Source organism: Amorphus suaedae, from assembly GCF_053629675.1.
This window is the reverse complement of record NZ_JBRJIT010000003.1, coordinates 1-115,083: the sequence shown is the minus strand read 5'-3', so window position 1 is coordinate 115,083 and position 115,083 is coordinate 1. Positions and strand designations below refer to the sequence as shown.

The 115,083-nt window shown below is 69.2% G+C and carries 94 protein-coding genes, 2 tRNA genes and 1 pseudogene (1 of these 97 only partly in view); 53 read left to right on the top strand and 44 right to left on the bottom strand.

The genetic code is table 11. The features are described from left to right. The 5 genes from AB7M35_RS21955 to AB7M35_RS21935 form a co-directional block, all read right to left on the bottom strand. Positions 1–444: the start of a bifunctional riboflavin kinase/FAD synthetase gene (locus AB7M35_RS21955; RefSeq protein WP_453962670.1), read on the bottom strand. 561 nt of this gene lie to the left of the window's left edge; only the first 444 of its 1,005 coding nucleotides appear in the window; the start codon lies at positions 442–444; the stop codon falls past the left edge of the window. A gap of 176 nt (positions 445–620) precedes the next feature. After that, positions 621–1,067 (bottom strand): MaoC family dehydratase, encoded by a 447-nt coding sequence (locus AB7M35_RS21950; protein ID WP_453962669.1) that lies wholly within the window; start codon positions 1,065–1,067, stop codon positions 621–623. Between the two features lie 154 nt (positions 1,068–1,221). Beyond that, a complete protein-coding gene (poxB, locus tag AB7M35_RS21945) occupies positions 1,222–2,949 on the bottom strand; it encodes a ubiquinone-dependent pyruvate dehydrogenase (protein ID WP_453962668.1) in 1,728 nt (575 codons plus the stop codon). A 26-nt stretch (positions 2,950–2,975) separates the two neighbouring features. Further along, complete coding sequence (locus tag AB7M35_RS21940) at positions 2,976–4,661, bottom strand: NAD-dependent malic enzyme (RefSeq protein WP_453962667.1); 1,686 nt, start codon at positions 4,659–4,661, stop codon at positions 2,976–2,978. A gap of 136 nt (positions 4,662–4,797) precedes the next feature. Next, positions 4,798–5,670, bottom strand: a complete 873-nt coding sequence (locus AB7M35_RS21935) for a TIGR01459 family HAD-type hydrolase (protein WP_453962666.1) — start codon at positions 5,668–5,670, stop codon at positions 4,798–4,800. A 186-nt stretch (positions 5,671–5,856) separates the two neighbouring features. On the opposite strand from AB7M35_RS21935, the gene mutL reads away from it, so the two are divergent. The 12 genes from mutL (at position 5,857) to AB7M35_RS21875 (ending at position 20,494) form a co-directional block, all read left to right on the top strand. Then, complete coding sequence (gene mutL / locus AB7M35_RS21930) at positions 5,857–7,698, top strand: DNA mismatch repair endonuclease MutL (protein ID WP_453962665.1); 1,842 nt, start codon at positions 5,857–5,859, stop codon at positions 7,696–7,698. A gap of 161 nt (positions 7,699–7,859) precedes the next feature. Next, complete coding sequence (ybgC, locus tag AB7M35_RS21925) at positions 7,860–8,330, top strand: tol-pal system-associated acyl-CoA thioesterase (RefSeq protein ID WP_453962664.1); 471 nt, start codon at positions 7,860–7,862, stop codon at positions 8,328–8,330. Positions 8,331–8,528: 198 nt separating this feature from the next. Continuing rightward, entirely contained in the window at positions 8,529–9,257 is a 729-nt protein-coding gene (tolQ, locus tag AB7M35_RS21920) for a protein TolQ (protein WP_453962663.1), read from the top strand. A 3-nt stretch (positions 9,258–9,260) separates the two neighbouring features. Then, positions 9,261–9,716 (top strand): protein TolR, encoded by a 456-nt coding sequence (gene tolR, locus AB7M35_RS21915; protein WP_453962662.1) that lies wholly within the window; start codon positions 9,261–9,263, stop codon positions 9,714–9,716. Between the two features lie 162 nt (positions 9,717–9,878). Continuing rightward, the gene (locus AB7M35_RS21910; protein WP_453962661.1) at positions 9,879–10,763 is read left to right on the top strand and encodes a cell envelope biogenesis protein TolA; all 885 of its coding nucleotides are present in this window, start codon (positions 9,879–9,881) and stop codon (positions 10,761–10,763) included. Positions 10,764–10,942: 179 nt separating this feature from the next. After that, the gene (tolB, locus tag AB7M35_RS21905) at positions 10,943–12,286 is read left to right on the top strand and encodes a Tol-Pal system beta propeller repeat protein TolB (RefSeq protein WP_453962966.1); all 1,344 of its coding nucleotides are present in this window, start codon (positions 10,943–10,945) and stop codon (positions 12,284–12,286) included. A gap of 339 nt (positions 12,287–12,625) precedes the next feature. Continuing rightward, positions 12,626–13,108, top strand: a complete 483-nt coding sequence (gene pal, locus AB7M35_RS21900; RefSeq protein ID WP_453962660.1) for a peptidoglycan-associated lipoprotein Pal — start codon at positions 12,626–12,628, stop codon at positions 13,106–13,108. A gap of 285 nt (positions 13,109–13,393) precedes the next feature. Continuing rightward, complete coding sequence (ybgF, locus tag AB7M35_RS21895) at positions 13,394–14,296, top strand: tol-pal system protein YbgF (protein WP_453962659.1); 903 nt, start codon at positions 13,394–13,396, stop codon at positions 14,294–14,296. Continuing rightward, positions 14,280–15,578, top strand: coding sequence for a tRNA lysidine(34) synthetase TilS (tilS, locus tag AB7M35_RS21890; protein WP_453962658.1), 1,299 nt, complete (start codon positions 14,280–14,282; stop codon positions 15,576–15,578). The genes ybgF and tilS overlap by 17 nt, the downstream gene beginning before the upstream one ends. A gap of 264 nt (positions 15,579–15,842) precedes the next feature. Continuing rightward, positions 15,843–17,774 carry an ATP-dependent zinc metalloprotease FtsH gene (gene ftsH / locus AB7M35_RS21885; RefSeq protein WP_453962657.1) on the top strand — a complete coding sequence of 644 codons (1,932 nt, stop codon included), beginning with the start codon at positions 15,843–15,845 and terminating at the stop codon, positions 17,772–17,774. A 403-nt stretch (positions 17,775–18,177) separates the two neighbouring features. Next, positions 18,178–19,521 (top strand): phosphoglucosamine mutase, encoded by a 1,344-nt coding sequence (gene glmM / locus AB7M35_RS21880; RefSeq protein WP_453962656.1) that lies wholly within the window; start codon positions 18,178–18,180, stop codon positions 19,519–19,521. Positions 19,522–19,735: 214 nt separating this feature from the next. Continuing rightward, positions 19,736–20,494 carry an outer membrane protein gene (locus AB7M35_RS21875; RefSeq protein ID WP_453962655.1) on the top strand — a complete coding sequence of 253 codons (759 nt, stop codon included), beginning with the start codon at positions 19,736–19,738 and terminating at the stop codon, positions 20,492–20,494. Positions 20,495–20,558: 64 nt separating this feature from the next. Here AB7M35_RS21875 and AB7M35_RS21870 read toward each other — a convergent pair whose 3' ends face one another. The 4 genes from AB7M35_RS21870 to AB7M35_RS21855 form a co-directional block, all read right to left on the bottom strand. Further along, a complete protein-coding gene (locus tag AB7M35_RS21870) occupies positions 20,559–20,687 on the bottom strand; it encodes a hypothetical protein (protein WP_453962654.1) in 129 nt (42 codons plus the stop codon). Further along, positions 20,684–21,211, bottom strand: a complete 528-nt coding sequence (locus AB7M35_RS21865) for a disulfide bond formation protein B (RefSeq protein ID WP_453962653.1) — start codon at positions 21,209–21,211, stop codon at positions 20,684–20,686. The genes AB7M35_RS21870 and AB7M35_RS21865 overlap by 4 nt, the downstream gene beginning before the upstream one ends. Positions 21,212–21,461: 250 nt before the next feature. Beyond that, on the bottom strand, positions 21,462–22,043 hold the full coding sequence (locus AB7M35_RS21860; protein ID WP_453962652.1) for a YqaA family protein: 582 nt from the start codon (positions 22,041–22,043) through the stop codon (positions 21,462–21,464). Positions 22,044–22,175: 132 nt separating this feature from the next. Beyond that, complete coding sequence (locus tag AB7M35_RS21855; RefSeq protein WP_453962651.1) at positions 22,176–22,574, bottom strand: RidA family protein; 399 nt, start codon at positions 22,572–22,574, stop codon at positions 22,176–22,178. 117 nt (positions 22,575–22,691) lie between these two features. Between AB7M35_RS21855 and AB7M35_RS21850 the strand changes: the two genes are divergently transcribed. The 3 genes from AB7M35_RS21850 to iaaH all read left to right on the top strand — a co-directional run bounded on the left by AB7M35_RS21850 (position 22,692) and on the right by iaaH (position 26,256). After that, entirely contained in the window at positions 22,692–23,750 is a 1,059-nt protein-coding gene (locus tag AB7M35_RS21850; protein WP_453962650.1) for a MaoC family dehydratase, read from the top strand. Between the two features lie 90 nt (positions 23,751–23,840). Then, positions 23,841–24,599, top strand: a complete 759-nt coding sequence (locus tag AB7M35_RS21845) for a response regulator transcription factor (RefSeq protein WP_453962649.1) — start codon at positions 23,841–23,843, stop codon at positions 24,597–24,599. Between the two features lie 181 nt (positions 24,600–24,780). Next, positions 24,781–26,256 (top strand): indoleacetamide hydrolase, encoded by a 1,476-nt coding sequence (gene iaaH, locus AB7M35_RS21840; RefSeq protein ID WP_453962648.1) that lies wholly within the window; start codon positions 24,781–24,783, stop codon positions 26,254–26,256. A gap of 87 nt (positions 26,257–26,343) precedes the next feature. Here the strand turns inward: iaaH and AB7M35_RS21835 are convergent, their stop codons facing one another. Further along, complete coding sequence (locus AB7M35_RS21835; RefSeq protein WP_453962647.1) at positions 26,344–27,123, bottom strand: IclR family transcriptional regulator; 780 nt, start codon at positions 27,121–27,123, stop codon at positions 26,344–26,346. 101 nt (positions 27,124–27,224) lie between these two features. Here AB7M35_RS21835 and AB7M35_RS21830 point away from each other — a divergent pair, with 101 nt between their 5' ends. Continuing rightward, entirely contained in the window at positions 27,225–28,271 is a 1,047-nt protein-coding gene (locus tag AB7M35_RS21830; protein ID WP_453962646.1) for an LLM class flavin-dependent oxidoreductase, read from the top strand. Positions 28,272–28,639: 368 nt separating this feature from the next. Continuing rightward, positions 28,640–29,371: an autoinducer binding domain-containing protein gene (locus AB7M35_RS21825; protein ID WP_453962645.1), complete on the top strand. Its 732-nt coding sequence runs from the start codon at positions 28,640–28,642 to the stop codon at positions 29,369–29,371. A 16-nt stretch (positions 29,372–29,387) separates the two neighbouring features. Here AB7M35_RS21825 and AB7M35_RS21820 read toward each other — a convergent pair whose 3' ends face one another. From AB7M35_RS21820 to AB7M35_RS21810, 3 genes are all read right to left on the bottom strand, one after another. Beyond that, positions 29,388–30,386: a glutathione S-transferase family protein gene (locus AB7M35_RS21820; protein ID WP_453962644.1), complete on the bottom strand. Its 999-nt coding sequence runs from the start codon at positions 30,384–30,386 to the stop codon at positions 29,388–29,390. A gap of 127 nt (positions 30,387–30,513) precedes the next feature. Continuing rightward, complete coding sequence (locus AB7M35_RS21815; RefSeq protein ID WP_453962643.1) at positions 30,514–31,083, bottom strand: O-acetyl-ADP-ribose deacetylase; 570 nt, start codon at positions 31,081–31,083, stop codon at positions 30,514–30,516. 123 nt (positions 31,084–31,206) lie between these two features. After that, positions 31,207–32,601, bottom strand: coding sequence for an adenylate/guanylate cyclase domain-containing protein (locus AB7M35_RS21810; protein ID WP_453962642.1), 1,395 nt, complete (start codon positions 32,599–32,601; stop codon positions 31,207–31,209). A gap of 388 nt (positions 32,602–32,989) precedes the next feature. On the opposite strand from AB7M35_RS21810, the gene AB7M35_RS21805 reads away from it, so the two are divergent. Further along, the gene (locus AB7M35_RS21805) at positions 32,990–33,490 is read left to right on the top strand and encodes a DUF2937 family protein (RefSeq protein WP_453962641.1); all 501 of its coding nucleotides are present in this window, start codon (positions 32,990–32,992) and stop codon (positions 33,488–33,490) included. A 43-nt stretch (positions 33,491–33,533) separates the two neighbouring features. On the opposite strand, the gene AB7M35_RS21800 is transcribed toward AB7M35_RS21805, so the two are convergent. From AB7M35_RS21800 to AB7M35_RS21790, 3 genes are all read right to left on the bottom strand, one after another. Continuing rightward, on the bottom strand, positions 33,534–34,964 hold the full coding sequence (locus AB7M35_RS21800) for a homospermidine synthase (protein ID WP_453962640.1): 1,431 nt from the start codon (positions 34,962–34,964) through the stop codon (positions 33,534–33,536). Positions 34,965–35,095: 131 nt separating this feature from the next. Then, positions 35,096–35,650 carry a GNAT family N-acetyltransferase gene (locus AB7M35_RS21795; RefSeq protein ID WP_453962639.1) on the bottom strand — a complete coding sequence of 185 codons (555 nt, stop codon included), beginning with the start codon at positions 35,648–35,650 and terminating at the stop codon, positions 35,096–35,098. A 188-nt stretch (positions 35,651–35,838) separates the two neighbouring features. Then, positions 35,839–36,969, bottom strand: coding sequence for a type III PLP-dependent enzyme (locus tag AB7M35_RS21790; RefSeq protein ID WP_453962638.1), 1,131 nt, complete (start codon positions 36,967–36,969; stop codon positions 35,839–35,841). Positions 36,970–37,573: 604 nt separating this feature from the next. Between AB7M35_RS21790 and AB7M35_RS21785 the strand changes: the two genes are divergently transcribed. Further along, entirely contained in the window at positions 37,574–40,273 is a 2,700-nt protein-coding gene (locus tag AB7M35_RS21785) for a cation:proton antiporter (RefSeq protein ID WP_453962637.1), read from the top strand. Between the two features lie 380 nt (positions 40,274–40,653). Continuing rightward, a tRNA-Phe gene (locus AB7M35_RS21780) sits at positions 40,654–40,729 on the top strand. A 366-nt stretch (positions 40,730–41,095) separates the two neighbouring features. On the opposite strand, the gene AB7M35_RS21775 is transcribed toward AB7M35_RS21780, so the two are convergent. From AB7M35_RS21775 to AB7M35_RS21760, 4 genes are all read right to left on the bottom strand, one after another. Beyond that, a complete protein-coding gene (locus tag AB7M35_RS21775) occupies positions 41,096–42,238 on the bottom strand; it encodes a TolB family protein (RefSeq protein ID WP_453962636.1) in 1,143 nt (380 codons plus the stop codon). Positions 42,239–42,242: 4 nt separating this feature from the next. Continuing rightward, positions 42,243–44,153, bottom strand: a complete 1,911-nt coding sequence (locus tag AB7M35_RS21770; RefSeq protein ID WP_453962635.1) for a TRAP transporter permease — start codon at positions 44,151–44,153, stop codon at positions 42,243–42,245. Positions 44,154–44,226: 73 nt separating this feature from the next. Then, positions 44,227–45,213: a TAXI family TRAP transporter solute-binding subunit gene (locus AB7M35_RS21765; protein ID WP_453962634.1), complete on the bottom strand. Its 987-nt coding sequence runs from the start codon at positions 45,211–45,213 to the stop codon at positions 44,227–44,229. An 85-nt stretch (positions 45,214–45,298) separates the two neighbouring features. After that, positions 45,299–46,243, bottom strand: coding sequence for a dihydrodipicolinate synthase family protein (locus AB7M35_RS21760; RefSeq protein WP_453962633.1), 945 nt, complete (start codon positions 46,241–46,243; stop codon positions 45,299–45,301). A 171-nt stretch (positions 46,244–46,414) separates the two neighbouring features. Between AB7M35_RS21760 and AB7M35_RS21755 the strand changes: the two genes are divergently transcribed. Further along, positions 46,415–47,443: a LacI family DNA-binding transcriptional regulator gene (locus AB7M35_RS21755; RefSeq protein ID WP_453962964.1), complete on the top strand. Its 1,029-nt coding sequence runs from the start codon at positions 46,415–46,417 to the stop codon at positions 47,441–47,443. Between the two features lie 92 nt (positions 47,444–47,535). Here the strand turns inward: AB7M35_RS21755 and AB7M35_RS21750 are convergent, their stop codons facing one another. From AB7M35_RS21750 to AB7M35_RS21700, 11 genes are all read right to left on the bottom strand, one after another. Then, a complete protein-coding gene (locus AB7M35_RS21750) occupies positions 47,536–48,540 on the bottom strand; it encodes a FecR family protein (RefSeq protein WP_453962632.1) in 1,005 nt (334 codons plus the stop codon). A gap of 260 nt (positions 48,541–48,800) precedes the next feature. Next, entirely contained in the window at positions 48,801–49,352 is a 552-nt protein-coding gene (locus AB7M35_RS21745) for an RNA polymerase sigma factor (protein ID WP_453962631.1), read from the bottom strand. Positions 49,353–49,716: 364 nt separating this feature from the next. Continuing rightward, positions 49,717–50,526, bottom strand: a complete 810-nt coding sequence (locus tag AB7M35_RS21740; protein WP_453962630.1) for an ABC transporter ATP-binding protein — start codon at positions 50,524–50,526, stop codon at positions 49,717–49,719. Further along, positions 50,513–51,499 carry a FecCD family ABC transporter permease gene (locus AB7M35_RS21735; protein ID WP_453962629.1) on the bottom strand — a complete coding sequence of 329 codons (987 nt, stop codon included), beginning with the start codon at positions 51,497–51,499 and terminating at the stop codon, positions 50,513–50,515. Before AB7M35_RS21735 ends, AB7M35_RS21740 begins: the two co-directional genes overlap by 14 nt. Beyond that, positions 51,496–52,569 (bottom strand): FecCD family ABC transporter permease, encoded by a 1,074-nt coding sequence (locus tag AB7M35_RS21730; RefSeq protein ID WP_453962628.1) that lies wholly within the window; start codon positions 52,567–52,569, stop codon positions 51,496–51,498. Before AB7M35_RS21730 ends, AB7M35_RS21735 begins: the two co-directional genes overlap by 4 nt. After that, positions 52,538–53,386 (bottom strand): iron-siderophore ABC transporter substrate-binding protein, encoded by an 849-nt coding sequence (locus AB7M35_RS21725; RefSeq protein ID WP_453962627.1) that lies wholly within the window; start codon positions 53,384–53,386, stop codon positions 52,538–52,540. Before AB7M35_RS21725 ends, AB7M35_RS21730 begins: the two co-directional genes overlap by 32 nt. A 149-nt stretch (positions 53,387–53,535) precedes the next feature. Then, entirely contained in the window at positions 53,536–55,929 is a 2,394-nt protein-coding gene (locus AB7M35_RS21720; RefSeq protein ID WP_453962626.1) for a TonB-dependent receptor domain-containing protein, read from the bottom strand. A 514-nt stretch (positions 55,930–56,443) separates the two neighbouring features. Next, entirely contained in the window at positions 56,444–57,697 is a 1,254-nt protein-coding gene (locus AB7M35_RS21715; protein WP_453962625.1) for a DUF5996 family protein, read from the bottom strand. Between the two features lie 77 nt (positions 57,698–57,774). Continuing rightward, positions 57,775–58,710: a pirin family protein gene (locus tag AB7M35_RS21710; protein ID WP_453962624.1), complete on the bottom strand. Its 936-nt coding sequence runs from the start codon at positions 58,708–58,710 to the stop codon at positions 57,775–57,777. A gap of 61 nt (positions 58,711–58,771) precedes the next feature. After that, entirely contained in the window at positions 58,772–59,512 is a 741-nt protein-coding gene (locus AB7M35_RS21705; protein WP_453962623.1) for an SDR family NAD(P)-dependent oxidoreductase, read from the bottom strand. A 247-nt stretch (positions 59,513–59,759) separates the two neighbouring features. Further along, positions 59,760–60,653 (bottom strand): LysR family transcriptional regulator, encoded by an 894-nt coding sequence (locus tag AB7M35_RS21700; RefSeq protein ID WP_453962622.1) that lies wholly within the window; start codon positions 60,651–60,653, stop codon positions 59,760–59,762. A gap of 146 nt (positions 60,654–60,799) precedes the next feature. On the opposite strand from AB7M35_RS21700, the gene AB7M35_RS21695 reads away from it, so the two are divergent. Then, entirely contained in the window at positions 60,800–61,453 is a 654-nt protein-coding gene (locus AB7M35_RS21695) for a hydrolase (RefSeq protein ID WP_453962621.1), read from the top strand. Positions 61,454–61,590: 137 nt separating this feature from the next. On the opposite strand, the gene AB7M35_RS21690 is transcribed toward AB7M35_RS21695, so the two are convergent. Beyond that, positions 61,591–62,151, bottom strand: a complete 561-nt coding sequence (locus AB7M35_RS21690; protein WP_453962620.1) for a MarR family winged helix-turn-helix transcriptional regulator — start codon at positions 62,149–62,151, stop codon at positions 61,591–61,593. Positions 62,152–62,347: 196 nt separating this feature from the next. Here AB7M35_RS21690 and AB7M35_RS21685 point away from each other — a divergent pair, with 196 nt between their 5' ends. The 7 genes from AB7M35_RS21685 (at position 62,348) to AB7M35_RS21655 (ending at position 69,857) form a co-directional block, all read left to right on the top strand. Beyond that, the gene (locus tag AB7M35_RS21685; RefSeq protein WP_453962619.1) at positions 62,348–63,532 is read left to right on the top strand and encodes an ABC transporter substrate-binding protein; all 1,185 of its coding nucleotides are present in this window, start codon (positions 62,348–62,350) and stop codon (positions 63,530–63,532) included. An 84-nt stretch (positions 63,533–63,616) separates the two neighbouring features. Beyond that, positions 63,617–65,167, top strand: coding sequence for a class I adenylate-forming enzyme family protein (locus tag AB7M35_RS21680; RefSeq protein WP_453962618.1), 1,551 nt, complete (start codon positions 63,617–63,619; stop codon positions 65,165–65,167). 28 nt (positions 65,168–65,195) lie between these two features. Continuing rightward, positions 65,196–66,452 carry a thiolase family protein gene (locus AB7M35_RS21675; RefSeq protein ID WP_453962617.1) on the top strand — a complete coding sequence of 419 codons (1,257 nt, stop codon included), beginning with the start codon at positions 65,196–65,198 and terminating at the stop codon, positions 66,450–66,452. A 37-nt stretch (positions 66,453–66,489) separates the two neighbouring features. Continuing rightward, a complete protein-coding gene (locus tag AB7M35_RS21670) occupies positions 66,490–67,353 on the top strand; it encodes a branched-chain amino acid ABC transporter permease (protein WP_453962616.1) in 864 nt (287 codons plus the stop codon). 5 nt (positions 67,354–67,358) lie between these two features. Then, entirely contained in the window at positions 67,359–68,366 is a 1,008-nt protein-coding gene (locus tag AB7M35_RS21665; RefSeq protein ID WP_453962615.1) for a branched-chain amino acid ABC transporter permease, read from the top strand. Continuing rightward, positions 68,363–69,103: an ABC transporter ATP-binding protein gene (locus AB7M35_RS21660; RefSeq protein WP_453962614.1), complete on the top strand. Its 741-nt coding sequence runs from the start codon at positions 68,363–68,365 to the stop codon at positions 69,101–69,103. The genes AB7M35_RS21665 and AB7M35_RS21660 overlap by 4 nt, the downstream gene beginning before the upstream one ends. Further along, entirely contained in the window at positions 69,084–69,857 is a 774-nt protein-coding gene (locus AB7M35_RS21655; protein WP_453962613.1) for an ABC transporter ATP-binding protein, read from the top strand. The genes AB7M35_RS21660 and AB7M35_RS21655 overlap by 20 nt, the downstream gene beginning before the upstream one ends. 260 nt (positions 69,858–70,117) lie before the next feature. Here the strand turns inward: AB7M35_RS21655 and AB7M35_RS21650 are convergent, their stop codons facing one another. Further along, a complete protein-coding gene (locus AB7M35_RS21650; protein ID WP_453962612.1) occupies positions 70,118–71,563 on the bottom strand; it encodes an NAD-dependent succinate-semialdehyde dehydrogenase in 1,446 nt (481 codons plus the stop codon). 182 nt (positions 71,564–71,745) lie between these two features. On the opposite strand from AB7M35_RS21650, the gene AB7M35_RS21645 reads away from it, so the two are divergent. The 21 genes and pseudogenes from AB7M35_RS21645 (at position 71,746) to AB7M35_RS21545 (ending at position 100,661) form a co-directional block, all read left to right on the top strand. Then, on the top strand, positions 71,746–72,903 hold the full coding sequence (locus AB7M35_RS21645; RefSeq protein WP_453962611.1) for an ABC transporter substrate-binding protein: 1,158 nt from the start codon (positions 71,746–71,748) through the stop codon (positions 72,901–72,903). A 133-nt stretch (positions 72,904–73,036) separates the two neighbouring features. Further along, positions 73,037–73,894: pseudogene (locus tag AB7M35_RS21640) on the top strand (branched-chain amino acid ABC transporter permease); the annotation flags it as partial. A gap of 75 nt (positions 73,895–73,969) precedes the next feature. Continuing rightward, positions 73,970–74,929 (top strand): branched-chain amino acid ABC transporter permease, encoded by a 960-nt coding sequence (locus AB7M35_RS21635; protein WP_453962963.1) that lies wholly within the window; start codon positions 73,970–73,972, stop codon positions 74,927–74,929. Beyond that, positions 74,926–75,720, top strand: coding sequence for an ABC transporter ATP-binding protein (locus AB7M35_RS21630; protein WP_453962610.1), 795 nt, complete (start codon positions 74,926–74,928; stop codon positions 75,718–75,720). The genes AB7M35_RS21635 and AB7M35_RS21630 overlap by 4 nt, the downstream gene beginning before the upstream one ends. Then, a complete protein-coding gene (locus AB7M35_RS21625; protein WP_453962609.1) occupies positions 75,713–76,426 on the top strand; it encodes an ABC transporter ATP-binding protein in 714 nt (237 codons plus the stop codon). Before AB7M35_RS21630 ends, AB7M35_RS21625 begins: the two co-directional genes overlap by 8 nt. 75 nt (positions 76,427–76,501) lie before the next feature. Then, positions 76,502–77,260 carry an SDR family NAD(P)-dependent oxidoreductase gene (locus tag AB7M35_RS21620; protein ID WP_453962608.1) on the top strand — a complete coding sequence of 253 codons (759 nt, stop codon included), beginning with the start codon at positions 76,502–76,504 and terminating at the stop codon, positions 77,258–77,260. A gap of 286 nt (positions 77,261–77,546) precedes the next feature. Beyond that, a complete protein-coding gene (gene kdpF / locus AB7M35_RS21615; protein ID WP_453962607.1) occupies positions 77,547–77,636 on the top strand; it encodes a K(+)-transporting ATPase subunit F in 90 nt (29 codons plus the stop codon). A 10-nt stretch (positions 77,637–77,646) separates the two neighbouring features. After that, the gene (kdpA, locus tag AB7M35_RS21610; protein ID WP_453962606.1) at positions 77,647–79,353 is read left to right on the top strand and encodes a potassium-transporting ATPase subunit KdpA; all 1,707 of its coding nucleotides are present in this window, start codon (positions 77,647–77,649) and stop codon (positions 79,351–79,353) included. Between the two features lie 74 nt (positions 79,354–79,427). Then, positions 79,428–81,464, top strand: a complete 2,037-nt coding sequence (gene kdpB, locus AB7M35_RS21605; protein ID WP_453962605.1) for a potassium-transporting ATPase subunit KdpB — start codon at positions 79,428–79,430, stop codon at positions 81,462–81,464. A gap of 10 nt (positions 81,465–81,474) precedes the next feature. Beyond that, positions 81,475–82,071: a potassium-transporting ATPase subunit KdpC gene (kdpC, locus tag AB7M35_RS21600; protein ID WP_453962604.1), complete on the top strand. Its 597-nt coding sequence runs from the start codon at positions 81,475–81,477 to the stop codon at positions 82,069–82,071. A gap of 10 nt (positions 82,072–82,081) precedes the next feature. Next, positions 82,082–84,784 carry an ATP-binding protein gene (locus tag AB7M35_RS21595; protein ID WP_453962603.1) on the top strand — a complete coding sequence of 901 codons (2,703 nt, stop codon included), beginning with the start codon at positions 82,082–82,084 and terminating at the stop codon, positions 84,782–84,784. Then, entirely contained in the window at positions 84,781–85,476 is a 696-nt protein-coding gene (locus tag AB7M35_RS21590; protein WP_453962602.1) for a response regulator, read from the top strand. The genes AB7M35_RS21595 and AB7M35_RS21590 overlap by 4 nt, the downstream gene beginning before the upstream one ends. 428 nt (positions 85,477–85,904) lie before the next feature. Then, complete coding sequence (locus AB7M35_RS21585) at positions 85,905–93,290, top strand: hypothetical protein (protein ID WP_453962601.1); 7,386 nt, start codon at positions 85,905–85,907, stop codon at positions 93,288–93,290. A gap of 348 nt (positions 93,291–93,638) precedes the next feature. Beyond that, positions 93,639–94,613 (top strand): Bug family tripartite tricarboxylate transporter substrate binding protein, encoded by a 975-nt coding sequence (locus AB7M35_RS21580; RefSeq protein ID WP_453962600.1) that lies wholly within the window; start codon positions 93,639–93,641, stop codon positions 94,611–94,613. Positions 94,614–94,633: 20 nt separating this feature from the next. Then, complete coding sequence (locus AB7M35_RS21575; RefSeq protein ID WP_453962599.1) at positions 94,634–95,224, top strand: amino acid synthesis family protein; 591 nt, start codon at positions 94,634–94,636, stop codon at positions 95,222–95,224. A 22-nt stretch (positions 95,225–95,246) separates the two neighbouring features. Next, positions 95,247–96,095, top strand: coding sequence for an alpha/beta fold hydrolase (locus AB7M35_RS21570; protein WP_453962598.1), 849 nt, complete (start codon positions 95,247–95,249; stop codon positions 96,093–96,095). 20 nt (positions 96,096–96,115) lie between these two features. Beyond that, on the top strand, positions 96,116–96,802 hold the full coding sequence (locus AB7M35_RS21565) for a GntR family transcriptional regulator (RefSeq protein WP_453962597.1): 687 nt from the start codon (positions 96,116–96,118) through the stop codon (positions 96,800–96,802). A 26-nt stretch (positions 96,803–96,828) separates the two neighbouring features. After that, on the top strand, positions 96,829–97,269 hold the full coding sequence (locus tag AB7M35_RS21560) for a tripartite tricarboxylate transporter TctB family protein (RefSeq protein ID WP_453962596.1): 441 nt from the start codon (positions 96,829–96,831) through the stop codon (positions 97,267–97,269). A gap of 4 nt (positions 97,270–97,273) precedes the next feature. Next, on the top strand, positions 97,274–98,755 hold the full coding sequence (locus AB7M35_RS21555; protein ID WP_453962595.1) for a tripartite tricarboxylate transporter permease: 1,482 nt from the start codon (positions 97,274–97,276) through the stop codon (positions 98,753–98,755). 418 nt (positions 98,756–99,173) lie between these two features. Continuing rightward, on the top strand, positions 99,174–99,800 hold the full coding sequence (locus AB7M35_RS21550) for an isochorismatase family protein (RefSeq protein WP_453962594.1): 627 nt from the start codon (positions 99,174–99,176) through the stop codon (positions 99,798–99,800). 231 nt (positions 99,801–100,031) lie between these two features. Next, positions 100,032–100,661: a pyridoxamine 5'-phosphate oxidase family protein gene (locus AB7M35_RS21545; protein ID WP_453962593.1), complete on the top strand. Its 630-nt coding sequence runs from the start codon at positions 100,032–100,034 to the stop codon at positions 100,659–100,661. 40 nt (positions 100,662–100,701) lie between these two features. Here the strand turns inward: AB7M35_RS21545 and AB7M35_RS21540 are convergent, their stop codons facing one another. The 4 genes from AB7M35_RS21540 to AB7M35_RS21525 form a co-directional block, all read right to left on the bottom strand. Next, complete coding sequence (locus AB7M35_RS21540) at positions 100,702–101,652, bottom strand: hypothetical protein (RefSeq protein WP_453962592.1); 951 nt, start codon at positions 101,650–101,652, stop codon at positions 100,702–100,704. Between the two features lie 182 nt (positions 101,653–101,834). Further along, on the bottom strand, positions 101,835–102,950 hold the full coding sequence (locus tag AB7M35_RS21535; RefSeq protein WP_453962591.1) for a GGDEF domain-containing protein: 1,116 nt from the start codon (positions 102,948–102,950) through the stop codon (positions 101,835–101,837). 245 nt (positions 102,951–103,195) lie between these two features. Continuing rightward, positions 103,196–104,977, bottom strand: a complete 1,782-nt coding sequence (locus AB7M35_RS21530) for an SLC13 family permease (RefSeq protein ID WP_453962590.1) — start codon at positions 104,975–104,977, stop codon at positions 103,196–103,198. Between the two features lie 151 nt (positions 104,978–105,128). Continuing rightward, complete coding sequence (locus tag AB7M35_RS21525) at positions 105,129–105,488, bottom strand: hypothetical protein (protein ID WP_453962589.1); 360 nt, start codon at positions 105,486–105,488, stop codon at positions 105,129–105,131. A gap of 385 nt (positions 105,489–105,873) precedes the next feature. On the opposite strand from AB7M35_RS21525, the gene AB7M35_RS21520 reads away from it, so the two are divergent. Both AB7M35_RS21520 and AB7M35_RS21515 read left to right on the top strand, forming a co-directional pair. Next, on the top strand, positions 105,874–106,542 hold the full coding sequence (locus AB7M35_RS21520) for a potassium channel family protein (RefSeq protein ID WP_453962588.1): 669 nt from the start codon (positions 105,874–105,876) through the stop codon (positions 106,540–106,542). Between the two features lie 12 nt (positions 106,543–106,554). Continuing rightward, complete coding sequence (locus AB7M35_RS21515; protein ID WP_453962587.1) at positions 106,555–107,895, top strand: TrkH family potassium uptake protein; 1,341 nt, start codon at positions 106,555–106,557, stop codon at positions 107,893–107,895. 187 nt (positions 107,896–108,082) lie between these two features. On the opposite strand, the gene AB7M35_RS21510 is transcribed toward AB7M35_RS21515, so the two are convergent. From AB7M35_RS21510 to AB7M35_RS21480, 7 genes are all read right to left on the bottom strand, one after another. Further along, positions 108,083–108,613 carry a hypothetical protein gene (locus tag AB7M35_RS21510; RefSeq protein ID WP_453962586.1) on the bottom strand — a complete coding sequence of 177 codons (531 nt, stop codon included), beginning with the start codon at positions 108,611–108,613 and terminating at the stop codon, positions 108,083–108,085. A 22-nt stretch (positions 108,614–108,635) separates the two neighbouring features. Further along, positions 108,636–108,711: transfer RNA gene (locus AB7M35_RS21505), tRNA-Thr, on the bottom strand. A 204-nt stretch (positions 108,712–108,915) separates the two neighbouring features. Beyond that, positions 108,916–109,344: an arsenate reductase (glutaredoxin) gene (arsC, locus tag AB7M35_RS21500; protein ID WP_453962585.1), complete on the bottom strand. Its 429-nt coding sequence runs from the start codon at positions 109,342–109,344 to the stop codon at positions 108,916–108,918. A 49-nt stretch (positions 109,345–109,393) separates the two neighbouring features. Then, a complete protein-coding gene (gene arsB / locus AB7M35_RS21495; protein ID WP_453962584.1) occupies positions 109,394–110,476 on the bottom strand; it encodes an ACR3 family arsenite efflux transporter in 1,083 nt (360 codons plus the stop codon). 24 nt (positions 110,477–110,500) lie between these two features. Further along, on the bottom strand, positions 110,501–111,013 hold the full coding sequence (locus AB7M35_RS21490; RefSeq protein ID WP_453962583.1) for an arsenate reductase ArsC: 513 nt from the start codon (positions 111,011–111,013) through the stop codon (positions 110,501–110,503). After that, positions 111,010–111,390, bottom strand: a complete 381-nt coding sequence (locus tag AB7M35_RS21485; protein ID WP_453962582.1) for an ArsR/SmtB family transcription factor — start codon at positions 111,388–111,390, stop codon at positions 111,010–111,012. Before AB7M35_RS21485 ends, AB7M35_RS21490 begins: the two co-directional genes overlap by 4 nt. A 302-nt stretch (positions 111,391–111,692) precedes the next feature. Then, entirely contained in the window at positions 111,693–113,705 is a 2,013-nt protein-coding gene (locus AB7M35_RS21480) for an MFS transporter (protein WP_453962581.1), read from the bottom strand. A 252-nt stretch (positions 113,706–113,957) separates the two neighbouring features. Between AB7M35_RS21480 and AB7M35_RS21475 the strand changes: the two genes are divergently transcribed. Beyond that, on the top strand, positions 113,958–114,923 hold the full coding sequence (locus tag AB7M35_RS21475) for a TAXI family TRAP transporter solute-binding subunit (protein WP_453962580.1): 966 nt from the start codon (positions 113,958–113,960) through the stop codon (positions 114,921–114,923). Positions 114,924–115,083 lie beyond the last annotated feature (160 nt).

The following is a 115,083-nucleotide window of genomic DNA, read 5'->3' as shown; positions in this document are numbered from 1 at the left end:
GAAGTCCGGCGTGCCGGCCCGCGCCTTGCCGAAATGGAAGTTGTAGCCCACCACCGCGCCGCGGATGTCGAGCCGCTCGCGCAGGATGCCGTCGACGAAGGCGTCGGCCGTGGTGCCGGCCAGCTCGGCGCCGAACGGCACCACCACCATGCCGTCCAGCCCCAGCGCTTCCAGCACGATGGCGCGCTCGGCCGGCGGCGTCAGCCGGAACACCGGCTGGTCGGGGCGGAAATAGGCGCGCGGATGCGGCTCGAAGGTCAGCAGCACCGCCGGCCCGCCCAGCGCGTCGGCCTTGGCGCGGGCAACCGCCAGCACCTCCTGGTGGCCCCGGTGCACGCCGTCGAAGTTGCCGATGGCGGCGACGCCGCCGCGCAGGCGCGGCGCGACCGCGTCGATGGGTGAGGTGAACGGGCCGTCCGGGAGGTCGGGGGAGGAGAAACTCATCAGATGCGCGAACCGGTGCGTTGGATCATGCCGGATCCGTCACCGGCCGCCGGAAGCTGCCGAGCGCGCGGCTCCAGGTCAAGGCCCCTCTCGCCGCAGCGCCGCGCGCGTGCCGCCTCGCGGCCGCCATGCACCCGCCGTCCGGGCGCAGTTGCTGGCACCGCCAGCCCCGCCCCTCAATCGTCGTCCAGCTCGGCCCGCGCCGGCACCTTCACCAGCGCCTCGCCGTCCAGCACCACCGTGTCGCCCACCCGGCATTCGCAGGCGAGCCGCGCCCGGTTCTTCTCCGGCATCAGCTCCACCACCTCCACCGACACCGTCACCGTGTCGCCGATCTTCACCGGCGCCCGGAAGTGCAGGCTCTGGGAAAGGTAGATGGCGCCCGGCCCCGGCAGGCGGGTGCCCAGCAGGGCGGAGATCAGGCTTGCGGTGTAGAGGCCGTGGGCGATGCGGGTCTTGAACGGCGTCTTCGCCGCGAAATGCTCCGACAGGTGGATCGGGTTGCGGTCGCCGGACACCTCGGCGAAGCCGACCACGTCGGAGGCCATCACCGTCTTGTCGAAGGCGTCGCGCATGCCGATCGAAAGATCCTCGAAGAAGAGGGTCTGGAGCATCAGGGTCATGGGGGGCCTTTTTTCTCCGCTCATTCCCGCGAAGGCGGGAATCCAGGGCCAGTTCCACGGCGCCTGCTCGGTTGCCTGGACGCCCGCTTTCTTGGGAGCGGACGGATTGCCGTCGACGCAGCCGGCCCGACCGGAGCCGGCCGACTGCGCCGCCTCAGCGGAACAGCGAGCTCTTCGCCAGCTCCATGATCTCGTCGCCGCGGCCGTTCATGATGGCGCGCGCCGCGTAGAGGCTGAAGCCGAGCGCCTGCTCCGCCTTGATCTCCGGCGGCATCACCAGCTCCATGGCGTCGGTCACCACGTCGACCAGCGCCGGCCCGTCGTGGGCGAACGCCTTCTCGATCGCCGGCCGCACGTCGCTCGGGTCCTCCGCACGGATGCCCAGGATGCCGAGCGCCTCCGCCATCGCCGCGAAATTGGGGTTCTTCAGGTCGGTGCCGAACGGCAGGAAGCCTGCCGCCTTCATCTCGATGTCGACGAAGCCCAGGAGCCCGTTGTTGAAGACGACGATCTTCACCGGCAGGCCGAGCTGCGACACCGAGATGATGTCGCCCATCATCATGGTGAAGCCGCCATCGCCGGACATCGACACCACCTGCCGGCCCGGGTAGGCCGCCTGGGCGCCGAGCGCCTGGGGCATGGCGTTGGCCATCGAGCCGTGCAGCATCGAGCCGACCAGCCGTCGCGTGCCCTTCAGGTGCAGGTAGCGCGCGGCCCACACCGTGGTCTGGCCGACGTCGACGGTGAACACCGCGTCGTCGCTGGCGACCTCGTCGATCACCTTGGCCAGGTACTGGGGATGCACCGAGCGCGACCCCGACTTGCCGACCGCCAGCGCGTCGAGGTCCTTGCGGGTCTTCACGTAGTGGTCCTGCGCCTTCTTCAGGAAGGCGTCGTCGGTCTTCGGCGTGAGCTTCGGCGTCAGCCGCTTCAGCGTCTCGCGGACGTCGCCCACCAGACCCAGGTCGAGCCGGGTGCGCTTGCCGAGGTTCTCGCCGCGCACGTCGATCTGCGCCACCTTGGCGTCGGCCGGATAGAACTGCCGGTAGGGGAAGTCGGTGCCCAGCATCAGGAGCAGGTCGGCGCTGCGCATGGCGTGGTAGCCGGAGGAAAAGCCGATGAAGCCGGTCATCCCCACGTCGTAGGGGTTGTCGTGCTCCACGTGGTCCTTGCCGCGCAGCGAGTGGACGATCGGCGCCTTCAGGGCGGCGGCAAGCGCCACCACCTCGTCATGGGCGCCGGCGCAGCCCGCGCCGCACAGCATGGTGATGGAGCCGGCGCCGTTCAGAAGCGCCGCCAGCCGGTCGATCTCGGCCTCCGGCGGCACCACCACGGGCAGCTCCACCTCGGCCCACTTCACCGCCGCCTCGCTCGCCGCCGCCGCCAGCGCCACGTCGCCGGGGATCACCAGCACGGCGACGCCCTGCTTCTGGATCGCGGTGCGCATGGCGATCTCGATGGCGCGCGGCATCTGCGCCGGGCTCGAGACCAGCTCGCAGTAGTGGCTGCACTCGCGGAACAGCTGCTCGGGATGGGTCTCCTGGAAGTAGCCGGAGCCGATCTCGGCGCTCGGGATGTGGGCGGCGATGGCCAGCACCGGGGTGCGGGTGCGGTGGCAGTCGAACAGCCCGTTGATCAGGTGCAGGTTGCCCGGGCCGCAGCTGCCGGCGCACACCGCCAGCTTGCCGCTCAGCTGCGCCTCGGCGCCGGCGGCGAAGGCCGCCGTCTCCTCGTGACGCACGTGCATCCAGGAGATCGTCTTGCTGGTCCTCAGCGCCTCGGTGAAGCCGTTGAGGCTGTCGCCCACCACGCCCCAGACGCGCTCGACCCCGGCCGCCTCGAGGATCTTGACCATCTGGTCGGCAACCCGCGTTTTCGCCATTCTTCAGGTCCTCTTGCTGGCCGCTGTCACGCCGGAACGTAGGTGCAGTAGATCGGATCCCACATGGCCTCGTCGACCTTCGCGGCGATCGCCGCGTCGTCCATCGCCGGCACCAGCCCGTCGGCGATCGCCGCCTTGGCGACCGCGATCGCGATGGCGCGCGACACGTCGCGGATCTCCGACAGCGGCGGCAGCAGGATCGGCACGTCGCCGTCGCCGGCCGTGTTCGCCTCGGCCAGCGCCCGCGACGACGCCATGAACATGCCGTCGCTCACCCGCGGGATGCCGAGCGCCAGGATGCCGAGCCCCAGGCCCGGGAAGATGTAGGCGTTGTTGGTCTGGGCGATCGGGTAGGTCTTGCCGCCGTGCTCCACGGGCTGGAACGGGCTGCCGGTGCCGATGATCGCCTTGCCGTCGGTCCAGGCGAGCACGTCGGTCGGCTGCGCCTCGCAGCGCGAGGTCGGGTTCGACAGCGGGAACACGATCGGCCGCTCGGTGCCGGCGGCCATCGCGCGGATCACCTCCTCGGTGAACACCCCCGGATGGCCGGTGACGCCGATGATGATGGTCGGCTGGGCGTTCTGGACCGTCTCCAGGAGCGAGAACAGGCCGGGCGTCTCGCCGGCCGGCCATGCGGCGACGTGGTCCGCCGTGTGGGCGAGCTTCGCCTGGAACGGCCAGAGGTCCTTCTGGGTGTCGAAGACCAGGCCCTCGCGGTCGATCATGTAGAAGCGGCGGCGCGCCTCGTCCGGATCGAGGCCGTCCTCCACCATCAGCCGGATCATCTGCTCGGCGATGCCGCAGCCGGCCGAGCCGGCGCCCACCACCACCACCTTCTGCTCCGAGAGCGGCCGACCGGACTGCTTCACCGCCGACAGCACCGTGCCGACGACCACGGCCGCCGTGCCCTGGACGTCGTCGTTGAACATGCAGAGCTGGTCGCGGTAACGCTCCAGGAACATGGTCGCGTGGTTCTGGGCGAAGTCCTCGAACTGCAGAAGCACGTTGGGCCACTTGTGCTTCACGGCGTTCACGAAGCGGTCGACGAAGGCCACGTAGTCGTCGCCGGTGATCCGCTCGTGGCGCCAGCCGATGTAGAACGGGTCGTCGATGAGCGCCTGGTTGTTGGTGCCCACGTCCAGCGTGATCGGCAGGGTGTATTCGGGGGGCACGCCGCCGCAGGCGGTGTAGAGCGACAGCTTGCCGATCGGGATGCCCATGCCGCCGGCGCCCTGGTCGCCCAGGCCGAGGATGCGCTCGCCGTCGGTGACGACGATCACCCGCACGTCCTGGTGGCCGGCCGAGGCGAGCAGCGCCTCCATGTCGTCGCGCAGCGGATAGCTGATGAACAGTCCGCGTGGGCGGCGGTAGATCTCGGAGAACCTCTCGCAGCCGAGCCCCACCACCGGCGTGTAGACCATCGGCATCAGCGCCGTGATGTTCTCCGCCATGAAGGCGTAGAACAGGGTCTCGTTGGTGTCCTGCAGGGCGCGCAGGTAGATGTGGCGCTCCAGATCGGTGGTCTTCTGGTCGTAGGCATCCTTGGCGCGGGCGACCTGGGTCTCGAGCGTTTCCAGCGACGGCGGCAGCAGCCCGTGCAGGCGGAAGCCGGTGCGCTCGGCGTCAGTGAAGGCGTCGCCCTTGTTCAGGATCGGCGTGTCGATCAGGCGGCGGCCGTGATAGTGGCTCGCGTCCAGCGTCTTCGTGCTCATGTTCCCCCCGCGCTCACGTGAGACAGCCCACGTTTTGAGGGCAGCCTACACACGCAGGGGCGGCCCTGCCACGGCCTTCGTGCGGAATGTGCGGCCGGCCGCGCGACGGCAGCCGGGGGGAAGGGAGGAGGGCCCGCTACCAGGCGAGCCGGGGCAGCACGGCGCGCACCGCCAGCCCCTCGCGGCCGAGCCGGTCGGCGACCATCTTCGGATCCGGCGCGTCGGCGGCGCCGAACTCGGCGGAATGGATGCCGGCGGTGATCAGCAGCGCGCCGACGCCCTGGCCGACGGCGCCCTTGATGTCGGTCATCAGCCCGTCGCCGATGGCGAGCACGCGGTCGCGGTCGGGGGCGCGGCCGAGGATGACGCCGAGCCGCTCGAACGCCGCCTCGTAGATCGGCGCGTGCGGCTTGCCGGCCTGGCGCACCTCGCCGCCGAGCTCGGCGTAGAGTTCGGCGAGGCTGCCGGCGCAGTAGATCCGGTCGCCGCCACGCTGCACCACGATGTCCGGGTTGGCGCAGACCAGCGGCAGGCGGCGCGCGGCCAGCGCCGTCAGGCTGTCGCGGTAGTCCTCGGGCGTCTCGTTGTGGTCGTCGAACAGGCCGGTGCAGCAGATCGCCTCGGCGTCCTCCGCCCCCACCAGGCGGACGTCGAGACCGTCGTAGAGCGACAGATCGCGCTCGGGGCCCACGTGGTAGAGCGCGGCCGCGCCCAGCCGGGCGATCTGGCCGCGGGTCACGTCGCCGGAGGTCACCACCGCGTCGAAGGCCCCGTCGGGCACGCCGAGCTGGCCCAGCTGCTCCACGATCGGCGGGGCCGGGCGGGGCGCGTTGGTGATCAGCACCACCGGCCCGCCGGTCTCGCGGCGGAAGCGCGTGAGCGCGTCGACGGCGGGCGCGAAGGCGGTGACGCCGTTGTGGATCACGCCCCACACGTCGACGAGGAGGGCCTCGTAGTCGGGGGCGAGGGCGGACAGTCCGGCGGGGAAGTCGGGGGACGCATGGATCATGGGGCAAGGGGATCGCCTCCCCGCGCCGCCGGGTCAAGATGCGGCGGCGCGAAATCCGCAGCCGGCCGCCAGGCGGGGCGGCGATCGCCGGTGGAGCCCGCCAATTCGGGGCCTGACCTCGGGCCGCGAATCCGTCATGCTCCGCCGTTAACCTTTGCCCCCCGAATCGAGAACGCCCACGCCGCCATGCCCGTCCGCCAGCTCTCCAATGCCGTGATCAACCGGATCGCCGCCGGCGAGGTGGTCGAGCGGCCGGCGAGCGTCGTCAAGGAGCTCGTCGAGAACGCCATCGACGCCGGGGCGCGCCGGGTCGAGATCGTGACGGCAGCCGGCGGCAAGAGCCTGATCCGGGTCATCGACGACGGCTCGGGCATGACCCGCGACGACCTCGTGCTCGCCGTGGAGCGCCACTGCACCTCCAAGCTGGACGAGGACAACCTGTTCTCCATCGCAACGCTCGGCTTCCGGGGCGAGGCGCTGCCGTCGATCGGGTCGGTGGCGCGGCTGACCATTTCCACCCGCACCCGCGACGACGACAGCGGCTGGTGCGTGTCGGTGGAAGGCGGCCTGGTCGCCGAGCCGAAGCCGGCGGCGGTGGCGGCCGGCACCATCGTCGACGTCCGCGACCTGTTCTTCGCCACGCCCGCCCGGCTGAAGTTCCTGAAGTCCGACCGGGCCGAGACCACCGCGATCACCGACATCGTCCGCCGGTTGGCGCTTGCCCACCCGGAGGTCCGCTTCGTGCTGACCGGCTCCGACCGCAGCCGCACCGATTACCCGGCCCGCGACGGCGATGACGCGGATGTGATGCGGATCGCCGACGTCATCGGCCGCGACTTCGTCGACAACGCGCTGGTCATCGACGCCGGCCGCGAGGGGGTGCGGCTGGAGGGCCTGATCGGCCGGCCGACCTTCCACCGGGCCAACACGCTGCAGCAGTTCCTGTTCGTCAACGGCCGGCCGGTCCGCGACAAGCTGCTCCTCGGCGCGCTCCGCGGCGCGGTCTCCGACGTGATGGCCCGCGACCGCCACCCGGTCGCCGCCCTCTACATCACCCTCGACCCGGCCGAGGTGGACGTGAACGTCCATCCCGCCAAGGCCGACGTCCGCTTCCGCGACCCGGGACTGGTGCGGGGGCTGCTGGTCGGCTCCATCAAGCAGGCGCTCGCCCAGGCGGGTCTCGCGGCCAACACAACTTCCGCGCGTGCCGCGTTCGAGGCGTTCCGTCCGGACGCGGCTCCGGTGCGCGCGGATTATGCGTTTGCGCGCACAAACGCGCAGGAAAGCGCAGCCGGCGCTGCGCGTTTTCCGGGTGCGTACGCGCAGCCCGCGCGCGGCCCGGCGACGGGGTTCTTCGAGGACGGACAGGCGGCTTTCGCGGCCGTGGCGGCGCCCTCGGCGGAGACCCGCGCCGCCGTGCGGGAGGAGCCGGACGGCGATCTCGACCGTCCGCTGGGCGCCGCCCGCGCCCACTTCCACGAGAACTACATCTTGGCCCAGACCCGCGACGGCATCGTCATCGTCGACAGCCACGCCGCCCACGAACGGCTGGTCTACGAGCGCCTGAAGGCCGAGCGCGCCCGCTCCGGCGTCGCTCGCCAGATGCTGCTCGTGCCGGAAATCGTAGACCTTCCCGAGGAGGACGCCGCCCGGCTGCTGGCGGTTTCCGACGCCCTCGCCGAGACCGGGCTGGTGGTGGAGGCGTTCGGTCCGGGCGCCGTCGCGGTGCGCGAAGTGCCGTCGATCCTGGCCGGCCGCCTCGACGTGCAGGGGCTGGTTCGCGACCTCGTCGACGACCTCGCCGAGTGGGAGACCACCGACCGGCTCGCCGACCGGCTGGACCACGTCGCCGCCACGGTCGCCTGCCACGGCTCGGTCCGCACCGGCCGCCGGCTGAAGCCCGAGGAGATGGACGCGCTGCTCCGCGAGATGGAGGCGACGCCGAAGTCCGGCCAGTGCAACCACGGCCGCCCGACCTTCGTCGAACTGAAGCTCTCCGACATCGAGCGGCTGTTCGGGCGGAAATAAGCAAATCCAGGAAAAGTGCTCTTGCGGTTTTCCGTCCGGATTTGCGGAAACTGAGAGCAAATCCAGGAAAAGTGCCCTTGCGGTTTTCCGTCGCGATTTGCGTGTAGACAGGCGGCGGTGGCACACCCGCTTTTCCGGAAACCTCGGCAGGACCGCTCCCCATGACCACCTGGCCCGATCTCGCAGGCAGGCTCCACGGCAGCCGTCACCGGCTCGCCGCGCGGGTTTATTTCGAGGACACGGATTTTTCAGGCGTCGTCTACCACGCCAACTATCTGCGTTACTTCGAGCGCGGCCGGTCCGACTTCCTGCGCCTGTGCGGCGTCCACCACATCGAGCTGGCCGACGGCACCTACGGGGCCTCGCTGGCGTTCGCCGTGCGCACCATGACGCTCGATTTCAAGGCGCCGGCGCGCATCGACGACGTGCTGGAGGTTGAGACCTGCCTTACCCATCTGACGGCGGCCCGGCTGGGTCTCGACCAGGTGGTGCTGCGCGGCGAGCAGGTGCTCGTGCGCGCCAAGGTTGAGGCGGTGGTGATCTCGCCCGACGGCCGCCCGCGCCGGTTGCCGAAGCCGGCGCTGGCAAAGCTCCAGGCGCACGTGGCCGGCGCGGAAGTCGTCCCGTCTTAACGGTCCGTTTACCCTAATTGGCGACAGCTGTTGCGCCCGTTTTTCCAGCGGGAGTCGCAGTTTTGACAAACTCTGTGCTGACAGAGGCGCCAGTCACCCTCGTACCCAGATTGCCACCCAGCCTTCCCTTCGGACCTGTGGTCGTGCGCGCGCCGTGCGCCGCCGGTCCGGTGCCGAGAAGCAAAGTCGGGACTGAACATGGATTCCACCGTTGCGGTAGCCGGCGCCGATCTCGCCGCCCACTCTGGCTTCTCGCTGTTCGGGCTGTTCCTGCAGGCGCACATCGTCGTCAAGATCGTCATGCTGGGCCTGGTCTCGGCGTCGATCTGGTGCTGGGCGATCATCGTCGACAAGGTGGTCCTGTACCGCCGCACCCGGCAGGCGATGAACCGGTTCGAGGACGCCTTCTGGTCCGGCCAGTCGCTGGAGGATCTCTACCGCACCCTGTCCAGCCGCTCCAATCAGGCGCTGGCGGCGGTGTTCGTCGCGGCGATGACCGAATGGAAACGCAGCCACGACGGCCAGCATCCGGCGATCGCCAGCCTGTCGCACCGGCTCGACCGCGTGATGACGCTGACCATCGGCCGCGAAGCGGAACGGCTGGAGAGCCGGCTCGCGGTGCTCGCCTCGGTCGGTTCCGCCGGCCCGTTCATCGGCCTGTTCGGCACGGTGTGGGGCATCATGACCTCGTTCCAGGCGATCGCGGTCTCCGAAAGCACCAACCTCGCGGTGGTGGCGCCCGGCATCGCCGAGGCGCTGTTCGCCACCGCGCTCGGCCTTCTTGCCGCCATCCCCGCCGTGATCTTCTTCAACAAGCTGTCAGGTGACGTCAGCAAGATCATCTCCCGGATGGACGGATTCGCCGACGAGTTCCTGGCGATCCTGTCGCGCGAGATCGACGAGCGGCTGGAAGAAGAGCGCGTCTGAGCCATGGGTGTTCAACTTTCCAACTCCTCCGGCGGCCGCGGCCGTCGCCGCGCGCCGCGCTACCGGCCGATGAGCGAGATCAACGTCACGCCGTTCGTCGACGTGATGCTGGTGCTGCTGATCGTGTTCATGGTGTCGGCGCCGCTTTTGACCGTCGGCGTTCCCATCGATCTGCCGCAATCGCGTGCGAAGCCGCTGGAAGGCGACAACGAGCCGCTGACGGTCTCGATCAACGCCCAGGGCCAGGTGTTCCTGCAGGACAGCGAGATCACGCTCGACGACCTGGTGCCGCGGCTGACCGCGATCGCCCAGAACGGCTACGAAGAGCGCATCTACGTGCGCGGCGACCAGGACGTGGGCTACGGCGCGATCATGTCGGTCATGGGCCGGCTCAACGCTGCCGGGTTCAAGCGCATTGGTCTGGTGACCCAGCAGGAACCCCCGAGCTCCGGCAACTGACGTCCCAGTGCGGTCCCTTTTTCATGACGAAGACGGGCCTGACCTCGAAGCGGTAATCGAAGGCTAGATCTTTTCACCATGCGTGTCGGCTTGATTGTCTCTGTGGCAGGACACGGCGCCATCCTCCTGTGGAGTGTGTTGGCGTGGCCGGACGCGGAGTCCATGGCGGCCAAGCCGATCGAGATGTTCCCGGTCGAGCTCGTCACCATCGGCGAGGTCACCGACATCTCCAAGGGCGCGCCGACGGCCCCTGTCGAGCCGGAGCCGAAGCCGGATCTGGAGACTGTCGAGGCCAAGACCGAGGCCGACACCGCCGGCGAGACGAAGACGGCCGCCGACAAGCCGGCCGAGCGCGAAAACCCGTCGAAGGCGGAGTCCGCGGCGCCGCTGCCGAGCGAGCAGGCGGCCGCCCCGGCGGAAGAGGCGGCCGAGCCCGAGGCGGAAGCCCAGCCCGAGCCGACGCCCGCGCCCCAGCAGGAAGCCGAGGCGCAGCCCGAACCCGAGCCGACCCCGGAGCCGCAACAGCAGGCGGAAGCCGAGCCGACGCCGACCACCAACGTGGTGCCGCGCGCCCGCCCGACCCCGCCGCCGAAGCGCCCTCAGCCCACACAGTCGGCCTCCGCCCAGACCAACGAGAGCTTCGACGCCGACCGCATCTCCGCGCTGCTCAACAAGGTCGAGCCCTCGGGCGGCGGCAGCGGCTCGTCGCGCGCCTCCGCCGGCATCCGCTCCGGCGGCACCAACGCGGCCATGACGATGACCGAGCTGGATGCGCTCAGGGCCCAGATCCAGCGCTGCTGGAACCCGCCGGTGGGCGCCCAGGGCGCCGAGGACCTGGTGGTGACCGTGCAGATGCAACTGAACGAGAACGGAACCGTTTCCGGTTCGCCGGAGGTCATCAACTCGGGCTCCAACCCGTTCTTCCAGGCGGCCGCCGACAGTGCACGGCGCGCCGTGCTCCGGTGCCAGCCCTACAATCTTCCGCTGGAGAAATACGACACATGGCGCGAAGTCCGCGTCACCTTCGATCCGAGGGATCTCTTCTGAGAACGCCCGCGCGGTCTGCCAGCGGCCGCGCGGGCGCGGGATGAGCACGAGGCAATCCGACCTTCTGCCGCATTCCGCCCTCACATGTTGGAATCGATCACGTTCCTGACGTCCGGTCCCGCCCGGCCGACGTCTCCGGGATCTAGAGGATGAGCTAGCCAATGGCTTTCGAAATGACCCTGCCGGCGCTGCGTCGGTCCATGTTTTCCGCAAAGGGCTGGCGCCACAGGGCCGTCGCGCTCGCCGCCGCCCTATTCGGCGCCGTCGCACCGGCCCAGGCGCTGGTGCAGATCGACATCACCCAGGGCCAGGTCGAGCCGCTGCCGATCGCGCTGCCGACCTTCGGCTCCACTGGCGGCGAGGCGGATCTCGCCAAGCAGATGACCCAGGTCATCGCCGCCGACCTGCAGCGCTCGGGGCTGTTCCGGCCCATCGATCCGACGGCCTACGTCGACCAGATCCTCAATGCGGAGGCGGTTCCGAACTTCGCCAACTGGCGCGCCATCGACGCCCAGGCGCTCGTCGCCGGCACGCTGACGCGCGAGGCCGACGGTCGGCTGAAGGCCGAATTCCGGCTGTGGGACGTGTTCGCCGGCGAGCAGATGATCGGCCAGCAGTACTACACCCAGCCCGACAACTGGCGCCGCCTGGCCCACATCATCGCCGACGCGATCTACGAGCGGCTGACCGGCGAGAAGGGCTACTTCGACACCCGCGTGGTGTTCGTGTCCGAGACCGGGCCGAAGAACAACCGCACCAAGCGGCTCGCCATCATGGATCAGGACGGGGCCAACGTGCGCTACCTGACCCGGGGCGACGAGCTGGTGCTGACGCCGCGCTTCTCTCCGTCGACCCAGGACGTGACGTACATGTCCTACGGCGGCGGCGCGCCGAGCGTCTATCTGCTGAACATCGAGACCGGCGAGCGCGAGGTGCTGGGCAACTTCCCGGGCATGACGTTCGCGCCGCGCTTCTCGCCCGACGGGCGCGAGGTCGTCATGAGCCTTCAGCAGGACGGCAACGCCAACATCTACGCCATGGACCTGGGCTCCCGGCGGACGACGCGGCTGACCAACTCGCCGTCGATCGACACCTCGCCGTCCTATTCGCCCGACGGCCGGCAGATCGTCTTCGAATCGGATCGCGGCGGTGCCCAGCAGCTCTACGTGATGGGCGCCGACGGCTCCAATCCGACGCGCATCTCGTTCGGCGACGGCCGCTATTCGACGCCGGTGTGGTCGCCGCGCGGCGACATGATCGCGTTTACCAAGCAGGCCGGCGGACGCTTCGCCATCGGCGTCATGAAGCCCGACGGATCCGGCGAGCGGATCCTCACCGAAGGCTTCCACAACGAGGGCCCGACCTGGGCTCCGAACGGCCGCGTGCTGATGTTCTTCCGCGAGACGCAGGGCGCCCAGGGCGGGCCGTCGCTGTATACGGTGGACGTCACCGGACGCAACGAGATGCGGGTCAACACGGACACCTTCGCGTCCGATCCGGCCTGGTCTCCGCTGCTCGACTAGCTCGGCAGGCGCGCGGGCGGGCCGGCCGGCCCGCCCGCCGTATTCTCGACCCGAATCCTTCCCGAATGGCTCGAAACAGGCCGATTTTTCCGACCGGCGCGCACTGCGTGCCGGTCGGCCGCGTTTTGCCTCACGAGCGCCATGCTGCTATGCACGAAGAGGGTTTCGGGCCGGTTGGTCGCGGCGGCGCACGGCGCGCGCAGATCTTACCGGCATTGATCGAAGTTGGATCGAATTGTCTCGGTTAACCCTCTTTCTGAACCGACTTTTTACCACCGGATCCTAACGTCCCGCGCAAGATCGCTTCCGCTGGGGTGGGGGCATAAGGAGCACTTGGAGATGGCTACCAATATTGCACTGCGGAGTGTCGGACGCGCGGCGGTCGTCATTCTGATCGCGGCCGTGCTGGCCGCCTGTGCTCAGAAGCAGGAACAGCTCAACGGCCAGGCCGTCCCCGGCTCTGCGCAGGATTTCGTCGTCAACGTCGGCGACCGCGTCTACTTCGCCGTGGACCAGACGGACCTGTCGAGCACCGCCCAGGCGACCCTCGACAAGCAGGCCCAGTGGCTGCAGCGCTATGCCAAGTACACGATCACCATCGAGGGTCACGCCGACGAGCGCGGCACCCGCGAGTACAACCTGGCGCTGGGCGCCCGTCGTGCCAGCTCCGTGCGGGCCTTCCTGGCCAGCCGCGGTGTTGCGCCGAACCGGATGCGCACCATCTCCTACGGCAAGGAACGCCCGGTGGCCGTGTGCGACAACGAGTCGTGCTGGTCGCAGAACCGCCGCGCGGTGACCGTTCTCGACAACGCCGGCAGCTAGGCACGGCCTTCCCGGGCCCGACCGGACCCGGCCCCGCCGTGCCTGATCGAGGCACGAGCCACGCCGCCACGCTGGGCGCCATCCGGATCCGGATGGCGCCCGTCGGCGTTTGACAGACAGGCGCGGGCAGGAGCGGGTCTGGCCTTCGCCGGTTTCGCCGGCGGGACACAGCTTTGACGTGAAATGCTTTTGGGGCCGGTCCGGGTTTGGCGTAGGGTCGCGGCGTGGCCCGGCGTTGAGTGGGTCGACGCGCCGCCGCACCGATCGAGATCGGGAGATCGAGAGATGCGAATGATGTTTGGACGCACTGCCTTCATGGCCGCCGCCGTGGCTGCCGCCTTCTCCGTGGCGCCTGCCGCCGCCTTCACCGTTCCGGCCGACGCCGGCACCTCCGGTCTGCTCGAGCGCGTCCAGTGGGGCAACAACAACAATCGCCAGCAGGGCGAGCTGACGCTGCGCATCAACCGGCTGGAGGACCAGATCCGCCAGTTGAACGGCCAGATCGAGCAGCTGACCCACGCCACCCAGCAGATGCAGGACCAGATGCGCCGCATGCAGGAGGACAACGAGTTCCGCCTGCAGCAGCTGGAAGGCGGAAAGCCGCGCCGCCAGAACTTCGAGGGGGCGCCGCCCGCCTCGGGCGGCCAGCGCGATGCGTCGGCGGGCGATCCGCAGACGACCGGCTCGATCGGCTCCGCGGCGCCGGGCAGCCCGCTGGACCTGTCGGCGCTGGCGCGTGGCGACATCCTGGGATCGGCCATCAACCAGGCGGCCGCGCCCACCTACTCAGAGCCGCCGAGCACAACCGCGAACACCGAATACGAGGCGGCCTACTCGCTGGTGATGGCCGGCAAGTACGACGCGGCCGAGCGCGCCTTCCGCGCCTTCCTGGCCAAGCATCCCAACGATCCGCGCGCCGGCGATGCCGAGTTCTGGATCGGCGAGTCGCTCCTGCAGGCGGGCAAGCACCCGCAGGCGGCCGAGGCGTTCCTCAAGAGCTACACCGAGCATCCCGACAGCGAGAAGGCGCCCGACAGTCTCCTGAAGCTCGGCATGGCGCTGTCCGGCATGGGCGAGAGCACGGCGGCCTGTTCGTCGTTCTCCGAGCTCCTGACGAGCTATCCCTCCGCCGACCCTTCGCTGCTCGACCGCGCGCGCCAGGAGCGCCAGCGTGCCGGCTGCGCCTGACCTCCACCCGATCGAACCCGACGAGCTGAGCGGCCTGTTTTCCGCCGTCCGCGGCCACGAGCGGGTGGTGCTCGCGGTCTCCGGCGGCAGCGATTCCATGGCGCTGATGGCGCTCTACCACGCCTTCCGGCGCGCCGATCCGGCCGCCCCCGCGGCGATCGTGGCCACCATCGATCACGGCCTGCGCGCCGAGGCCGCCGACGATGCGCGTTTCGTGCTGGAGGCCGCCGCCGCGCTCGGCTTCGAGGCCGTGGCGCGCCGCTGGGAGGGCGAGAAGCCCGCCTCCGACATCCAGGCCGCCGCCCGCGATGCCCGTTACAGGCTGCTCGCCGCCATCGCGCGGGAGGCTGGCGCATCGGCGATCCTCACTGCCCACACTCTCGACGACCAGGCCGAGACGGTCCTGCTGCGACTGGCACGCGGCTCCGGCGTGAAGGGGCTGTCGGCCATGGCGCCGGTGCGGCGGCTCGCCGCGGAAGACGGACCCGACCTTGTCCGGCCGCTCCTCGGCATCTCCCGGGCGCGGCTGCGGGCCACCCTGCGGCGCGACGGCCTCGGCTGGCGCGAGGATCCCTCCAACGAGAACGACCGCTTCGCCCGGGTGCGCATGCGCCGGCTGATGCCGGCGCTCGCCGCCGAAGGGCTCGATGCCCGCCGCCTCGCCGGCACCGCCCGGCGGCTCGCCCGGGCCGATGCGGCGATCGACGCCATGGTCGAGGCGCTGGCGGCGGCGGCGCTGAAGGCCGATGCCTTCGGGGTGCTGTCGCTCGACGTGGCGGCCTTCGCGGACGCGCCGGAAGAGGTGCGCCTGCGGCTGCTCGCCCGGATGCTCGGCTGGGCCGGTGGCGGCGATGTCGGGCCGCGCCTGGAGCGGCTGGAGCGCGCGGCGGCGGTGATCGGCGCGGCGCGCGACACGCGGTTCACGCTGGCCGGCGCGCTGCTCACCCTCCGCGCGGGCCGCCTCGTCGTCTGCCGGGAAGCCGGGCGGGGCGGATTGCCGGACATGGAGCTCGTTCCGGGCACCAGCGGCGTGTGGGACGGACGCTGGCGGGTGCGTCTCTCCGACGCGGCGCCCGGCCGGGTCACCGTGCGGGCGGTGGGATCCGCCTGGCGCAAGCTTGCGCCGCCAGACTGGCGCGCGGCATCGGCCGGAATGTCCGCGGTTCCGGGCATCTTTTGCGGCGAGGGCCTTGTTGCGGCGCCCGCGTTCGGCCACTTTGCCGCGCATGAATGGCGTGGCGCCGTGGCCGCGGACTTCGCCACGCCCCCGCCGGGGCGGTGACGTCGAGGATGCGTCGCCGCGTTTGTGAGACGGCGAGCCTCGGAATTCCACCGGTCCGCCTTGGCACGGGCTGACCGGAACCCTATCTTTCCGGCCAGAGTTCTTTCCGATCAGGTGTCGTCTCCCCGACCGGAAAGGGCCCTGACTTCACTGAGTTGAGCGAATCCTGTCGGTCGGGTCACGCGATCTGATCGGGACGCGCTTTGAGACGGTGCCCGGCCTGGTGCCGATCGCGTAAAGAAGACGGGCTGCGAAAGGGCCGTGATGAACAACACGTTTCGCAATTTTGCGCTCTGGGTGATCATCGGCTTGTTGCTGATTGCCCTGTTCCAGCTCTTTCAGAGCCCGAGCCAGCGCACCAACAGTTCCGAGATTTCCTTCTCGCAGTTCCTCGACGAGGTGGGTCAGGGCAACGTGCGGGCGGTGACGATCACCGACCAGCAGATCGCCGGCAAGTACAACCACGGCGGCGCGTTCCAGACCTACGCCCCGAGCAACGCCAACTACATCGACAAGCTGGAATCCAGCAACGTGGCCATCACGGCGAAGCCTGCCAACGAGGGCTTCTCGCTGCTGGGCATCCTGGCCACGTGGTTCCCGATGCTGCTCATCCTCGGCATCTGGCTGTTCCTGATGCGCCAGATGCAGGGCGGTGCCGGCGGCAAGGCGATGGGGTTCGGCAAGTCGAAGGCCAAGCTTCTGACCGAGGCGCACGGGCGCGTCCTGTTCGAGGACGTGGCCGGCGTCGACGAGGCCAAGGAAGACCTGCAGGAGATCGTCGACTTCCTGCGCGATCCGCAGCGCTTCCAGCGCCTCGGCGGACGCATCCCGCGCGGCGTGCTGCTGGTCGGCCCTCCCGGCACCGGTAAGACGCTGCTCGCCCGCGCCATCGCCGGCGAGGCGAACGTGCCGTTCTTCACGATCTCTGGTTCCGACTTCGTCGAGATGTTCGTCGGCGTCGGCGCCAGCCGTGTCCGCGACATGTTCGAGCAGGCGAAGAAGAATGCGCCCTGCATCATCTTCATCGACGAAATCGACGCGGTCGGCCGCCATCGCGGCGCCGGCCTCGGCGGCGGCAACGACGAGCGCGAGCAGACCCTCAACCAGCTCCTCGTGGAGATGGACGGCTTCGAGCCGAACGAGGGCATCATCCTGATCGCAGCGACCAACCGTCCGGATGTGCTCGACCCGGCGCTCCTGCGCCCGGGCCGTTTCGACCGGCAGATCGTCGTGCCGAACCCGGACATCGTCGGCCGCGAGAAGATCCTGAAGGTGCACGTGCGCAAGGTGCCGCTGGCGCCGGACGTGGACCTCAAGACGCTCGCCCGCGGCACCCCCGGATTCGCCGGCGCCGATCTCATGAACCTGGTCAACGAGGCGGCCCTGATGGCGGCGCGGCGCAACAAGCGCCTGGTCACCATGCAGGAGTTCGAGGACGCCAAGGACAAGGTGATGATGGGTGCCGAGCGGCGGACCCTGGTGATGAGCGAGGAGGAGAAGAAGCTCACCGCGTATCACGAGGCGGGCCATGCCCTCGTCGCGCTGCACATGCCGGCGTCCGATCCGATCCACAAGGCGACGATCATCCCGCGCGGCCGCGCGCTCGGCATGGTGATGCGCCTGCCGGAACGCGACCAGCTGTCGCTCACCCGGGCGAAGTGCAAGGCGGATCTCGCCGTCGCCATGGGCGGCCGCGTCGCCGAGGAGCTGATCTTCGGCCACGAGAAGGTCACCTCCGGCGCCTCGGCCGACATCCGCATGGCCACCAAGCTGTCGCGCGCGATGGCGACCCAGTTCGGCATGTCCGACAAGCTGGGCCCGCTGATGTACGGCGAGAACGAGGAGGAGGTCTTCCTCGGACACGCCGTGGCGCGCCAGCAGAATGTCTCGGAGACGACGCAGCAGGTCGTCGACGCGGAGGTGAAGGGCTTCGTCAATGCCGGCTACGAGACCGCCCAGGCGGTGCTTCAGGCCAACATCGACCAGCTGCACACCATCGCCAAGGGACTGCTGGAGTACGAGACGCTCAGCGGCCAGGAAATCCGCGATCTCCTGGAGGGCAAGCCGCCCATCCGCGAGAGCACGGACGACACGCCGAAGGGCCCGCGCGCCGCGACGGTGCCGTCCACCGGCGGCAGCCGCGAGAAGGGCGACCGGGGCGAACCTGGTGGTCTGGAGCCGCAGCCGCAGGGCTGACCGTCTCTCCGGTCCCTCTGAAAATCCGCGAAAGGCCGGGCGCAAGCCCGGCCTTTTTGCGTCCGGCCGAGAGCGGGTTCGGCCGGTCCCCGTCCGACCGGGACGGGTGGCACGCCGGCTGCGGGAGCCGCGTGATGTCGGTCCGGCGATCCGGGCGATCGGCAATGGCGCCGGGTCCTTGTAACAAAAGCCGAGAAAAAGTGAGCCGGATGGCAGGACAGGCGGCCCCGTCTCGGGCTATCCCTATCCGGCTCGCGCCCCGTCGAATCGGCCGACGCCCCGTCGGAGTTTCCGGGCGCCCTGAACTTTGGCGGGCCCTTAGGGTTTCCTGCCGGACGAGCGGGCGCGATTTCGGAACGGCCTGGCCTTCCGGAGCGACAACGGACAGAGGACTCTCGGGTAGATGGGCACTTTCTTCGGAACCGACGGCATCCGCGGCGAAGCAAACCGCTGGCCGATGACGCCGGACATCGCGCTGAAGGTGGGCATGGCGACCGGTCTGGCGCTGCTCAACGGAGACGACCAGCACCGGGTCGTCATCGGCAAGGACACCCGGCTGTCGGGCTACATGCTGGAGAACGCGCTCGTCGCCGGCTTCACCGCCGTGGGAGTCGACGTGTTCCTGCTCGGTCCCGTGCCGACGCCGGCGGTGGCGATGCTGACGCGCTCGCTGCGCGCCGACATCGGCGTGATGATCTCCGCCTCCCACAACAAGTACGACGACAACGGCATCAAGATCTTCGGGTCCGACGGCTTCAAGCTGTCGGATGAGGTCGAGCTGGAGGTCGAGCGGCTGATGCAGGAGGACCTGTCCAAGCGGCTCGCGACCGGCGCCGACATCGGCCGGGCGCAGCGCCTCGACGGCGTCCGCGACCGCTACATCGAGTACATCAAGCGCAGTTTCCCGCGTAATCTCAGCCTCGACGGCATCCGCGTGGTCGTCGACTGCGCCAACGGCGCTGGCTACCGCGTCGCGCCCGAGGCGCTGTGGGAGCTGGGCGCCGAGGTGGTGCCGATCGGCAACCACCCGGACGGCATCAACATCAACACCGACTGCGGCTCCACCTCGCTTGGCAAGGTGCGCGAGAAGGTGCTGGAGGTGCGCGCCGACATCGGCGTGGCGTTGGACGGCGACGCCGACCGGCTGATCGTCATCGACGAGAAAGGCCAGCCCGTCGACGGCGACCAGCTGCTGGCGGTCATCGGCGCCTCCTGGAAGGAGACCGAGCGCCTGTCGGCGCCGGGCATCGTTGCCACGGTGATGTCCAATCTCGGCCTGGAACGCTATCTCGACCGCATCGGCCTGTCGCTGGCGCGCACCCGCGTCGGCGACCGCTACGTCGTCGAGCACATGCGCGCCCACGGCTTCAATCTCGGCGGCGAGCAGTCGGGCCACATCGTGATGGCCGACTATTCCACCACCGGCGACGGGCTGCTGGCGGCCCTCGAGATCCTCTCGGTCGTCGTCGGCACCGGCAAGCCGGTCTCCGAGGTCTGCCATCGGTTCGAGCCGGTGCCGCAGATCCTCAAGAACGTCCGCTACAGCGGCGGCAAGCCGCTGGAGAACGACATCGTCCTGAAGGCCATCGACAGCGGCCGCGACCGGCTCGGCAATTCCGGCCGGCTGGTGGTCCGTCCGTCGGGCACCGAGCCGCTCATCCGGGTGATGGGCGAGGGCGACGACGCCGGACTGGTGCAGGCGGTCGTCGACGATATCGCCACCGCGGTGGTCCAGGCGGCGGCCTGATCGCCGCCGGCTACGGCCGGCGGGGCGGCCCGCCCCCCTCTCTTCCTCGCCCTGGAAGATGCCGTGACGAACGGCCGGCCCACCGGCCGGCTGCCGTCGCATCTGGGGAAAACGTGGTTAAGAAACACGGTTAACGCCGAATTAACGCCCTTCGCCCCACTGTGGCGGACCGATCGAATCGATCGCTCGTCACTGGTGGGTCGAAGGAGCCGTGATGCACCGCCACGTACCTGAACTGCTCGCCGCGACCCTGGTCGCGCTGCTCGTCTCCGGCGGGGCGGCCGCCGCCTCCGACGTCGATGCCGACGCGGACGTGCCGGTGCTGCAGCACACCGACGACATCCTTCCCGACGAGGTGGAGCGGCGCGGGGCCTACGTGCGCTTCGACGTGGGCGGCGTCTGGTCGCCGTCGCCGGGCGTGTCGGTGGTGAACGCCCCGGCGGGCCTGGGCACCGTCGACGGCGGCACCCTCGATGCGCAGGTGAGCGTCGGCGGCGGCGTCGGCTACCGCTTCTCCAACTGGTTCCGCAGCGATCTGACCGTGGCCTACGCGCCCGGCCGGGACTTCTCCGCCGATACCAGCGGCACGGCCGGCACCGGCGCCATTTCCGGCTCGCTGTCCTCCACCGCGCTGCTGGCCTCGGCCTATGCCGAGTTCGCACCGGAATCCTGGATCCGGCCCTATGTCGGCGGCGGTCTCGGCCTGGCCAACCTGTCGCTCGATTCCGTCGAGCAGCGCATGCCGACGGGCGGCGTTACCGCCTTCGCAGACAATTCGGAGTGGAATTTCGCCTGGTCGGTGGCGGCCGGCGTGACCCTGGATCTCTCCGAGGCGATCGAGCTGGATGCCGGCTACCGCTACGTCAATTTCGGCGAGGCGAAGACCGGCATCGGCTCCAACGGCAGCAGCGTCTCCATCGACGGCATCGATTCCCACGAGCTGCGCTTCGGCGTCCGCTACCTGTTCCGATAGGGCGCCATGCGGGTCAGGCGGCGACCCGGTCGTCACCGCTTCCCGCGTGACACGGCCGCATTCGTCAGAGGTAGGTGACGACGAGGAAGACCACCAGGCCAAGGACGGCGACATAGCCGAGCCCGCGGCCGATCCGCCGGCCCCACTTTTCCGCCCAGTCCTCGGGCGGCGGGGGAGGCGGCTTGGCGCTCATCGCGTCCGCGACCGTCCGCCGAGCGCGCCGACGAGGCCGATCAGCACGAGGAAGGCCGACGCCACGGCGTTCCAGCCGGCGAACGACAGCCCGAAGATCCGCAGCGCCGGATCGGTGCAGCTGACGATGTGGGTCTCGCCGAGCGTCTGCAGGAGGCTGCCGGCATCGCGCACCATGGTGTCGGCGGTGGCGCAATCGGTCGGCCCCCGCCAGAAGCCCCATTCCGCGCCGGCCTGATAGACGCCGAGATAGCAGCCGTAGGCCATCACCGCGGCGAAGGCGATCAGCAGCACCCGGGTGGCCCGCACGCGCCCGACCGACGCCAGCCACACCGCCACCAGCACGATCGGGATGCCGACGTAATAGGGCACGCGCTGTTCCAGGCAGAGCGGGCAGGGCATGTAGCCGCCGATCAGCTGGAAGCCCCAGGCGGTGAGGATCGTCGCCGAGGAGACGGCGAACGCTGCGGCCGCGAACAGCATCAGGCGGCGGCGGGAAAGGGGGTCCACGTCAAACTCCAGCATGGGGGCAGCATACGGCGATGACGGCCCGCATCAACGTCGTTGTTGTCGCGCCTGACCCGGTGCGGGGTCCGTCCGAGCGTGGCGGCGGCGGGGAATCAGGCGAGGGGACCGTCCGGCGCCTTATTGGCACAGATCGCGACAAAAATGGATCGCGATCGTTTTTGGCCCCAAGGGGGGGGGCCGCTGGTCGGCGCGTCCGAGCCGGCGAGCCGGGTCACCCGGCCTGGCCGGGGGCGGTACCGGACGCGCGCTACATCAGCAGCTTGGCGGCGACGAAGCCGCCGACGAGCAGAACCACGGCGACGGTGAACACCAGCCCGAGCCGCTTCTCGATGAACGCCTTGACCGGCGGGCCGAACAGGTAGAGCAGCCCCGACACCGCGAAGAAGCGGATGCCGCGCGACAGCACGCTCGCCAGCATGAACACCGCGAAGTCGAGCCCGGTGGCGCCCGAGGCGATGGTGATCACCTTGTAGGGAAACGGCGTCAGTCCGGCGATGAAGACGATCCACGCGCCGTAGTCGTTGTAGCGGGCGGCGAAGTCCTCGAACTTGTGGGCATAGCCGTAGAAGGAGAGGATCGGCTGGGCGATCGCCTCGAACGCCGAGTAGCCGATCAGATAGCCGAACGCGCCGCCGAGGACGGAGGCGATGGTGCAGATCAGCGCGAACCAGGCCCACTTCGACCGGCGCGCGATCACCATCGGGATCAGCAGCGCGTCCGGGGGGATCGGAAACACCGAGCTTTCGGCAAAGGAGACGCCTGCGAGGGCGGCAGGGGCATGGCGGCCGGCGGCGAGGGCCAGCGTCTTGTCATAGAGGCGGCGAAGCATCGGACTTCCTTGGCGGAGCGGGACCGCGACAGGCCGGACGGCCCGCGGCACTCGGACTGGGGAGCCCATAGCGCAGTTCGCCGGCCCTGACGAGATGCCGCGAAGCCGCGATCGCCGTCCCTTGTCCGGGGGCTAGTCGTCCGGGCGGGAGATCCGGCGGCGGGCGGTCACCTCGATCTCGATCTTCATTTCCGGACGGATCAGATCGCAGACGACCATCGTCGCGGCCGGCCGGATGGTCCCGAACACCGAGCCGAGGACGGCGAACACCCGCTCCACGTCGTCGGGGTCGACGACGTAGTAGCGCGCCCGCACCACGTCCTCGAACGAGGCGTCGGCATCGGCCAGCGCCTGCCCGATGGTCGCCAGCGCGTTGCGGGTCTGCGCGACCACGTCGTCCGGCATGGTCATCGTCGCGTAGTCGTAGCCGGTGGTGCCGGAAACGAAGACCCAGCGCCCGTCGACCACGGCGCGCGCATATCCGGCGGCGGCCTCGAACGGCGACCCGGACGAAATCAGCCTGCGTGTCATGTCGGAACCCTCCCCACTTTTCCGCCTCCCGCCCCGGCGCCCCACCGCGCCATCTTGACAGCACCCCGGGCAAACGCTGCAACAGGCTTTGTGAAACCACCATCGGGGTACGGGCGCGTGTCGAAAACCTTCTACGGCAACTTCTTCGAGGACTTCACCGTCGGAATGGTGATCCAGCACGCCACCCCGCGCACGGTGACGGCCGGCGACGTCGCGCTCTACACCGGCCTGTTCGGGTCGCGGTTCGCGGTGCAGTCGTCGGACGCGTTCGCCCACGCGCTCGGCTATCCGCACAGCCCGGTCGACGATCTGCTGGTGTTCCACATCGTCTTCGGCAAGACGGTGCCCGACATCTCCCTGAACGCGGTCGCCAACCTCGGCTACGCCGGCTGCCGGTTCATGGCGCCGGTCTATCCGGGCGACACCCTGAACGCCGTCTCCGAGGTGATCGGCCTCAAGGAGAACTCCAACGGCAAGACCGGCGTCGTCTACGTCCGCTCCACCGGTTTCAAGGCCGACGGCACCGAGGTGCTGGAGTATGTGCGCTGGGTGATGGTGCGCAAGCGCGACCCCGACACGCCGCCGCCCGAGGCCCACGTGCCGCACCTGCCGTTCGCGCTGGAAGCCGACTCGCTGGGCAACGCCGTGCCGCTCCTCGACATCGACGGCTGGGACGACGCACTCGCCGGATCGCCCTTCCGCCATAGCCATTACTCGGTCGGCGAGAAGATCGACCACGTCGACGGCATGACCATCGAGGAGGCCGAGCACCAGATCGCCACCCGGCTCTACCAGAACACCGCCAAGGTGCACTTCAACCAGCACACCGAGGGCGAGGGGCGCTTCGGCAGGCGGCTGGTCTACGGCGGCCACGTGATCTCGCTCGCCCGGGCGCTGTCGTTCAACGGGCTCGCCACGGCGTTTCACCTGGCCGCCATCAACGCCGGCCGCCACGTCGCGCCGGTCTTCGCCGGCGACACGATCTACGCCTGGTCGGAGGTCCTCGACATGGGCGAGATCCCGGGTCGCCGCGATCTCGGCGCGCTGCGGCTGCGGACGGTCGCCACCAAGGACCGCCCGTGCTCCGACTTCCCCGACCGCGACGCCGAGGGCCACTACGATCCGTCGGTCGTGCTCGACCTCGACTACTGGGTGCTGATGCCGGTCACCGAATAGGCAGCCCCCGGGCACGCCCGACGCGGGGCGATGGACGGCGGCGCCGGTTGCGCTACACTCGGCCTCGACGTCGAGGTTGAGGACCGGCCGATGCTGACCACGCTCGGCGCACGCGACGTGCGCCTTGTCGGCAAGCTGATGGCGACCCTCGCGGACTGCGAGGATCGCGACCGCATGCGCACCCGCGCCGGCGAGGTTCTGCTCGATCTCCTGAAGGCCGACCAGTTCGCCTCGTTCGTCTGGGATCCGGTGGCCCGCACCTTCGGCGACCGGGTGTTCCTCAACATGGACCCGGCCAACCTCGACAGCTACGACGCCTACTTCCAGTTCCGCGATCCGATCACGCTGGAGCTGAAGAAGCGGGTGCGGGCGACCCACGTGAACGAGGTGCTGGAGCAGCCGGCGCTCGAGCGCACCGAGTTCTTCAACGACTTCCTGGCCCGCGACGGCCTGCATTTCGGCATGAACTTTCACGGCCACGACGGCGTGCGGCACGTCGGCGACCTGCGCATCTGGCGGCGGCGCGGCAAGGCGAACTTCGACCGCTCGGAGCTGGCGCTGCTCGACCTCATCGGCCCGGCCTTCACCTCGGCCATGCGGACCGCCTACCGCTTCGCCGGCCGGCAGACCGGCGACGATCGCGACGCCCGCATTGCGGTCGCGGCAGCCCACTACCGGCTGACGCCACGGGAGACCGAGGTGGCCCGGGCGCTCGCCGCCGGCGGCAGCGACGCCACCATCGCCGAGGCCTGCGGCATGAGCGTGCCGACGCTCAGGACCCACCTCACCCACATGTTCGCCAAGACCGGCTGCCGCTCACGCGCCGCCCTGCTCGGCGTGCTGCTGTAGCCGCGCTCCGGCCGGGACGGGGCTGCCCATGCGGCGGCCGCGACGCATCGTCATTTTCGAGGATGGCGGGGCGGGCGCGATCGGCGAGGCTCGGTGCTTCGGCTCCGGGAGGGGCCATCCGAGGGGAGACTGCACGATGACGACCGATCCGAGAGTTACGACCCGACGGAAGGGGCTGGCCATGGCCGTTGTCCTGGGCGCCGGCCTCGCCGCGACCGCTGCCGCCGCGCAGGAGGATCCGCGGGCGATGACGGTGCGCGAGGCCGCCGCCGCGATCCGCGCCGGCCAGGTGACCAGCGTCCAGCTCGTCGAGGCGCTGGCCAAGGCCGCCGAGGCGCACGACGACCTCAACGCCTTCATCACCCTGGACGTGAATGCCGCCGAAGCGGCCGCGGCCGAGGCCGACGAGCGGCTTGCCCGCGACGAGGCCGCCGACCAGCCGCTCCTGGGCGTACCGCTGGTCATCAAGGACAACATCATCGTCAAGGGCCTGCCGACCACCGGCGGCACGCCGGCGCTGGAGACCTTCGTCAGCGAGGCGAACGCCCCGGTGATCGAGCGCCTGGAAGCGGCCGGCGCGATCATCCTCGGCAAGACCAACATGCACGAGCTCGCCTTTGGCATCACCTCCGCCAACGCCCACTTCGGGGCGGTCGGCAACGCCTACGACGCCACGCGCTCGGCCGGCGGATCGTCCGGCGGCACCGGCGCTGCCGTCGCCGCACACCTTGCTCCCGGCGGTCTCGGAACCGACACCGGCGGCTCGGTGCGCATCCCGGCCGCCTTCAACGGCATCGCCGGCCTGCGCCCCACCGTTGGCCGCTATCCCACGTCGGGCATCGTGCCGATCTCCCACACCCGCGACACGCCGGGTCCGATCGCGCGCACCGTCGACGACTTGGTGCTGCTGGACGGCGCCATCACCGGAGGCGCGACCGTGCTCGACCCGGTGGCCCTGGATGGTGTCCGCCTGGGCGTCGCCGAGGCGTTCACCGGCGGACTGTCGAAGGAGGTCCAGGGCGTCTGGGACGCCGCGGTGGCGAAGCTGGAGGCCGCCGGCGCGACGCTGGTGCCGGTGGAAATGCCGGACGTGATGGCGCTCAACGAGCAGATCGGCTTCCCCGTCGCGCTCTACGAGGTGGCGCGCGACCTGCCGGCGTTCCTCGACGCGTGGAAGGCCGGCGCCAGCCTGCAGGACGTCGCCGACGGCGTGGCGAGCCCGGACGTGAAGTTCGTGTTCGACAACTTCGTGGTCGGCGACAAGCAGATGCCCGAGGCGGCCTATGCCGCGGCGATCGGCGTCCTCCGGCCGCAGCTCCAGACCCTCTACGCCGAGACGTTCGCGGCCAACCACCTCGATGCGCTGGTGTTCCCGACGACGATCCTGGCGGCGCCGCCGAAGGAGGGCTCGGGCGAGACCGTCGATCTCGACGGCACGCAGGTGCCGACCTTCCAGACCTACATCCGCAACACCGATCCGGGCTCCAACGCCGGCCTGCCGGGGCTGACGCTGCCGATCGGGCTGACGGACGCCGGTCTGCCGGTGGGGCTGGAGCTCGACGGGCCGGGCTTCACCGACCGCCGCCTGCTGGCGATCGGGCTCGCCATGGAAGACCTGTTCGGCACGCTGCCGCCGCCGGCGGTGGCCAGCCAGTAGGACGACCCGCAAGGAGATGCGCGGGCGGATGGCCGGTCGGTCGTCCGCCCGTTTCGCCGCCGGGGCCCATGCGCGCCTGAGGCGCCCTCAGCCCGAATGGCCGAGCGCGCGGGAGACCGCCTCGGCCGCGGTGCGCACGGCGCGGGCCGGTCTGCCGCCGGGGGTGGCGTCGAAGGCGGTGCTGGAGCCCAGCACGGTGAGCACCTGCACCACCCGCCCCTCGTGATCGTAGACCGGGGCGGCGACGGCCGAGATGCCGGCGAGCATGGTGTCGCGCACGCAGGCGACGCCGGCCGACCGGATCTCGGCGACGAGGGCGTCGATCTCTGCCGGGGAGAGCTCGGTTCCGGCCTCCGCCCGCACGGCAGGGTCGTCGTGGAAGGACAGGAACGCCCGTCCCGAGGCCGAGCGCGCCATGGACAGCACCGACCCGACGCGCACCGCCATGAACACCGACTGGGCGGCCGGCTCCACCGCCGCGACGGTGGCGCCCCGGTTGGCGAGCACCGCCAGCAGCGCCGTCTCGCCGAGATCGTGCGCGAGACGGTGCACCGCCTCGCGGCCGCGCCGCTCCGGGTCGAGGCGGCCGAGCGCCGCGAGCCCCACCGAGACCGCCAGCGGCCCCAGCACGTACTGCCCCCCGTCGCCGCCGCGCGCCACCAGGCCGGCGCGCATCAGGCTTGCCAGATAGCGATGCGCCTTCGGGGCGGCCATGCCAGTGGCATGGGCGATCTCAGTCAGCGACAGCGGCCCGGGTGCCGCGGCGATGGCGGGCAGCAGCGACAGACCGACCTCCACCGAGCGCACGCCGGACGAGCCGGGTTCGTCGGCGGGCGCGGTCGGATCGGCGGCATCGATCGTTGACATCGGGCGGGCTCCAGAATTACGCTATGTGTAATCAATTTACGAAATAAGGAAAGTCCGGACGGCTGGATGCCACGCCGTCACCGGTCTTCGGAGGATCCGCCATGACGTTCCGCACCTCGATCTTCTCCGTCCAGGACCACTACCCGGGCCGGGGCCGGTCGGTCGCCGAGCTCTACGAGCAGGTGCTGTCCCAGGCCGAGTTCGCCGAAGCCGAGGGCTACGACACCTTCTTCGTCGCCGAGCATCATTTCCACGAATACGGCGTGGTGCCCAACCCGCTGATCATGCTGTCCGCGATGGCCCAGCGCACCAGCCGCATCCGGCTCGGAACGGCCATCTCCATCCTCACCTTCCACGACCCGCTGACGGTGGCGGAAGGCTACGCCATGGTCGACGTGCTGTCCGGCGGCCGGCTGACGCTGGGCGTCGGCTCGGGCTACCTCAAGCACGAGTTCGAGGGCTACGGCATCCATCCAGCGGAAAAGCGCGAGCGCTTCGACGAGAACCTGGCGATCGTGGAAAAGGCGCTCGCCGGCGAACGCGTGCGCTACGAGGGCAAGTGGCGCACGGTCGAGGACGTGGCGCTCAACGTGGTGCCACTCCAGCGCCCGACCCCGCCGGTCTACGTGGCGATCCTCAACGGCGAGGCCGCCTACCACATCGGCAGGAAGGGCCAGAAGATCTTCACCGTGCCCTACGCCTCGGTCGGCGGGTTCGACGACATCGCCGGCCTCGTCGAGGCCTACCGCAACGGCCAGGCCGATGGCGGCATCGACGGCCAGCCGGACGACATCCTGGTCACCCTGCACACCCATGTGGCCGAGAGCGACGCCGCGGCGCGCCGCACGGCGGAGACCGCCTTCGACCTCTACGTCGACACCCGGCTCTATGCCCGCAAGCAGACCTATGACGACATCATGGCGTCCGGCCTGTCGCTGATGGGCGGCATCGACACGGTGCGCGACAAGGTGGCGGCGCTCGCTGGAATGGGCGTGAACCACATCGTGACGCTCCACAACTTCGGCCTGCTTCCGGTGCCGGAGATCGAGGCCTCCATGCGGCGGCTGATGCGCGAGGTCATCCCAAGCGCGGTGCCGGACAGTGACAACGCACGGGCGTTCTCCGGAGCCGGAACCCTGGCCGGATAGGCCCCTCCACACGATCTCCGAGCTTCCGAGAGACGCGCGCGACCGCCGGCGCCGCTCGTGCCGACCGCCCTGCGGTCTGCCGATCGGAGCCCTGTTGCCTCCCTACGGGCCGAGGCACCAGAGCGGACGCCATGGGGTGTCGGCTCGGCCCCGTCGAAACCCGATAGTCTTGGTCACCTTTTTTGAACGATGAGTTCAAAGCCCCCTTGCCTCGGTCCGTCCGGGCGGTGTCAATGGACGCAGTGAAGCGACCGTGCGCGACGGTTGCCAGCGTCGCGTCAGGCGGCATCACAGGTGAACCGGGCCTGCGACCATGCCGCGGGCGGAATTGAAGGCGATGGGAGCGGCCATCGGAAATCGACCATTCAATGGAGTTTCTCGAGCAGGCGGTACAGACCCTGGACAGGCTCCGCAGGGCAAAGACGCCCACCGATGTGGCGGCGTCGCTCGGGCAGGCCCTGTTGCACCTCGGTCTGAGCGGGTTCGGGCTGACGACGCTCGATCCGGCCACGGGGCGGGAGCCGACGGGGCGTTCGGTGCTCATGGAGAACTGGCCCGCTGGCTGGTCGAGCACCTATGCGACCGCCGGCTACCTGGCGACGGATCCGATCCTCGCCTTCGCCGAGCAGCGGGTCACGCCGTTCACCTGGCGTGACGTGCGCAGCGGCGGGTGCGGGTGCGCCCTGCACACGTCCTTCTTCGAGGACGCGGCGCGGTTCGGCCTGACTGACGGCATGGCCATCCCGCTCCGGCGCATGTCGGCCGCTCCTGCCGTGGCGGTGTTCGGCGGATCGCAGGTGCGCACCGACCCGGAAGCCACCGCCTTCCTGCAGGTGGTCGCCATCAACGCCCACGCGAAGCTGACCGGGGCGGTCGTCCATCCCGTGCGCGATACGCCCGAACGCGGAACGCTGACGCGCCGGGAGCAGGAGTGCCTGCAGTGGTGCGCGGAGGGCAAGACGAGCTGGGAGATCAGCCAGATCCTGTCGATCTCCCAGCACACCGCCGACTGGTATCTCGCCTCCGCGGGCCGCAAGCTCGCCTCGACGAACCGGCTTCACGCCGTCGCGGAGGCGCTGCGCCGCGGGCTGATCACCTGACCGGCCCGCGACGCGATCAGGAAGCGACCGGCTCTTCGGCGAAGCGGTCGCGGTCGTGCGGCGCATCGAAATCGATCTGCGGGCCGACCGGCACCACCCCCGACGGATTCACCGAGGCGTGGCTCTGGTAGTAGTGGTTCTTGATGTGGGTGAGATCGACGGTCTCGCGCACGCCCGGCCGCTGGTAGATGTCGCGCGTGTAGTTCCACAGGTTCGGATAGTCGACGATCCGGCGCACGTTGCACTTGAAGTGGCCGTGATAGACCGGGTCGAACCGCACCAGGGTGGTGAACAGGCGGACATCGGCCTCGGTCAGCCGGTCTCCCACCAGGAAACGGTGCTTCGACAGCCGCTCCTCCAGCCAGTCGAGGGTTTCGAACAGCGGCGTGACCGCCTCCTCGTAGGCCTCCTGCGAGGTGGCGAAGCCGGAGCGGTAGACGCCGTTGTTGACCGTCTCGTAGACGCGGTCGTTCACCGCGTCGATCTCGCTGCGCAGGGCCTCCGGGTAGTAGTCGCCGGCCGCCGCGCCAACGCCGTCGAAGGCGCTGTTGAACATCCGGATGATGTCGGCCGATTCGTTGGAGACGATCGTGCCCCGCTGCTTGTCCCACAGAACCGGCACGGTCACCTTGCCGGAATAGGTGGGGTCGGCGGCGGTGTAGACCTGGTGGAGCGCGTCGGCGTGGTTGACGGTGTCGGGGATGGTGCCGGGCGCCTCCCGGAACGTCCAGCCGTTCTCCTTCATCAGCCAGTGCACCACCGACAGCCCGATCTGGTCGTTCAGGCCCTTGCGCGCGCGCAGGATCAGCGTCCGGTGCGCCCACGGGCACGCGAGCGAGACGTAGAGATGGTAGCGGCCCGGCTCGGCCTGGAACCCGCCCTCGCCGGTGGGGCCGGGGCTGCCGTCGGCGGTGACGTAGTTGCGGAAGGCGGAGTTCTTGCGGACGAACTTGCCCTCCTTGTTGGCGAACCCGCCTTCGTCGGAGATCCACTTGCCGTTGTCGAGATAACCCATTCAGCGTTCCTTCCTGTCGCCCGGCCCCGCTCCGCTCGGACCCGATGGGGTTGAGCGGCGCGGGCCGAGGCGTTGCGGGTGGCCGGGCGCGCGGCGCGGCGGCCGTGCCCGGTGGCGTCGTCGATGGTCAAGTCCGCTCCGGCGCGGTGGCGAGGCCGCGCGTCTCGAAGGCGGTGGCGTGGTGGTCGGCGCTCGCCTCTGAAAAGCAGCAGAACACCACGGTGTCGAGGTCGCGCGGTTCGGCACCCAGCCAGTCGGCCACCGTGCCCACCGCGATTTCGGCCGCCCGATCGGCGGGGAAGCCGTAGACGCCGGTCGAGATCGCGGGAAACGCGATCGAGCCCGCACCGGCCTCGGCGGCCAGCGTCAGCGACGACCGGTAGGCCGAGCCGAGCAGCGCGTCCTCGGCGCGGCCGCCGCCCGACCAGACGGGCCCCACCGTGTGGATGACGTGGCGGGCCGGAAGGCGGAAGCCGTCGGTCAGCCGCGCCTCGCCGGTCGGGCAGCCGCCGATCCGGCGGCACGCCGCCATCAGCTCCGGCCCGGCGGCCCGGTGGATTGCGCCGTCGACGCCGCCGCCGCCGGCGAGCCGGGTGTTGGCCGCGTTCACGATGGCGTCCACCTCCAGCGCCGTGATGTCGGCGACGACGATCGTCAGTCGCGTGCGGTCGATGGTTCCGGTGCGGATCGTCTTCATGGGATGGTGCGGTCTGTGTGCGTCATGTCGGATCGGAGCGGGGCGCCGCGTTGGCGCCGCCCCACGGGAGGGGAACGGTGCCGCCGCCGTTCGGTTCGCTTGCCCGTTGCCGCGCGCGGCGGCTCAGGCATCGAACGCCACCAGCGTCAGGGTGCCGACGGCGCCGTCGACCCGGCAGTCGTCCAGGGTGCGGACGCCGCGCGCCGGCGCGTACCCCTGCTCGCACGCCCGCGCATAGGTGCCTCCGTCCACCAGCCCGATGCAGCCGGCGACCTTGTTGTGCTTCTCCAGCTTGGCGGCGAGGTTGGCCGGCTCGCCGATGACCGTGTATTCGAGCCGCTCGTCGTTGCCGATGGTGGCGAACACGATGCGCCCCGCTGCGACCGCGCCGTTGATCCGCAGCGGCTGGTCGATGCCGCGGGCGGCAAGCGCCGCGTGCCAGGCGGGCACGATGCCGAGGATCTCGTCCAGGGCGGCAACGGCGTCGGCGGCGGCGGTCTCCGAGGGCATGACGGCGCCGAAGCTCGCCATCACCCCGTCGCCCAGGAACTTGTCGATGACGCCGCCGTGGCGCTCGACGATCGGCACCACCAGCCCGTGATAGAGCGTCAGCGCCTCGACGACCACGTGGGGCGAGACGGTGGTGGCGAACGGCGTGAAGGCGCGGATGTCGAGCATCATCACCGCGGCGTCGCGCTCCACCGCCTGGCCGGCGGAAAGCTCCATCTCCGACGAGGTGATGACGTCGGCGACGCCCTCAGACAGGAAGCGCCTCATGTCGCGGGTGGCGCTGCTCTCGCGGATCGCGGTGATCAGCGTCGACCGCGCCCGCCAGAGCAGCAGCGCCAGGATCGCCGTCACCGTCAGGATGACGAACACCTTGTCGAACTCGGCGCCGATCAGGATCGCGTTGCCGCCGAGATAGGCGGAGAAGGAGCGGGTGACGGTGCCGGGCGGCGAGCTGTCGAGGGCGAGCCCGACGACGACGATCCAGCCGAGCGCGGCCAGCAGACCCTGGGTGATGACGAAGCGCGGGTCGAAGCGCAGCGCCCGGACCGCGATGAACACGAAGATGTACATGAACGTCGGCACCTTCAGTGAAAACGCCGGCGGCTGGCCGTACTGGTAGTGGAACGACCAGATCAGCCCGAACAACATCGCCGTGTCGACGACCATGGAGAGGAACAGGAACCAGCCGGGCAGCGCGTTGACGCGGGCGAGCGCGATGCGGATCAGCGTGAACACGAAGTAGATGCCGAGCGCGATCGGCACGGGGGCGAGCATCATGCCGGCGTCGGCCGGGCGCGGCGCGATGGCATAGAGCGTGGCGAAGGTGAGCACGACGGCGAGCTGCACCCAGCCGATCAGGCGTTCGGAGCGCTCTTCCTCGGCGATCACCAGTCGCTGGATGCGGGCCGGCAGCGGGCTTGCCCCGCCGGAGCGGCGGAACAGGGAGAGCGGCGCGAGCGCGCGCCGACGCCCGCGCTCCTCGGCGATCGCAGTCGGCTGATCGGCCATGCTGTCTCCCCCCGGCCGCCCCATGGCGGCCTCGTCCGACCGTGTCGGCCCATGCCCGGCGCATGACAGCGCCGGCCGTTCAAGCCAGGCCGCCTGGCCGGCTCAAGGCCGGCGCGGCCGTACCTGCAGACGATGATAAACCGGCGCCGCAGGGCATGCGGCGATCATGTCAGCCGGTGACGGGATCGTGAAGGTGCGGGCTGGGGGTGACCGGTCAGGCGCACGCGGGAACGTGGACCGGCTGCGGCGCGTTGTCCGGAAGGCGCGAGGCGCAACGGAACGCATGGTTGCCGCCGGTCGGGGCCTCCGGGCGGCCCGGATGTGCCATCATGAGCCGTCGGGAGCGATTCGATCCGGGCGGCACGCAGCGGGCAGGGGACGGACAGGCATGGTGAGACGCGGCATCACTCTCGTCTCCGCCGTCGTGTGCGGGGTCATCTTCTCCCAGCTTCCCGAATACACCCAGCAGTACCGCCAGCGCCTCGGCGGCGCGGTCGACGAGCTCCAGGCCGTCGTGGCGTCCTTCGACGCCGACGCCAGCCGGGTCGGCTATTCCCGGCCCCAGGCGATCGCGGCGCTGGCGCGCGCCGAGGACCCGTTCCCGCGCGAGCGGGCGAAATCCATGCAGGAGACCATCGAGCGCTACGAGCGGCTGACCCGCCAGCAGGCGGCGTTCCGCACCGCCGGCCCGTTCGGGCGGATGGCGGTGCTGGCCGAGGACTTCGATCCGAAGCTCGCCCAAAGCGCCTGGGCCGACTTCGAACCGGCGGTGCCGACCACCATCGAGGGCGCGGTGGTGGGCGGCGCCGGAGCCGTCTTCGGCGTCGTGCTGGCCGGCCTGCTCGGTGTCTTCGGCTTCCGACGGCGCAGGCGCCGCGCCACGGCCTAGGGGCCCCCGCCTCCCGGCGGGCGCCGCCTTCTTCAGGGTCCGCCTAGCGCACCAGCACGTTGCGGAACTGCCAGGGATCGCTCTCGTCGATGTCCTCCGGGTAGAAGCCCGGCCGGTCGGTGAGCGGCGTCCAGTCGGTGTAGTAGCCCTTCACCGGCCCGAGATAGGGCATCTGGACCTCCAGGCAGCGCCGGTAGTCCATCTCGTCGGCCTCGACGATGCCGGCCTCCGGGTTCTCCAGCGCCCACACCATGCCGGCGAGCACGGCGCTCGTCACCTGCAGGCCGGTGGCGTTCTGGTAGGGCGCGATCTGGCGCGTCTCCTCGATGGAGAGCTGCGAGCCGTACCAGTAGGCGTTCTTGGCGTGGCCGTAGAGCAGCACGCCCAGCTCGTCGATGCCGTCGACGATCTCGGTCTCGTCGAGGACGTGCAGCGTCTCCTGCGGGGTGCCGCCGTTGCCGAACAGCTCGTGCAGCGACAGCACCGCGTCGTTGGCCGGGTGGTAGGCGTAGTGGCAGGTCGGCCGGTATTCCGGATCGAGGCCCTTGCCGACGGTGAAGTAGTCGGCGATGGAAACGGACTCGTTGTGGGTCACCAGGAAGCCGTACTGGGCGCCCGGCGTCGGGCACCAGGTGCGCACGCGGGTGTTGGCGCCCGGCTGCAGCATGAAGCGGGCCGACTGGCAGCCCTCGGTCTGGCTCTGCATGTTGTCCGGCTGCCAGGTCTCGTGGCTGCCCCAGCCGAGTTCGGCCGGCTGGAAGCCCTCGGAGATGAAGCCTTCCACCGACCAGGTGTTCCAGAACACGCCCATCGGCTTGGGCAGGCGGGCGCGCTGGGTGTCGCGCTCGGCGATGTGGACGCCCTTCACGCCGAGGTCGCGCATGTAGGCGGCCCACTCGTCGCGGCTGGTCGGCTCCGCCCGGTCGAGCTTCAGCTCGCCGGCAAGGTCGACCAGCGCCTGCTTGACGAACCAGGACACCATGCCCGGGTTGGCGCCGCAGCAGGAGACGGCGGTGGTGCCGCCCGGGTTGGCGGCCTTCTCGCGGCGGACGGTCTCGCGCAGCGCGTAGTTGGTGCGCGCGGCGGCGCCGGCCGACTTGTCGAAGTAGAAGCCCAGCCACGGCTCCACGACGGTGTCGATGTAGAGCGCGCCGATCTCGCGGCAGAGCTTCATGATGTCGAGGGAGGAGGTGTCGACCGACAGGTTCACGCAGAAGCCCTGGCCGCCGCCCTTGGTCAGCAGCGGGGTCAGCACCTCGCGGTAGTTGTCGCGGGTGATGGCCATCTGCTCGAAGGCGATGCCGCGTTCGTCCAGCAGCTTGCGGTCGGTGTCGACGGGATCGATCACCACCATGCGCTCGCGGTCGAACGAGAAGTGGCGCTCGATGAGCGGAAGCGTACCGCGGCCGATCGAGCCGAAGCCGATCATCACGACGGGGCCGGTGATGGTGCCGTGTACCGGATGGTCGGCCATGGGAAGCTCCTTGATTCAGGCGGAAGGAATGGATCGAGGCGGAAGGACAGTATCGGTCAGGCAACATGACGGCGCGGGCGGTGACGGTTGTGTGACCGTGACCACCCGCAACGTCGAGAAAAAATCCTGCCTCAGGCGGCGGCGGGAAGATAGCGCGGAAGCGGCGCCAGCGGGGTGACGAGCGACGGGGCGGCAAACGCGCCGGTCGCGACCACCATGCCGCGCGCCTCCGACAGCGCCCCGTCGACGAGTTCCGTCGCCTGGAAGCGCGGCCGGTCAACCGGTCCGGGGAGGACCAGGCCGTCGGCCAGCCGGGCCGAAAAGCCGAAGCGGGCATAGTAGGCCGGATCGCCGACCAGCAGCACGGCGGCGTGGCCGAGCGCGCCGGCGCGGTTGAGGGCGCGGCGCATCAGGGCGGAGCCGACGCCCAGGCCCTGGGCGGCCGGATCGACGGCGAGCGGCCCGAGCAGCAGCGCCGACACGCCGCCGGCCGCGACATGCCACAGGCGGACCGAGCCCACCAGCCGGCCGTCGTCTTCGGCGGTCAGCGCCAGGCCTTCGGCCGGCAGGCGGCCGGCGCGCAGCACTTCGCTCGTCTTGGCGAAGCGATCGGCTCCGAAGACGGCGTCGAGAAGGGTTTCGCGGGCCGACCAGTCGGTCGGCGCTTCGTCGCGCAGGTGGATCATCGGCCTAACCCCTTCCGGCCGCCACGTGGCGGTCCGGCGAGAAGACGAACAACGGGTGAAACGAAGCGGCGGCCCGGGCACCGGGTCGCAGACCGGCGTGTCCGCCGTCCCCGAAGGGACCGCGAACCGCGCGCCGGGCCTTGCGGGCCGCCGTATCCCGCCGCGGACGAAGCCGCGGCGGTCGATGCTCAGATGACGTAGGACTGAAGCGGCGGGAAGCCGTTGAAGCCCGCCGACGAATAGGTCGTCGTGTAGGCGCCGGTGCCTTCGATGAGGATCTCGTCCCCGATCTCCAGCGTGATCGGCAGCGGGTAGGGCGTCTTCTCGTACATCACGTCCGCCGAATCGCAGGTCGGACCGGCGAGGATGCAGGGCGTCGCCTGATCGCCGTCGCGGCCGGTGCGGATCGGGTAGCGGATCGCCTCTTCCATCGTCTCTGCCAGACCGCCGAACTTGCCGATGTCGAGATAGACCCAGCGGGTGTCCTCGGCGGCGCTCTTGGTCGAGATCAGCACGACTTCCGTCTTGATCACGCCCGCGCCGCCGACCATGCCGCGGCCCGGCTCGATGATCGTCTCCGGAATGCGGTTGCCGAAGTGCTTGCGGACCGAGCCCATGATCGCGCGGCCGTAGGTCTCCGCGGTCGGGATGTCCTTCAGGTACTTCGCCGCGAAGCCGCCGCCCAGGTTGACCATCTTCAGCTCCACGCCACGCTCGGCGAGGGTGCGGAAGAGGTCGGCCGCCACCGAGAGGGCGCGGTCCCAGGCTTCGGTGTCGCGCTGCTGCGATCCGACGTGGAAGGAGATGCCGTAGGGCGTCAGGCCGACCGAACGGGCGTGGCTCATCACGTCGACGGCCATCGCCGGCTCGCAGCCGAACTTGCGCGACAGGGGCCACTCGGCACCCTCGCCGTCGCACAGGATCCGGCAGAAGACGCGCGCGCCGGGGGCGGCGCGGGACACCTTGTCCACCTCGGCGACGCAGTCGACGGCGAACAGGTTCACGCCGAGCGCATGGGCGCGGGCGATGTCCCGTTCCTTCTTGATCGTGTTGCCGAACGAGACGCGGTGCGGGCCGATGCCGGTCGCAAGCACCTGGTCGATCTCGACGATCGAAGCGCAGTCGAAGTTGGAGCCGAGCTCCGCGAGGAGCGACAGGATTTCCGGGGCCGGGTTGGCCTTCACCGCATAAAAGATGCGGGTATCCGGCATCGCGTGGGCGAAGCCGAGATAATTCTGGCGGACGACGTCAAGGTCCACGACGAGGCAAGGGCCATCGGGGCGACGCGTGCGAAGAAAGTCGAGGATGCGATCGGTCATTGTCGCTACTCCCCCTCTTTGCGAGGTTGCTCCAACCGGGTTGCTTTTCGGGCGTCAACTGCCGCGATGGAGACGGCAGGACGACCTCGAAGACCCGAAGCCGACCCTGGGGCCGGCTATGCTCATTGCGTAGGCGGATCCTCCGAGCAGGGAAAAAACCCTTTCGGAAACCGAATCCGGCCTATCGAAATGCCGCCGTTTGGAACGGGAGTTTCCCATTCCGCACGCCTGGCAAGGATGTAGTCGCCTCTTCAGTGACCCCGGCCTTTGGAGAGCCGGCAGAGACCAAAAAAGCCCTCTACGTCGTTGCTTCAAGTCGCGCTGCGTGCGGCGATCCGCTCGCAGGGTCCGGTATGCTCCGGAAGACCGGTCTTGCCCTGTCTTGTTATCGACTGACCGGCACGCGACCACAGGCACGTGCGAAATTGGGCAAGACGGAAATAGGAGAAACGAACCCGTCCCGCAAGGGCAAACTTGCGTCTGGGGCGAATTTCATCATGCTCGTGGCGCGTGCAGTCGGGATTGCGTCGCGGCCCTTGTTCTTCGCTCCGAAAAAGCCTCTTTTCAGCCCGATGAGACCGCGTCCGATTCACCGGGGCGATCAATGAGTCTTCCTTACGTTCTCGCCGCAATCGCCGGTCTGCTGCTCGTGATCGGGCTGACGGAGCCGCTCAGCCGGAGGCTGGCGCTGCCGCCCTCGGTCATGCTCGCCGCGGTGGGCATCCTGATCGGCACCGGGGCCTCGCTGCTGCTGTTCTCCAACTTCAGCAGCGGGCTCGACGACGTCGCCGCTGTGTTCGTCTTCCCGCCGCTGAATTCGGAGGTGTTCCTCTACATCTTCCTGCCGGCGCTGCTGTTCCACGCCTCGCTGTCGCTCGACGTGCGGCGGCTGATGGAGGACGCGGCGCCGATCTTCCTGCTCGCCGTTGTCGCCGTCATCGTCGCCACCTTCGTGATCGGCTTCGTGCTGCAGCCGGTCTCCGGCATGCCGCTGCTGGTCTGCCTGCTGCTGGGCTCGATCGTCGCCACCACCGATCCGGTCGCCGTCATCGCCATCTTCCGCGACCTCGGCGCGCCGGCCCGGCTGGTGCGCCTGGTGGAAGGCGAAAGCCTGTTCAACGACGCCGCCGCCATCGCCCTGTTCGTGCTCCTCCTGGAAGCGCTCACCACCAACGCCGAGATCACGCTGCAGGCCGCCGCCTACACGCTGGCCGTGTCCGCCGTCGGCGGCGTGCTCGTCGGGCTGGTCGGCGGCTGGTGCGCGCTGGCGCTGTTCCGGCTGGTGCGCGACCTGCCGGCGGCGCTGATGACGTTGTCGCTGGCGCTTCCCTATCTGGTCTACGTGATCTGCGAGACGGCGTTCCACACCTCCGGCGTCAGCGCCGTGGTCACCGCGGCCTTGGTGGTCGCCTCGGGCGGGCCCACCCGGGTGTCGCCGGACGCCTGGCGCCACGTTACCGAAATCTGGGACCAGATCGCCTTCTGGGCGAGCTCGCTCATCTTCGTGTTCGCCTCGCTCCTGGTGCCGAAGCTGCTCGGCGGCGTCGACTGGGGCGATCTGGCGAGCCTGGTGGTGCTGATCCTGGCGGCGCTGGCGGCGCGGGCGGCGGTGCTGTTCGGACTGCTGCCGCTGCTGTCGCTGGCCCGCCTCTCCCAGAAGGTCGCGGTGCCCATCAAGGCCGTCATCGTCTGGGGCGGGCTGCGCGGCGCCGCCACGCTGGCGCTGGCGCTGGCGGTCACCGAGAACGGCCTGCTCGAACAGGACGAGAAGCGCTTCATCGCGGTGCTGGCCACCGGCTTCACCCTCTACACCATCCTGGTCAACGGCCTCACCCTCAAGCCGCTGATCCGGCTCCTGAAGCTCGACCAGCTGTCGGCGTTCGACCGGGCGCTGCGCGAGGAGGTGCTGGCGCTGGCGCTCGGCAACGTGCGTGACGCGGTCGCCACCGCCGCCGACGACTACGACATCGCCCCGGTGGTCGCCCGCGAGGCGGGCCGGCCCTACGAGGCGCGCATCTCCGCGGCGCGGGCGGAAGCGGAGAAGGCCGAGGACATCCTCGACCGCGACCGCGTCACCCTGGGGCTGGTGGCGCTCGCCGACCAGGAACGCTCGATCCTGCTGGAACACGTCAACGAGCGGACGGTATCGCCGGGCATCGTCTCGTTGCTGGTCGTCGACGCCGAGCGGATGCGGGAAAACGCGCGCTACTCCGGCCGCGTCGGCTACCGGCGGGCGGCGCGGCGCGCCCTCGACTTTCCGCTCTCCTTCCGCATCGCGCTGCGCATCCACCGCTTCACCGGCTTCGACCGCTGGCTGATCAAGGCGCTGGCGGAACGCTTCGAGCGGCTGCTGGTCAGCCGCATCGTGCTGGGCGAGCTGGTGCCCTACGTGCGCAACCGGCTGGTGCCGCTGCTCGGCGAGCGCGTCGGCGACATCGTCGAGGAGATTCTCACGCTCCGGCGCGATTCGGTCGCCAAGGCGCTCGACGCGCTGCGGCTGCAGTATCCCGACTACGCCGCCGACCTGGAGCGGCGCTTCCTGATGCGCATCGCCACCCAGCGCGAGGAGCGCGAATACCGCGCGCTCTACGCCGACCACCTGATCGGGGCGGAACTGTTCTCCGACCTGGAGCGCGGGATCGACCGCACCCGCACCACCATCGAGCGCGGCCCGCGCCTCGATCTTGGCATGCGGACCCGCGATCTCGTCGCCCAGTTCCCGCTGTTCAAGAACCTCACGTCGGACCAGATCGACAAGGTGGTGCGGCTGCTCAGGCCGCGCTTCGCGGTGCCGGGCGAGCGGCTCATCCGAAAGGGCGAGCGCGGCGAATCGGTCTACTTCATCTCGTCGGGCGCGGTGGAAGTCACCACCGGCGAGCGGCGGGTCCGGCTCGGCCGCGGCGACTTCATCGGCGAGCTGGCGCTGCTTTACGGCGGCCGCCGCAACGCCGACGTGACGGCGCTCGGCTACTGCCAGATGCTGGTGCTGGAGGGCGAGGCCTTCAAGGCGCTGATCGACCGCTATCCGGAGATCGGCGTCGAGGTCGAGGCGATCGCCGAGGCGCGCAAGCTGATGAACAGCCGCATCGCCCATGCCGAGGAAAGCACCTCGGGGGCGGCGCCGGAATTCCGCCCCAGCAGCGACTACGACGACGAGGACGACGACGAGGACCGCTCCGCCCGCCGCGTCGCGGCGCTGGCGCGCTGGCGCACGCCGGGCTCGTCCGGCCCGCCCGAAAAGGCGGAAAAGGCAGAAAAGGCAGACAAGAAGGACGGCTCGCGCCCGGCCCCGAAAGAGGGCTGAGGCGGGGCCGCGTCGAACCGGACCGCGTAGGCACGCGTGCGGCGATGATCCGGGATTCGGGTGGCGAAGATCGCGGACGATCCGCCACGTGACGCACCGCCGGGCGTGCGGGCAGGCTGGTCAGGTCATCCGCCGATCGGCGCCGCCAGATCCGGAACGCCCGCTAGCCAGACAAGAAAATCCGCGAGATATCAGGATGTTGGGCGTTCGCGGCCGGCGCCGTTCCTGCCGTTCTCGACCGGAATGCCGGGCGCTTTCGCGCATCGAATGTGGATTGGGCCGCACGGTGTGCGAACGGGCTGGACAGGCCGCCGCCGACTTCCTATAAACCGTCGCTCCCAACGCGGGGGACGGACCGACCGGTCCGCGCCCTCACGGTCGCCCAGGTAGCTCAGTTGGTAGAGCATGCGACTGAAAATCGCAGTGTCGGTGGTTCGAATCCGCCCCTGGGCACCATTTCCCCTTCTCACGGCTTCTCATAGTGGCTGAATAGTCCAGGAAAACTGCGGGTTCTGACCCCGCAGGGTGCTCGTACGTGTCCACCACACATCCTTGAAGCGCGTGCGTTTGGGGGAACGATCTCGCCGTTGCCCCCAAACGGAAAAGGTCGTTTCGATCTCACTCAGCCGCCAGGACTCGTCGAAGAACGACGGAAGCACGCTGTAGAGGTGTGGGATCGTGAACAGCCCTTGGCCGGATCGGTCTGGATCCAGCTGCCGCGCTCCACGCCGTCGGCCTGCTCCGGAGCTGACCCGCCCGTCGTGGAGCCGTCCTTGGCCGCTCGCTGCCGTCAAACGCATGACGTCGAGCGGTCAGTCTCCATCACACAGCAGGACCGTCATTCCCGGCAGCTGTGTCAGCCTTACGTTCAGGCGATCGCAGCTCCTCGGAAACAACGTAGATCTGGGCATTCCCGCTGCGGTCGGAGGTGAACACGATCTCCCGTCCGTCCGGGGAGAAGCGGGGGTGGGGATGGGTGTGCTGCGGCGCGTAGACCTTCACCGGCCCGTTGGCGTAGGGAAACGGCCCGGCCCAATGCTCGCCCATCGAGCTCGCCTCAGGCCGGCAGACGAACCGGGCGCGCTGCCGGTCCCGCTCGGCGAGGTCGAGCAGGTGGATCCCGATGTCCGGAAAATTGGTGTCGCAGACCAGCCGCCGTCCCGATGCGTCGGGGGCGCCGTGCCAGACTGGGAAGTCGGTGACCCTCCTGACCTCGCCGGTGGCGACGTCGATCTCGCCCAACCCGTTCGGCCAGTCGACGAACAGGATCGACCGGCGGCCCGGACGCCAGACCTCGTGGGTGATCCATTGAAGGTCGTGGGTGCGCTCGTGCAGGCGCCGGTCCTGCCGACCGCTGCGGTCGGTGACCCAGACGCGGTCCGTCATGGGACCGGCATAGAGAATGAGGTCGTCGTCGTCGGGACAGAATTGGGGATGGCCGATCGTGGCCTTTTCCAGAAACACCTCGGTCGAGCCCCGCTCGGTGTCGATCATCCAGAAGCGGGTGAGGGAGCCGTCCCGCACGGGGACGGCCCACCAGCGGCCGCTGGCCGATAGGGCGGTCGTGCCCATCGCCGCTCCGACCATGCCCTTCTCGCGCATCTCGGCCGCACCGAAGTGGGTCAGGCACTCGCGCTCGCCGGTGGCCGGAGAGACCCGGTATCCGGCCTGGCCGGCGACGTAGTAGATCCAGCGTCCGTCCGTGGACGGAATGACGGACCATTCGGCGAGCGTCTCCTCCTCAGTGAGCTGAATCAGCTCCAGGCTTTCCTGATCCTCGACGAAGATCTCGGGACGGCCAGTGCGGTGGGAGACGAACACCAGCCGCCGCATTGCCTGATCGAATGCGTCAACGAAAAAGAAGGGATGGTGGTGGATCGACGGGTGGGTCGTGACCTGGCGCAGCGTGCGCCCGTCATCGTCGGTCCAGGTCCGGCCTTCGGCAGGCCAAGTGCGCCACGTCACGCCGTTACTCCGCGGGTTGAATGAAGAGGCGGTTGCCCACCGCTCGCCATTGAAGGCGGAAGGCGAGGTAGGTCGCCGCCAGCACGCCCCAGCCGACCGTCACACCGGCGATCCAGAGCGGCGACCCGAATGGCTCCATCACGGCGACAATGCCGGCCACCGCGACGAACGCGCGGAGCGGCAATGCCAGCGGTCGCCCGCACCATCCCCCGAACGCGACGGCCCAAAGCGCGGTGGAGATCATCAGCGCCCCGGCACTGACGGCGATCGCGCCGGCGCTTCCCTGGCCGAGGATGGCGGGATCGAACACGAAGCCGAAGGGGATGAAGAAGGCGACGAGGCTCAGTCCGAACGCCGACATGCTCGTCTTCATGGCAGATGCCCGGCCGACGCCGGCTGCGGCGAACGAGGCCAGCGCCACCGGTGGCGTGACCATCGACAGGACGCAGTAGTAGAAGATGAAGAAGTGGGCGGCGAGGGGCTCCAGACCGAGCTTCTGCAGGGCCGGTACATAGAGCACAGCGCCGATGATATAGGCGGCGACCGTCGGCAGGCCCATTCCCATGATGATGCAGCCGACCATTGCCAGCGCCAGCGAGGCGTAGATGGACCCTTCCGACAACGACAGCAGCGAAGCGGCAAATTTGAGTGCCAGGTTCGACTGGACGGCGACCGCGATCACCAGTCCGATCGCGGCGATCGGCACCGCAACTTCGGCCGCCTGACGCGGCGCGTTGCGCAGTCCATTGACGATTTTCTCGCCGCCGATCCACGTGCTCCGACGAAGAAACGGCACGACAAGGCAGCTGAGCGTCGCGAACACGGCGGCGTAGGAGGCCGAGTAGCCGTAGACCAGTGCGGTAATCAGAACGATCGGCGGCAGCAGCAGATGGATGCGCGGCATGAGCGGCGCCGTTGCGGCCACCTCCTCGGCTGTCATCGCGCGCTGGCCGTCGCGCCGCGCGATCAGGTCGACGACGAGGAGCAGAGCCAGATAGAAGGCGACGGCCGGAATGAGGCCCGCCAGCGCGATCTGCGCGTAGGGGACGTTCAGCATTTCCGCCATGATGAACGCAGCCACGCCCATCACCGGCGGCATCAACTGTCCGCCAGTCGACGCGATTGCCTCGATGCCGGCGGCCTGGTGGCCCTTGAAGCCGCAGCGTTTCATCAGCGGGATCGTGAACACGCCGGTGGACACGACGTTGGCGACGGCGCTGCCGGAGATGGAGCCCATCAGGCTCGAGGCGATGATTGCCGTCTTGGCGGTGCCGCCGACGGCACGGCCGGCAAGCCGGATGGCGAGGTCGATGAACAGCTGGCCGCCGCCGACGGCGGCGTAGAAGGCGCCGAACAGAATGAAATAGAAGACGAAGTCGACCGAGGTGGAGGTGGTGATGCCGAGCACGCCCGCCGTCGTCATGGTGCTGATCTCGATCGCCGCTTCGAGAGTGAAGCCGCGGAAGGAGAGCCAGCCGGGCAGGGCGCCGCCGAGGAAGGCGTAGGCGATGAACACCAGAAGCACCGCCACCAGGATCCAGCCGACCGCGCGCCGCGCGCCTTCGAGCAGCAGCCCGATCAGGAGGGCGCCGGCCCAGATGTCGATGGGGAAGATCGGCGAGACGTTCTCCATCCGGGTGGTCAGCCGCTCGAAGCCGGTCAGGTAGTAGGCGGCGACGGCCAGCGTCGCTGCCAGCACCAGACCGTCGAGGCCGATCCGGAGCGCGCGGGGCATCCACCGCGCCTTCAGCGGCCGGCACAGGAACAGCAGCACCAGCGCGAAACAGAGATGGATCGGGCGCTGGAACATCGGCTGCTGGGGTTCCAGCAGGATCCAGCCCTGGAAGGCGATGAACGCCAGCCCGATCAGGAAGATCGCGGCGCCAAGGGGGGAGGGAAGAGACTTCGTGGGCATGGACAGGCCTCCTCGACCGGTGTGAAGCCGCAGCGGGTGGCGCAGGCGCAGGCCCGCGCCACCCGGCGGGCGCTTACATCCAGCCGCGTTCCTTGTAGTAGCGGACCGCGCCGGGATGCAGCTCGATGCCCACGTTCTCGGGCTTCCAGGCCTCCTCCGGCTTGAAGTTCCGCCATGCCGCATGGGCCTCGCCCATCGCGGGGGCGTTCTCGATCAGCGTCTTGGTGATCTGGTAGGCCGTCTCGTCGTCGAGCGAGGCGCTGGCGATCAGCACCGTGCCGAGGTTGGCGCCGGTGTTGGCCTTGGTCTGGTCCTCGAACCAGGGCCCGTAGGTGCCCGGCTGAAGGCCGTTCTTGGCGAGCAGGTCCATCGCCTTCGGCGGAATGTCCAGGAACACCACGTCAGCGGTCAGATTGACCTCGGTGATCGTCGGATGCCCCTTGATCATGGTGTCGATGTAGATATCGGCGTTGCCATTGCGGAGCTGGTCCGGGATCTGGGCGGCGGCCACCTGGATCACGTCTCCGCCGTCTTCCTTGATCTTGTCGAAGCTGGAGCCGTAGGCCTCGAGGATCATCTCCGCGGTCGGAACCGCGCTCGATCCGGTCGGCTTGATCAGGAGCCGGATCGGCTTGCCCGAGGCGATGATCTCGGCGATGTCGTCGGTTCCGGCCTTGTCGATGAACTCCTTGCGGGCCATGACGCCGACGTAGACGTCGTTCAGCCCGCCGACGAGGGCGCGGATGTCGGGCGCCGAAGCGCCCTGGTAGATGTCGGCGCCGTCGCGGGCCCAGACGGCGGTCGCGACGTTCGACAGGGCGATTTCGGCCTTGCCGCTCTCCACCACCATCGGATTGGCGACGCCGCCGCCACGCGCGATCACCTCGACGGAATTGTCACCGAGGATCGGCTCGATCATCTGTTCGAGCGTGGCGGCGAACACGTACCACGAGGAGCCTTCCCGCATGGCCCCGATGCGGATGTCCTGGGCCTGGGCCGGGACCATCGTCGCGAACGCGGCTGCGGTGGCGACGATCGCGGAGCCGAGGCGCATTTTCATTGAGTTGATCACGATTTCCTCCCTGGGGTCTTTTTTGGGTCCGCGCCTCCGCGAGGGAGACGCGGCCGTGATTGGGCGCGCCGGATCAGGCGGCCTTGGTCTGACGCACGGAAGCGAACCCCGCTGCCTCCATCGCCGCCTGGATCTCCCGCTCGGCGGCCTCGCCCAGCGGCTGCAGCGGCTCGCGGACCGTAGCGTGATCCAGAATGCCGCGATGAACGAGCCCGATCTTCAGCGCGACGGTGCCCTCCATGTGCGACCCGCGATGGTAGATCGCCTGGGTCACGGGCAGCAGCCGGTCGTGGATCGCCTTGGCAGCGGAGTAGTCCTGGGCCTTGCCGGCCTTGATCAGATCGACCAGCGGCTCCGGGGTGACCGAGGCGTAGCCGACCAGGAGTCCGTCGACGTCGAACATGGTCGGCAGCAGCCACTCGTCATGGCACGACAGGATCTGGAGATCGGGGTGGGCGGCGCGCAGCTGCGGGATCTCGGTGTACCAGCGGCGCATGTTGCGGACGCCGTTCTTGGTGGCGACGACGCCCGGCTGGCCGGCGATTTCGAGCTGGGTCTCGAGGTTGTAGCTCGCCTTGGTCGCGTCGGGGTACTGGAACAGGATGCACTGAAGCCCCGATTCCTCGTGGATCGCGCGGTAGCGCTCCTGCGGCGCGCCCTTCTGGAAGCCGAACCGCAGCCAGCCGTGGTTCGGGTAGACCAGGGCGCCGGTGGCGCCGGCATCCTTGGCCCGCTTCGCCTCCAGGGCGGCGACCTTGGTGCCTTCGCCGGTGATGCCGGCGATGATGGGGATACGGTTCTCCACCGCTTCGGCGTAGGTGCGGATGAGCGCGACCTGCTCCTCGGACGTCAGAAACGTCCCCTCGCCGGCATGGCCGAGGATCACGAGGCTCTTGACCCCGTCGATCGAGGCGAGCCAGCGGGCCACCTTGGCGTTGGCGTCGTGATCGACTTCGCCGGACTTGGTGAAGGCGGTAACTGGGGCGGGGTTCAGTCCGCGGAGATCCATGACAGACATCGGCTTTTCCTCCAGGATCGTCTATAGGAACGTTCCCATTCCAGCGCCCGCGTGTTCGCACTTGCGAGAAGGGATCGTTTGTGGGAACGTTCCCATCTAGCGGCCGGCCTGGGTGCGAGTCAAGAAAAATGTGCGTTGGGCGTGCAGAGCGGCGGACGCGAGGAGGGACTGTTGAGCAGTGATATCGATCCCGCAGCGAGGAACGCGCGCGTCACCATCCTCGACGTCGCGGCCGCGGCAGGCGTCTCGAAATCGACGGTCTCGCGGATCTTGGACGACCGCTTGCCCCGTTCCGACAGCGAGACCGCACGGCGGGTGCGCAGGGTCGCAGCGGAGCTTGGCTACATCCGCGATGTCTCTGCTTCGAGCCTTCGTCGCGGGCGGACGATGACGATCGGTGTGATCGTTCCGCGCCTGACCGACACGGTCATGGCGATGCTCTACGAGGCGATCGCCCTGGCGTGCGGCCGCACCGGCCAGTTCGCCGTGGTGGCCACCACGAACGACAACCCGGATGCCGGCCGCGCAGCGGCGGACACCCTGCTCAGCCGCGGCGTGGACGGGCTGATCCTGTCGACCACCCGCATGGACGACGACTTTCCGTCCGAGCTGGACCAGCGCGGCGTGAACTATGTTCTGACGCTGAGGACGGACGGCCACAGCCCGACGTCGATCGGCGACGACCAGCTCGGCGGCTACCTGGCCACCCGGCACCTGCTCGATCTGGGCCACCGCCGCATCGGTCTCATCGCGGGGCCGTCCTATGCGTCCAGCGCCCTGAACCGGGTGGACGGCTACCGCCAGGCGATGGCCGAAGCGGGCGTGGAGATCGAGCCGGACTGGATCGTCAGTTCGACGTTCGGCATGGATTCCGGGGCGGAAGCCGCCAACCGTCTGATGGAGCTGAGCGAAAGACCGACGGCGGTCTTCGCGGTGAACGACAATACGGCGGTCGGGGCACTGTCGGCGATGTCGCGAATGGGCCTTTCGGTACCGAACGACATATCCCTCGTCGGCTACAACGACATTCCGCTGGTAAGCCGTCTGCCGACGCCGCTCACCTCGGTCCGCGTACCCTTCGACCAGATCGCCACGTCCGCGCTTCAGCTTCTGGAGCTTGGCGCGGACCGGCAGGGGGACCGCCTCAGGGTCGCGACCCCGTCCCTGATTCCCCGTCAGTCGACCCGCCCGTTGAAGTAGACAACCGTGACGTCATCATTTTCCGCTGTCGAAGAGGACCATCGCGCTCAACGTCAGATGCGGACGGCGGCCTGACTTCGGCGACGCAGCCTTCAGTCGCTCAGCACGACGATCAGGCCCATCCTGGTTGCCTTCAGGCCGAGCGCCTGTTCAAGAAAGGCGAGCGCGGCCGAGGTATCGGAAACGGCAATGGTGCCGCTTACACGCCGTTCCCCCAGGCCTTCGCCAACAACGAGGATCCGTCCGGAAAAGTGCCGCTCGAGTTCCTGGACGACGCTCGAAAGGGGTTGATTGTCCAGAACCAGATATCCGCGGCGCCAGGCGAGCGCAGCCGAGGCCTTCTGATTGGTGATCTCGCCGAGACCACGGGAGGCGCTGTAGCTGACGTGTTCGCCCTCTTCGAGCCGGATCGGCGCAAGGTCCTGGCCGGCGAATTCCATCAGGACCGCGTTGTGGGTCACCGTGACGTCCGTTTCGTCCTCTCCCCGACGGATGTCGAACGCGGTTCCCAGCGCCGTGACGCGTGCGTCTCCTACATGGACGCTGAACGGCCGATCGGGATCGGGCTGGACCTCGAAATAGGCCTCGCCCCTCAGAAGCCGGACCGTTCTGGCGCGATCGGTATAGTCGAACGCGATTGCAGATCCTGCGTTCATGAACACGGTGGAGCCGTCATCGAGATCGACAACGGGCAGCTCCGCGACGCCGGAGATGACATCGGCCCGCATCCGCATTGGTCCGTCGAGGCTGAAGAAGGCCAGCGCAACGATCGCAATGCCCAGCACGGTACCGGCGGCGGCCTTGCCACGCCCGGGTGCCTTCGGTTCGAAATCGCGCAGGCCCGGATCTGAGCTGATGGCGGAGCGGGCGTCGCCGAGCACCTTCTCCGCCGCATCGTAGGCCCGGCGGTTCTCGGGATCCTGCTCCAGCCAGCTGCGAAACGATTGCAGGTCTTCGTCGGCGAGCGCCGTGTCCCGGTTCCGGAGGACCCAGTCGGCAGCCTCCTCGTGGCGCTTGCGCTGCTCGCGCGTCAGTCGCCTCTTCGCCATGGTTCCCGACGAGCTCCAGTTCGGTTTGACACCCGGTTCGCTGGTCAAGCGGTCGCCCAAACCAGATTGCAGGCCTGCTGCCGATTGATGCCCGCGCGCGGTGCGTCATTCAATGGTCGCCCCCCCGGGACCACGAAGGGACGGGGCGACGGCCGCATCGAAGGCGCTCATGGGAAGCTCCACGTTCATCTGCGAAAGACGGGAAGCCCTTCGGGTTGCTCTGCCGCCGCCCGCTGTCCGGGAGCGCCACCCCTTTCGAGAGGCCCTGTCTCACTCCTTAGACGAACAGGTCGGAGATTTTGGGACCTTCAATCCAGCTGCGACAGGCAATCGAGACAATGGGCGAGGGCCCGCCGCAGATGCCGGTCCACCATGTTCCGGGAAATGCCGAGCTTCGCGGCAATTTCGTCAGGCGTCCGGTGATGCAGTCGGTGCAGGATGAACACTGCCCGCCGCCGTGCCGGCAGTTCGCCGATCGCCTCGCGCAGGACACGAAGGCGAGCCTCGGTTTCAAGCCCTTGGTCCGGAGCGACCGACCCCGCCGCGACGCTGTCTGCCGCCTGCTCCATCGAGGCAAACAGCCGGGCCTCGAACTGTTCGCGCCGGTACTGATCGATCCCGAGGTTGATCGCGGCACGGCAGAGAAACGCCTTGATCGATCGCTTGTCCCGCAGCACTTCGGGCTGGGACGAAAGCTTGATGTAGAGATCGTGGACGATGTCGAGCGCATTGTACTGCGAGGGGCTGCGGCGCCCGACCGCCTTCGCCACGTCGGCGTAGTAGATCTCGATGGCGCGATTGAGAAGCTCGTGGCCGTCGATTCCGGAGGGATCGGCAATGGTGTCGGACAGGCGGCCCATGATTGCTGATTGCCTTCGATCAATCCCGAGAACTGCAGGCACCGCCGAACACACGGACCGTGCGCGTCGCCGATCCAGCCCGGGACGACGGACCGGCGACTCGCGACGCGGCCGAAAGCGCTCCCTAAAACTGGATCAACGAAGTCCATTTTAGGCGAACGGGAAAAAGATGTGCAATATCAGTAGGTTGGAACTTCTTTAATCCGCATCGGCCGATCGGCGCGACCAGCCGCCTCCCGCCCTGTTCGCGCTTGATTTCATTGCGGAATTCGACCTCGGGGCAGAGTTCGCACCGTGGTTCATTGCCCGGATTACGTTCGGGGGTGTTGCGCCGGGGCAACAGCCCCGGCAGGCCGGCCGAACGTCAAAAGCGGTCCGGCACCGGTATGCACATCGGTGTGTGGGTCACGGGATCGGCAATGATCGTCGAGCGGATGTCGAAGACGGCCTGGATCGTGTCGGCCGTCATGATGTCGCGTGGCGGGGCCGACGCGACGACCTGTCCGCCTTTCAGCATGATCATGTGATCGGCGTATCGGGCGGCCTGATTGAGGTCGTGCAGGACGGCCACGATCGTCTTCTTCCTGGTCCGCACGAGGCGCGCGGCAAGTTCCATCACCTCGATCTGATGGGCCAGGTCGAGAAAGGTCGTCGGTTCGTCCAGAAGCAGCACCGGCGTCTGCTGCGCCAGGGTCATCGCGATCCAGGCGCGTTGCCTCTGGCCCCCCGACAAATGGTCGACGGGCCGATCCTGCAGGTCCGTCATGCCGGTCAGGCCCAGCGCCTCCTCGCAGGCGAGACGGTCCGTCTCCGTCCAGCGGCTGAAGAGCGGCCGGTGCGGATAGCGCCCCTGCTGGACGAGGTCCCGCACGGTGAGGCCCTCGGGCGCAACCGGACCCTGCGACAGGACGCCGATCCGCTGCCCCATTTCCCTGGTCGACAACCGGTCGAGCGAAGCCCCGTCCAGCAGGATCGTTCCGTGCGTTGGCCGGAGCAGTCGGGAGAGGGCGCGCAGGACGGTGGATTTCCCGCTGCCGTTCGGCCCGACCAGCGCGGTGAGGGCACCTGCCGGCACGGACAGGTCGAGATGCTCGACAACGGGCGTCGATCCGTACCCGATGGAGAGATCCATCGTCTCGAAGCACCGCGTCTCACCCCGCTCAGGCTCCGGCATGGCGATGCCTCCAGAGCAGGAATCCGAAGAACGGTGCGCCGATCAGCGCCGTGACGACGCCGGCGGGCAGTTGCACGGACCCCAGTGCCGTGCGCCCCAGAAAGTCGGCGGCGGCGACAAGGAGGGCGCCGATCAGTGCCGACACCGGAAGAACGCGGGCGTGCATCGGCCCGACCAGCCGGCGGGCGACGTGCGGGGCGATCAGCCCAACGAAGCCGATCAGGCCGGCAACGGCGACGGCTGCGCCCGAGATCAGCGTGCAAAGAACGATCATCAGCGCCCGGACAAGGTTCACGCGTTGTCCAAGTCCGTGTGCGGCGTCATCGCCCAGGCGGACGAGATCGAGCTGACGGACCGACGCGACCGTCAGTGCCAGGGGAAGGGCGAGCCAGAGGGCGAGGATGCCGACGCCCGCCCAGTCTGCATGATAGACGCTGCCGGAGAGCCAGATGAGGGCGCGCTGGACATCCGTTATCGCTCCGAACGTCGACAGGGTGGTCGTCGCCGCTCCGGCGAGCGCGCCGAGGCCGATCCCGATGAGGATGATGCGCAGCGACGTCGTGCCGCTTCGCCAGGACAACCCATAGATCGCCGCGGCCATGGCGGAGGCTCCCAGGAAGCCGGCCCACGGCGTCAGCCAGGCCGGCACGCCCTCCGACCCGACCATGACGATCATGACCGCCAGGGCCGCGCCGGCATTGATGCCGAGGAGGCCGGGTTCGGCCAGCGGGTTGCGCAGGACCGCCTGGGCGATGGTGCCGGCGACCGCGAGAGCGGCTCCCACCAGCATGCTCAGGAGCAGCCGGGGCATGCGCAGATCGATCACGATCATCGCGACATGCGGCGGCACCTCCCCAGGCCGCAGCAGGAGCCCAAGAAGGTCTCCCGGCGCGACCGGATGGTCGCCATAGGCGAGCCCCGCGACGGTCAGCGCGGCAAGCAGCCCCAGGAGCGCCACGACAATCCGCGTCATGGCGCCTCCCGCAGGCGCGACCGGGCCAGCCAGATGAAGAAGGGTGCGCCGATCATCGCCATGGTCACGCCGACCGGAAAGCTCTGACTGGCGAAGAGGATGCGGCTCAGGGTGTCGGCCGTCAGCACCAGGAGCGCTCCGCCCACCGCGGCATAGGGGAGGAGCCATTTGTAGTCGGTGCCCACGGTCAATCGCACGACGTGCGGCACCACGAGCCCGACGAAGCCGATCGGGCCGGCGAGCGCCACCGCCCCACCGGCCAGCAGGATCACGACGATGGCCGCGACCCCGCGCCAGACCACCGGGCTTTGTCCGAGCGATCGTGACACGTCCGCACCAAGGCTCAGGACCGCCAGCTGCCGGGGAAAGGCCAGGGCGGCCACGAAGCCGGCGGCCATGTAGGGCGCCACGGCCCGGACCTCGCTCATCGTCCGGCCCGTGAGGGACCCCGCCGTCCACAGGCGGACGCTGTCGAGCGCGCCTCGGTCGTAGATCAGGATGGCGGTGGTCAGGGAGGTGAGAAACGCCGTCAGCACCGCCCCGGCGAGGATCAGCTTGACCGGAGCGTGGTGCGCGGGACCGATGGAGCCGACGAGCGAGACCAGAACGGCCGAGACGGCGGCCCCGGCGAAGGCTGCCCAGACGAAGGTGTGCTGGGCGCCCGCTCCGACCACGCTGATGGCCAGAACGACGGCGAAGGCCGCTCCGGCATTGATTCCGAGCAGGCTCGGTGAAGCCAGCGGATTGTTGGTGATGGCCTGCATGATCGCACCGGCGAGTGCCAGCCCGGCCCCGGCGAGCAGTCCGGCGAGAACCCGGGGCAGTCGGATCGTCACGATGACGAGATGCTCGCGGGAGCCGTCGAAGGCGACGATGGCATCGACCATATCTCGCACGGGGACCGCGGTGTGACCGAGGCTGACCGAGCACGCGCTCGCAACGGGCAGAAGGGCGCAGAGCGCCCCAAGGGCGACCAGGCGGCGCCTTTTGCCAATTGAGGCCCCTTTCGCGGCGACGCTCACCTCTTGATGTTCCCGCTCACGGATTGGCCAGGATATGGGCCTCGACATCGTCGAGCACCCGGTGCGCCGACGCCATGCCGTGGAAGCCCATCCATGTCGCGCGGTCGATCCGGTAGGCCCGGCCGGCCTGCACGGCGGGCAGCGTCTTCCAGAAGGGGTGGTCGACGGTTCGTGCGGCGAGGTCGTCGTCGGCTTCCGGGGTCATCCCGCCGACGACGACGTAGAGAAGCACGTCGCCGGTGAGTGCCGCGAGCTCCTCCCAGTCCGGCCGCTTGACCATGGTGTCGTCGCCGGTCGTCTCGTACCCGGTTCGCCTGACGCCCGCCTCGCTCAGCACCTGGTAGGGCGCGTAGGCGCCGGGACCGTCGAGATAGACCTGGAACCCCTGCGGGGCGACGCGGACCACGGAGACCTCGAGATCGTCGGGGACGCGCGCGCGGATCGCCGCCGCGCGGTCCTCGTAGTCCGAGAGCGCCCGGCGCGCCTGCTCCTGCCTGCCGACCACCCGAGCCAGGAGCAGATAGTGCGCCTTCCAGTCCATCTGATCGAGCAGAAGGGTGGGCGCCACCTGCGACAGCTTCCCGTAGATCTGTTCGTGGATGTAGGTGCTGCCGATGATCAGATCCGGTTGAAGCGCGACGATCCGCTCCAGGCTGGGCTGCATGGGATGCCCGATATCCGCGACGCCGCCCTGTTCCACCGCGGCGCGCAGGCTCTCCTCCTGGATGCCCAGCACGGGCACGCCGGCAATGGCAGCGTTGAGTTCGATCAGGGTGCCGAGCGACAACCACGGCTCGAGCAGGACGATCCTCTGCGGATTGGCCGGCACGCAGACGGGACCGCCGTGAATGCCTTCTGAAACCATTTCGCCATTGCACGCGGCAAAGGTGGGCGAAACGCAGGCCAGGCAAAGCAGCACGAGGCCGGTCAGCCTCCCGGCGATACCCTGTCCGGTGAGGCTGGTGCGACGCGGGCCGGCCTCCCGGCCGCCCGCCCGCGCGCGACCGCAACCGGTCAGAAGATCACCCTGACGTTCAGGCCGAACAGGCGGCTGGGGCCGGCCTGGGCGAAGGTCGGATTGACGCCGCTGCCTTGCAGTTCCAGCGTCGTGTAGTACTCCTCGTCCAGCAGATTTTCCGCGAACGCGTTGATCTCCCAATTGGCTTTGCGGATGCCGGCCTGCGCGTTCAACAGGAAGTGGGAATCCATGACTTCGAGCGGTGCGGCCACGTTGAACCGGGCGTTGTAGTCGGAGACGAACTTGGCATCGCCGCCGATATAGAACCCGTTGTTGAACGTGTAGAGCCCGCCGAACGCGACCGACCATTCCGGCGCCTCGGGGAAGCTTTCGCCCGAGAGGTCCCCGTAGATGCGGTGGTCGAAGTCCTCGAACTCCGTATGGAGATAGCCGACGGAGGCGAAGACCGAGAGGTTCTGGTTCACGTCGAAGGTCGGCTCGAACTCGAAGCCGTACGAATAGGACGACGCTGCGTTGCTGACGATCGCACCGCCGCCGATGCCGGGGGCGATGGACTCCACCTGCTGGTCCCGGTAGCGCGTGTAGAAGATGTTGCTGTTCAGCCTGAGCCGGTCTTCCAGAAAGCGTCCCTTGTAGAAGACCTCGTAGTTGTCCGCGAATTCCGGGTCGTACTGGATGGGCTCGTTGGTGACCGGATCGAGATAGTAGCCGCCGGTCCGGAAGCCCTGGGAATAGGTGGCCCCGGCCACGTGGTTCTCGTTGAACTGACGCGCGAGACCGATCTTCGGGACCGCGTTCACCTCGGAAATCGCGGCGTTCGTGTAGGTGGTCGTCGCCCCGTAGCCGATCACCGTGCTGGTGCCCGTTTCCTTGGTGGTCTCCTCGATATAGTCGACCCGACCGCCCAGTGTCGCTTTCCAGCCCGGCAGGAACTCGTAGGTCGCCTCGCCGAATGCCGCGAGGTTCGCCGTCCGGCGATCGTAGAGCGACTCCTGCTGCAGGCTGAACTCGGTCGCCCGCCAGAACAGGTCGGAATCCTGGTATTCGTAGCTGCCGAACACGCCGGCGACCCAGCTCCACCGATCCAGGTCGTAGTTGAGGCGGAACTCCTGCGTCGCCAGGGTGTCCGCGTAGGTTCCGTACCAGGCGTTCGCGACACCGGGCGTGCCGTTGTCCATGGATTCACGCTCGGTGAGGCCGTAGCTCAGGCCCGTCTGCGAGGTCAGCTTGAGAGCCGGCGTGATGGCGTGCGTGACTTCCAGGCCGGTGTTCTGCACCTCGATTTCCCTGAACTCCGCGAGCGTCGGCAACAGATACAGGTTGCCGGCTCCCGTCAGCGGATCGACGAGGCGCTCGTTCGGCCGGTCCTTGGAATAGGAGTAGGTGAGCAGGGCCCGGGTGTCTCCGCCGAGCGGCTCGTAGAGGAGTTTCGCGCGAATGTTTCCGCTCAGCTCCGTCCGGAAGTCGTCGTAGTTCTCGTAGATGTCGTAGGTCGGGTAATCGATTTCCGTCGTCAGCTGCTCGAAGGACCCCGCGATGCGCATCGCAATGCCGTTCTCCTGGCTGAGCGGCGTGTTCACGATGAAGTCCGCGCCGACCAGGTTCTTGTTGCCGGCCGTAGTGGAAAGGACATAGGCGTGGTCGAACTCCGGGTCCTTCGTCTTCAGATAGATCGCGCCGGCGGTCGCGGACCGGCCGCTCAACGTCGACTGGGGCCCGCGGTAGACCTCGACCTGCTCGGCATCCCAGAGGCTGCGCGCCCCGAAGCGCGAGTTGTAGCGGCTCTGCAGGATGCCATCGACGTAGATCGACCCCATGGGCGAACCAGCAGGCGAAAAGCCCTCGAAGTTCATCCCGCGAACGACGATGCCGGTGTTGTTGGTCGCCCCCTTCTCGACGTTGGCGAGGCGCCGGAAGGCGCCCGGCAGATACTGGATCTGGCCGTAGTCGATGTCCTCCGCCGTCACGATGCCGATGCTTGCGCTGGTGTCTTCCAGTGTGGTGGCATCGCGGGCGCCGTAGACGGAGATCGGATCGAGCGTGACGTGGTCCGTCGCAGCCGAGCCCTGCGCGGCGAGCGCGATCTGGTCCCGTCCGGCAAAACTGGCCCTCACGCCGGTGCCGGCGAGCAACGCAGTCAGCGCGGCGTTCGGCGTCATGGTTCCGCTGACGCCGCCGGTGGTCTTGCCGTTTGCCAGGCCGGCATCGAAGATGATCTGCAATCCGGTCTGCGCGGCGAGGTCATTCAGCGCTGCGGTCAGCGTCCCGCCCTGAACCGAGATCGACTGCGTGGCCGCCTGTGCAAGAGCCTCTTGCGGCGACACGAGAGGAAGCATCGATCCGAACGCGATGACCGTGCCCGCCAGCAGCGTGGCCTTTCGGCTACCGGCCCGCGTCCTGTTCGTCCTGCCCTGTCTCTGTCCAGCCATGAAGCCCCCGTTCACCCGGCTCTTGAAATGCCGGTACGCGCTCGGCGCGGTGTGTGCGTGTCGACGTACTCACCTGCTTGACGACTGGCTTTTGGGGTTTCGGACTCCGCCGCGAAGAATTTTCGATCGTTTGTTGCCCAGGCCCTCTCGCCGAGAGCGCTGCGGCAACCGGCTGCCGCCGTCGATGCGTTCGATCTCGACCGCTGGCTCGGTTGCTCTCAGGGCGTGGTCACCGGTCGCGGCAGCAAGCATGGATCGGTCGACGCCGCTCTCGCGCGGATCGGCCGGGGGTCGACGGGGCGCGACCGTGGCTCCGACCTTCCTGCAAGCGCTGGAACTGCTTGGCTAAACGGACCTGATTGCCACGTTCCCGAGGACCTGCCTGGTTCGCAGCCACATCAAGAGAAAGCTCCGAACCGGACAAGAGGCCCGCGCCAATGTTGCCAACGGTCTGAAGGGTGGCAGGTGGCAAGGCAGTGCGTGTGGTGGATGGTCTTGGACTGCTGCGGCTAGCCTATTTCCGACGCAGCACATCCTGCCACTCGGGATGCCTGTCGATCTGGGCCTTGGCGAAGGGGCAGAGCGGAATGATGCCGACGCCTTCGTTCCGCGCGTCCTCGACCGCCTGGCGCACCATCTGTTCGCCGACCTTGCAGCCACGCAGGACGGCAGGGACTTCGGTGTGGTCGATGATGATCAGTCCCGAGCCGACCCGGCTGTAGGTCATTTCGGCCTCGTGCCCGTCGACCACCATCCGGTAGCGGCCCTTCGATGGGCCATCCTCTCGTTCCACCGGTCCTTCGACCCCTGAGGGTGCGCGCGCGGTCTGGCCGGCACTTGGCGTCCGGACCGCTCTCGGCTGGCCCGGAGTGCACTCCAAGAGCTCGCGATCCCAACCGCCCAGTTCTGCGGCGGCCTCGTAGGTGGAGACGAGAAAGGCCAGCAACGCTCCGTCGGGATCTGTCGCCGACTGCACGGCTTCGTAAGGCAGGACGAACTCTCCCATTCCGTCGTGCCAGAAGGCGGCATCGGGGCGCACCGACGCGGCCCGGAAGGCGTTCGGGGTGGGATAGGCGTAGGCGTAGAAGGCGGGATAATCGATGCCACCGCCGCCCGGCCAGAACCCGGCCGAGGACACTTCGCGGTCGTAGGCCTCCTGCGCCACGTCGTCCGGCAAGGCCGGAATACCGGCCGGATGCAGGGGGGCGCGGTTCCCCGAGAACCGCGTGACGGCGAGGTCGAAGCTGCCCCAGAACAGGTGGACCGGGCTGGACTTGCCGAGGAAGGACGTCCGGAAGGTGTTGAAGACGCGGTCCACCGCCATCAGCGCCTGATGGAAGCGTCGAACGGCGTCCCGGTCGTAGGGACGATCCCGGTGATCCTCGTCGAACCGCACGGGGTCCGGCACTTCGTTTGGTCGCCGGTTGAAGGTCGGCGTGCCGCCGAGGTCGGAAACGAGCCGGACGAAATCGGCATGGAACGCTGCGACCGTCGTCGGTCCGAGCGCGAAGGACGCTTCCCGCCCCTCGCCGTTGGTGCCCCTGACGCGGTGTTCGTGGACGTCGAACAAGATCTCGATGCCGGGGCCGTCGGGGATCGGAGAGGACCACAAGCCGCGCGGCGTGACATGAAAGGTCGCGTGCCAGGAATGGTTGATCCACGGCGTGTGCGCCAGCCGGTACTTGCCGGCAACCTGCAGATAGAGATGCAGCGCGGAGCACGTCTCCCGCCAGCCGAGATAGTCGAGGTGAGGCCAGGTGTTGCTCATTCGGCATCCTCCTGCCGGTCTGCACCCGGCGCACGTCGGTTTCGTCTCGTCTCGGGCGGTCGGAAGCAATTGCCCAGTCAGTCGGGAAGGGGAATGTGCTCGTCGCGGTCATCCGTCGGAAGGTCGAACCGTCCGTTGCCCCAATTCTGTGCCCGCCAGTCGGCCTTGGCTTCCTCGATCCGCTCGCGGGAGGACGCCACGAAGTTCCACCAGATGAACCGTGGCCCGTTGAGCGTCGCGCCGCCGAGGACCATCAGCCGCGCGCCGCTTTCGCCAGCGGCGACCGTGATCCGGTCACCCGGACGGAACACCATCATCCGCCCGGCGTCGAAAGACTGGCCGGCAATCGAGATGGAGCCGTCGACCACGTAGATGCCGCGATCCTCGTGGTCGTCCGGCATCGGCAGCCGGCGTCCCGGGTCGAGCTTCACGTCGGCGTAGAAGGTCTCGGAGTGCATCGCCGCCGGGGCGGTCTTGCCGTAGGCGGTCCCCAGGATCAGCCGAACCGAGACGCCGTCGTCCTCGATCATCGGCAGCGTCTCCTTGCCGAAATGCTCGAATGACGGATCGATATCTTCGTGGCTGTCGGGCAGGGCCAGCCAGGTCTGGATCCCGAACAGGCTATTCGGACCGCTCCGCGCCGCCGTGGGCGTGCGCTCGGAATGGGTGACGCCGCGTCCGGCCACCATCCAGTTCAGCGCGCCGGGACGGATGATCTGGTCGGCGCCGGTGCTGTCGCGATGATGGAAGTCGCCGCGAAACAGGTAGGTGACGGTGCCGAGACCGATGTGCGGATGGGGCCGGACATCCACGCCCTGTCCGGTCAGAAACTCGGCCGGTCCCGCCTGGTCGAAGAAGATGAACGGCCCGACCATCTGACGCTTCGGGGCCGGCAGCGCGCGCCGGACCTCGAAACCGCCGAGGTCGCGGCTGCGCGGCACGATCAGGGTTTCGATGGCATCGAGGCCCGCGTCATCGGGGCAGCCGGGTTCAAGCGTCGGGTTCCAGCTCATGCACGTCGTTCTCCTGCATCGTGGTAGACCTGATGGTTGTAGGCGCCCGCCCCGGACCCGGTCAGGCAAGCGCGCCGGCGTCGGCGGTCAGGACCGCGCCGGTGATCGCGCTCGCCGACGGACTTGCGAGGAAGACCACGGCGTTGGCGATTTCACGCGGGTCCGCGTAGCGGCCCAGCGACGTCAGGCTTCGCTGGAGATCGGCGGTTTCACCGCCCGCCGGATTCGACTCCGTATCGGTCGCCCCCGGCTGCACCAGATTCACGGTGATGTCGCTCGGCCCAAGCTCGCGTGACAGGCCGCGGGTGAAGGAGGTCAGCGCAGCCTTCGACATCGCGTAGACCGTTAGTCCGGGGAACGGGACCCGCTCGCCGAGCGCCGAGCCAACCGTGACGATGCGGCCCCCGGCGACGAGATGCGGAATGACTGCCTTTGCGAACAGCACCGGAGCGCGCACATTGACGTCCATCACCGCCTGATAGGCGTCGACGTCGATCTCGGCGATCGGTCCGGCGTGGCCGATCGCGGCACTGTTGACGAGGATATCGAGTCCGCCGAGCGCCGTGACTGCCTCGCTGACCGACCGCGCGATGTCCGTCGGGTCTGCGCTGTCGGCCTGGATCGGAACGGCGCGCCGCCCGGCCCCCTCGATCGACCTGGCCACCCCTTGGGCTCGCTCGGTCGAGCGCTGGTAGGTGAAGGCCACATCGGCGCCGTTCTCCGCCAGCGCCAGTGCGATCGCAGCGCCGATGCCCCGCGACCCTCCCGCCACCAGCGCGCGTTTCCCGTGCAAGTCGATCATGGGGCGATCCTTCATGCCGTCACGTGTCCGAACAGCCGGGCGCCGCACGTGAGCGTGTCATTGCCTCCGAACCTAGTTCCGATGACTGGTGCTCCGTAGTCACGCGGAGCGACACACAGCGTCGCGGCGCGGGGAACGCCGCCCGATCGTGCCCCTGATCCGGGCGGATCCTGCATTTGCGGACATGGGACCGCGGCAAGCGGGCGACCTGCGGCAAGCTGGAGCCGCAAGGCTCCGTGACGCCAGCCTAACGGTCGAGGCCCCAGACTTCGGGATGACGCTCGAAATGCTCGATCAGCATGTCGGCCAGAACCCGGACCTTCCGCGCGGGATACTGGCCCGGCGGGCGAACAACGAACACGCCCGCCGGCGGCGGGGGATAGCGCGTCATGATCGGGACGAGGGCGCCGGATGCCAAATGCGCGTAGGTGAGGCAGTCGGGGAGCCAGCCGATGCCGAGCCCGGCGACCGCCGCGGCCACAAGGGCGAGGCCGCTGTCCGCCTTGAACCGGCCCTGGGGCTGGATCCGGATAACCTTGTCGCCATCCATGAACTGCCAGGTTTCGGTGCCCTGCATGAGGGCCTCGTGCGCGGCGACCTCCTCCGGCGTCTCCGGTGCGCCGTGGGCGGCAATGTAGGCCGGGCTGGCGACGAGCTGTCCGTAGCTCGGCCCGATGCGTCTCGCGACCAGATTGGAATCCGGCATCAGGCCGACGCGGATTCCGCAGTCGAAGCCCTCGGCGATGAGATCGACGAAGCGATCGCTGTAGGAACTGTGAATTTGCAGCTCCGGGTAGCGGAGCGCCATGTCCGCGAGCACCGGTGCGAAGTGTGTCGGACCGAAGGAGAGCGGCATGGCGACGCGCAGGCGACCACGAAGATCTCCCGTCGGGCGTATGGTCTCCCTGGCCGTGTCGATCTCCGCGCCGATCCGCGCCGCATGTTCGCGGAACGTGACGCCCGCTTCGGTGAGGGCGGCCCCCCGCGTCGTCCGCGCCAGAAGCTGGACGCCCAGTTCCGCCTCGAGGCGGACGAGCCGCCGGCTGACGATCGACTTGGACACCCCGAGGCGGCGCGCGGCCGCCGAAACGCCGCCGGTGTCGGCCACGGCCACGAACGTCTCGAGATCCTCGATATCCACCAGGCGTTCCCCTTCTCGCGACACAGCTTGCCGCGCACCGGCACTATCGCGCCGTCAAGCGGACCGGCAGATAGCGGCGAGGCACCGACGCCAGCAGGTGCCTCCCGGAAACTCCAACGCCCCGAGTGGCAGGAAAGTGTGCAGCAATGACCTCGCGCAACGGCCTCGCTTCACTTCTTCGTCCCGAGGATTCGGTCCTCGTCTTGATCGATCATCAACCCTACCAGCTCGCCAACCTGAATAGCCACGACCCCCACATGGTGGTCAACAACTCGACCGCCTTGGCAAAGGCCGCCAAGATCTTCGGTGTCCCGACCATCCTGACGAGCGTGATCGCCGATCGAGGCGGACGTATCTTCCCGCAGATCACCGACGTCTTTCCGGGCCAGGAGGTGATCGACCGGACATTCATCAATACCTGGGAGGACCGGAAGGTCGTCGAGGCCGTGGAGGCGACCGGCCGCAAGCAGCTCATCATCGCGGGCCTCTGGACCGAAGTCTGCGTTGCCATGCCGGCGATCCAGGCGCTCGGGGAGGGCTGGGACGTAACGGTCGTAACCGATGCCTCCGGTGGAACCTCGCTCGAGTCCCATGAAGTCGCGATCCAGCGGATGATCGGGGCCGGCGCCAACATGATGACCTGGCTCGCCGTGGCGGCCGAATGGCAGCGCGACTGGGCCCGCGCCGACCACGCCGGGGACCTGGCCGAGCTGCTCGTGCAGCATGCCGGCGGCAGCGGCATCGCGTTCCTGTGGGAGCAGCAGCTCCTGAACACGCCGGTGCCCGCGACGGCCGGCTGATCCGGAGGGGGTGACGCGGTCAGACCGATGGGGCCCGCCAGCCTCTGATCGGGCCTCGTCATACCCATGCGTGGCCGCTTGTCGGCGCGCGGCTGAGCAGCGACGGCGCTGACGCTGGGGATGAGAGCAGAACCCGCTCAGGGCTGCCGTGAATTGTCGGCGTCGGGCGCGTGCTTCTGTTCGAGCCAGGCGCGGTCGCGGTCGTCGATCATGTGCCAGAGCACCTGCCAGAAGCCGCGGACGGCGTCGTCGCCGGCCATCCTGTAGGCCCGGGCGATCCGCTCGAACTGGCGCCCGGTCAGCGCGTCGAACAGCGCCCTGCCGTCGTCCGTGACGTAGAGCTGCCGCTGCCGCCGGTCGGTCATCGACGTCTTCTGTTCGATGAGACCCTTGCGCAACAATTCGCCCATGGGCCGCTGGATGTTCTGGTGCGTCACGCGAAGCAGCGAGAGCAACTCTCCGACCGTGATCCCCGGGGCCTGCGAGACGAAATAGAGTATCCGGTGATGCGTTCGCCCGAAGCCGAACTCCGCGAGCTTGCGGTCGGCGTCTTCCGCCAGGTTCAGGTGCGCGAAGAAATGCAGCTCGAGACCGCGGTGCAGGGGCTCGGTCGGTGCCGCGGCCGGGTCGCCCGCGGATGAGCGCTCCCCGGCCCGGGGGCGCGCTTCAGCGGAAGCCGGAGCTTTCTCCTTGGTCATTCCTGGCGGCCCATCGCTTCACCCGATCGTCCTGCCCGTGCAGGGCTTTTCGACCTACACACATGACAAGATGTGCGCAATCGCGATAATCACTCAAATCAAGATAGTACAAATCAATTGACATAATTTTCCCCCAGGGATTAGCTCTGCCTCAGAGCCCGCGCAGATGGGCTGCAGACAAGTTGGGAGGAAGATCATGGACACCATCAGGCGTGTTTCATGCGCGGCCGCGGCTGCCGCGCTGAGCGTTCTCTGGGCGACCGGCGCCGGCGCAGAGGACAAGGAATTCAAGATCGGCGGCGTCGTCGCCATGAGTGGCGCCTACGGCGTCATCGGCGAGGCGATGCAGCGGGGCGCCGAGCTGGCCGTCGAGATGCGCGGCGGCAAGGTTCTCGGCGCGCCGATCGTGTTCGACTGGCAGGACACCGAAACCAAGCCCCAGGTCGCCGTTCAGAAGGCGACGAAGCTGATGGCCGGCGGCGCGAACATGCTGTTCGGCGCGGTCAGCTCCGGGTCCACGCTTGCCGTCATGAAGGTGGCGGAGCGCCGGAAGGTCCCACTGCTGGTGACCCTGTCGGCCAGCGACGAGATCACCGGATCGCAGATGTCGCCCTACGCCTTCCGCACGTCGAATCCGGTCAACATGGAAAACCAGATGATGGCCGAGTTTGCGTCGAAGGAGGGCCTCAAGAAGGTCTACGGCGTGGTCGCGGACTACACCGTCGGTCGCGAGATGTGGGACAACCTCAAGGCCAAGCTCAAGGACAAGAACATCGAGATCGTCGCCGAGGACTTTCCGCCGCTCGGCAACAAGGACTACGCCATCATCATCGACAAGGTCGGCAAGTCAGATGCCGACGGCGTGGCGATGATCATGACCGGTGGCGACGCCATCACGTTTCTGAAGCAGTCCGGACAGGTGGGGCTGAAGAACGAGAAGGCGGTCTTCGGCACCATGGTCATGGACGAGCTGATGGGCAGCGCCGTCGGCGACCAGAGCTACGGCGTGAACTCCACCCTGCGCTATCACTTCTCCACCGAGAACGAGGCGAACGCCGCCTTCGTAAAGGCTTTCCGCGACAAGTATGGGGAGTTCCCCAACCAGTTCGCCGGCGAGGCCTTCGACGGGCTCTCCTGGTTTCTCGACGTTGTCGAGGAAACCGGCAGCTGGGACGCCGACACCTGGGTGAAGGCGTTCGAGGCGAGCACCTACGAGAAGTCGGTCGAAGGGGTGAAGACGATGCGGGCCTGCGATCATCAGGCCGCGCAGATGGGCGTCTTCGGCAAGGCGGTGAAGGGCGAAGCGCCCTATCCCGACGTCACCATGGACGTCACCTACACCTTCGAGCCCGATCTGCTGTTCGCTCCCTGCAAAGACTGATCGCTCGATCCGGCCCGCCGCGTCGCGCCTTCCTCGAGGCGGCGGGCCCTGCCGGTATGAAGCAACCGCCCCACAGGATCTGCCATGCGGATGATCGACTACTTCCGGAAGGGCGTCGAGCGCGCGCCTGACCGGCCGGCCTTTGTCGACGAGACCCTCGCCATCAGCTACCGCGAGATCGACGCGATCGCCTCGTGCATTGCCGGCGCGATGCCGGCGCCGGGGCCCGAAGGGGTCCGGGCCGCCGTCTACAGCCCGAACCATCCGCTGGCGTTCGCCTGCATCATGGGCATCTTCTACGCGGGAGGCGTCTGGGTTCCCGCCAACGCGCGCAACACCGTGGCGGTGAACGCCCACTTCCTCTCCATGACCGGCTGCGAGATCCTCTTCTACCATTCGAGCTTTCAGGCCGAGGTCGAGGCGCTCCGCGGCCGCGTCCCCAGCATCGAGACGCTGGTCTGTCTCGATGCCGACGGGCCGGAGGGCATCCGGTCCCTGGACGCCTTCATGGCGGCGGGCAGCGGAACCGCGCCGGACGTCGATGACGATCCCGACCGCATCGTCACGGTCTTTCCGACCGGAGGCACCACGGGGCTCTCCAAGGGCGCGCCGTGGTCGCACCGGACATGGGAGGCGATGATCAGCGCCTTCTGGCACTGCATGCCGAACCAGGAGCCGTCCGTCCATCTCGTCGCCGGGCCGATGACGCACGCAGCCGGTGGCCTGGCTCTGATGATGGTTCCGCACGCCACCACCAACGTCGTGCTTCCGAAGGCCGATCCCGAGCTGATCATGCAGGCGATCGAGCGGCACCGGGTCACCCACGTCTATCTGCCGCCGACCGTGCTCTACATGATGCTGTCGCATCCCGAAGTGGGCAAATACGACTACTCGTCGCTGAAGTACTTCGTGCTCGCGGCAGCCCCGATCGCGCCGGAAAAGCTCCGGCAGGCGATGGAGGTCTTCGGGCCGGTCATGTGCCAGTGCTACGGCCAGGCCGAAGTGCCGATGTTCATGACGTTCCTCTCCACGGCCGACCTTCTTGGGGCGAGCTCCAACGAGGCCGCGAGACGCTATGCGAGCTGCGGGCGGGCCACCATGAACGTCCGCCTGGAGATCATGGACGACGAAGGCACGGTGCTCGCGCCGGGCGAGCGCGGCGAGATCGTCGCGAAGGGGTCGCTCGTCTTTCCCGGCTACTACCGCAACCCGAAGGCGACCGAAGAGGCCTCCCGGTTCGGCTGGCACCACACCGGAGACGTCGGATACCGGGACGAGGACGGCTTCGTCTACATCGTCGACCGCAAGAAGGACATGATCGTCACCGGGGGGTTCAACGTCTTCTCCGTCGAGATCGAACAGGTGCTGCTGTCGCATCCCGCGGTGCGCGAATGCGCCGTCATCGGCGTGCCCGACGCCAAGTGGGGAGAGGCCGTCAAGGCGGTCATCGAGGTGAGGCCGGGCGCCACGGTGAGCGAGGCTGACCTGATTGCCCTCGTCAGGGCCGAGCTGGGCGGGGTCCACGCGCCGAAATCCATCGAGATCTGGGACGAGCTGCCCCGAAGCGGCAACGGCAAGGTGCTGAAGCGCGACGTGCGCGAAGTCTTCTGGAAGGACCATGAGCGGGCCGTCTGAGCACGGGATCCGCCAGGGAGAGAACGCAATGTCCAACAATGTCTACGTGCTCGGGGTCCACACCACCGTCTTCGGCCGTCGTCCGGACGCGACGATCAAGGACCTGACCCGCGAGGCCTATCTCGGTGCCCTCGCCGATGCCGGCCTGGAGTCGGGCCGGGACATCGAAGCCGCCTGGTTCGGCAACTGCCTGATGTCCTACTGGGGACAGGCGCTGACCCGCGGCAACATCGCCTTCATCCCGCTGGTCCGCGAAGGGCTGTTCCCCGACCGGGCGCCGATCGTCAACGTGGAAGGGGCATGCGCGACCGGCAGCCTCGCCATCGCCGGGGCGGCGAAGGAAATCCGGGCCGGCGACGCCGACGTCACGCTGGCGATCGGGCTCGAAAAGCTCTTCGACCAGAAGAACCCGAGGGCCATCTTCCCGCTTTTCGCGGGAGGCATGGATCTGCTGGATCCGCAGGAATGGGAGGAGGAGTACCGCTCGATCGGCGAGAGGATCGGTGTCCCCTTCACGCCGGGAGAGGACCGCACCATCGCGATGGACACCTACGCGATGCAGGCGAACTACCACATGGCGACCTACGGCACGACGGCCGAGCAGATCGCGGTGGGAGCCGCCAAGAACCACTGCAACGGCGCGCTGAACGAAAAGGCTCAGTACCGCTTCGAGATGACGCCGGAGGAGGTGCTGGCGGACCGCCCGATCTCGGCGCCGCTCACCCGGGCGATGTGCGCCCCGATGGGCGACGGCGCGGCGGCGGCGGTCCTGTGTTCCGAACGCTTCCTGAAGAGCCAGCCGGCATCGGTGCAAGACCGGGCCATTCGCATCGCCGGCCTGTCCCTCGCGGGGGGCAAGTACCGCGCCCTCGACGAGCCGAGCCTGACCAGGGCTGCGGCGGACAAGGCCTACGCCCAGGCCGGTATCGGTCCCCGCGACATCGATGTTGCGGAGGTGCACGATGCGACCTCGTTCTGCGAGATCTACCAGTGCGAGATGATGCGCTTCTGCGACGAGGGGGAGGGCGGCGCCTTCGTCGGCAGCGGTGCGACCAAGATCGGCGGCGAGCTGCCCATCAACACGTCGGGAGGGCTGGTCTCGAAGGGCCATCCGATCGGCGCGACGGGCGTCTCCATGTGCTACGAACTCGCCACGCAACTGCGCGGCGAGGCGGGGCCCCGGCAGGTCGAGGGCGCCACGTTCGCGTTGCAGGAGAATGGTGGGGGCATCATCGGCATGGAGGAGGCGCTCGCCGCCGTTTCCATCTACGAGCGAACCCGATGACCCCAGGCGCGCGCTTCCGGTTGCCGGGGAGGATGCCATGGTCGCCACCGCGCTGATCGGCCTCAGCATCGCGATGCTGCTGTTCCTGCTCGCCGCCGGGCTGACGCTGGTCTTCGGCATGCTGGGCGTGATCAATTTCGCCCACGGCGCCATCTACATGCTCGGCGCGTTCGGCGCCTTCGAGGTCTACCGCACAACCGGGAGCTTCTGGCTCGCTCTCATCGTCGCTCCGCTCGCCGTGGCGGTGATCGGGGCCGTGATGGAGATGGTCCTGCTGCGGCCGCTCTACGACCGGGACCACGTCGAGCAGCTCCTCATGACCTTCGGCGCGATCCTGGTCATCGAGGAAGGGGTCCGGATGGTCTGGGGCCTCGGCTACCGCGACCTTCCGCTGCCGCCCGCTCTGGAGGGATCGCTCACCGTGCTGGGTGACGACGTTGCGGTCTATCGCCTGTTTCTGCTGGCGGCGGGGACGGCGGTCGGGGCCGGTCTCTTCCTGCTGATCGAGAAAACCAGGCTCGGCATGGTGCTGCGCGCGGCGATGAGCTACCCGACAATGGTGCGGGCGCTGGGCATCCGCATCGATCGGGTGCGCACCATCGTGTTCGCCGTCGGCGCCGCGCTGGCGGCGCTGGCCGGCGCGATCGCGGCCCCCATCGTGCCGATCCAGGTGGGGATGAGCTTCACCATCATTGTCGACTGCTTCGTCGTCGTCATTCTCGGCGGCCTCGGCAACATCCGCGGCGCGATCGCGGCGGCCATCCTGCTCGGCCTCGTCCAGGCGTTCGGCCAGCATTACTTCCCCTCGTGGATCGAGGTTGCCACCTATCTCGTGCTGATCGGGGTGCTTCTTGTCCGGCCCCAGGGTCTGTTCTCGGTCGCACCGGCACGGAAGGCCTGAGGCGCATGACCCGATCACGCTGGATCTCGAGCCTGGTGCTGACCTTCGCGATCCCGGCCGCGGCGGTCGGCGCCGCCTTCGCCACCGACCCGGGTACCCAGTATCTGATCGCGCTGATCCTGGTCTGGAGCATCTTTGCGGTCGGGTTCGATCTCGTCTTCGGCGTCGCGGGCATCCTGTCCTTCGGTCACGCCGCCTTCTTCGGCGCCGGAGCCTACGTCTATGCGGTCCTGACCCTGGACTACGGCGTCCCGGGTCTCGCCGCCCTTGCCGCGGCGGTGCTCATGGGCGCGCTTCTCGGCGCCGTCTTCGGCGCGGTCACGCTGCGGGTGACGGGCATCTATCTCGCCCTGACCACGCTGGCGCTCGCCCAGCTCGTGCATCATCTGGTCGAGGTGAAGCTGAAATCCGTCACCGGCGGGACCGACGGTCTGGCCGGCGTGCCGCGACCCGAACTCCTCGGGATCGATTTCTATGACGACCGGATGTTCGTCGTCTTCGTCGCCGCCATCTTCCTGGTGCTGATGCTCGCGAATGCGGTCATGCGCGCGTCTCCGTTCGGAGACGTCCTGCGGGCGATGCGGCAGAACGAGGTCCGCGTCGAACAGCTCGGCTACGACATCCGGCTCTACAAGCTGTCGGCCTTCGCCATCTCCGGCGGCTATTCCGGCATTGCCGGCGGGCTGCTCGGCGCGCTCGTCATGTATGTGGGGCCCGAGATGACCCGCTGGATCACGTCCGGCGACGTCCTCATCATGACGGTGCTCGGAGGCCGGGGCACCTTCGCGGGGCCGGTGGTCGGCGTGATCGTCTTCGAGTGGCTGAAGGAGTCCGTCTCCGGCTACACCGAGCACTGGTACGGCGTGCTCGGCATCGTCTTCATCCTGATCACCCTATACATGCCCGGCGGGATCGTCGGGGTCGTGGGCCGGTTGGCGAAGCGCCGCAGCGCCGCGCCGCGGGCCGCGAACACGCCGGATGCGGCCCCCGAACGCTCCTCGGAGGCGGCATGAGCGTCGTGCTGTCCTGCTCCAACCTGTCGGTGTCGTTCGGCGCGTTCTCGGCGCTTTCCGGGATCTCCCTCGGTTTCGAGGAGGGGCGCACGACGGGCCTGATCGGGCCGAACGGCGCGGGAAAGACCACCTTTCTCAACGCGCTGACCGGGCTGCAGCGGGCGACGTCCGGGGCGATCGTGCTCAACGGCCGCGACATCACCGGGCTTCCCGCCCACCGCCGGGCCCGCATCGGCATGGCGCGATCCTTCCAGATCGTCACCGTCTTTCCCCAGATGACCGTTCTGGAGAACGTCCAGGTCGCCCGCATGCGGGCCCACATGAAAGTGGCCGTGCCCTGGCGCACGATCGCCTCGTTCCCGGAGGTCGGCAGGGAGGCGCTGGCGACGATCGACCGCTTTGGCCTGTCCGACGTCGCCGACGTTCCGGCGGGCACGCTGTCGCACGGTCGCCAGCGCGCGCTGGAGCTTGCGATCGTTCTGGTCAACGAACCGCGGGTGCTCCTGCTCGACGAACCGCTCGCCGGTGTCGGGCGAGCCGAACTCGATCATTTCGCTGGGCTGGTGCGCGAGGTCAGCGCACGCCAGACGACGATCGTGGTGGAACACAACATGGATGTCCTGATGGAGATGGCCCGCGACATCGTCGTGTTGGTCGGAGGGCAGGTGCTGGCCCGCGGGACGCCGGAGGCGATCCAGTCCGATCCGAAGGTGCGCGATGCCTACCTTGGAGCATGAAGCGCTGGCGATTGAGGCGGCGAACGTCTTCTACGGCGGCGCCCAGGCCCTGCACGATGTGTCGCTCTCGGTCCGGCGCGGAGAGGTGGTGGCACTCGCCGGGCGAAACGGGGCAGGCAAGTCGACCACGCTGAAGGCGATGGCCGGCCTGATCGCATTGCGAAGCGGCACGCTCCGTCTAAACGGGGCAGGACTGCCGGCGCCGACACCCGAAGGCATGAACCGGGCCGGCGTTGCCTACGTGCCGGAAGATCGACAGATCTTCCCGACGCTCACGGTGGAGGAAAACCTCTCCATTGCCAGGGTCGTGCGCCGGCACGGCGCCGGATGGAGCCGGGAGGACGCCTTCGCGGTCTTTCCGCGGCTTGCCGAGCGCCGCCGTGCCCCCGGCCAGGCGCTGTCGGGCGGCGAAAAGCAGATGCTGGCGATCGGCCGCGCGATGATGTGCGCGCCGAAATTCCTGCTCCTCGATGAGCCCATGGAGGGCCTGGCGCCCAACATCGTTTGGGGTCTGGTCGAGTCCATCCGCTCGATCGTGGCGACGGGCGTTGGCGTCATCATGGTGGAGCAGAATTTCCGGGTTCCGGCAGAACTCGCCTCGCGGTTCGTGATCCTTGATTCCGGACGGGTCGCCTGGGCCGGCGATCGCGACGCACTGGAGACCGACCGCTCCCGCGTGTCGTCCTTGTTGTCTGTCGCCCCGGAAGCCGAACCGCATCGCAGGTCCGCCCCTGATGGCGCCAAGGCAAGATGAGCGGAGGACGGTGCCTCCGCCCTGTTCGACATCCCTGGCCGGACGCGACGCCTCCGGGAGCGGCCCCGCACCGATTGAGCGCTGACGGAAACGGCGTCCCTCCACATCCGCGCGTGAGCCGCGACCGGACGCCTTACGCTGAGGTTCTGAGGCCGGCGTTTCCCGCGGTTTGCGGGTCACGCCGTTCCATGGGGATCGCCGGCGTCGAGGAGGGAGAGCGCGTCGTCTGGTTGCGCTCCTCCGCGACGGCGGGCAGCCGCTCAGCTCAGGCTGATCGTCTTGGTGACGAGGTACGGCTCCATGCCCTCGATGCCGCCTTCGCTTCCGTAGCCGCTCTGCTTGACGCCGCCGAAGGGCGTCTCGGGCATGTTCACGAAGCTGTTGTTGATGCCGAGCATCCCCGTCTCGACCTCGCGCGAAAGCCGGGCGGCGGTGGCCGTCGAGCGCGTGTAGGCGTAGGCGGCGAGGCCGTAGGGCAGCCGGTTGGCCTGGCCGATCGCGTCGTCGAGCGAGCCGAAGGCCGTGACGGTCGCGACGGGGCCGAACGGCTCCTCGTTCATGATTCGCGCCGTTTCCGGCACGTCGGCGAGCACCGTCGGCGCATAGAAATAGCCCTGGTTGCCGATCCGCCGGCCGCCGGCCTTCAGCGAGGCGCCGTGCTCGATGGCGTCCGTCACGAGGTTCTCGACGAACGGAACCCGCCGGGCGTGGGCGAGAGGCCCCATCTGGACGTCTGGGTCGAACCCGTCGCCGACCTGCACGCCCATGGCGGCTTCCGCGAGGCCATCGACGAAGCGCTCGTAGACGGGCTCCTCGACGAAGAAGCGGGTCGGCGAGATGCAGACCTGTCCCGCGTTGCGGTACTTCGTCGCCGACATCATCTTGACCGCGAGATCGACGTCGGCGTCCGCGCAGACGATGACCGGGGCATGGCCGCCCAGCTCCATCGTGCAGCGCTTCACGCCGGCATCCGCCGCCAGGCGGGCCAGATGCTGGCCGACTGCGGTGGAGCCGGTGAACGAAATCTTCCGGATTGCCGGATGGGCGATCAGTCGTTCCGAGACCATCGACGGCTTGCCGTGGACGACGTTGAGGACGCCGTTCGGAAGCCCGGCGTCGGCCAAGGCCCGGGCGATCTCCAGGACCGTCGAGGGCGTTTCCTCGGCCGGCTTGATGACCATGGTGCACCCCACCGCAAGGGCGGAGGCGATCTTGCGCGCCGGGATGATCCCCGGGAAGTTCCACGGCGTGAAGGCGGCGACGGGCCCGACGGGCTCCTTCACCACGTTCCACTGAACGCCGGGAATCGAGGCCGGGATGATTCGGCCATAGGTGCGCCGGCCTTCCTCCGCGGTCCATTCGATGATCAGCGCTGAGGCCTGCACCTCCTGGTGCGCCTGGGCGAGCGGCTTGCCCTGGTCCATGACCATGCGGGCGGCGATGTGATCCGCCCGGTCTCTCAGCAGGGCGGCCGCACGGCGCAGGATATCGGAGCGCTGCAGTGCGGTCCTGTTGCGCCAGTCCGGGAAGGCGCGCGCGGCGGCATCGGCCGCGCGATCGAGAAGGGCTTCATCCGCATGCGGGAGCCTTGCGAGCGCCATTTCGGTCGCCGGGTTGATGACGTCCTCGCCGGGGCGGCCTTCGGCCCCGATCCATTCGCCGTCGACATAGAGCTCAAGGTCACCGTACGCCTGCTGGCCTGCCATCGAGGTGGTTCCTCCCGGAATTTCAGTGTTTTGGATTGATCTGGACGTGAAGGGGCGGGGAAGACGGCCGTTCAGGCCGGCGCCATCCGCACCAGAGATTGTATGATATACAATACTGTTTGACCATGTGAAATTCCGGCGATACCCTTCCGGAAAACAATAGTTCGAGGGAGGGAGCCCCCATGATCCGTAGGAATTTGCTTGCAGCGGCGACAGCCGTTTCCGTTGGCCTGATGGTGTCCGCCGCGGCGGCCGATACCGTGAAGGTCGGTATCATCGCGCCGCTGTCCGGGCCGCTTTCCGGCTCCTGGGGCGTTCCCTTCCAGCAGGGGATCGACACCTGGGTCGCCATGCACGGCACCGAGGTGAACGGGAACAAGGTCGAGCTGATCTATCGCGACCTTCCGGGGGTCGACCCCCAGAAGGCGCTGTCGCTCGCCCAGGAGCTGATCATCAACGAGGATGTTCAGTACCTCGGCGGGTTCGTCACCACGCCGAACGCGCTGGCGGTGGCCAACATCGTGCAGCAGGCCAAGGTCCCCACCGTCATCTTCAACGCGGCGGGCCCGACCATCGTCGGCAAGTCCGACTATTTCACCCGGACCTCGAACACGCTGCCGCAGATCACCGTCCCGCTGGCCAACTACGTCGCGGAGAACGGACTGAAGCGCATCGTCACGGCGGTCGCCGACTACAGCCCCGGCCACGACGCCGAGAAGGCGTTCGAAGAGGCCTACGGCACCGAGGGCGAGATCGTCGAGAAGATCCGCATCCCGATGTCGACCACCGACTTCGGCCCCTTCGTGCAGAAGATCCGGTTGCTGGAGCCGGACGCGCTGTTCGTGTTCCTGCCGGTCGGTCCGGCCACCTACGGCTTCGTGAAGGCCTACAACGAAAACGGGCTGAAGGAGGACGGCATCCGGTTCTTCGGCCTGGCCGAGACGCAGGAATCCGACCTGCAGCAGCTCGGCGACGGGGCGATCGGCATGGAGACGAGCTACATGTACTCCGCCGCCCACGATTCCGACACGAACCGGGAATTCCTCGCGAAGTTCGCCGAGGTGAATCCGGGCGCGACGGTCAATCCGGCGACGGTCATGGCCTTCGACGGCATGCATGTCCTCTACGAGATGATCGCCGCGACCGACGGCAAGCGCGACCCCGAGGCCGCCATGACCGCGGTCAAGGGGTTCGCCTGGGAGAGCCCGCGCGGCCCGGTGCACATCGACGCCGATACGCGCCAGATCATCCAGAACATCTCGATCCGCCGGGTCGAGCGGGCCGACGACGGTCTCCTGATCAACAAGGAGATCAAGACCTACGAGAACGTCGCTCCCTGAGCAGCATCAGGACCGGTCGGGGGCGGGGGGACGATCCTCCCGCCTCCGCTGCTGCATGAAAGGCGTCCCCGCCCCTGCCCGTTAGGCCGACGGCGGTGAACCGCGACACACTCTCCGGGATCAACGGCATCGCATGGCAACGGTCATCAGCATCCTCGTGGACACCATCGCCTACACGATGGTGCTGTTCACGATGGCCATCGGACTTTCCATCACCCTGGGGCTGATGAAGCTGGTGAACCTCGCCCATGGCGGCTTTGCCATGATCGGCGGCTTCATCGCGTCCTATGCGATCGTGTCGATGGGCGTGCCGTTCTGGCCCGCCCTCCTGCTGGCGATCGTGGCGACCGTGATCGTCGCCATCCCGATCGAGATGTTCCTGTTCCGGCCGATCTACGGCAAGGGCGATCCCCTGACGCAGGTTCTCATCACGATCGGCCTTGCCTTCTGCATGATCGGCATCGCCAACCTGGTCTTCGGCCCGACGATCAAGATCATTCCCCTGCCGGAGTTCCTGAGCGGTCCGGTCGACCTCGGCTTCCGTCACATGCCGGCGCACCGCCTGTTCGTCGTGCCGCTCGGTCTCGCCGTCGCCTTCGGCCTGTGGTTCCTCATCGAACGGACCAGCTTCGGCGTGCGGCTGCGGGCGAGCGTCGACAACTCGGCCATGGCGATGTCGCTCGGGATCCGCACCGAGCGCATCTACTCGCTGACGTTCGCGCTTTCGGTCGCGCTCGGCGCGCTGGGCGGCATCTTCGGCGCCGAGCTGATGCCGATCGAGCCCCACTACGCGCTGCGCTACATGGTGATCCTGCTGGTGGTGGTCTCGCTCGGCGGGGCGGGGTCCATCGGCGGCGCGCTGCTCGCCACGCTCTTCCTGTCCTTCGTCCAGACCGCCGGCAAATACCTGCTGCCGGGATACGGCGACATCCTGTTCTACGCGGCGGTGATCCTCTGCGTTCTGGTCTTCCCGCACGGTCTTCTCGGCCGCAAGACCTCGCACACGCACGTCCCGACGCCCGCCACCGACATCAGCGCCCCGTCGCGCCGCACCGGCTACATCCTCGTGGCGGCGATCGTGGTGATCGCGCTGATCGCCCACAACCAGTTCCCGACCTATGCCGGGTTCTTCAGCCGGATCATCTCGCTCAGCCTGCTCGCCATCTCGCTGGACCTGGTGGTCGGCTTCTGCGGCATCGCCACGCTCGGGCAGGCGACGTTCTACGGGGTCGGGGCCTATACCGCGGGGATCCTGGCGGTCCGTCTCGGCATCACCGACCCGGTCGCCATGATGGCCGGAGGGGCGGCGCTCGGCGCGCTGTCCGGGGCGCTCTTCGGCTCGATCGTGGTCCGCGCATCCGGCCTGGCCCAGCTCGTGCTGACGGTGGCCATCGTCGAGCTGATGAACACCGTCGCCAACAAGCTGACCTGGCTGACCGGCGGCAGCGACGGCCTCGCCGGGGTCTCCGCTGGGCCGCTCTTCGGCATCTTCGCGTTCGATTTCCGCGGGCACACCGGCTTCTATCTGTCGCTGGCGGTGCTGGCGATCGTGCTGGTGCTCCTCGTGACCCTGGTCAACGCGCCGTTCGGCCTTCTCTGCCGGGCGATCAAGGGCGACCAGGTGCGAGTGGAGTCCATGGGCGGCTCGGTCAGGGGCAGCCTCGTTTCGATGTTCGCCGTCTCCGGGGCCGTCGCCGGCATCGGCGGCGCCCTCGTGGCCATCAACACCAGCGTCGTCGGTCTCGACAGCCTGACCTTCACCCGCTCGGCCGAGGTGTTCGTGATGCTGATCGTCGGCGGCGCTGGGACGCTGTTCGGCGCGGTCGCCGGCACCGTGCTCTACCTCTTCGCCGAGCACAGCATCGCCGTTCTGAACCCGTTCCACTGGCTGATCGCGATCGGTGCGCTCCTGATCGTGATGGTGTTCGCGCTGCCGACCGGGCTGCAGGGAATTGCCATCGCGCTCTACGACCGGCTGGCAAGGCGCCGACCGGAGCAACCCGCGAAGCAGGGGGCCGACCGATGACCGCACCGCTCCTGCGCGTCGAAGCCCTGAGCAAGGCCTTCGGTGGCCTCGCCGTCAGCCGCGACATCTCGATGGATATCCACGCCGGGGACCGCATCGCGCTCATCGGTCCGAACGGCGCGGGCAAGACCACGTTCGTCAATCTTCTGACCGGGCGGCTGCGTCCCGATCGCGGGCGGATCCTGCTCGAGGGCGTCGACGTCACCGCCCTGCCGACGGCGGAACGCGCCCGGCGCGGCCTGATCCGCTCGTTCCAGATCAGCCGGCTGTTCCTGGACATGACGACGATCGACCATCTGCGCCTGGCGCTCCTCCAGCGGGAGGGGCGGTCGCACGGGATCCTCCGCTCCGCGCAGGCCTATCCGGCGGTGGAGGAGGAGGCGCGGGAGATCCTCGAGCAGTTCGGTCTGTCGGACATCGCGGAGATGAAGGTGGGCCGCGCCGCGTACGGCCAGCACCGGCTCCTGGAAATCGCCCTGTCCTTCGCCATGCGCTCCAGGGTGCTGCTCCTCGACGAGCCGGCCGCCGGGGTCTCGCGCCAGGAGATGCCGAGGATCCTGTCGGTTCTGGAGTCCCTGCCGGCCGACATGGCGGTGCTGATGATCGAGCACGACCTGGAGCTCGCCTTCCGGTTCGCGCGCTCCGTCGTGGTGCTCGCCGCCGGCTCCATCATCTATCGTGGCACCCCGGCCGACGTGGTCGAGGATGCGGAGGTTCGGGAGGTCTATCTCGGCAGCTTCGCCGGGCGGCCTCGTTCGGACGACGACCAGGGGCGGCCGGCCAATGTCTGACGTCGCGTTGCAGGTCGACAATCTGTGCGCCGGCTACGGCCGCCTGCAGATCATCAACGATGTCTCGCTGTCGGTGCCGGCCGGCGCGCGGGTCGCCATCCTCGGCCGCAACGGCATGGGCAAGTCGACGCTGTTCGGCTCCATCATGGGGCTGACCACCTATCGGAGCGGGCGGGTCGCGGTGCAGGGGCACGACGTGACGCGGCTTAGGACCACCGATCGGGTGGAGGCGGGCCTCGGCTACGTGCCGCAGACCCGGGACATGTTCATGTCGCTGACGGTGGAAGAGAATCTGCGCGCCGGGCTGCGCAACCGCCCGCGCGGGGACGTCGCGGAATCCTACGAGCTGTTTCCGCGGCTTGCCGAGCGCCGCACGGCGATGTCGACGACCCTGTCGGGCGGCGAGCAGCAGATGCTGTCGATCGCCCGCACGCTACTGGGGCGGCCGAAGGTGCTGCTGCTCGACGAGCCGCTCGAGGGCCTGGCGCCCGTCATCTGCGATGAGTTGCTGGCCGCGCTGGGCGCGATGACCGGCAACGGCGAGATCACCACGGTCCTCATCGAGCAGCAGCTCGCGCGCGCGCTCGAGTTCGTCCAGTCCGTCGTGGTGATGGAGCGCGGTTCGGTCGCTTGGCAGGGATCGGCGGACGCGCTGAAGCGCGATGCGGCGCTGGTCGATCGATATCTCGGGGTTGGCGTGCACTGAGGTCGCCACGCCGGACCAGTCCGGCGCCGAGGCGGAACCGACACACCTGGTAACAGCAGAGGCAGGAATTTCGACATGAGCAGGCTCGACGGCAAGGTTGCGATCGTAACGGGTGCAGGGCAGGGGATCGGGGTGTTCTATGCGCGCGCTCTGGCGGCCGCCGGCGCCAAGGTGATGCTCTCGGACCTCACCGATCCGGCCGCCGTCGCCCAGGAGATCAACGAGGCCGGCGGCGAGGCGGCAAGCACGCCTGCCGACGTCTCCAACTGGGAAGCGTGCCAGAATCTCGTCGCGCGCACCGTCGACGCCTTCGGCGGCGTCGATATCCTCGTCGCGAACGCCGGGATCTACACCGCGATCCGGCGCGCCAAGCTTCTCGACCTGGAGCAGGAAGACTGGGACCAGGTGATGGCGGTGAACGCGCGCGGCACGTTCTTCTGCTGCAAGGCAGCCATTTCGGAGATGATGAAGACCGGCAAGGGCAAGGTCATCACCATCTCCTCCACCACCGTGACCACCGGCGTCCCGGACCTCACCCACTATGTCGCGTCCAAGGGGGCGGTCGAGGCCTTCACGCGCTGCCTCGCCCGCGAGCTGTCGGGAACGGAGATCTGCGTCAACGCGATCGCACCGGGACTGACGATGAGCGAGAAGGTGGTGGCCAACAGCAACCGGATCGGCGCCACCATCCAGGCCCAGCGCGCCGCGCGCAGCATCCAGCGCGACATGGTGCCGGATGATCTCGTCGGCACAATGCTGTTCCTCGCCTCTCCGGAGAGCGATTTCATGACCGGCCAGACGCTCACGGTCGACGGCGGAATCGTGTTCCGATAAGCCCGGCGCACCACCGCCGCGGCCGCTGACGGACCCCGTCATCGGCGCCACGCGAGCCGACCCGTCCCGAAGCGCCGTGCGGCGCTTCCGCCGCGCTTTATGCTCCGTTTATCTCCGGCCGCCACATCGCGAATGGCGCGTTTACCGGCCTCGATGACATCTGGGGAGCTCCATCCGACCGTTGGAGCTCCCCGATGCTGGACCTTGCCTACATCGCGATCACGATTGGCTTCTTCGCTGCCTGCGCCGTCTCGGTGCGGCTGATCGAACGGCTGTGAGGCCGGCCATGACGATCGACCTCGTCCTGGGCGCCGTGACCGCGCTGTGCCTCTTCGTCTATCTCGGATACGCGCTGCTGCGCCCCGAGCGGTTCTGAGGAGGCGGCCATGTCGGCGGACATCCTCCAGTTCATCCTCTACTGCGCCCTCGTCACGGCGCTCGCGTGGCCCCTCGGCGTCTACATGGCGCGCCTCTTCATGGGCGAGCGCACCCTTCTGACGCCGGTGCTCGCCCCGCTGGAACGCCGGCTCTACCGGCTCGCCGGAGTTGACGCGCAGGCGGACCAGCACTGGACGCGCTATGCGCTCGCCTGCCTTGCCTTCAATCTGGCGGGCTGGCTGGTCCTCTACGCCATCCTGCGGCTGCAGGGCATCCTGCCGTTCAACCCGCAGGGCTTTCCCGGGCTGTCGCCGGATCTCGCCTTCAACACCGCCGTCAGCTTCATGACGAACACGAACTGGCAGGCCTATGGCGGCGAGACGACGATGTCGTACTTCAGCCAGATGGCGGGGCTGACGACGCAGAACTTCGTCTCCGCCGCCACCGGCATCGCCGTCGGCGCCGCCGTCATCCGCGGCTTCTGCGGGCGCGAGGTCAGGCACCTCGGCAACTTCTGGGTCGACCTGACCCGCTCGGTTCTCTACCTGCTCCTGCCGCTGTCGATCCTCGGCGGCCTGTTCCTGGTCTGGCAGGGCGTCCCGCAGAATCTGCTGAGCTACGTCACCGCGACGACCGTCGAGGGCGCGCATCAGACGATCGCGCAGGGCCCGGCCGCCTCGCAGATCATCATCAAGCAGCTCGGCACCAACGGCGGCGGCTTCTTCAACGCCAACTCGGCCGTTCCCTACGAGAACCCGACGCCGCTCTCCAACCTGTTCGAGATGGTCCTGATCCTGCTGATCGGCGCCGCCTTCTGCTTCATGTTCGGCCGCATGGCGAAGGACATGCGCCAGGGCGTCGCCATCTTCGCGGCGATGGGCGTGATCTTCCTGGGCGCGCTCGCCGTGACCTACGGCGCGGAGATCCGCGGCAACGCCGGCTTCGATGCGCTTCCGATCGATCAGGCGGCCGGCAACATGGAGGGCAAGGAGGTCCGCTTCGGCACCGGCAACTCCGCCCTCTGGGCCACCGCCACGACGGCGGCCTCGAACGGCTCGGTCAATTCCATGCACGACAGCTTCACGCCGCTCGGCGCGCTGATGCCGATGCTGATGATGCAGGTCGGCGAGGTCGTGTTCGGCGGCGTCGGCTCGGGCTTCTACGGCATGCTCGCCTTCGTCGTGCTCACGGTGTTCCTCGCCGGGCTGATGGTCGGGCGCACGCCGGAGTACCTCGGCAAGAAGATCGAGGCGAAGGAGGTCAAGCTCGCCGTCATCGCCTTCCTGGTGATGCCGATCGGCGTGCTGGTCTTCGGCGCCATGGCGGCGGTCATCCCGGCCGCGCTGGCCTCCGTCCAGGATGCCGGGCCGCATGGTCTCTCGGAGATCCTCTACGCCTACTCCTCGGCGACCGGCAACAACGGCTCGGCCTTCGCCGGGTTCGGCGCCGGCGTGCCGTACCACACCACGATGCAGGGCATCGCGATGCTGCTCGGCCGCTTCGTCTTCATCGTCCCCATGCTCGCCGTCGCCGGCGCCATGGCGGCCAAGAAGACGGTGCCCGTCTCGACCGGCACGTTCCCGACGCACACGCCGCTGTTCGTCACGCTCCTCGTCGCCGTCGTGCTCGTGCTCGGTGGCCTGACCTTCTTCCCCGCGCTCGCGCTCGGCCCGATCGCCGAGCACATCGCGATGCTCTCGGGGCAGGTCTTCTGATGTCGCACGTGCCCTCAGCCACGCCGCCCGCCCCGGCCGTTCCCGGCGGGCCCTCCTCCGGCGGAGCCAGATCCATGCGCAAGAAACCAGATCTCTCGCTTTTCGACATGCGGGTGACCGGGCCGGCCTTCAAGGCGGCCTTCCGCAAGCTCGATCCCCGCAGCCTCATGCGGAACCCCGTGATCTTCGTCACCGAGGTGGTGGCCGCCCTCTCGACGCTCTTGTTCGTGCGCGACGCGGTCGCCGGATCGGAGACCGTCGCGGCGGTCGGGCAGATCGCGGCCTGGCTCTGGTTCACCGTCTATTTCGCCACCTTCGCCGAGGCGATGGCGGAGGGCCGCGGCAAGGCCCGCGCCGACACGCTGCGGGCGACGCAGACCGAGACTCCGGCGAAGCGGCTTGCGTCGGTCGGCGCGAGCATGCCGGAGATCGTGTCGAGCCGGACCCTGAAGCCCGGCGACATCGTCCTCGTCGAGGTGGGCGACATCGTTCCGGCCGACGGCGAGATCGCCGAGGGCGTCGCCTCCGTCGACGAATCCGCCATCACCGGCGAGTCCGCGCCGGTGATCCGCGAGGCCGGCGGCGACCGCTCCGCCGTCACCGGCGGGACGCGGATCGTCTCGGACTGGCTGAAGGTGAGGATCACCTCGAGGCCCGGCGAAAGCTTCCTCGACCGCATGATCGCGCTCGTCGAGGGCGCCGAGCGGCAGCGCACGCCGAACGAGATCGCCCTGTCGATCCTGCTTGCCGGCATGACGATGATCTTCCTGATCGTGACGGTGACCCTCGAGCCGTTCCTCATCTATTCGGGTGCCGTCGTGCCCGTCGTCTTCCTGATCGCGCTGCTCGTGACGCTGATCCCGACAACGATCGGCGGGCTCCTGTCCGCCATCGGCATCGCCGGCATGGACCGGCTCGTGAAGGCGAACGTGATCGCCAAGTCGGGCCGGGCCGTCGAGGCCGCCGGCGACGTCGACACGCTCCTCCTCGACAAGACCGGCACCATCACCTTCGGCAACCGCATGGCGGATGCCTTCGAGCCGCTTCCGGGGGTTGCCCGCGAGGCGCTGATGGAATGCGCCTTCCTCGCCTCGCTCGCCGACGAGACGCCGGAGGGCAAGTCGATCGTCGAGCTTGCCCGCAGAACGCTCGGGCGCGACATCGACGGCCGGGACGGTGTCGCCGAGACCATCCCCTTCACCGCCCAGACCCGTCTCTCCGGCGCCGACCTGAAGGACGGGTCCGCCGTGCGCAAGGGCGCGGCGGATGCGATCGCCAGGTGGTGCGAGACCGGCTCGAACCCCGACCTGACCCGGATCGTCGAGCAGATCGCCCGGTCGGGCGGCACCCCGCTCGTCGTCGCCAGGGACAGGCGCCCGCTCGGCGTCGTGCACCTCAAGGACATCGTCAAGCCCGACATCCGCGAGCGCTTCGCCGAGCTGCGGCGGATGGGCGTGCGCACCGTGATGATCACCGGCGACAATCCGCTGACGGCGGCGGCCATCGCCGCCGAGGCGGGGGTCGACGACTTTCTCGCCGAGGCCACGCCCGAGAAGAAGCTGGAGCTGATCCGGGAGGAGCAGGCGGAGGGCAAGCTCGTCGCCATGTGCGGCGACGGGTCCAACGATGCGCCCGCGCTTGCCCAGGCCGACGTCGGCGTGGCGATGAACTCCGGCACCCAGGCGGCCAAGGAGGCCGCCAACCTGATCGACCTCGACAGCGACCCGACGAAGCTCATCGAGATCATCCTGGTCGGCAAGCAGCTGCTGATCAGCCGCGGCTCGCTCACCACGTTTTCGCTCGCCAACGACGTCGCCAAGTATTTCGCGATCCTGCCTGCGATCTTCGTGACCGCCTATCCCGGGCTGCAGGCGCTCAACGTCATGGATCTCCAGAGCCCGGCCAGCGCGATCCTGTCGGCGGTGATCTTCAACGCGCTGGTGATCGTCGCGCTGATTCCCCTCGCCCTGCGCGGCGTGAAGTACGTGCCCGCCACCGCCGTGAGCCTCCTCCGCCGCAACCTGCTGGTCTATGGGCTCGGGGGCCTGGTCGTGCCCTTCGTCGGCATCAAGCTGATCGACGTCGTCATTAACGCGCTTTCAATCGTGTGAGGCTGCTTCCATGATCTCGCAACTCCGCCCCGCCTTCGTCATGATCGGCGTCATGACGCTCGCTCTGGGAGTGGCCTATCCCCTTGGCATGACCGGTCTGGCGCAGGCGATCTTCCCGCACCAGGCGAACGGCAGCCTCATCACCCGCGCCGACGGCACCATCGTCGGGACGCCGCTCGTCGCGCAGGATTTCGAGGGCGACGCCTATTTCCACGTCCGGCCGTCGGCGGCGAACTATGATGGCGCCGCGACGACCGGCAGCAATCTCGGACCGACGAGCGCGGCCTTGCTCGAGCGTGTCGCCGCGGACGCCCGGCGCTTGAGCCAGGCCGGACAGGGGGTCGCCGTCCCGGTCGATCTGGTCACCACGTCGGGCAGCGGGCTCGATCCGCACGTCTCGCCGGCGGGCGCCTATTTCCAGGTGCCGCGGGTGGCCGGGGCGCGGGGCCTGCCGGTCCGCGAGGTCCGCGCCCTGGTCCGGGCCCGGGTGGAAGGCCGGACGCTCGGCCTGTTCGGCGAGCCGCGCGTGAACGTGCTTGAACTGAACCTCGCCCTCGACGAGATGTCCTCGCCTGCCGACGGCGCCGCCGGAGCGGACACGAACTGATCGGGACGTGATGAGCGACACGGACAACCGACCCGAACCCGAAGCCCTCCTGGCGGAGGCCGCCAAGGAGGGGAAGGGCCGCCTCAAGATCTTTCTCGGCGCCGCCCCCGGCGTCGGGAAGACCTATTCCATGCTCGAGGCGGCGCACGAGCGCAGGGCCGACGGCGTCGACGTCGTGGTGGGCATCGTCGAGACGCACGGACGCGCGGAAACCGAGCGGCTGCTCGCCAACCTCGAGATCGTCCCCCGCCAGCGGATCGTCTACCGCGGCCACTATCTGCCCGAGATGGATCTCGACGCCATCCTCGCACGGCGCCCGCGGCTGGTCCTTGTCGACGAACTTGCCCACTCCAACGTGCCGGAAAGCCGGCATGCGAAGCGTTGGCAGGATGTGGAGGAGCTGCTCGCGGCCGGCATCGACGTCTACACGACGCTGAACATCCAGCACCTGGAAAGCCTCAACGACGTCGTCGCGCGGATCTCGGGCATCCGCGTCCGCGAGACGGTGCCGGACGGGGCCATCGAGATCGCCGACGAGATCGAGCTGGTCGATCTGCCCCCGGAAGAGCTGATCGACCGGCTGCGGCAGGGCAAGGTCTACGTCCAGGACCAGATCGCCCGGGCCATCCAGAACTTCTTCTCCAAGGGCAACCTGACGGCGCTGCGCGAGCTCGCCCTGCGTGTCGCCGCCGATCGCGTCGACGCGCAGATGACGGCGCACATGCGCAGCCACGCGATCGCCGGGCCCTGGCCGGCACAGGACCGCATCCTTGTCTGCGTGAACGAGTCGCCCGTGGCGAAGGCGCTGGTGCGGGCCGCAAAGCGCGCCGCCGACCGGGCCCGTGTCCCGTGGATCGTCGTCCACGTCCAGACGCCGGCGAGCGAGCACCTTCCCGATGCGGACAAGGACCGCATCGTGGAGACGCTGAGGCTGGCGGAGAGCCTTGGCTCCGAAGTCGTCACGCTCAACGCCGAGTCCCATCTCGCCGCAGAGATCCTCTCCTACGCCCGCTCCCGCAACGTGAGCCGCATCCTCGTCGGTCGTCCGCGCCCGCGCCGGTTCGGTGCCCGGTTCTTCCGGGAGAGCGTCGGCGAGGGGATCGTGTCGTCCGGCACCGATTTCGAGGTCACGCTGGTGTCGGCCGACGCGGAGGAAGCGCGCAGGGCCGCGCTGCGCCCTCCGCGCTTCACCGTCGAGGCGGATCCCAAGGCCTACGGCTTCGCGCTCGCCGCGGTGACGGTCGCGAGCGCCTTCGGCATGATCCTCAATCCCCTTCTGCCGGTGGAAAGCCTGTCGCTGCTGTTCCTGATCGCGGTGCTGATCGTGGCGACGCGGCGCGGGCTGTGGCCCTCGATCTTCGCGAGCCTGCTGAGCTTCTTCGCCTACAACTTCTTTCTGACCGAGCCCTACTACACGCTGCACGTCTACAGCGAGTACGTGGTCCGCACGCTCGTGCTGTTTCTCATCATCGCCGTCGCCACGGGCAATCTGGCGGCCCGTCTCAGGGCGCAGGTGCAGGCGCAGCAGACGATCGCGCGGCGCACCGCGAATCTTTTCGAGTTCAGCCGCAAGGCCGCCCAGGCCGCATCCCTCGACGACGTTGTCTGGGCCGCCGTCCATCACGTCGCCTCGACGCTGAACTGCGCATCGCTGGTGCTCGGTCCGCGCGAGGGGCAGAGCCTGGAGATCCTCGCCGGCTACCCGCCGGAGGACACGCTTGACGTCAGGGACCGGGGCGCGGCGGAATGGGCATGGGACCACGGCGAGCCGGCCGGCTGGGGATCGGCGACCCTTCCCGCCGCGTCCTGGCTGTTTCTGCCCCTCGCGACGGCGCACGGAAACCAGGGTCTGCTGGGCGTGAAGTTTCCGAAGGCGCAACCGATGGGACCGGAGGAACGGCGTCTGCTCGACGCGCTGGTCGACCAGGTCGCGCTCGCCATCGAGCGCACCCGCCTGGTCGCCGACATGGAGGAGACGCGTGTGCTGTCGGAGACCGAACGCCTGCGCGCGGCGCTTCTCTCCTCCGTCAGCCACGATCTCAGGACGCCTCTCGTCTCGATCATCGGCGCGGCGACGAGCCTCCTGGATTCCGACACCGCCCTCGACGCGGGCGGGCGCAAGGCGATGGCCGAGACGATCCGCGACGAGGGCGAGCGCCTCAACCGCTATGTCCAGAACCTGCTGGACATGACCCGCCTCGGCTACGGCGCCCTGAAGGTCGCCAGGGACGTCGTCGATCTCCGCGAGACCGTCGGCCGGGCGGTGCGCCAGCTCCGCTCGGCGCTGCAGTCCCATCCGGTCGAGTTCGACCTTCCGCGCGACCTGCCGTCCGTCATGGGGGACAGCGTCCTGCTGGAGCAGGTCGTCGCGAACATCCTCGACAACGCGGCGAAATACGCGCCGCCCGGAACGGCGATCCGGGTGGAGGCGACGGCGTCGGAGGGCGAGGTCATGCTGTCGATCGTCGACGCGGGCCCCGGCATCCCGCCGGGCGACCGGGCGAAGGTGTTCGACATGTTCTACCGCGTCCGCGCGGGCGACGGGCAGCGCGCCGGGACCGGGCTCGGGCTGGCCATCTGCAAGGGCATCGTCGACGCCCACGGCGGGCGGATCGTCGTGTCGGACGGCATGAACGGACACGGCACGCGCATTGGCATCGCCCTGCCGGTCGCGCCGGACATCGCCGCGGGGGCGAGGGGGGACGGACCGTGAGCCAGGGCCGCATCCTGATCGTCGACGACGAGCCGCAGATCCGGAAATTCCTCCGCGTCGCGCTGGAAGCGCACGGCTTCACCGTCCTGGAGGCCGAGACGGGCCAGGCGGGCGTCAACAAGACGGCGTTGGAAAAGCCGGACCTCGTCGTGCTCGATCTCGGCCTGCCGGACATGGACGGGAAGGCGGTCATCGCCCGCATCCGCGAGTGGTCGCAGATCCCGGTGCTGATCCTCTCGGTCCGCCAGGAGGAGACGGAGAAGGTCGCCGCCCTCGACGCGGGCGCGAACGACTACGTGGTGAAGCCCTTCGGGATCTCGGAGTTTCTGGCCAGGGTCCGCGCCCTGCTCAGAAGCAGCGGAAAGGCGGAGGACACCCAGTCCGAGATCGTCTCGGGCGACCTCAGGATCGACGTGGCGAAGCACACGGTCACGCTGTCCGGGGAGCCGGTGCGCCTCACCCGCAAGGAGTTCGAGCTCCTGCTCCATCTCGCCCGGCACGGCGGCCGGATCGTCACCCACCGTCAGCTTCTCCACGACGTCTGGGGGCCCGCCCACCAGGAGGACCTGCAGTATCTCCGGGTGTTCGTCGGTCGCGTGCGCCAGAAGCTCGGCGACGACCCGGCCGACCCGCGCTTCATCCTGAACGAGCCCGGCGTGGGCTACCGCTTCCTGGCGGAGGGCGAGCGCTGACGCCGGGCGCCGCCCCTTGAGGCCCACGGCCCGCAGGCAGTCCGATGCCCGTCGCCACTGCCCGCGCGCGGGAGCCCGCCGGCGGGTCCGGGCTGGGGACCGTTGTTTCCCGGTGCGCACGTGCCCCGTCCAATATGCCTCCAAGACATAACCAGAAGTAGATTTTGCATAAAATCCATATATCTGACGCGTGCTAGCGTCTGCCGAAATCCAGGGTGTCCTTCCCGGATTCAAGGGTGACGGAGCGGTCGCATGCGGAGAGCTGGCGCGGTCTCATCACGGGGTCCGGACGGGTCGGGGACGGCCCGGCGGGCGAGCTGCCCGAAGCATCCCTGTCGGTGGCGGGGGACGCCTGGCGGCCCGCTGCTCCGCATCGGCATCTGATCGGGCGCGAAGGGATCTCCTCGGTGGAACACGCGTCCGCGGGCTTGCATCGTCGACTGCTCGGGCCGATCGCCGGGCTGCTGGTGGCCGCCATCCCGGTCCCCCTTGCGGCGCAGGTCGCGCAGTCGCAGGGCGTCGCCGTCACGACCACCGGCGCCACCCCCGGCACGGTGAACGTCACCGGCTTCGACGGGACGGTGCCGATCTTCCTGCAGACGACCGGCGGCTGGTCGATCGATGCCAGCGGCGACGGCGCCAGCGTCACGCTCACCGGCACGCAGGTCTCGACGACCGGGCTCCCCACCACCAGTCCTGCCCCCAATGCGCTGGTCGACTTCAATGCCATCGGCACCAGCGCGATCGACACCACCTCAACCGTCACATCCGGCGCGGGATCGGTCACCGTCACGACCGGCACGTCGGCCGCGAGCACCGTCACGCTGAGCGGTCAGAGCGGCAGCGCCAGCGGCCCCGCCGGGCTGTCGGCGGTGTCTGAGGGCGCGGATGGGTTTCACGATTCCAGCGCGACGATCACCGACGGCGTCTACACCACCGAGCTGAACGCCGGCGGCACCTATTCCACCACCACCTTCAGCGGAACGTCCGGCGGCGCGGTGGGCCTGACGCTCGGTGCCGGCACGACGATTTCCGTTTCCGGCAGCGGCACGGGCGCGCAGGCGGACCTGCTGACGCCTACCCTCGTCGGCGTGGCGGCCGCCTCCCTCGGCGGCGACGGGACCATCGGCTTCTACACCACCGGCGTGGACCAGAGCCCGACGCCGTATCCGGGCAACGGCGGCGCCGCCGGCACGGTCGCCGTCGCCACCGCCGCCGGCACGTCCATCACCGTCACCCAGGCGGGCGCGGGCAGCAATGCCGTCGGCCTCAGCGCCGTCTCGCGCGGGGGTAATGCCGCCGCCGGGAACATCAACACGACGGAAGACCACTACGTCTCCGGCTCGGCGGGGGCGGCCGGCGCCGTCGCCGTCACCCATGCCGGGCGGATCGAGGTGGATGCCCCGGCGGGCGCCGGCATCTACGCCCTCTCCATCGGCGGCAACGGCAACGTCAGCGGCGGCGTGCCCGAGCCGACCGCCGAAGGCAACACGCCAAACCCCGCTCCGGCGAACGGACAGGCTGTCACCGTCACGCTGCAGGCAGGAAGCTCCGTCGTCCTCGATCAGGGCGGCATCGGCGTGTTCGCCCTCAGCCGGGCCGGGGACTGGACGCCGACGGGCGCCTTCGTCTCGCCGCTCGGCGGCGCGGTGTCGGTCACCCTCGATCAGGGCGCCTCCGTCACGGTGACGGGATCGGGCGGCGCGACCCCTGCCCCGTTCGCCTTCGGGGTCCTGGCCGTCAGCGCGGGACAGTCGCTGGTCAGCGATCCGCTGATCGGGGAGGGCAGCGGGCAGGGCTCCGGCTCGGCGGGTTCCGTGACGCTTTCCAATGCCGGCCAGATCAACACATCCGGCGAGCTCAGCGCCGGCATGGCCGCCATCGCCATCGGCGGCGCCCCGATCGTCGCCACCGCGCAGAGCGGCACCAACAACGTCGGCAACTCTGGCGCGACACAACCTGTCTTCGGCGGCACCGTCCAGGTCACCAACACCGGCACGATTTCGACCGCAGGCGACAGCGCCTACGGCATTCTGGCCATCAGCGCCGGGGGCGGCGGTGTCGTCCGGAACGAGGCTGCCGCCACCGTGTCCGGGTCTGCGTGGACCGCCGGCACCAGCCTGGGGGCCGCCACCGACAGCAACGCCCTTCCCACCAGCGCGGGCGCCGTCACGGTCACCCACTCCGGATCGATTGCAACGGGTAACGGCACGGGGGGCGGCGATGCGGCCTTCGGCATTCTGGCCCAGTCGATCGGCGGCAGCGGCGGCACGGTGGGCGGCAGCCAGGCGCTGCAATATCTCGGCGACAGCTCCGGCGGCGGCGGCAGCGGCGGCCCCGTCACCGTCACCCTCCAGGGCTCTGCCACGGTCGAGACCCGGGACAAGAATGCCCACGGCGTGCTCGTCCAGTCGATCGGCGGCGGCGGCGGCAACGGGGCGAACAGCTCCGCCGCCTTCGTCGCGGTCGGCGGAGGCGGCGGGTCGGGTGGCGACGGCAATGTCGCAACCTTCACCGCGACCCCGTCCGGGGGCGGACGCATCGCGCTCTCCACCCTCGGCAACTATGCGTCGGGCGTCGTCGTCCAGTCGGTCGGCGGCGGCGGCGGCAATGGTGGGATCGCCGATTCCAGCGGCGTGTTCGTCGCCAAGAGCACCGGCGGCACGGGCGGCGGCGGTGGTGCGGGGGGCACGGCGGGGGCCTACAACAACGCCGGCTCGTCGATCTCCACGCTGGGCAACCAGGGGCCGGCGATGCTGGTCCACTCGGTGGGCGGCGGGGGCGGCACCGGCGGCGCCGCGACCTCCTACAGCGCCGGGGTGTTCTTCACCGTGGCCGGGGCCATGGGCGGGGCCGGAGGCGGCGGGGGCGCCGGCGGCCTGGTGACCGGCATCAACCACGGCAGCCTGTCGACGGGCGTCGCGGCGAGTGCCCTGGCGAACGTCGCCTTCGTCGCCAACACCGGCACGCTGTTCGCCACCCTGCCCGACGGCACGGATATCGCCGTCTATTTCACCAGCGGCGGCATTTCCGGCGGCGTTCCCTTCGGCACCCTCCAGTCCATCACGCGGAGCGACGGTTCGGTGGTCAGCAACGTCCGCCTCTCCGGCAACACCCTCAGCGGGACCACCCAGAACTCCAGCACCCCCTACTCCGTGACGCTGTCGGGTGCCGCCATTTCCCAGGCTGTCGCCACCGACAGTTCGGCTTCGCTGGTGAGCGGCCTCATCGTCGGCACGGAGTTCGTCGTTCCCACCAATTCTCCCAATCCCAACGGCGCCGATTCCGACGGCATGGTCGTCCAGTCGATCGGCGGCGGTGGCGGCAAGGGCGGGGCGGCCGCCGCCAAGTCGCTGGTCCTGCCACTGCCGGGAGTGCGGCGCCTGGGCATCGCGATCCCCACCGTCGGCATTTCCTATGCCGTCGGCGGCTCCGGAGGCCCGGGCGGGGACGGCGGCGGCGTGACCGCCGGCAACGGCGCGGCGATCGCCACCCAGGGCGACAGCGCACGCGGCGTTCTCGCCCAGTCGATCGGCGGCGGCGGCGGCAGTGGCGGCGATGGCACGGCATCGTCCATGGCCATCCAGTCGGCGGGGTTCGACGTGCAGGTCAGCGTCGGTCTCGGCGGCAGCGGCGGCGTGGCCGGCTCCGGGGCCACCGTGACGGCCTTCAACGGGGCAAGCGACGGCAGCGAAGCCGGCACGATCGCCACCTACGGCCAGTACTCCGCCGGCATGATGGCCCAGTCGATCGGCGGCGGAGGCGGCGTCGGCGGCATCGGCACCGCCAGCCTGTCCACCCCGACCCTGCACACCGAAGCCGGTGCCGCCAACAAGTTCGCCATCTCCGTCGGCGGCTCCGGCGGCGCCGGAGGTCAGGGCGGGTCGGTGTTCGTCTCGAACTATCCCGGCAGCTCGATCCGGACCTTCGGATCCACCGCGCCGGGCATCCTGGCGCAGTCCATCGGCAGCGGCGGCGGCGCGGGCGGCGGCGGTTCGGCCACGGGCAGCGGCGGTCAGATGGACATCGACGTCTCGGTCGGCGGCTCCGGCGCCGGCGGTGGCAGCGGCAGCGTCGTGCAGGTGGAGAACGCCGGCCTGATCCAGACGGCCGCCGGCTCGTCGCACGGCATCATCGCCCAGTCGATCGGCGGCGGCGGCGGTTCGGCCGGGACGGCGGACGCCTCCGCCGGTGCGGCGAAATGGTACGACACCATCAATTCGTCGGTCGCAGCCCTGCTGTCGATGAGCAACAGCTACAATGCCGACGTCTCCGTGGGCGGCACCGGCGGCACCGGGGGCGACGGCGGATCGGCATCGGTCACCAACTCCGCGGGATCGATCGCCGGGCCGACGTGGACCCCCGGCATCGCCACCGCCGGAAGCCGCTCCTACGGCATCCTCGCGCAGTCGATCGGCGGCGGCGGCGGAACCGGCGCGGCGTCGACGGCCTCGTCGCGCTCGGCGCCGCGCGTCATCCTCGGCAGCAGCGGCACCTACACCGCCAACGTCATTGTCGGGGGCGGGGCGGGCTCGGCCGGCAACGGCGGCACTGCGACGATCACCAACACCGGTGTCGTGGTGACACGCGGCTACGGGGCCGCAGGTGTTGTGGCGCACGCGATCGGCGGCAGCGGTGGAATGGGCGCCGACGGCAGCGTCGACAGCGACCTCACCGTCACGCTCGGCGACCAGCTCAGCTACAGCAATCCTGGAACCGGTTACACCGGCGGTGTCGCGAGCGTGATCAATGCCACCGGCGCCGGCATCATGACGACCGGCCGCGACGCGCCGGCAATCGTTGCCCAGTCCATCGGCGGAGGCGGCGGCATCGCAAGCGCCGGCGACGATTCCTTCACGACCATCGGCGGCGGACAGGCGGGAACCGCGACCCACACGATCACCGTCGGAGGCATCGACTACGAGGACGCCGTGCAGTACGGCCTGCCCGTCAACCCGGGCGACCTGGCCCGGGTTACCCACTCCGGCGCGATCGTGACCATGGGAGACTGGTCGCCCGGGATCGTCGCCCAGTCGATCGGCGGCGGTGGCGGCATGGCGTCCGCCTACACGACGACCTCGGTCGCCACCAATCTGACCCTCGGCGTCGGCGTCCCGCCCCCCGACAGCAACTATGCCTACGGCAACTATGCCTACGGCAACGGCGGCGGGGTGCAGGTCGTTCTGCCGAACCGCGGCGCGGCCGCCACCATCGCCACCGGCACCGCGACCACCGCCGGCGGCACGACCCAGCGCACCGGCTACGCGGCGTACGGCATCCTCGCCCAGTCCATCGGCGGCGGCGGCGGCCTTGCCGTGGAAAACACCGCCGCAGGAACGCTTGCCACCGGCTCGGTCTCCGTGGGCGGCGACAACGTCGGCAGCGGCGGCACGGTCCTCGTTGGCGGCAACGCGACCGTGACCACGCTCGGCGACACCGCCCACGCGGTGCTGCTGCAGTCGATCGGCATGGGCGGCGGCGTCGGCGGCCAGGGCAGCAGCCTCACCGCCGACAGCCCGGCCGCCACCAACGCGGTGAGCTTGTCGCTCAACCCCCTGACGGAATACATGCAGGGCAACGGCGGGGCGATCGGACTGGACTCCATTCTGACGATCCGGACCGGCGGCGCCGACGCATATGGCATCCTCGCCCAGTCCATCGGCGGCGGCGGCGGCCTCGCCTTCGCGCAGAACGCCTCGCTCACCCAGACATCCATCGGATCGATCTATGACAGCCCCACCTACCAGCTCCCCTCGGATGGCGGCGCCGTCGGCCTGAAGCTCACGTCGGGATCCTCGATCACGACCGGCGGCGACCGCGCCCACGCCATCGTCGCGCAATCGATCGGCGGCGGCGGCGGCATCGCCGGCTACGCCTCGAATTCATCGCTCCAGCTGTGGAGTGTCCTTGGAGAGGTCAGCTCCAATCAGCTCGGGTCCGGTGGCAAGGTGGAGATCGACATCGATGCCGACGTCACGACCACCGGGGCGGGCGCCTACGGCATCCTCGCCCAATCCATCGGCGGCGGCGGCGGTCTTATTGCCCGCAACGGCACACTGTACGCGGGCTCGGCCGGAAATTCCGGTCAAGGGGGTGGCGAGATCATCGTCACCCAGGCCGGCTCCGTCCAGACGACGGGCGCGGACTCGGTGGCGATCTTCGCACAGTCGACCGAAGGAGGCACACCGAACCCCATCACCGTCTCGGTCAATGGGGCCGTGGCGGGCGGCAGCAACGACGGCGTTGGAATCTGGGTCGACGGTGGGCTGAACAACACCGTCGTCGTCGGCGCGTCCGGCTCGGTCGCCGCCGCCTCCAACACCGCCATCTACTACACCGGCGGCGGAGAACTCGCCGTGGACAACTACGGCTCGGTGACCGGCAACGTCCTCATCGACGGCAGCACGTTCACCAACTACGGCACCTACAACGTCGGCGACGCGTCGAGCATCGAGGGATACTTCACCCAGGACACGGCCGGCACGCTCACCTTCAATTTCGGGTCGAACCCGGCGCCCCGCCTCTCCGTCCAGTACGACACCAATCTGTACGGGACGGTAAGGCCGATCGTTTCTGGCTGGCTTCTGCCGGTCACCAACGCGGTGATCGCGCCGGGTCCGGGCGCGGCCGTCTACAACTACTACGCCGCCACGCCGTCCACCCCGATCTTCGGCTGGAATTACTCCCAGCCGGAGCCGTTCGGCATCCTCTACATGACGCCGTTCGCGAACTTCACGTCGGCGGCCGGCGGCCTCGACGCCAACGAGCAGTCGGCCGCCGCCTACCTCCAGGGCCAGTGGAACGCCTCCAACGCCAATCTCTCCGGCTTCTTCGCCGCGCTCTATTCCGGCATCGACACTCCGGCCGCCTACCGGACCATGCTTGACGACATGTCGCCGGCCGCCTCCCAGACCTTCGCGACCCAACTGTCCGATGTCTCCGGCGCCATCCTCGGCGCAGCCATGAGCTGCCCCGCGTTCGAAGGCACCTCGACGCTGATCGGCGAGGGAACCTGCGTCTGGGCGAAGGGCGGCGGCAGCGTCATCAACCGCTACGATACCGGCGGCAGCGTCTCCAGCTGGACAACCGGCGCTGGCGGCCAGAAGGAAATCGGCAACGGTTGGGCTGTCGGCGGCATGCTCGGCACCGATGCTTCCCGCGCTTCCGGCGGGTCGGCCTCGGGAACCGGCAACAGCTATTACGGCAGCCTCGCGCTGAAGCGGGTGGAAGGCCCGTGGACGGTGGCCATGGGGGTCGCCGGCGCGGTCGGCACCTACAGCGTCGACCGCCATGTGGAGACCGATGGACTGACCGTCTCAAGCGAGTCCACGTCCTATCTCATCGGCGCGCGCGCTCGCGCGGCCTACGACGTGGCCTTCGAGCGGTTCTACGTCCGGCCGATGATCGATCTCGACGTCTACCACCTCTATACGCCGTCCTACGATGAAGATGGCGCGTCCGCCTTTGCCCTGACCGTGGATGCAAGTCACTACACCGGGGTCGTGGTCTCGCCTGCCGTCGAAGTCGGCTTTCGCCGCGACGTCGACGCGCAGACGATCCTCCGTGGCTTCTTCAGCATCGGTGCCTCTGCTACCCCGACGCCGGACCGGGTCATCGACGCCTCTCTCGCGCTGGCCGGCTCACCCGCCCGCTTCTCCACCGACATCGAGACGCCGGCCATCCTCGGCACCGCGAGCGCGGGACTGCAGCTCTATCAGGACAAGGGCTGGGACGTGCGGGGCGAGACCCAGCTGCGCGTCGGCGACGGGTTCCTCGGCGTGGGCGGCCAGCTGCGGCTGTCCTACCGCTTCTGAGCCTCGCCGCGGAACGCCGGGCCGGGCCTGTCTGCCCGGCCGCCTTGTGAAGGCACCACGGCCGGGCGCATCGCGCCGGTCCGGCGGGTACGGATCTTCAGCACCTGGACTGCCGCCGCGCCCGGACGGAGAGGCCCGTCTCCGGCGGGCCTTGCCGCGCCCGGCGTCCGCCGGAAGCCGAAGCGCCGGCGGCACCTCCCGAAGCGCAATCCCGAAACGACGATCCCGAGCCCCTCCGGTCATCCCGGTGCGCGCATCGGGCCGCGCTGCCGGCCGGCAAATCGGGTGTTGAATCCCATCTCGTATGATGTAATCTTCATACAATCACGTATTATGAAGGAGGGGATCATGAACCGTCGTCAATTCTTCCTGGCCGCAGGCTGCGTCGCGGCAACCGTCGGGCTCGCAGCGCCGGCGCTGGCCGATGCGTACCCGGACCGTCCGGTCACGCTCGTCGTTCCGTTCTCGCCGGGGGGCGGCACGGACCTGCTGGCGCGGCTGGTCTCCACCAAGCTGGAGGCCGCGCTCGGCGCGCCGGTGGTCGTCGACAACCGTCCCGGCGCGAGCGGTGCCGTCGCCGGCGCCTACGTGAAGACCCAGCCCGCCGACGGCTACACGCTGCTGTTCGGAACCTCCTCCACAAACGCGATCTCGCCGGTCCTGCACGCGGACAAGATGGGCGACATGCTCGACGGCTTCGATCCGGTGAGCCTCGTCGCCAACAGCGCGCTCATCCTCGCGGTCCCGAGCGCGTCGCCGATCAAGGACCTCAAGGGCTACGTGACGGCCTCGACGGAGCGGCCGCTGACCTACGGCACCTTCGGGGTCGGCTCGACGCCGCATCTCCTCGGCACGCTGTTCGCCTCCGAGGCCGGCGCCGGCATGATCCACGTGCCCTACAAGGGGTCCGCCCCCGCCGTCGCCGACGTCACCGGCGGCCACATCGACAGCGCCTTCCTCACGGTGACCGCGCTCACCGCCTCGCTCGAGGACGAGGCCATGCGCGGCCTGGCGGTGGCCGCGCCCGCGCGCCTGGCGCAGTTCCCCGACATCCCGACGTTCGAAGAGCTTGGCTACGAGGGGCTCGACGACGCCGGCTGGTTCGCGATCTTCGCCCCCGCGGGCGTCCCGGCCGACATCCGCGCCCAGATCTCCAAGGCGGTCCGGTCCGTCCTCGACGAGCCCAAGGCCCAGGAGGAATTCGCCAAGCTCGGCGTCGCGGCACAGGGCTCCACGCCGGAAGAGCTGGAGAAGAAGCGCGACGCCTCCGTCGCGCTGGTGAAGCACATCCTCGCCACCACAGACATCGACATTTCCAAGTAAGCTGAAAGGTTAACGGCACGATGCGTCGCAACAAGATCGCCGACTACCAGATCCGTCGCTGGTACGGTCAGGAGCAGGAAATCCTGACCAACGAGATCTATCGGTCGGACGACGGGGCTCCCCTGCGCAAGATCCTGATCGCCGCGGCGATCAGGAACCCCTACGCGGGCCGGTTCAGCGAGGATCTGAGTGAGATCGTCGACGGCAGCGATCAGCTCGGAGAGGAGTTCGCCCGGCGCATCGTCGCCGCCCTCGGCGGCGCGCAGGCCGAAAGCTACGGCAAGGCCTGCGTGGTCGGCGGCGCCGGCGAGTACGAGCACGGCAACGCCTTCCTCACCGCCCGCTTCGCCACCCCGATCCGGGCGGTGCTGCCCGGCGCGAAGGAGTGGATTCCGTCGACCGGCAAGCGCGGCGGCCCCGGCGGCCTGATCGACGTGCCGCTCGCCCACATCGGCGAACTCTACTCGCGCGACCACTACGACACCGTCACCGCCTACTTCGACGACGCGCCCGCCGCCGACGAAGTCGTGGTGGCGTTCGCCGTCGCGACGCGCGGGCGTATCCATGCCCGCCTCGGCGGACCCGCGGTCGCGCCGCTGGCGGCCGGATAGAGACCGCGTAAAGGAGAGCACGATGGACCGGGAACGCTCCCATTTCGTTCAGCTGAACGGGTTGCGGTTTCACTATTTGACCTGGGGCGATCCCGGACGTCCGCCGCTGATCTGCCTGCACGGTCTGCGCAGCTACGGCGGGACCTTCGCCGGGCTCGCGGAAACCCTCATGGACCGCTTCCACGTGGTCGCTCCCGATCAGCGCGGGCGGGGGCAGACGGACTGGGATCCGGAGCGCGGCTACTTCGCCGATCGCTATGCCGCTGACCTGGCGGCGCTCGTCGATCACCTCGGCGCCGGGAAGGTCCACGTTCTCGGCCACTCGATGGGCGGCATCAACGCGCTCGCCTATGCCCTGACCCATGCCGACCGCTTCGCCTCGCTCATCCTCGAGGACAGCGGACCTGAGGCCGACGACAGCGCCGGGATCGAGCGGATCCTCAGGGAGCTGGAGACCACGCCGCTTTCCTTCGACGATCTGGACGAAGCCCGCGCCTTCTGGCGGTCGATCCGGCCGAACGTGACCGACGCGGCGATCGAATCGCGCGTCGCCCATTCGATGAAGGCCGAGGGCGGCAGGATCGTCTGGCGCCACGACCAGGTCGGCATCGGCGAATGCCGGATCGAGCAGGCGAGGGTCCGGCCCAATCCGGACCTCTGGCCGTCGCTCGCCGGGCTGTCCTGTCCGATTCTCGTGCTGCGCGGCGCGAACTCCGACTATCTCGATCCGGCGCGGATGCGGCGGATGTGCGAGGTCAATCCGCACGTCACGGCGCAGGAGATCGAGGGGGCCGGACACTACGTCCACGACGACAATCCGGTAAGCTTCAACCGGGCGGTCGGTGCGTTTCTCGATCGCGTCGTCGGCTGAGGGAGCAGGGCGGGAACGGCATGGATACCAAGACCAGCGATACGGCCCGCGTGCGGGGCGCCAGCGTGCGGGATCGCGTCACGAATGCGCTGCGGGCCGACATCATCACGGGTGTGTTCGTGCCCGGACAGCGCCTCTCCGAGGCCGATCTGTGCTCCCACCTCGACGCCTCGCGCACGCCGGTCCGCGAAGCGCTGCGCCAGCTCGAGGCGGAGCGGCTGGTCGAGATCCGCCCCAACCGCGGTCCGATCGTGGTCAAGCTCGGCTGGGAAGAGGCCGAACGCATCTACGACGTGCGGGAGCTGATCGAGCCGGAGGTGGTCCGCCTGTTCGCCCTCACCGCGACCGGCGAGCGGCTGGAGCGGATGGACGAAGCGCTCAGGGAATTCGAGCGGGCCTCGTCCGAGGGGCTGCACCCGGTCCAGCTGATCCTCGCCACCACCGCCTTCTACGAGGTGATGTTCGAGGGCTGCGGGAACGACATTCTCGCCGACATCCTGCGCGGCCTTCTCGCGCGGGTGAACCTGCTGCGCTCGCGCTCGATGTCCCGGCCCGGCCGGCCGAAGGAGAGCCTGAAGGAAATGCGCGAGATCCTGTTGCGCATCCGCGCGGGAGATGTCGCGGGCGCGCAGAAGGCGGCGATCGTGCACATCCGCAATGCCCGCGCGCAGGCCGAGGCCGCGATGCCGTCCCCGTCCGCCCCGTAAGCCCCGCAACGATCCCGGAAGCATCCATGCAGCCGAAGCTCAATCGAGATGCCGTCAGCGGGCTCCTGCTCGTTCTGATCGGAGCCGCCGCCGCCTATCGCGCCATCGACTACGGCATCGGCAGCACGGCGCGCATGGGCTCCGGCTACTTCCCGCTGCTGATCGGCGGGGCGCTGGTGCTGCTCGGCGCGGCCATCGGGATCGGCGGGCTGCGCGCCGCCTCGACGCCCCTTCACGTTCCCTGGCGCGAGTTGCTTCTGATCGCGCTCAGCGTCGCGAGCTTCGCATTGATCATCGGCCGGTTCGGCCTGTTTCCGGCTCTGGGCGTCTCGGTGCTCCTGGCCTGCCTGGCCGACCGCGGCGGCAGTCTCCGCCGGACGATCGGCATCGTCCTGTTCTCCTGCCTGCTCGTCTGGCTCGTGTTCGTGGTCGGGCTGAATTCCCCCGCGGCCCTGATCAAGGTGTGATCCGATGGAGTTGTTCACGCTCGGCTTCGCGTCGCTGACGCTGACCTCGGTGGTCTATTGCTTCGCCGGCGTCTTCCTCGGAACGCTGATCGGCGTCCTGCCCGGCGTCGGGGCGCTGTCGGCGATCTCCCTGCTGATGCCGGTCTCCTTCTATCTCGATCCGACGACGGCGCTGGTGTTCCTGTCGGGGATCTACTACGGCGCCGAGTACGGCGGCTCCACTGCCTCCATCATGCTCAACCTGCCGGGCACCTCGTCCAACGCCATCACCTGCCTCGACGGCTATCCGATGGCCCAGAACGGCAAGGCCGGCGTGGCGCTGACGGTCACCACCTACGTGTCCTTCTTCGGAGGAACGGTCGGCATCCTGCTCCTGACCTTCCTCTCGCCGCTGATCAGCCGGCTGGCGGTCGCCGTCGGCCCCTCGGAATACGCCGCGATCCTGCTGTTGAGCATCATCATGGCGGCCACGATCTCCGACGGGCCGCCGCTGAAGGGCATCGCGATGGTGCTGCTCGGCGCCCTGCTCGGCACCGTCGGCATCGACGTGAACAGCGGCGACTACCGCTTCACCTTCGCCGTCCCGGAACTCTTCGACGGCATCAGCCTGGTCGCGCTGGCGCTCGGCACGTTCGGCGTGGGCGAGGTCATCTTCGCGATCGGCGCCCAGAAGGCGCGCGGTCCGATGCCCAAGGTCTCCTGGCGCTCGATGATCCCGAGCCGGCCGGAATTCCTGAAGACGCTGCTGCCGATGATACGCGGCACCGGGGTCGGCAGCGTCGTCGGCCCGCTGCCGGGGGCGGGGCCGACGATCGCCTCGCTCATCGGTTATGCCATCGAGAAGCGCATCAGCCGCACGCCCCACCGGTTCGGCAAGGGGGCGATCGAAGGCATCTCGTCGCCCGAGGCGGCCAACAACGCGGCCGTGCAGACGGCCTTCATCCCGACCCTTTCGCTCGGCATCCCGGGCAGCCCGACCATGGCGATCATGCTCGGCGCCCTGATGATCCACGGCATCTCGCCCGGGCCGAAGTTCATCTTCGAGCAGCCGGAAATGTTCTGGGGGCTGGTCGCCAGCTTCTGGCTCGGCAACATCATCCTGCTGGGCCTGAACCTGCCGCTGGTCGGCATCTGGCTCTGGCTCCTGCGGATCCCGTACTCGATGATGTATCCGGTGATCATCGCGCTCATCTGCGCGGGCGTCTACACGCTGACCAACAGCGCGTTCGCCGTGTGGCTGGTCCTCGGCTTCGGCTTCGTGGGCTTCCTGCTGCGGCTGTTCCACTACTCGCCGGCCCCGCTGCTCATCGGCTTCATCCTCGGGCCGATGCTCGAGGAAAACCTGCGGCGGGCGCTGCTGATCCATCGCGGCAGCTATCTGGAGATGCTCTCCCGTCCCACCACCGCGGTGCTCATGGCGATCACGGTGGGCGTCCTGCTCTGGGCGCTCCTCAAGCGGACCCCGCCGGTCCCGGCGGAAGACTGAGACCCCTTCGATCATGCCCCTGAGGTAGCCTCGCCGCACCCTCGCCGGCGAGATCAAATGGGAGACCGAGGCACAGCGGGCATTGTCCCCAGGTATCGGCGGTCACCCTGAGTTCTTCTCACACGGTGTCGGACGACGACCACCGGTGGCGCCGGACCCAGCGTCCTCCGCGCGCGGTCGCGGTGGAGGGTCCGCGTCCGTCGGCATCCAGTCCGCGAGGGGCCGTTGTCGGTCGCCGACCGGTTGTCCGCCGGTACCGAAAGGCCGTAGCCGGACCAACCCAAGGTGCAATTGCCGCCGAGCCTCCTCATGCGGCAGCGTGGGATCACACGACGACAGGCCTGCCGTTCCAAAGGAAACGCCAATGTCGGGTTCCCCTCGAGAAAAGACCAGTGTCCTGCCGTCCGGTGGCGGCGCCATGCTCATGGATCCCGCCGATACGGTCGTGCTTTTGCTGGACCATCAGTCGGGCCTGTTCCAGACGGTGAAGGACATCCCGGTGGCGGATCTGCGCCGCAACGTCGAGATGATCGCCAGGCTCTGCACCCTGCTCGATATCCCGGTGATCACCACGGCGTCCGAGCCGGCCGGGAGCAACGGCCCGTTGATGCCGGAAATCCATCACTACGCCCCTCATGCCGTCTACGTGCCGCGCAAGGGCGAGGTGAACGCTTGGGACAACGATGATTTCGTGGCCCAGGTCGCGTCGACCGGCCGGAAGACCCTCGTCATGGCGGGCGTCTGGACGAGCGTCTGCGTCATGTTTCCCGCCCTGGACGCGCGTGCGGCCGGCTTCGACGTCTATGCCGTCATCGACGCGTCGGGAGATCCCAGCGAGATGGCCTCCCGGGTTTCCCTGAGCCGCTTCGTGCAGGGCGGCGTGAAGCCGACCACCACCAACGCTCTCCTGTCGGAATTGCATCGCACGTGGGCGCGGCCGGAGGCCGCCGATCTGGCGCAGCTCTACGGCCTCGTCGCGCCGAACTACGCGGCGGTCATCGAAAGCTACGTGCGGGCACAGCAGGCGGCCCGGGACGCCACCTGAAGCGCCCGCGCGACGTGGAAGGCTCCGGACGCGCCCTCCACGTCACCCCGCGGTCTCCGTTGGCGCGCACCGGGCGCGATTGTGCGCCGAACCCGGCCGGCGCTATCCTGCCGAAGCCTCGTGTCCGGACGGTCCGCATCACGGCACGCCCGTCCCTTCATCGGGAGCGGCAGCGGCGCGCTTTCACGGCCATTCCCGCCGGCCGCCCGGACCTCGACTGCGGAGAAGCACATGGCCTACGGATTCATGGACATCGCGCTGACCCCCAGTGTCCGGGACGCGCAGGCGGAAATGAAAGCCGATCATCTCTGGTCGGATTTCAAGGGCTCTCGCCAGTTCGATCGGTTCACGGACCAGGAAGCCGCCTTCATCGCGGAGCGTGACAGCTTCTACATCGCCTCGGTCTCGGAGACCGGCTGGCCGTACGTCCAGCACCGCGGCGGCCCGCCCGGCTTTCTGAAGATGCTGGACGACACGACGCTCGCCTTCGCCGACTATCGGGGCAACCGTCAGTATATCAGCACCGGCAATCTCCAGGCGAACGACCGCGCCTGCCTGTTCCTGATGGACTATCCCCGGCGGGCGCGCCTCAAGATCTATGCCCACGCCGAGAAGCTGTCCGTCGATGCGGACGCGTCGGTGACGAAACGGGTTCTGGACCCGGACTACAAGGCGAACCTGGAGCGGATTTTCGTCCTGCATCTGGCCGCGTTCGACTGGAACTGTCCGCAGCACATCACGCCGCGCTTCACCGAACGCGAAGTCGCCAGGGGCGTTCAGCCGCTGCGCGAGCGCATCGAGCAGTTGGAGCGCGAGAACGCCATGTTGCGCGACCAGCTGGCGTCGGGCGGAGGGGACTGATCCCCCGCGTGGCGACCCGGTCAGCCGATCTCCGCAAGGTTTACGCCGGGCCCCAGGTGGCTTCCAGCAGGTCGACGATCGGCTCGATCCGGTCGAGATCCCACGTCCGGTCGAGCCGGTACACCGGCACGGCCGCCGCCGTCGCCGCCGACAGCCGGAAGATCTGCGGCGTCCGGCCGAGGTGCCGGGCAATCTCCGGGCGGAAGGTGTTCTGCAGCACGTTGGTGATCGCCTCGGCGCCGGCGAGCGGTTTGAGCTCGGGGTGTGGCCCCGCCGCCTGCTCCAGGGCGACGACCGCGCGCAGCGGGCGGGCGCTCACCTCGGGCTCCTGGCGGACGTGATATTTCTCCCAGCGCAGCGTGTCGCGGTTGGCCTCCAGCCGGGGCTTGCCGAGCGCGTCCATGCTGGCGCCCCAGAGCTTCAGCCGGGCGATCGCCGGCCGCACCATCGGTGCAGCGCCGCCGGTGTCGACGACGCACACGTCGTCGGCGACGGTCTGGTGGCCGCGGTCCGACAGGAACGCCGCCATCGTCGACTTGCCCGCGCCGGAAACGCCGGCGAAGGCCACCACCCCGTCGCCGAAGGTGACGGCGCTGGCGTGCAGCGGCAGCAGCCCCCGCATGTGGATGAACGCGCCGAGCACCGATCCGAACAGGATCGCCCGGAGGTCCTTCTCGACGATCGGCAGCACGGGATCGATGCGGATGGTGCCCGGGGCGGTCAGCAGGAAGCGGCCGATGGCTTGTGGCCGGATGAGGATCTCGTCCGTCCCGCGCGTCTCGAACCAGCGGCGCACGTGATCGGCCCCCTCAAGGTGGGGCGGGACGCTGCCGAAGCGGATGTCGAGATCGGGCTCGGTTCCGGGCGGCAGCGCGCTTGCCAGCGGCCGCAGCTCCGGCAGTGCCAGCTCCGAACGCACGATGAACCCGCAGAGGTGATAGAGCCCGGTCTCGCCGCACGGGATCGCGGCGTCGTCCTGGTCCGAAATCATGCTGTCCCGTTCGATGGGCCTGCATCCTCCTCTCCGCCATCCCGGCGGGATCGGGTCCGAAGGCTGTGCCGTAAGGGTGTCGCGGCCGGCGCGTTCCGGTGCGATCGCGACATGCTCTAGCGCCTTTTCCGGCGGCGGGGAAACCCCTCGTCAGGCAGAGGGCGCCGGCGAACGCGGATCGGTCAGCTCGCCGCCGCAAGCCGGGTCGCGGACGCCCCGCGGTCCGACGAGGAGACCCGGTTGCGGCCGGTGTTCTTGGAGACGTAGAGGGCCGTGTCGGCCGCCGACAGCACCGCCTCGACCGATCCGCCGACCAGCTCGCTGGAGCTGGTGCCGATGCTGACGGTGAAGACGACCGCTCCGCGCTCGGTGTCGATTGTCTCGTTCGTGACGACCCGGCGAATGCGCTCGGCGATGTCGTCGGCCACCGCCGGCGGGGTGTCGGGCAGCAGCAGCGCGAACTCCTCGCCGCCGATCCGCGCCGGGATGTCGGCCGCGCGGCTGTGGTCGCGCAGCACTGCCGCGAGCCGGCGGATCACCTCGTCGCCGACCGGATGGCCGAAGCTGTCGTTGATCGCCTTGAAGCGGTCGATGTCCATCAGCAGCACGCTGAACGGGGCGTCGCGGCGGTCCTGCCGGGCGACTTCCCCCTCCAGGGCCGAGTAGAACGCGCGCCGGTTGGCGAGCCCGCTCAGCTCGTCGGTGGTCGCCAGTTCGCGGACACGCTGCTCCGCCGCCAGCCGCGCCTGCTCGTGCATCATGATCGTCCCCAGCGCGATGACGCCGAGGATCCGCGCGGCGCTCAGCGGCAGGAACGTCTCGGCCAGGTACGTCTCCACGACGCTCCAGGGGAACAGCAGCACGGCGAGCGAGGCGAGGGGCGACAGCAACGCCAGGATCACCAGCGCGCGGAAGCCGATCCGTTCCTCCCTGGCGCGCAGCACGTAGTAGCCAAGGAGGCCGACCGCGGTGCTGATGGCGATGACCAGGCACCCGGCCAGCGCGCCCGCGCCGCCGATATGGATCCGGAAGGCGATGCTGACGGCGGCGGCGACCAGCCCGGCCGCCGGGCCTGCGAAGAAGCCCGCGAGCGTCAGCATGGTGGTGCGCGAATCGACCATGACACCGGGGCGCAGCTCGACGGGATCGAGCATGGCGAGGAGGCTGCCGAAGCCGAACAGGACGCCGACGAGGAGCGCGTGCTCCATCCGCCCCAGCCGCTGCGGGATCAGCGAAAAGGCCACCGCGACGAAGGCCAGCGGGCTCAGGTTGTGCAGCAGCGCTTTCGCGAGTTCCATCAAGTCGCCCTCGTTCCTGGTCGGTCTCCGGCAACGGGCCAGCCCGGGTCAGGGTCCGGGACATACCTCACGATAGCATCTCCTGGGGCGCGGACGTCCCAGGGACCGCGACCGCCTCGCTTGCATTCGGACCGTCCGATCCGGCCGGACGTGCGCGGGGGCGCGGCCGATCCCCGTCGCATGAGGCCTCTACGAGGGAAAGGCGCGCCTTGGATCTATCGTCCCATGCCGTGATTGCGCGGGGCTTACTCCAGCCCGTACAGGGTCGAGATGGCGAGGCAGGTGGCGAGGCCGACGAGGATGTTCATCGGCACGCCCACCCTAAGGAAGTCGGAGAAGCGGTAGTTGCCGGCGGCGTAGACCAGCGTGTTGGTCTGGTAGCCGATCGGCGTGGCGAAGCTCGCCGAGGCACCGAACATCACCGCCATCACGAACGAGCGCGGCTCCAGCCCCGACGCCTGGGCAAGCCCGACCGCCAGCGGCGTGAGGATCACGGCCACCGCGTTGTTGGTCACCGCCTCCGTCAGCACCGAGGTCAGCGCGTAGACGCACAGCAGCAGCAGGAACGGCGACAGACTGTCGAGCCACGGCGAGAGCGTGTCGACCACCAGCTTCAGCGCCCCGGTCCGGTCGAGCCCGGCGCCGACCGCCAGCATCGAGAAGATCAGCACCAGCACGCCGCCGTCGATGGATTCCATCGCCTCGTCGAGGTCGATGCAGCGCAGCAGCATCAGCACCGCCGCCGCGATCAGCGCCAGCGCCGCGATCGGCATCACGTCGAACGCCGACAGCACCACCACCGATGCCAGCGCCAGCACGGCGATCGGCGCGCGCCGGCGGCGATAGCCGCGGGTGCCGGTCTCGGTGAAGGAGACGATGTCGCCTTCCTCCTCCAGCGTGGCGAAGCTCTGGGGCTCGCCGGCCAGCAGCAGCACGTCGGCGCCGCGCAGCCGGGTGCTGCCGAGGTCGGGGCCGGGGATGTGGCCGTGGCGGCGCACGCCCAGCGGCGTGATGCCGAAGCGGGCCGGGAAGTTGTAGTCGACGAGGCTGCGCATGTGGCCGCGCGAGCGCGGCGAGACGAGCGCCTCGACGATCTTCTCCGACTTGCCGGCGACGCTGCGCTGGCGGGTGCCGACGGTCAGGCCGTCCTCCTCGTGGAAGGTCAGGATCTCGGTCGCCGGCGCCATCAGCACGACGCGGTCGCCCACCGCGCTGGTCTCGGCCTGGACGCCCGACCGGAGCACCTTCTCGCGGCGCTTGACCGCCAGGATGCGCATGCCCGGCCGCTGGAACAGCGCCAGCTCGGCGTAGGTCTTGCCGACGTCCTCGAAGGCCTCGCCGATCTGCACCTCGGTCAGGTAGATCTCGCTGCCCTCGCTCTCGCCGCCGGTGCGGAAGCCCGGCCGGTCCGGCAGCAGGAAGCGGCCGCCGATCAGCATGAACAGCCCGCCCGCCGCCGCCGCGACGAGGCCGATCGGGGTGATCTCGAAGAGCCCGAACGGCGCCAGCCCGAGATTGGTCGACACGCCGTCGACGAGCAGGTTCGTCGAGGTGCCGATCAGCGTGCAGGTGCCGCCGAGGATGGCCGCGTAGGAGAGGGGGATCAGCAGCCGCGAGGCCGGCGTGTTGATCGACGCCGCCAGCCGGATCACCAGCGGAATCAGCACCATCACCAGCGGCGTGTTGTTCATGAACGCCGAGGCGATGATCGCCCCCGCCACCACGGCCAGCACCGCGGTCATCGGCCGGGTCTGGGCGCGGTCGAGGACGAAGGCGGAGATCGCCTCCAGCGCGCCGGTGCGCACCAGCGCGCCCGACAGCACGAACATCGCGGCGATGGTGATCGGGGCGGAGTTGGAGAACACCGCCAGCAGCTGGTCGGTGGTCAACAGGCCCAGCAGCACGAACGCCGCCGCCCCGGCCGCTCCGACCACCGCCGGCGGCCAGCGCTCGAGCAGGAACCCGATGAAGATGATGGCGACGAGCGCGAGCGCGGCGGTTGCCGCCCACTCTTCGGGCACGAGCATAGGGTCACTCCCAGCGGATCGGTCGGTCGGTGCGACGGGGCGTTGCGGCCGCATCAACAGCCATGAACACGCCGGGGGCGGTCGGGGTTGCCGCGCCGGAGGCAGAATTCGCATCGGACCGTGCGATTTCTGCTCCGGCGCGGCATTTCGGTCAGGTGCCGGGCAGCGGAGCCCGTCCCAGCGGCGGCCGGGAGGCTTGCTGGCGGGCGCCCGGGGCCGGCCGGCGGGGCGCCAGCAGGCGGAACGCCACCCAGGAGACGACGAACACCGCCACCACCGCGGCGGTGCCGATGGCCAGGTCGGCCACCGTCGACAGGGGGAAGCGCATGGCGCCCATCTCGACGGTCGCGACCGCCAGCGTGAAGGCGCCTGTGAAGAACACCGCCACCGGCATGACGACGGCCTCGCTCTTCAGACGCGAATGGTCCGGGAGCGCGCCGAAATGGCGGACGGTCCAGAGGAAGGCGAGCGTCACGCATGCGAGCGCGGCGACCGCAACGAGCAGGTACATGATCAACACCTCGAAGAAGAGCGGACCCTTGGGCCCGCCGAAGCGAGGAGCCCTCGCCGGCTCGAGGCGGAGTGTTTTGGCTTGGTTAGGGACGCCGGCGGCCGGATCGCGGCCGGGCAGGCGCCTTGCGCAGGCCGGACGCTCCGTCCGACGGCGCCCATTTTACGCCGCCTCCGAAATCCCCGCAATCGTCCTCGCCGGGCGCCGCCGGTCGCGACCCCGGGCGCCGTTCGCCTGCGACCGAATGCGCGCGGCCGCCGGTGGAACCGCGGGGCGGGAAGCACGGTTCGCTTCACACGAAGGGGGTGCGCGGGCCATGATGCGCGCCGCCGCCCCGCCCGCCGCCCATGCCGCCCCCTGCCGCCGAGACCCCCATGGAGCCCACATGACCACCAAGAACCGGAGCTTCGTCGTCATCGGGCTCGGCACCTTCGGCGGCACCGTCGCCGTCGAGCTGGCGCGCTTCGGCAACCACGTGCTCGGCATCGACACCAGCGAGACCATCGCCAGCCGCTTCACCGACGAGCTGTCGGAGGTGGTGATCGCCGACGGGCGCGACGAGGACGCCCTGCGCGAGGCCGGCGTCGGCAGCTACGACGTGGCCGTGGTGGCGATCGGCGAGGACCTGGAGTCCAACGTGCTGTGCACCATGAACGTGAAGATGCTCGGCGCGCCCATCGTCTGGGCCAAGGCGACCAGCCGCACCCACCACCGCATCCTCGCCAAGCTCGGCATCGACCGGGTCATCCAGGCCGAGCACGACATCGGGATGCACGTCGCCCAGATGCTGCACAATCCGCTGGTGCGCGACTATGTCAGCCTCGGCAACGGCTTCCACATCGTCGACTTCCAGGTCCCCGAGCGCATCGACGGCAAGACCGTGGACGCGCTGAACCTGATGGACGGCTTCGAGCTGCGCTGCCTGGGCCTGATGCGCGGCAGCGAGTTCCACGAATGCGGCGCCGACTGCGGCGTCCTGCTGCAGACCGGCGACAAGCTGCTGCTGCTCGGCGAGCGCCAGAACCTGAGATCCTTCGCCGACAGCCTGGCCTAGGCCGGTTCCGCGATGCAGATCCTGTCCCACTTCACCCGCCGCCGCATCAACATCCCGCCGCCGGCGGTGCTCGCCGGCTTCTACGCCGCCATCGCCCTGATCGGCACGCTGCTCCTGAAGCTGCCGGCCTCCGCCCATGGCTTCACAAGCTGGTTCGACGCGGCCTTCACGGCGGTCTCCGCGGTCACCGTCACCGGCCTCGTGGTGGTCGACACCGGCAGCCACTTCAGCCTCTTCGGCCAGGCGGTGCTGCTGGTGCTGATCCAGCTCGGCGGCCTCGGGCTGATGACGTTCGCGGTGCTGGTGCTGTCGATGTTCGGCGTGCCCATCGGCCTGCCCCACCGGATCTTCCTGAAGGAGGAGCTGAACCAGACCTCGATCACCGACCTGTTGCGGCTGGTGGCGACGATCCTGCGCGTGGTGCTGGTCTGCGAGATCGTCGGCGCGGCGCTGCTGGCGTTCGTCTTCGTGCCGGAGTTCGGCTGGGCGGGTGGCCTCTGGCAGGCGGTCTTCCACAGCGTCTCGGCCTTCAACAACGCCGGCTTCTCGCTGTTTCCCGACAGCCTCACGCGCTACGTCGGCGATCCGCTGGTCAATGTCACCGTGCCGGCGCTGTTCATCGTCGGCGGCCTCGGCTTCAGCGTCATCGCCGACGTCCGCAAGCGGCGCCAGTGGCACCGCTTCACGCTGCACACCAAGCTGATGCTGCTGGCCACCGCGGCGCTCTTGGTGTGGACCACCGGCGTCTTCGCCGCGCTGGAGTGGACCAACCCGCAAACCCTCGGCGCCCTGCCAGACACCGCGACGCGGCTGATGGCGAGCTGGTTCCAGGCGGCGACGCCGCGCACCGCCGGCTTCAACACCGTGCCCATGGAGGGGCTGACCGACGCCACCGCCCTGATGCTGATCTCGCTGATGTTCATCGGCGGCGGCAGCACGTCGACGGCCGGCGGCATCAAGGTCACCACCGTGGTGGTGCTGCTGATGGCCACCGTCGCCTTCTTCCGGCGCACCACCCATCTGCACGCCTTCGGCCGCAGCCTGGGGCTGGAGGAGGTGCTGAAGGTGCTGGCGCTCACGGTCGTCAGCATCCTGATCGTGATGAGCGGCGTGTTCGCGCTGGTGATCGTCCAGAAAGGCAATTTCCTCGACCTGGCGTTCGAGGTGGTGTCGGCCTTCGGCACCGTCGGCGTGTCGCGCGGGGTGACCGGCACGCTGGACCCGGCCGGGCGGCTGGTCATCATGGCGGCGATGTTCATCGGCCGGATCGGCCCGCTGACGCTGGGCTTCTTCCTCGCCACCCGCTCGGCGCCGCGCATCCGCTACCCGGCCGGACACGTGTTCCTCGGCTAGCGGCCCGGGGGGCCGCCGTCCCCTCAGGCCAGGTCTATGTGCGGAAAGCCGGGGACCGGGTTTCCGCCGTCAGCCCGCCTCCGCATTTCGATCACCGGTCACGATTCGGGACGTTGGGTCTTTGCGGTCCGAGACCGTCGCCCAACCGGGGCAACAGGCGGCACGAGCGGCCGGACTTGCCTCAGCCTCAGGCGCCGGCGCCGGCCGTGCGGCGCTCGGCGTCGGTGCAGGCGCGCCAGAAGCGCGTCGCGTCGGAGGCCTCCATCATCCGCATGCCGTCCGGCGGATAGCCGCCGTTGGCGGCCACCCAGTCGCGGATGTCGTCGGACTGGGGCGGGTCGATGGCGCCCAGGCGCTGGCTCAGGTCGGCGGAATAGACGGTGGCCTTGTGGAAGCCGAAGCGGGCGGCGGGCGTGACGCAGACGTGGGCGCGGGCCCTGTCGGCGAACGCCGCGCAGGCCGACTGGCAGGCTCCGTCGATGACGATCAGCTCCCGGCTTCCCGCGTTCACCTCGTCGGCGGCGCGCAGGAAGTAGACGAGCTCGCCGCCGTCGCTGGCGGTGATCACGCACGGCTCGCCGCACGGCCCGAACGCGCGCTCGAAATCGCTGGCCGGCACCGCCGCAGGCGGCGCCGCCGCCGGCACGCAGGCGGCAAGCAGAAACAGTCCGAGGAGAACGGCAAGGAGCCCGACCGGCCCGGCGAAAGCATGCCTCATCTGGGCGGTCTCGGGAGGGAAGTGGTGCCGCTTAGGTGACTCGAACACCTGACCCCATCATTACGAATGATGTGCTCTACCAACTGAGCTAAAGCGGCTGACCGGGAGGTGCATTGAACACCACCTTCGCCCTGCGCTCCACCCCCTTCGGACGGGCCGAAGCGGAAACGAGCACCGAGCATTGCGCGGGATGTACCGGCAACCGGCCGGCATTTCAAGGAGGCGCGCAAAAAACCGTCGTCAAAACTGCGGATCGGGGAGCGGACCGCGCGCGGGGCGGCGGTGGACGGGCCGCCCGCGCCTCAGCCCTGGGCGACCGGCGTGCCCGATGCGTCGACGACCTTGGCGCCGTCTTCCTTTTCGAACGCGCCGCGCTGCGGGTCGGGCAGGATGTCCAGCACGGTTTCCGATGGCCGGCACAGTCTCGTGCCAAGCGGCGTCACCACGATCGGCCGGTTGATCAGGATCGGGTGTTCCAGCATCAGGTCGATCAGCGCGTCGTCGGTCCACTTCGGATCGTCGAGGCCCAGCTCGTCGTAGGGCGTGCCCTTGCGGCGGAGCAGGTCGCGCACGGAAATCCCCATCCGGGCGATCAGGTCGACCAGCACGTCGCGTGCCGGCGGCGTCTTCAGGTACTCGATGACGACCGGCTCGGCGCCGGTGTTGCGGATCAGGCCCAGCACGTTGCGCGAGGTGCCGCAATTCGGGTTGTGGTAGATGGTGATGGTCATGGCCGCTCTCCGTGTGCCGTGTGCCGTGCGCGGGACGCTCTGCGGATCCTTATGCCTCGGGAAAGTGGCGTTTCGTGGCATTGGCGAAGGCGACCAGCGACAGCATCACCGGCACCTCCACCAGCACGCCGACGACGGTGGCGAGCGCGGCGCCCGATCCGAGCCCGAACAGGCCGATGGCCACCGCGACGGCCAGCTCGAAGAAGTTCGAGGTGCCGATCATCGCGCACGGGGCGGCGACGTTGAACGGCACCCGCCACGCCCACGCCGCCGCGTAGGTGAGCGCGAAGATGCCGTAGGACTGGATCAGCAGCGGGATCGCGATCATCACGATGAGGATCGGCCGCTCCACGATGACGTGGCCCTGGAAGCCGAACAGCAGCACCACGGTGGCGAGCAGGCCGATCACCGAGACGGGCTTGAGCGCGCCGGTGAAGCGGGCGACGGCGGCCTCGGCGTTCTCGCCGCGGCGGGCGTGGGCGGTCAGCCAGCGCCGGGTGGCGGCGCCGGCGGCCAGCGGGATGACGATATAGAGCACCACCGACAGGATCAGCGTTTCCCAGGGCACTGCGATCTCGGTGACGCCGAGCAGCAGCGCCACGATCGGGGCGAAGGCGAACACCATGATGACGTCGTTCACCGACACCTGGACGAGCGTGTAGGCCGGGTCGCCGCGGGTCATCTGCGACCAGACGAACACCATGGCCGTGCAGGGGGCGGCGCCGAGCAGGATCAGGCCGGCGATGTATTGCTGGGCGTCGGCCGGATCGATCCAGCGGGCGAACACGACCTCGAAGAACAGGACGGCGAGGCCGGCCATGGTGAACGGCTTGATCAGCCAGTTGACCACCAGCGTCAGCACCAGCCCCTTCGGCCGGTCGCCGATGTGGCGCAGGCTGGCGAAGTCGACGGCCACCATCATCGGGTAGACCATCGCCCAGATCAGCAGCGCCACCGGCAGGTTCACCGAGGCGTATTCGAGGCTGGCGAGCGCGCCGAACACGCCGGGCAGCAGGTTGCCCAGCACGATGCCGGCGAGGATGCAGAGCGCCACCCACACCGACAGCCATTTCTCGAAGAAGCCGATGCCGCCGGCCGGAGGGGGGGCGAGGGCTGCGTCGCGGGTGGTCATGAAACGATCCTTTGGGAAGACGGGTCAGGCGGTCTGGGCGGCGTCGGCCTTGCCGATCCGGTCGAGCTGGCGCTGCAGGCTGAGCTGGTCCAGCGAGGCCATCGGCAGCGCGAGGAACAGCGAGATCCGGGCGTTCAGCATCCGGAACGCGTCGGCGAACGCCAGCCGGCGCTCCGCCTCGGTGCCCTCGGCGGCGGCGGGATCGGGGATGCCCCAGTGGGCGGTCATCGGCTGGCCCGGCCAGACCGGGCAGGATTCCGCCGCCGCCTGGTCGCAGACGGTGAAGACGAAGTCCATCGCCGGCGCGCCGGGCTCGGCGAATTCCGACCAGCTCTTGGAGCGCAGGCCCTCCGTCGGGAAGTTGAGCCGTTCGAGCAGCTCGAGGGCATAGGGGTGGACGGCGCCCTTCGGCTGGCTTCCGGCGGAATAAGCGCGGAAGCGGCTGGCGCCGTCGCGGTTCAGGATCGACTCGGCCAGGATCGAGCGGGCGGAATTGCCCGTGCACAGGAACAGGACGTTCATCGGGGTATCGGTCATCTCGGCGGTCCCTGAACGGCGGGCCGGCACGAGGCGCCTTCGCCCTCGGCCCGGCAGGCCAGTGCTTCCATCAGCGGGGTGCAGATCTCCGGCCGGCCGGCGCAGCAGTCCTCCATCAGGTAGAGGATCAGGCCGCGCATCCCGGGGAGATCGACCCGGTATCGTATGCTTCGTCCGTGACGCTCCGCCGACACCAGCCCGCCGCGCGTGAGCAGCGCCAGGTGCGTCGACAGCGTGTTGGAGCGGACGTCCAGCGCCTCGGCGATCGCCCCGGCGGCGAGCCCCTCCGGCTCCTGGCGCACCAGCAGCCGGAACACCGACAGCCGCGTCGGATGGGCCAGCGCCGTCAGCGCGTCGAGGGCATCTGTCTTTTCCATAATTCGAGAATAATCGAAATGAAGGATTTGGCAAGCCCGGATCGGAGGGGGCAGGCCGGAAATTTCGGACCCCGCGCGGGCAACCGATCACGGGCGCCAGGAGGAATGCGGTCGGGCGGGCAATCGGGAAGCCCGGGGACCGCATGGGAACCCCGGGGTCGGAATGGGAAAGCCGGGGGCCGGATGGGAAATCGGGGGACCGGATGGGCCATCCGGGGCGGTCGCGGGACTCCATGGCCGGTCAAGGGCAGCCACGGGAAAGCATGGGACCGGCGGATTTCGCCCGCTCGGATCTCCCCCGCTCAGTCCCCGCGCGGCGGCGTGGCGCGCCGGGGCGGACGGGCGCGGCGCACGCGCGCGGGCTTCGCCTCCGCCGTGCCGGGCCCCGCCTTGGGCGATGGCGGCGGAGCGGACGTGGGCGCTGGATCCGTCACGCGAGCCGGCGGGGTCGCAGCGGTCGGCCGCGTCGGCTCCGCCGGTTCCGGCGTGGGCGCCACGGCCTGCGGGGCGACGGGGTTCGGCTCGGGCTCCGCCCTGGCCTTCGGTTCCCCGGTGGCCGGCGCCGTCCGGGCCTCGGGTGCGTCCGGCTCGGGTATCGCCTCGGGTTCCACCGGAACCAGCGGCCCGACCGGGACGAAGCGCGGCTCCACCAGCCCGGCCGTTCGCGGCTCGGGCCCGGCCGGCTGCAGCCGCTCGTGGTCGATCAGCGGGTCGGGCAGGTCGATGCGCCGCCACGGCGCCAGCCCCTGCTCCGGCGCGACGGGCCGGAACCCGTCCTCCTCGCGGCGCGCGCCGCCCGCCGGCAGCATGAGCGCGCCGATCGCCGCCGCCGCGGCGGCCAGCCCGGCGGCGAGGAAGCCGGCCACGACGAAGGTCGAGCGCACCGCCTCGGCGCGGATCGCCTGGATGTCGGCCGGGCCCGCCACCGGCGCCGCGAAGTCGGCCCGCGCCAGCACCGAGGCGAGCTGCGGCGCGAGCCCGGTGAGGGTATCCCGGTAGATCATCGTGGCGATGCCGCCCAGCGCCGCCACCGCGACCAGGCCGGCGAACCGCGCCACCGCGTTGTTGACGGCCGAGGCGATGCCCGCCCGGTTGGCCGGCGCGCCGGCCAGCACCGCCGCCGACAGCGGCGGCACGGCGAGCCCCATTCCGGCGCCGGTCAGCGCCATCGCCGGCAGCACGCCGAGCGCGTAGGCGTCGGCGCCCACCGCGAGCGCCACCAGCGCGAACCCCAGCGCCGCTACGGCGCAGCCGGCGGCGAGCGGCGCGCGGGCGCCGAAGCGGTCGACCACGTCGCCGGCGCGCCGCGCCACCAGCGCCATCGCCAGGCTGAACGGCAGGAACACCGCGCCGGCCTCCGCCGCGTCGCGTCCGCCGCCGTCGATCAGCGCGATGGGCATCAGGAAGAACAGCCCGCCGAGCGCCATGTAGAGCAGCAGCGTCACCCCATTGGCGCCCGAGAACGCCCGGTTGCGGAACAGCCCGACCGGCATCATCGGTTCCGCCGCGCCGCCGGCCTCCCACAGCACGAACAGCGTCATCCCCACGAGCCCGGAGAAGATGAGCGCCGCCGCGATGGTGCCGCCCGAGCCGGTGTCGATGCTGGTGACGGTGAGCCCCAGCGCCAGGATGCCCATGCCGGCGAGCGCGATGCCGCCGCCGATCAGGTCGAAGCGGCGGCCCTCCAGGATGGGGAAGTCGACCGGCACCCGGTAGCGCAGCAGCGCCAGCGCCGCCACCGCCGCGGGCAGGTTCAGGTAGAAGATCGCCCGCCACGACCAGACGTCGATCAGCAGGCCGCCGATGAGCGGCCCGATGGCGGCGGCGATGCTCGACCACGCCGCCCAGATGCCGATGGCGCGGCCGCGCTCGCCTTCGGGAAAGTTGGTGGCGATCAGCGCCAGCGCCCCCGGCACCATCACGGCGGCCGCCAGCCCCTGCACGCAGCGCGCGGCGATCAGGATATCGGCGCGCGGCGCCAGCCCGCAGGCGGCCGACGACAGCGCGAACAGCGCGATGCCGGCCCGGAACGTCCGCCAGCGCCCGAACGCGTCGGCCGCCGCCCCGCCGAGCAGCAGGAACGCCGACAGCACCAGCGCGTAGCCGGCCACCACCCACTGCATGGAGATGAACGACGCGCCCAGATCCTCGCGCATCGAGGCGAGCGCGACGGACACCGCCGTGGTGTCGACGAACGCCAGGCTCGATCCCAGGATCGCGACGATCAGGACGTATTTTCTCAGCTCGCGCGGACAGGGCTGCCAGTCGCACTCGGCGGGCAGCAGGCTGGACGAGAGCTGGGGTTCAGCGGTCATGCGGCAGGACGCGCCCCGGTTGGAATTGGCATCACGCGGCCGCGCGTTGCGGCCAATCCGATATGGTGCCCGAGCGGCCTTTCGAAAACGTGGACGCCGGCCGCGCCCGGGGCGGCGGCAACCTTGGATCTATTCGTCCCGCGGCCGGAAAACGTTGACTCCGTCGTCAACCGCGGATCGAATGTCCAGCAGAGCCGCGGACGATCCCCGGCCAATGCCATCTCAAGGGCACAACTCAAAGGGAGCCTTACGATGAAACGGACCATTGCAGCGCTTGCTGCCTCGGCGGTCCTCGCCGCCACCGGCCTCGCTTCAGCGCAAGACCAGCAGTTCATTTCCATCGGCACCGGCGGTGTCACCGGCGTCTACTATCCCACCGGCGGCGCCATCTGCCGGCTGGTGAACCGCGACCGCAAGGAACACGGCATCCGCTGCTCGGCGGAATCCACCGGCGGCTCGGTCTACAACATCAACACCGTCCGCTCGGGCGAGCTGGAATTCGGCGTCGCCCAGTCCGACTGGCAGTACCACGCCTACAACGGCACCTCGACGTTCGCCGACCAGGGGGCGTTCGAGAAGGAGCGCGCGGTGTTCTCCGTGCATCCCGAGCCGTTCACGCTGCTGGTGCGCGGCGATTCCGGCATCGGATCGTTCGAGGACCTGAAGGGCAAGCGCGTCAACGTCGGCAATCCGGGCTCCGGCCAGCGCGCCACCATGGAAGTCGTCATGGATGCCTACGGCATCGAGATGGGCGACTTCGCGCTGGCGACCGAGCTGAAGGGCTCGGAAATGGCCCAGGCGCTCTGCGACGGCAACATCGACGCGATGATCTACACCGTCGGCCACCCGGCCGCCGCCATCCAGGAAGCCGTCAACTCCTGCGACGTGAAGCTCGTCGACGTCACCGGTGAGCCGATCGAGAAGCTCATCGCCGACAACCCCTACTACCGCGTCGCGACCATCCCGGGCGGCATGTACAAGGGCAACGATCAGGACACCACGACCTTCGGCGTGGGCGCCACCTTCATCACCTCGGCCGACGTGTCGGATGACGTGGTGTACGTCGTGGTCAAGGCGGTGTTCGACAACTTCGACCAGTTCAAGCAGCTCCATCCCGCCTTCGCCAACCTGAAGGAGGAGGAGATGATCAAGGACGGTCTCTCCGCCCCGCTGCATCCGGGCGCCGAGAAGTACTACAAGGAGCGCGGCTGGATGTAAGGCCGCCGGCGGGGGGGGGGGGGGGGGGGGGGGGGGGGGGGGCCCCCCGGCGGGGGGGGGGGCCCCGCCCCCCCCCCCCCCCGGGGGGGGGGGGGGGGGGGGGCGCCCCCCCGCGCGCGGCCCCCCCCCCCGGGCCCCCCCCGCCCCGCCCCCCCCCCCC

What these genes read in the sequence shown, in the direction of transcription:
- arsC (WP_453962585.1), bottom strand. Translation starts at nt 109,344, where the DNA reads ATGACCATCACCATCTACCACAACCCGAATTGCGGCACCTCGCGCAAC.
- ybgF (WP_453962659.1), top strand. Translation starts at nt 13,394, where the DNA reads ATGCGAATGATGTTTGGACGCACTGCCTTCATGGCCGCCGCCGTGGCT.
- AB7M35_RS21560 (WP_453962596.1), top strand. Translation starts at nt 96,829, where the DNA reads ATGCAGCCGAAGCTCAATCGAGATGCCGTCAGCGGGCTCCTGCTCGTT.
- arsB (WP_453962584.1), bottom strand. Translation starts at nt 110,476, where the DNA reads ATGACCACCCGCGACGCAGCCCTCGCCCCCCCTCCGGCCGGCGGCATC.
- kdpF (WP_453962607.1), top strand. Translation starts at nt 77,547, where the DNA reads ATGACGATCGACCTCGTCCTGGGCGCCGTGACCGCGCTGTGCCTCTTC.
- AB7M35_RS21575 (WP_453962599.1), top strand. Translation starts at nt 94,634, where the DNA reads ATGCGTCGCAACAAGATCGCCGACTACCAGATCCGTCGCTGGTACGGT.
- glmM (WP_453962656.1), top strand. Translation starts at nt 18,178, where the DNA reads ATGGGCACTTTCTTCGGAACCGACGGCATCCGCGGCGAAGCAAACCGC.
- AB7M35_RS21485 (WP_453962582.1), bottom strand. Translation starts at nt 111,390, where the DNA reads ATGGAAAAGACAGATGCCCTCGACGCGCTGACGGCGCTGGCCCATCCG.
- AB7M35_RS21785 (WP_453962637.1), top strand. Translation starts at nt 37,574, where the DNA reads ATGAGTCTTCCTTACGTTCTCGCCGCAATCGCCGGTCTGCTGCTCGTG.
- AB7M35_RS21670 (WP_453962616.1), top strand. Translation starts at nt 66,490, where the DNA reads ATGGTCGCCACCGCGCTGATCGGCCTCAGCATCGCGATGCTGCTGTTC.
- AB7M35_RS21690 (WP_453962620.1), bottom strand. Translation starts at nt 62,151, where the DNA reads ATGACCAAGGAGAAAGCTCCGGCTTCCGCTGAAGCGCGCCCCCGGGCC.
- AB7M35_RS21515 (WP_453962587.1), top strand. Translation starts at nt 106,555, where the DNA reads ATGCAGATCCTGTCCCACTTCACCCGCCGCCGCATCAACATCCCGCCG.
- ftsH (WP_453962657.1), top strand. Translation starts at nt 15,843, where the DNA reads ATGAACAACACGTTTCGCAATTTTGCGCTCTGGGTGATCATCGGCTTG.
- AB7M35_RS21820 (WP_453962644.1), bottom strand. Translation starts at nt 30,386, where the DNA reads ATGGGTTATCTCGACAACGGCAAGTGGATCTCCGACGAAGGCGGGTTC.
- AB7M35_RS21810 (WP_453962642.1), bottom strand. Translation starts at nt 32,601, where the DNA reads ATGGCCGATCAGCCGACTGCGATCGCCGAGGAGCGCGGGCGTCGGCGC.
- AB7M35_RS21940 (WP_453962667.1), bottom strand. Translation starts at nt 4,661, where the DNA reads ATGAGCACGAAGACGCTGGACGCGAGCCACTATCACGGCCGCCGCCTG.
- AB7M35_RS21675 (WP_453962617.1), top strand. Translation starts at nt 65,196, where the DNA reads ATGTCCAACAATGTCTACGTGCTCGGGGTCCACACCACCGTCTTCGGC.
- pal (WP_453962660.1), top strand. Translation starts at nt 12,626, where the DNA reads ATGGCTACCAATATTGCACTGCGGAGTGTCGGACGCGCGGCGGTCGTC.
- AB7M35_RS21720 (WP_453962626.1), bottom strand. Translation starts at nt 55,929, where the DNA reads ATGGCTGGACAGAGACAGGGCAGGACGAACAGGACGCGGGCCGGTAGC.
- AB7M35_RS21570 (WP_453962598.1), top strand. Translation starts at nt 95,247, where the DNA reads ATGGACCGGGAACGCTCCCATTTCGTTCAGCTGAACGGGTTGCGGTTT.
- AB7M35_RS21830 (WP_453962646.1), top strand. Translation starts at nt 27,225, where the DNA reads ATGACGTTCCGCACCTCGATCTTCTCCGTCCAGGACCACTACCCGGGC.
- AB7M35_RS21835 (WP_453962647.1), bottom strand. Translation starts at nt 27,123, where the DNA reads ATGTCAACGATCGATGCCGCCGATCCGACCGCGCCCGCCGACGAACCC.
- AB7M35_RS21875 (WP_453962655.1), top strand. Translation starts at nt 19,736, where the DNA reads ATGCACCGCCACGTACCTGAACTGCTCGCCGCGACCCTGGTCGCGCTG.
- AB7M35_RS21595 (WP_453962603.1), top strand. Translation starts at nt 82,082, where the DNA reads ATGAGCGACACGGACAACCGACCCGAACCCGAAGCCCTCCTGGCGGAG.
- AB7M35_RS21525 (WP_453962589.1), bottom strand. Translation starts at nt 105,488, where the DNA reads ATGTACCTGCTCGTTGCGGTCGCCGCGCTCGCATGCGTGACGCTCGCC.
- AB7M35_RS21790 (WP_453962638.1), bottom strand. Translation starts at nt 36,969, where the DNA reads ATGACCGATCGCATCCTCGACTTTCTTCGCACGCGTCGCCCCGATGGC.
- AB7M35_RS21510 (WP_453962586.1), bottom strand. Translation starts at nt 108,613, where the DNA reads ATGAGGCATGCTTTCGCCGGGCCGGTCGGGCTCCTTGCCGTTCTCCTC.
- AB7M35_RS21535 (WP_453962591.1), bottom strand. Translation starts at nt 102,950, where the DNA reads ATGGAACTCGCGAAAGCGCTGCTGCACAACCTGAGCCCGCTGGCCTTC.
- AB7M35_RS21860 (WP_453962652.1), bottom strand. Translation starts at nt 22,043, where the DNA reads ATGCTTCGCCGCCTCTATGACAAGACGCTGGCCCTCGCCGCCGGCCGC.
- AB7M35_RS21910 (WP_453962661.1), top strand. Translation starts at nt 9,879, where the DNA reads ATGGCGGCCAAGCCGATCGAGATGTTCCCGGTCGAGCTCGTCACCATC.
- AB7M35_RS21540 (WP_453962592.1), bottom strand. Translation starts at nt 101,652, where the DNA reads ATGATTTCGGACCAGGACGACGCCGCGATCCCGTGCGGCGAGACCGGG.
- AB7M35_RS21950 (WP_453962669.1), bottom strand. Translation starts at nt 1,067, where the DNA reads ATGACCCTGATGCTCCAGACCCTCTTCTTCGAGGATCTTTCGATCGGC.
- tolQ (WP_453962663.1), top strand. Translation starts at nt 8,529, where the DNA reads ATGGATTCCACCGTTGCGGTAGCCGGCGCCGATCTCGCCGCCCACTCT.
- AB7M35_RS21795 (WP_453962639.1), bottom strand. Translation starts at nt 35,650, where the DNA reads ATGATCCACCTGCGCGACGAAGCGCCGACCGACTGGTCGGCCCGCGAA.
- AB7M35_RS21550 (WP_453962594.1), top strand. Translation starts at nt 99,174, where the DNA reads ATGCTCATGGATCCCGCCGATACGGTCGTGCTTTTGCTGGACCATCAG.
- AB7M35_RS21935 (WP_453962666.1), bottom strand. Translation starts at nt 5,670, where the DNA reads ATGATCCATGCGTCCCCCGACTTCCCCGCCGGACTGTCCGCCCTCGCC.
- AB7M35_RS21665 (WP_453962615.1), top strand. Translation starts at nt 67,359, where the DNA reads ATGACCCGATCACGCTGGATCTCGAGCCTGGTGCTGACCTTCGCGATC.
- AB7M35_RS21655 (WP_453962613.1), top strand. Translation starts at nt 69,084, where the DNA reads ATGCCTACCTTGGAGCATGAAGCGCTGGCGATTGAGGCGGCGAACGTC.
- AB7M35_RS21580 (WP_453962600.1), top strand. Translation starts at nt 93,639, where the DNA reads ATGAACCGTCGTCAATTCTTCCTGGCCGCAGGCTGCGTCGCGGCAACC.
- AB7M35_RS21765 (WP_453962634.1), bottom strand. Translation starts at nt 45,213, where the DNA reads ATGAAAATGCGCCTCGGCTCCGCGATCGTCGCCACCGCAGCCGCGTTC.
- AB7M35_RS21620 (WP_453962608.1), top strand. Translation starts at nt 76,502, where the DNA reads ATGAGCAGGCTCGACGGCAAGGTTGCGATCGTAACGGGTGCAGGGCAG.
- AB7M35_RS21825 (WP_453962645.1), top strand. Translation starts at nt 28,640, where the DNA reads ATGGAGTTTCTCGAGCAGGCGGTACAGACCCTGGACAGGCTCCGCAGG.
- AB7M35_RS21865 (WP_453962653.1), bottom strand. Translation starts at nt 21,211, where the DNA reads ATGCTGGAGTTTGACGTGGACCCCCTTTCCCGCCGCCGCCTGATGCTG.
- AB7M35_RS21625 (WP_453962609.1), top strand. Translation starts at nt 75,713, where the DNA reads ATGTCTGACGTCGCGTTGCAGGTCGACAATCTGTGCGCCGGCTACGGC.
- AB7M35_RS21475 (WP_453962580.1), top strand. Translation starts at nt 113,958, where the DNA reads ATGAAACGGACCATTGCAGCGCTTGCTGCCTCGGCGGTCCTCGCCGCC.
- AB7M35_RS21760 (WP_453962633.1), bottom strand. Translation starts at nt 46,243, where the DNA reads ATGTCTGTCATGGATCTCCGCGGACTGAACCCCGCCCCAGTTACCGCC.
- AB7M35_RS21480 (WP_453962581.1), bottom strand. Translation starts at nt 113,705, where the DNA reads ATGACCGCTGAACCCCAGCTCTCGTCCAGCCTGCTGCCCGCCGAGTGC.
- AB7M35_RS21520 (WP_453962588.1), top strand. Translation starts at nt 105,874, where the DNA reads ATGACCACCAAGAACCGGAGCTTCGTCGTCATCGGGCTCGGCACCTTC.
- AB7M35_RS21660 (WP_453962614.1), top strand. Translation starts at nt 68,363, where the DNA reads ATGAGCGTCGTGCTGTCCTGCTCCAACCTGTCGGTGTCGTTCGGCGCG.
- AB7M35_RS21695 (WP_453962621.1), top strand. Translation starts at nt 60,800, where the DNA reads ATGACCTCGCGCAACGGCCTCGCTTCACTTCTTCGTCCCGAGGATTCG.
- AB7M35_RS21815 (WP_453962643.1), bottom strand. Translation starts at nt 31,083, where the DNA reads ATGAAGACGATCCGCACCGGAACCATCGACCGCACGCGACTGACGATC.
- mutL (WP_453962665.1), top strand. Translation starts at nt 5,857, where the DNA reads ATGCCCGTCCGCCAGCTCTCCAATGCCGTGATCAACCGGATCGCCGCC.
- AB7M35_RS21845 (WP_453962649.1), top strand. Translation starts at nt 23,841, where the DNA reads ATGCTGACCACGCTCGGCGCACGCGACGTGCGCCTTGTCGGCAAGCTG.
- iaaH (WP_453962648.1), top strand. Translation starts at nt 24,781, where the DNA reads ATGGCCGTTGTCCTGGGCGCCGGCCTCGCCGCGACCGCTGCCGCCGCG.
- kdpA (WP_453962606.1), top strand. Translation starts at nt 77,647, where the DNA reads ATGTCGGCGGACATCCTCCAGTTCATCCTCTACTGCGCCCTCGTCACG.
- AB7M35_RS21855 (WP_453962651.1), bottom strand. Translation starts at nt 22,574, where the DNA reads ATGACACGCAGGCTGATTTCGTCCGGGTCGCCGTTCGAGGCCGCCGCC.
- AB7M35_RS21490 (WP_453962583.1), bottom strand. Translation starts at nt 111,013, where the DNA reads ATGACCGATACCCCGATGAACGTCCTGTTCCTGTGCACGGGCAATTCC.
- ybgC (WP_453962664.1), top strand. Translation starts at nt 7,860, where the DNA reads ATGACCACCTGGCCCGATCTCGCAGGCAGGCTCCACGGCAGCCGTCAC.
- AB7M35_RS21730 (WP_453962628.1), bottom strand. Translation starts at nt 52,569, where the DNA reads ATGTCGAGGCCCATATCCTGGCCAATCCGTGAGCGGGAACATCAAGAG.
- AB7M35_RS21745 (WP_453962631.1), bottom strand. Translation starts at nt 49,352, where the DNA reads ATGGGCCGCCTGTCCGACACCATTGCCGATCCCTCCGGAATCGACGGC.
- AB7M35_RS21735 (WP_453962629.1), bottom strand. Translation starts at nt 51,499, where the DNA reads ATGACGCGGATTGTCGTGGCGCTCCTGGGGCTGCTTGCCGCGCTGACC.
- AB7M35_RS21805 (WP_453962641.1), top strand. Translation starts at nt 32,990, where the DNA reads ATGGTGAGACGCGGCATCACTCTCGTCTCCGCCGTCGTGTGCGGGGTC.
- poxB (WP_453962668.1), bottom strand. Translation starts at nt 2,949, where the DNA reads ATGGCGAAAACGCGGGTTGCCGACCAGATGGTCAAGATCCTCGAGGCG.
- tolR (WP_453962662.1), top strand. Translation starts at nt 9,261, where the DNA reads ATGGGTGTTCAACTTTCCAACTCCTCCGGCGGCCGCGGCCGTCGCCGC.
- AB7M35_RS21710 (WP_453962624.1), bottom strand. Translation starts at nt 58,710, where the DNA reads ATGAGCTGGAACCCGACGCTTGAACCCGGCTGCCCCGATGACGCGGGC.
- AB7M35_RS21740 (WP_453962630.1), bottom strand. Translation starts at nt 50,526, where the DNA reads ATGCCGGAGCCTGAGCGGGGTGAGACGCGGTGCTTCGAGACGATGGAT.
- AB7M35_RS21650 (WP_453962612.1), bottom strand. Translation starts at nt 71,563, where the DNA reads ATGGCAGGCCAGCAGGCGTACGGTGACCTTGAGCTCTATGTCGACGGC.
- AB7M35_RS21545 (WP_453962593.1), top strand. Translation starts at nt 100,032, where the DNA reads ATGGCCTACGGATTCATGGACATCGCGCTGACCCCCAGTGTCCGGGAC.
- AB7M35_RS21565 (WP_453962597.1), top strand. Translation starts at nt 96,116, where the DNA reads ATGGATACCAAGACCAGCGATACGGCCCGCGTGCGGGGCGCCAGCGTG.
- AB7M35_RS21725 (WP_453962627.1), bottom strand. Translation starts at nt 53,386, where the DNA reads ATGGTTTCAGAAGGCATTCACGGCGGTCCCGTCTGCGTGCCGGCCAAT.
- AB7M35_RS21680 (WP_453962618.1), top strand. Translation starts at nt 63,617, where the DNA reads ATGCGGATGATCGACTACTTCCGGAAGGGCGTCGAGCGCGCGCCTGAC.
- AB7M35_RS21705 (WP_453962623.1), bottom strand. Translation starts at nt 59,512, where the DNA reads ATGATCGACTTGCACGGGAAACGCGCGCTGGTGGCGGGAGGGTCGCGG.
- AB7M35_RS21685 (WP_453962619.1), top strand. Translation starts at nt 62,348, where the DNA reads ATGGACACCATCAGGCGTGTTTCATGCGCGGCCGCGGCTGCCGCGCTG.
- AB7M35_RS21770 (WP_453962635.1), bottom strand. Translation starts at nt 44,153, where the DNA reads ATGCCCACGAAGTCTCTTCCCTCCCCCCTTGGCGCCGCGATCTTCCTG.
- AB7M35_RS21530 (WP_453962590.1), bottom strand. Translation starts at nt 104,977, where the DNA reads ATGCTCGTGCCCGAAGAGTGGGCGGCAACCGCCGCGCTCGCGCTCGTC.
- kdpC (WP_453962604.1), top strand. Translation starts at nt 81,475, where the DNA reads ATGATCTCGCAACTCCGCCCCGCCTTCGTCATGATCGGCGTCATGACG.
- AB7M35_RS21870 (WP_453962654.1), bottom strand. Translation starts at nt 20,687, where the DNA reads ATGAGCGCCAAGCCGCCTCCCCCGCCGCCCGAGGACTGGGCGGAAAAG.
- AB7M35_RS21645 (WP_453962611.1), top strand. Translation starts at nt 71,746, where the DNA reads ATGATCCGTAGGAATTTGCTTGCAGCGGCGACAGCCGTTTCCGTTGGC.
- kdpB (WP_453962605.1), top strand. Translation starts at nt 79,428, where the DNA reads ATGCGCAAGAAACCAGATCTCTCGCTTTTCGACATGCGGGTGACCGGG.
- AB7M35_RS21555 (WP_453962595.1), top strand. Translation starts at nt 97,274, where the DNA reads ATGGAGTTGTTCACGCTCGGCTTCGCGTCGCTGACGCTGACCTCGGTG.
- AB7M35_RS21800 (WP_453962640.1), bottom strand. Translation starts at nt 34,964, where the DNA reads ATGGCCGACCATCCGGTACACGGCACCATCACCGGCCCCGTCGTGATG.
- AB7M35_RS21715 (WP_453962625.1), bottom strand. Translation starts at nt 57,697, where the DNA reads ATGAGCAACACCTGGCCTCACCTCGACTATCTCGGCTGGCGGGAGACG.
- AB7M35_RS21630 (WP_453962610.1), top strand. Translation starts at nt 74,926, where the DNA reads ATGACCGCACCGCTCCTGCGCGTCGAAGCCCTGAGCAAGGCCTTCGGT.